At 71.9% G+C, this 112,497-nt stretch carries 101 protein-coding genes, 1 pseudogene and 1 other annotated feature (2 of these 103 running past the window's edge); of the genes and pseudogenes, 58 read left to right on the forward strand and 44 right to left on the reverse strand.

The genetic code is table 11. From position 1 onward, the window contains the following. The 3 genes in view from ACE101_RS16760 to ACE101_RS16770 are tightly spaced (at most 43 nt apart) and all read left to right on the forward strand, a layout consistent with a single transcriptional unit that may run on beyond the window. On the forward strand, positions 1-671 hold the 3' portion of the coding sequence (locus ACE101_RS16760; RefSeq protein WP_379131589.1) for a DUF6328 family protein. 283 nt of this gene lie to the left of the window's left edge; the window shows 671 of its 954 coding nt (coding positions 284-954); its start codon lies beyond the left edge, outside the window; its stop codon occupies positions 669-671. A 43-nt stretch (positions 672-714) separates the two neighbouring features. After that, complete coding sequence (locus tag ACE101_RS16765; protein ID WP_379131591.1) at positions 715-1,857, forward strand: threonine synthase; 1,143 nt, start codon at positions 715-717, stop codon at positions 1,855-1,857. Beyond that, the gene (locus ACE101_RS16770; protein ID WP_379131592.1) at positions 1,854-2,474 is read left to right on the forward strand and encodes a helix-turn-helix transcriptional regulator; all 621 of its coding nucleotides are present in this window, start codon (positions 1,854-1,856) and stop codon (positions 2,472-2,474) included. The genes ACE101_RS16765 and ACE101_RS16770 overlap by 4 nt, the downstream gene beginning before the upstream one ends. Positions 2,475-2,519: 45 nt before the next feature. On the opposite strand, the gene ACE101_RS16775 is transcribed toward ACE101_RS16770, so the two are convergent. Further along, on the reverse strand, positions 2,520-3,530 hold the full coding sequence (locus ACE101_RS16775; RefSeq protein ID WP_379138737.1) for a YeiH family protein: 1,011 nt from the start codon (positions 3,528-3,530) through the stop codon (positions 2,520-2,522). Between the two features lie 209 nt (positions 3,531-3,739). On the opposite strand from ACE101_RS16775, the gene ACE101_RS16780 reads away from it, so the two are divergent. Continuing rightward, the gene (locus tag ACE101_RS16780; RefSeq protein WP_379131595.1) at positions 3,740-3,979 is read left to right on the forward strand and encodes a hypothetical protein; all 240 of its coding nucleotides are present in this window, start codon (positions 3,740-3,742) and stop codon (positions 3,977-3,979) included. Positions 3,980-4,068: 89 nt separating this feature from the next. Here the strand turns inward: ACE101_RS16780 and ACE101_RS16785 are convergent, their stop codons facing one another. The 3 genes from ACE101_RS16785 to ACE101_RS16795 all read right to left on the reverse strand — a co-directional run bounded on the left by ACE101_RS16785 (position 4,069) and on the right by ACE101_RS16795 (position 6,602). Further along, positions 4,069-5,058: an Ldh family oxidoreductase gene (locus tag ACE101_RS16785; protein ID WP_379131597.1), complete on the reverse strand. Its 990-nt coding sequence runs from the start codon at positions 5,056-5,058 to the stop codon at positions 4,069-4,071. Between the two features lie 214 nt (positions 5,059-5,272). Beyond that, positions 5,273-6,151, reverse strand: a complete 879-nt coding sequence (locus ACE101_RS16790) for a sigma-70 family RNA polymerase sigma factor (RefSeq protein WP_379131600.1) — start codon at positions 6,149-6,151, stop codon at positions 5,273-5,275. Continuing rightward, positions 6,138-6,602 (reverse strand): carboxymuconolactone decarboxylase family protein, encoded by a 465-nt coding sequence (locus ACE101_RS16795; protein ID WP_379131602.1) that lies wholly within the window; start codon positions 6,600-6,602, stop codon positions 6,138-6,140. Before ACE101_RS16795 ends, ACE101_RS16790 begins: the two co-directional genes overlap by 14 nt. Positions 6,603-6,968: 366 nt before the next feature. On the opposite strand from ACE101_RS16795, the gene ACE101_RS16800 reads away from it, so the two are divergent. The 13 genes from ACE101_RS16800 (at position 6,969) to ACE101_RS16860 (ending at position 22,635) form a co-directional block, all read left to right on the forward strand. Beyond that, positions 6,969-9,452, forward strand: coding sequence for a putative bifunctional diguanylate cyclase/phosphodiesterase (locus ACE101_RS16800; protein WP_379131604.1), 2,484 nt, complete (start codon positions 6,969-6,971; stop codon positions 9,450-9,452). A gap of 439 nt (positions 9,453-9,891) precedes the next feature. Next, on the forward strand, positions 9,892-11,820 hold the full coding sequence (locus ACE101_RS16805; RefSeq protein ID WP_379131607.1) for a methyl-accepting chemotaxis protein: 1,929 nt from the start codon (positions 9,892-9,894) through the stop codon (positions 11,818-11,820). Between the two features lie 207 nt (positions 11,821-12,027). Then, positions 12,028-13,584, forward strand: coding sequence for a chemotaxis protein CheW (locus ACE101_RS16810; RefSeq protein ID WP_379131610.1), 1,557 nt, complete (start codon positions 12,028-12,030; stop codon positions 13,582-13,584). A gap of 56 nt (positions 13,585-13,640) precedes the next feature. Next, entirely contained in the window at positions 13,641-14,693 is a 1,053-nt protein-coding gene (cheB, locus tag ACE101_RS16815) for a chemotaxis-specific protein-glutamate methyltransferase CheB (RefSeq protein ID WP_379131613.1), read from the forward strand. Positions 14,694-14,704: 11 nt separating this feature from the next. Then, positions 14,705-15,304, forward strand: a complete 600-nt coding sequence (locus ACE101_RS16820; RefSeq protein WP_379131616.1) for a HEAT repeat domain-containing protein — start codon at positions 14,705-14,707, stop codon at positions 15,302-15,304. A gap of 10 nt (positions 15,305-15,314) precedes the next feature. Continuing rightward, positions 15,315-16,178 (forward strand): CheR family methyltransferase, encoded by an 864-nt coding sequence (locus ACE101_RS16825; RefSeq protein ID WP_379131618.1) that lies wholly within the window; start codon positions 15,315-15,317, stop codon positions 16,176-16,178. 1 nt (position 16,179) lies between these two features. Next, positions 16,180-16,551: a response regulator gene (locus ACE101_RS16830; protein ID WP_379131621.1), complete on the forward strand. Its 372-nt coding sequence runs from the start codon at positions 16,180-16,182 to the stop codon at positions 16,549-16,551. Beyond that, the gene (locus ACE101_RS16835) at positions 16,548-19,085 is read left to right on the forward strand and encodes a chemotaxis protein CheA (RefSeq protein ID WP_379131624.1); all 2,538 of its coding nucleotides are present in this window, start codon (positions 16,548-16,550) and stop codon (positions 19,083-19,085) included. The genes ACE101_RS16830 and ACE101_RS16835 overlap by 4 nt, the downstream gene beginning before the upstream one ends. Then, positions 19,085-19,327 carry an STAS domain-containing protein gene (locus ACE101_RS16840; protein ID WP_379131627.1) on the forward strand — a complete coding sequence of 81 codons (243 nt, stop codon included), beginning with the start codon at positions 19,085-19,087 and terminating at the stop codon, positions 19,325-19,327. Before ACE101_RS16835 ends, ACE101_RS16840 begins: the two co-directional genes overlap by 1 nt. 12 nt (positions 19,328-19,339) lie before the next feature. Then, positions 19,340-20,101 (forward strand): ParA family protein, encoded by a 762-nt coding sequence (locus ACE101_RS16845; RefSeq protein WP_379131629.1) that lies wholly within the window; start codon positions 19,340-19,342, stop codon positions 20,099-20,101. A gap of 43 nt (positions 20,102-20,144) precedes the next feature. Continuing rightward, positions 20,145-20,531 carry a response regulator gene (locus ACE101_RS16850; RefSeq protein ID WP_379131631.1) on the forward strand — a complete coding sequence of 129 codons (387 nt, stop codon included), beginning with the start codon at positions 20,145-20,147 and terminating at the stop codon, positions 20,529-20,531. A 64-nt stretch (positions 20,532-20,595) separates the two neighbouring features. After that, positions 20,596-21,603 (forward strand): zinc-dependent alcohol dehydrogenase family protein, encoded by a 1,008-nt coding sequence (locus ACE101_RS16855; RefSeq protein WP_379131634.1) that lies wholly within the window; start codon positions 20,596-20,598, stop codon positions 21,601-21,603. A 60-nt stretch (positions 21,604-21,663) separates the two neighbouring features. Then, positions 21,664-22,635, forward strand: coding sequence for a phosphoribosylaminoimidazolesuccinocarboxamide synthase (locus tag ACE101_RS16860; RefSeq protein WP_379131637.1), 972 nt, complete (start codon positions 21,664-21,666; stop codon positions 22,633-22,635). A 133-nt stretch (positions 22,636-22,768) separates the two neighbouring features. On the opposite strand, the gene ACE101_RS16865 is transcribed toward ACE101_RS16860, so the two are convergent. Both ACE101_RS16865 and ACE101_RS16870 read right to left on the reverse strand, forming a co-directional pair. Beyond that, positions 22,769-23,536 (reverse strand): SDR family oxidoreductase, encoded by a 768-nt coding sequence (locus tag ACE101_RS16865; RefSeq protein ID WP_379131640.1) that lies wholly within the window; start codon positions 23,534-23,536, stop codon positions 22,769-22,771. Continuing rightward, positions 23,536-24,261, reverse strand: coding sequence for a GntR family transcriptional regulator (locus tag ACE101_RS16870; RefSeq protein ID WP_379131642.1), 726 nt, complete (start codon positions 24,259-24,261; stop codon positions 23,536-23,538). The genes ACE101_RS16865 and ACE101_RS16870 overlap by 1 nt, the downstream gene beginning before the upstream one ends. 130 nt (positions 24,262-24,391) lie before the next feature. On the opposite strand from ACE101_RS16870, the gene ACE101_RS16875 reads away from it, so the two are divergent. The 7 genes from ACE101_RS16875 to ACE101_RS16905 all read left to right on the forward strand — a co-directional run bounded on the left by ACE101_RS16875 (position 24,392) and on the right by ACE101_RS16905 (position 35,375). Beyond that, positions 24,392-25,639 (forward strand): ABC transporter substrate-binding protein, encoded by a 1,248-nt coding sequence (locus tag ACE101_RS16875; RefSeq protein WP_379131644.1) that lies wholly within the window; start codon positions 24,392-24,394, stop codon positions 25,637-25,639. Positions 25,640-25,733: 94 nt separating this feature from the next. Further along, complete coding sequence (locus ACE101_RS16880) at positions 25,734-26,609, forward strand: branched-chain amino acid ABC transporter permease (protein WP_379138740.1); 876 nt, start codon at positions 25,734-25,736, stop codon at positions 26,607-26,609. A gap of 11 nt (positions 26,610-26,620) precedes the next feature. Then, the gene (locus ACE101_RS16885) at positions 26,621-29,143 is read left to right on the forward strand and encodes a branched-chain amino acid ABC transporter ATP-binding protein/permease (RefSeq protein WP_379131646.1); all 2,523 of its coding nucleotides are present in this window, start codon (positions 26,621-26,623) and stop codon (positions 29,141-29,143) included. Positions 29,144-29,157: 14 nt separating this feature from the next. Further along, positions 29,158-30,084, forward strand: coding sequence for a 3-hydroxyacyl-CoA dehydrogenase (locus ACE101_RS16890; RefSeq protein WP_379131649.1), 927 nt, complete (start codon positions 29,158-29,160; stop codon positions 30,082-30,084). 10 nt (positions 30,085-30,094) lie between these two features. Beyond that, on the forward strand, positions 30,095-31,024 hold the full coding sequence (kce, locus tag ACE101_RS16895; protein ID WP_379131652.1) for a 3,5-dioxohexanoate:acetyl-CoA acetone transferase: 930 nt from the start codon (positions 30,095-30,097) through the stop codon (positions 31,022-31,024). Between the two features lie 304 nt (positions 31,025-31,328). Next, on the forward strand, positions 31,329-32,804 hold the full coding sequence (locus ACE101_RS16900) for a methyl-accepting chemotaxis protein (protein WP_379131654.1): 1,476 nt from the start codon (positions 31,329-31,331) through the stop codon (positions 32,802-32,804). 504 nt (positions 32,805-33,308) lie between these two features. Then, positions 33,309-35,375, forward strand: a complete 2,067-nt coding sequence (locus ACE101_RS16905) for a 3-hydroxybutyrate oligomer hydrolase family protein (protein ID WP_379131657.1) — start codon at positions 33,309-33,311, stop codon at positions 35,373-35,375. A gap of 244 nt (positions 35,376-35,619) precedes the next feature. On the opposite strand, the gene ACE101_RS16910 is transcribed toward ACE101_RS16905, so the two are convergent. Next, positions 35,620-37,050 carry an SNF2-related protein gene (locus ACE101_RS16910; RefSeq protein WP_379131659.1) on the reverse strand — a complete coding sequence of 477 codons (1,431 nt, stop codon included), beginning with the start codon at positions 37,048-37,050 and terminating at the stop codon, positions 35,620-35,622. A 155-nt stretch (positions 37,051-37,205) separates the two neighbouring features. Beyond that, positions 37,206-37,261 (forward strand) — a sequence feature (sul1 is cis-regulatory element that is thought to sense ions involved in sulfur or methionine metabolism; They are found in Alphaproteobacteria). 63 nt (positions 37,262-37,324) lie between these two features. Between ACE101_RS16910 and ACE101_RS16915 the strand changes: the two genes are divergently transcribed. From ACE101_RS16915 to ACE101_RS16925, 3 genes are all read left to right on the forward strand, one after another. After that, complete coding sequence (locus ACE101_RS16915) at positions 37,325-38,809, forward strand: SulP family inorganic anion transporter (RefSeq protein WP_379131662.1); 1,485 nt, start codon at positions 37,325-37,327, stop codon at positions 38,807-38,809. A gap of 442 nt (positions 38,810-39,251) precedes the next feature. Next, on the forward strand, positions 39,252-40,505 hold the full coding sequence (locus ACE101_RS16920) for a replication initiator protein A (RefSeq protein WP_379131665.1): 1,254 nt from the start codon (positions 39,252-39,254) through the stop codon (positions 40,503-40,505). Between the two features lie 909 nt (positions 40,506-41,414). Then, positions 41,415-42,200 (forward strand): hypothetical protein, encoded by a 786-nt coding sequence (locus ACE101_RS16925; protein WP_379131668.1) that lies wholly within the window; start codon positions 41,415-41,417, stop codon positions 42,198-42,200. Between the two features lie 65 nt (positions 42,201-42,265). Here ACE101_RS16925 and ACE101_RS16930 read toward each other — a convergent pair whose 3' ends face one another. Further along, on the reverse strand, positions 42,266-42,679 hold the full coding sequence (locus ACE101_RS16930; protein ID WP_379131670.1) for a Ros/MucR family transcriptional regulator: 414 nt from the start codon (positions 42,677-42,679) through the stop codon (positions 42,266-42,268). A 295-nt stretch (positions 42,680-42,974) separates the two neighbouring features. Between ACE101_RS16930 and ACE101_RS16935 the strand changes: the two genes are divergently transcribed. Together ACE101_RS16935 and ACE101_RS16940 are read left to right on the forward strand one after the other, a co-directional pair. Continuing rightward, complete coding sequence (locus tag ACE101_RS16935) at positions 42,975-43,370, forward strand: (R)-mandelonitrile lyase (RefSeq protein ID WP_379131673.1); 396 nt, start codon at positions 42,975-42,977, stop codon at positions 43,368-43,370. Between the two features lie 26 nt (positions 43,371-43,396). After that, positions 43,397-43,627 carry a tautomerase family protein gene (locus ACE101_RS16940; RefSeq protein WP_379131675.1) on the forward strand — a complete coding sequence of 77 codons (231 nt, stop codon included), beginning with the start codon at positions 43,397-43,399 and terminating at the stop codon, positions 43,625-43,627. Here ACE101_RS16940 and ACE101_RS16945 read toward each other — a convergent pair. Further along, on the reverse strand, positions 43,612-44,541 hold the full coding sequence (locus ACE101_RS16945) for a LysR family transcriptional regulator (RefSeq protein WP_379131678.1): 930 nt from the start codon (positions 44,539-44,541) through the stop codon (positions 43,612-43,614). The two genes, ACE101_RS16940 and ACE101_RS16945, sit on opposite strands and share 16 nt — an antisense overlap. Positions 44,542-44,676: 135 nt before the next feature. On the opposite strand from ACE101_RS16945, the gene ACE101_RS16950 reads away from it, so the two are divergent. Continuing rightward, the gene (locus ACE101_RS16950) at positions 44,677-45,840 is read left to right on the forward strand and encodes a mandelate racemase/muconate lactonizing enzyme family protein (protein WP_379131681.1); all 1,164 of its coding nucleotides are present in this window, start codon (positions 44,677-44,679) and stop codon (positions 45,838-45,840) included. Positions 45,841-45,850: 10 nt separating this feature from the next. Here ACE101_RS16950 and ACE101_RS16955 read toward each other — a convergent pair whose 3' ends face one another. From ACE101_RS16955 to ACE101_RS16965, 3 genes and pseudogenes are all read right to left on the reverse strand, one after another. Then, positions 45,851-46,069: a hypothetical protein gene (locus tag ACE101_RS16955; protein WP_379131683.1), complete on the reverse strand. Its 219-nt coding sequence runs from the start codon at positions 46,067-46,069 to the stop codon at positions 45,851-45,853. A 119-nt stretch (positions 46,070-46,188) separates the two neighbouring features. Further along, the gene (locus ACE101_RS16960; protein WP_441005385.1) at positions 46,189-46,503 is read right to left on the reverse strand and encodes an AtuA-related protein; all 315 of its coding nucleotides are present in this window, start codon (positions 46,501-46,503) and stop codon (positions 46,189-46,191) included. 18 nt (positions 46,504-46,521) lie between these two features. After that, positions 46,522-46,935: pseudogene (locus ACE101_RS16965) on the reverse strand (acyclic terpene utilization AtuA family protein); the annotation flags it as partial. Positions 46,936-46,982: 47 nt separating this feature from the next. On the opposite strand from ACE101_RS16965, the gene ACE101_RS16970 reads away from it, so the two are divergent. Next, positions 46,983-47,213: a LysR substrate-binding domain-containing protein gene (locus ACE101_RS16970; RefSeq protein WP_379131685.1), complete on the forward strand. Its 231-nt coding sequence runs from the start codon at positions 46,983-46,985 to the stop codon at positions 47,211-47,213. A 53-nt stretch (positions 47,214-47,266) separates the two neighbouring features. Continuing rightward, complete coding sequence (locus ACE101_RS16975; RefSeq protein ID WP_379131687.1) at positions 47,267-47,515, forward strand: hypothetical protein; 249 nt, start codon at positions 47,267-47,269, stop codon at positions 47,513-47,515. A 223-nt stretch (positions 47,516-47,738) separates the two neighbouring features. Here ACE101_RS16975 and ACE101_RS16980 read toward each other — a convergent pair whose 3' ends face one another. Further along, a complete protein-coding gene (locus ACE101_RS16980; RefSeq protein WP_379131690.1) occupies positions 47,739-48,626 on the reverse strand; it encodes an MBL fold metallo-hydrolase in 888 nt (295 codons plus the stop codon). Between the two features lie 486 nt (positions 48,627-49,112). Here ACE101_RS16980 and ACE101_RS16985 point away from each other — a divergent pair, with 486 nt between their 5' ends. Then, entirely contained in the window at positions 49,113-50,216 is a 1,104-nt protein-coding gene (locus tag ACE101_RS16985) for an acyltransferase family protein (protein WP_379131692.1), read from the forward strand. Positions 50,217-50,301: 85 nt separating this feature from the next. Here ACE101_RS16985 and ACE101_RS16990 read toward each other — a convergent pair whose 3' ends face one another. Continuing rightward, positions 50,302-52,701, reverse strand: coding sequence for a PBP1A family penicillin-binding protein (locus tag ACE101_RS16990; RefSeq protein ID WP_379131695.1), 2,400 nt, complete (start codon positions 52,699-52,701; stop codon positions 50,302-50,304). 6 nt (positions 52,702-52,707) lie between these two features. Beyond that, positions 52,708-53,052 carry a hypothetical protein gene (locus ACE101_RS16995; RefSeq protein WP_379131698.1) on the reverse strand — a complete coding sequence of 115 codons (345 nt, stop codon included), beginning with the start codon at positions 53,050-53,052 and terminating at the stop codon, positions 52,708-52,710. A gap of 151 nt (positions 53,053-53,203) precedes the next feature. Between ACE101_RS16995 and ACE101_RS17000 the strand changes: the two genes are divergently transcribed. Together ACE101_RS17000 and ACE101_RS17005 are read left to right on the forward strand one after the other, a co-directional pair. Then, a complete protein-coding gene (locus ACE101_RS17000; RefSeq protein WP_379131701.1) occupies positions 53,204-53,344 on the forward strand; it encodes a hypothetical protein in 141 nt (46 codons plus the stop codon). A 55-nt stretch (positions 53,345-53,399) separates the two neighbouring features. Then, a complete protein-coding gene (locus ACE101_RS17005) occupies positions 53,400-53,852 on the forward strand; it encodes a hypothetical protein (protein ID WP_379131704.1) in 453 nt (150 codons plus the stop codon). A gap of 21 nt (positions 53,853-53,873) precedes the next feature. On the opposite strand, the gene ACE101_RS17010 is transcribed toward ACE101_RS17005, so the two are convergent. Both ACE101_RS17010 and ada read right to left on the reverse strand, forming a co-directional pair. Then, on the reverse strand, positions 53,874-54,578 hold the full coding sequence (locus ACE101_RS17010; RefSeq protein WP_379131707.1) for a 2OG-Fe(II) oxygenase: 705 nt from the start codon (positions 54,576-54,578) through the stop codon (positions 53,874-53,876). Continuing rightward, a complete protein-coding gene (ada, locus tag ACE101_RS17015; protein WP_379131709.1) occupies positions 54,575-55,696 on the reverse strand; it encodes a bifunctional DNA-binding transcriptional regulator/O6-methylguanine-DNA methyltransferase Ada in 1,122 nt (373 codons plus the stop codon). The genes ACE101_RS17010 and ada overlap by 4 nt, the downstream gene beginning before the upstream one ends. A 346-nt stretch (positions 55,697-56,042) precedes the next feature. Here ada and ACE101_RS17020 point away from each other — a divergent pair, with 346 nt between their 5' ends. Beyond that, positions 56,043-56,429, forward strand: coding sequence for a DUF3617 domain-containing protein (locus ACE101_RS17020; RefSeq protein ID WP_379131712.1), 387 nt, complete (start codon positions 56,043-56,045; stop codon positions 56,427-56,429). Positions 56,430-56,503: 74 nt separating this feature from the next. Here the strand turns inward: ACE101_RS17020 and ACE101_RS17025 are convergent, their stop codons facing one another. Both ACE101_RS17025 and ACE101_RS17030 read right to left on the reverse strand, forming a co-directional pair. Continuing rightward, positions 56,504-56,662, reverse strand: coding sequence for a hypothetical protein (locus tag ACE101_RS17025; RefSeq protein ID WP_379131713.1), 159 nt, complete (start codon positions 56,660-56,662; stop codon positions 56,504-56,506). 108 nt (positions 56,663-56,770) lie between these two features. Beyond that, positions 56,771-56,914: a hypothetical protein gene (locus ACE101_RS17030; protein ID WP_379131716.1), complete on the reverse strand. Its 144-nt coding sequence runs from the start codon at positions 56,912-56,914 to the stop codon at positions 56,771-56,773. A gap of 180 nt (positions 56,915-57,094) precedes the next feature. On the opposite strand from ACE101_RS17030, the gene ACE101_RS17035 reads away from it, so the two are divergent. The 3 genes from ACE101_RS17035 to ACE101_RS17045 all read left to right on the forward strand — a co-directional run bounded on the left by ACE101_RS17035 (position 57,095) and on the right by ACE101_RS17045 (position 61,633). Further along, a complete protein-coding gene (locus ACE101_RS17035) occupies positions 57,095-58,540 on the forward strand; it encodes an amidase (RefSeq protein WP_379131718.1) in 1,446 nt (481 codons plus the stop codon). A gap of 99 nt (positions 58,541-58,639) precedes the next feature. Beyond that, positions 58,640-59,911: a PQQ-dependent sugar dehydrogenase gene (locus ACE101_RS17040; RefSeq protein WP_379131721.1), complete on the forward strand. Its 1,272-nt coding sequence runs from the start codon at positions 58,640-58,642 to the stop codon at positions 59,909-59,911. Between the two features lie 285 nt (positions 59,912-60,196). Beyond that, entirely contained in the window at positions 60,197-61,633 is a 1,437-nt protein-coding gene (locus tag ACE101_RS17045; protein ID WP_379131724.1) for a phospholipase D-like domain-containing protein, read from the forward strand. Here the strand turns inward: ACE101_RS17045 and ACE101_RS17050 are convergent. Further along, positions 61,566-62,291 (reverse strand): endonuclease/exonuclease/phosphatase family protein, encoded by a 726-nt coding sequence (locus ACE101_RS17050; RefSeq protein ID WP_379138745.1) that lies wholly within the window; start codon positions 62,289-62,291, stop codon positions 61,566-61,568. The genes ACE101_RS17045 and ACE101_RS17050 overlap by 68 nt on opposite strands. Before the next feature lie 228 nt (positions 62,292-62,519). Beyond that, positions 62,520-63,902, reverse strand: a complete 1,383-nt coding sequence (murD, locus tag ACE101_RS17055) for a UDP-N-acetylmuramoyl-L-alanine--D-glutamate ligase (RefSeq protein WP_379131727.1) — start codon at positions 63,900-63,902, stop codon at positions 62,520-62,522. A gap of 270 nt (positions 63,903-64,172) precedes the next feature. Between murD and ACE101_RS17060 the strand changes: the two genes are divergently transcribed. Both ACE101_RS17060 and ACE101_RS17065 read left to right on the forward strand, forming a co-directional pair. Beyond that, on the forward strand, positions 64,173-64,775 hold the full coding sequence (locus ACE101_RS17060; protein WP_379131730.1) for a TetR/AcrR family transcriptional regulator: 603 nt from the start codon (positions 64,173-64,175) through the stop codon (positions 64,773-64,775). Positions 64,776-64,837: 62 nt separating this feature from the next. After that, the gene (locus tag ACE101_RS17065) at positions 64,838-65,410 is read left to right on the forward strand and encodes a DUF2147 domain-containing protein (RefSeq protein WP_379131733.1); all 573 of its coding nucleotides are present in this window, start codon (positions 64,838-64,840) and stop codon (positions 65,408-65,410) included. 106 nt (positions 65,411-65,516) lie between these two features. Here ACE101_RS17065 and ACE101_RS17070 read toward each other — a convergent pair whose 3' ends face one another. From ACE101_RS17070 to ligA, 4 genes are all read right to left on the reverse strand, one after another. Further along, positions 65,517-65,915, reverse strand: coding sequence for an MAPEG family protein (locus tag ACE101_RS17070; RefSeq protein ID WP_379131736.1), 399 nt, complete (start codon positions 65,913-65,915; stop codon positions 65,517-65,519). Between the two features lie 22 nt (positions 65,916-65,937). Then, positions 65,938-66,219 (reverse strand): catalase family protein, encoded by a 282-nt coding sequence (locus tag ACE101_RS17075; RefSeq protein WP_379131739.1) that lies wholly within the window; start codon positions 66,217-66,219, stop codon positions 65,938-65,940. A gap of 186 nt (positions 66,220-66,405) precedes the next feature. Beyond that, complete coding sequence (locus ACE101_RS17080) at positions 66,406-66,984, reverse strand: 3'-5' exonuclease (protein WP_379131741.1); 579 nt, start codon at positions 66,982-66,984, stop codon at positions 66,406-66,408. A 119-nt stretch (positions 66,985-67,103) separates the two neighbouring features. Further along, on the reverse strand, positions 67,104-69,593 hold the full coding sequence (gene ligA, locus ACE101_RS17085; RefSeq protein ID WP_379131744.1) for an NAD-dependent DNA ligase LigA: 2,490 nt from the start codon (positions 69,591-69,593) through the stop codon (positions 67,104-67,106). A 188-nt stretch (positions 69,594-69,781) separates the two neighbouring features. On the opposite strand from ligA, the gene ACE101_RS17090 reads away from it, so the two are divergent. The 9 genes from ACE101_RS17090 (at position 69,782) to ACE101_RS17130 (ending at position 85,685) form a co-directional block, all read left to right on the forward strand. After that, complete coding sequence (locus tag ACE101_RS17090; protein WP_379131747.1) at positions 69,782-71,383, forward strand: ABC transporter substrate-binding protein; 1,602 nt, start codon at positions 69,782-69,784, stop codon at positions 71,381-71,383. Positions 71,384-71,634: 251 nt separating this feature from the next. Next, complete coding sequence (locus tag ACE101_RS17095) at positions 71,635-72,645, forward strand: ABC transporter permease subunit (protein ID WP_379138747.1); 1,011 nt, start codon at positions 71,635-71,637, stop codon at positions 72,643-72,645. 40 nt (positions 72,646-72,685) lie between these two features. Beyond that, the gene (locus ACE101_RS17100; protein ID WP_379131750.1) at positions 72,686-73,597 is read left to right on the forward strand and encodes an ABC transporter permease subunit; all 912 of its coding nucleotides are present in this window, start codon (positions 72,686-72,688) and stop codon (positions 73,595-73,597) included. Positions 73,598-73,601: 4 nt separating this feature from the next. Beyond that, positions 73,602-74,624, forward strand: coding sequence for an ABC transporter ATP-binding protein (locus ACE101_RS17105; protein ID WP_379131753.1), 1,023 nt, complete (start codon positions 73,602-73,604; stop codon positions 74,622-74,624). Further along, complete coding sequence (locus tag ACE101_RS17110) at positions 74,621-75,610, forward strand: peptide ABC transporter ATP-binding protein (RefSeq protein WP_379131755.1); 990 nt, start codon at positions 74,621-74,623, stop codon at positions 75,608-75,610. Before ACE101_RS17105 ends, ACE101_RS17110 begins: the two co-directional genes overlap by 4 nt. 379 nt (positions 75,611-75,989) lie before the next feature. Further along, positions 75,990-80,912: a choice-of-anchor I family protein gene (locus tag ACE101_RS17115; RefSeq protein WP_379131758.1), complete on the forward strand. Its 4,923-nt coding sequence runs from the start codon at positions 75,990-75,992 to the stop codon at positions 80,910-80,912. A gap of 153 nt (positions 80,913-81,065) precedes the next feature. Further along, a complete protein-coding gene (locus tag ACE101_RS17120) occupies positions 81,066-84,008 on the forward strand; it encodes a 5'-nucleotidase C-terminal domain-containing protein (RefSeq protein WP_379131761.1) in 2,943 nt (980 codons plus the stop codon). An 87-nt stretch (positions 84,009-84,095) separates the two neighbouring features. Next, positions 84,096-84,947 carry a nucleotidyltransferase family protein gene (locus ACE101_RS17125; protein ID WP_379131762.1) on the forward strand — a complete coding sequence of 284 codons (852 nt, stop codon included), beginning with the start codon at positions 84,096-84,098 and terminating at the stop codon, positions 84,945-84,947. A gap of 3 nt (positions 84,948-84,950) precedes the next feature. Continuing rightward, on the forward strand, positions 84,951-85,685 hold the full coding sequence (locus tag ACE101_RS17130; RefSeq protein ID WP_379131764.1) for a metallophosphoesterase family protein: 735 nt from the start codon (positions 84,951-84,953) through the stop codon (positions 85,683-85,685). On the opposite strand, the gene ACE101_RS17135 is transcribed toward ACE101_RS17130, so the two are convergent. From ACE101_RS17135 to ACE101_RS17185, 11 genes are all read right to left on the reverse strand, one after another. Further along, positions 85,686-86,672 (reverse strand): SDR family oxidoreductase, encoded by a 987-nt coding sequence (locus ACE101_RS17135; protein ID WP_379131767.1) that lies wholly within the window; start codon positions 86,670-86,672, stop codon positions 85,686-85,688. Positions 86,673-86,752: 80 nt separating this feature from the next. Further along, positions 86,753-87,553, reverse strand: a complete 801-nt coding sequence (locus ACE101_RS17140; protein ID WP_379131769.1) for a transporter substrate-binding domain-containing protein — start codon at positions 87,551-87,553, stop codon at positions 86,753-86,755. Between the two features lie 99 nt (positions 87,554-87,652). After that, the gene (locus ACE101_RS17145) at positions 87,653-88,381 is read right to left on the reverse strand and encodes an amino acid ABC transporter ATP-binding protein (protein ID WP_379131772.1); all 729 of its coding nucleotides are present in this window, start codon (positions 88,379-88,381) and stop codon (positions 87,653-87,655) included. Continuing rightward, the gene (locus tag ACE101_RS17150) at positions 88,356-89,015 is read right to left on the reverse strand and encodes an amino acid ABC transporter permease (protein WP_379131774.1); all 660 of its coding nucleotides are present in this window, start codon (positions 89,013-89,015) and stop codon (positions 88,356-88,358) included. The genes ACE101_RS17145 and ACE101_RS17150 overlap by 26 nt, the downstream gene beginning before the upstream one ends. Positions 89,016-89,029: 14 nt before the next feature. Continuing rightward, a complete protein-coding gene (locus tag ACE101_RS17155) occupies positions 89,030-89,713 on the reverse strand; it encodes an amino acid ABC transporter permease (RefSeq protein ID WP_379131776.1) in 684 nt (227 codons plus the stop codon). Between the two features lie 10 nt (positions 89,714-89,723). Next, complete coding sequence (gene kduD / locus ACE101_RS17160) at positions 89,724-90,476, reverse strand: 2-dehydro-3-deoxy-D-gluconate 5-dehydrogenase KduD (RefSeq protein ID WP_379131778.1); 753 nt, start codon at positions 90,474-90,476, stop codon at positions 89,724-89,726. A 13-nt stretch (positions 90,477-90,489) separates the two neighbouring features. Beyond that, a complete protein-coding gene (gene kduI, locus ACE101_RS17165; protein WP_379131781.1) occupies positions 90,490-91,335 on the reverse strand; it encodes a 5-dehydro-4-deoxy-D-glucuronate isomerase in 846 nt (281 codons plus the stop codon). A 2-nt stretch (positions 91,336-91,337) separates the two neighbouring features. Next, on the reverse strand, positions 91,338-92,102 hold the full coding sequence (locus ACE101_RS17170; protein ID WP_379131784.1) for a GntR family transcriptional regulator: 765 nt from the start codon (positions 92,100-92,102) through the stop codon (positions 91,338-91,340). 509 nt (positions 92,103-92,611) lie between these two features. Then, complete coding sequence (locus ACE101_RS17175; protein WP_379131787.1) at positions 92,612-93,373, reverse strand: ABC transporter permease; 762 nt, start codon at positions 93,371-93,373, stop codon at positions 92,612-92,614. Then, entirely contained in the window at positions 93,370-94,296 is a 927-nt protein-coding gene (locus ACE101_RS17180) for an ABC transporter ATP-binding protein (RefSeq protein ID WP_379131789.1), read from the reverse strand. The genes ACE101_RS17175 and ACE101_RS17180 overlap by 4 nt, the downstream gene beginning before the upstream one ends. Positions 94,297-94,869: 573 nt before the next feature. After that, positions 94,870-96,138, reverse strand: coding sequence for a glycosyltransferase family 4 protein (locus ACE101_RS17185; protein WP_379131792.1), 1,269 nt, complete (start codon positions 96,136-96,138; stop codon positions 94,870-94,872). Positions 96,139-96,236: 98 nt separating this feature from the next. Here ACE101_RS17185 and ACE101_RS17190 point away from each other — a divergent pair, with 98 nt between their 5' ends. Both ACE101_RS17190 and ACE101_RS17195 read left to right on the forward strand, forming a co-directional pair. Beyond that, positions 96,237-97,505 carry a glycosyltransferase family 4 protein gene (locus ACE101_RS17190; RefSeq protein WP_379131795.1) on the forward strand — a complete coding sequence of 423 codons (1,269 nt, stop codon included), beginning with the start codon at positions 96,237-96,239 and terminating at the stop codon, positions 97,503-97,505. 71 nt (positions 97,506-97,576) lie between these two features. Further along, entirely contained in the window at positions 97,577-99,094 is a 1,518-nt protein-coding gene (locus ACE101_RS17195) for a DegQ family serine endoprotease (RefSeq protein ID WP_379131798.1), read from the forward strand. Here ACE101_RS17195 and ACE101_RS17200 read toward each other — a convergent pair. Continuing rightward, on the reverse strand, positions 99,084-99,272 hold the full coding sequence (locus tag ACE101_RS17200) for a hypothetical protein (RefSeq protein ID WP_379131801.1): 189 nt from the start codon (positions 99,270-99,272) through the stop codon (positions 99,084-99,086). The two genes, ACE101_RS17195 and ACE101_RS17200, sit on opposite strands and share 11 nt — an antisense overlap. A gap of 387 nt (positions 99,273-99,659) precedes the next feature. On the opposite strand from ACE101_RS17200, the gene ACE101_RS17205 reads away from it, so the two are divergent. From ACE101_RS17205 to ACE101_RS17230, 6 genes are all read left to right on the forward strand, one after another. Further along, positions 99,660-100,082 carry a DUF2852 domain-containing protein gene (locus ACE101_RS17205; protein WP_379131804.1) on the forward strand — a complete coding sequence of 141 codons (423 nt, stop codon included), beginning with the start codon at positions 99,660-99,662 and terminating at the stop codon, positions 100,080-100,082. 128 nt (positions 100,083-100,210) lie between these two features. Then, entirely contained in the window at positions 100,211-101,467 is a 1,257-nt protein-coding gene (locus tag ACE101_RS17210) for a GTP cyclohydrolase II (RefSeq protein WP_379131807.1), read from the forward strand. A 127-nt stretch (positions 101,468-101,594) separates the two neighbouring features. Further along, the gene (locus ACE101_RS17215; RefSeq protein WP_379131809.1) at positions 101,595-102,851 is read left to right on the forward strand and encodes a URC4/urg3 family protein; all 1,257 of its coding nucleotides are present in this window, start codon (positions 101,595-101,597) and stop codon (positions 102,849-102,851) included. 51 nt (positions 102,852-102,902) lie between these two features. Continuing rightward, on the forward strand, positions 102,903-103,565 hold the full coding sequence (upp, locus tag ACE101_RS17220) for a uracil phosphoribosyltransferase (protein WP_379131811.1): 663 nt from the start codon (positions 102,903-102,905) through the stop codon (positions 103,563-103,565). Between the two features lie 91 nt (positions 103,566-103,656). Continuing rightward, a complete protein-coding gene (locus ACE101_RS17225) occupies positions 103,657-104,664 on the forward strand; it encodes an NAD(P)H-quinone oxidoreductase (RefSeq protein ID WP_379131814.1) in 1,008 nt (335 codons plus the stop codon). Between the two features lie 201 nt (positions 104,665-104,865). Further along, on the forward strand, positions 104,866-105,189 hold the full coding sequence (locus tag ACE101_RS17230; RefSeq protein WP_379131816.1) for a hypothetical protein: 324 nt from the start codon (positions 104,866-104,868) through the stop codon (positions 105,187-105,189). A 94-nt stretch (positions 105,190-105,283) separates the two neighbouring features. On the opposite strand, the gene ACE101_RS17235 is transcribed toward ACE101_RS17230, so the two are convergent. From ACE101_RS17235 to ACE101_RS17265, 7 genes are all read right to left on the reverse strand, one after another. Continuing rightward, the gene (locus tag ACE101_RS17235; protein WP_379131819.1) at positions 105,284-106,165 is read right to left on the reverse strand and encodes a 3-hydroxybutyryl-CoA dehydrogenase; all 882 of its coding nucleotides are present in this window, start codon (positions 106,163-106,165) and stop codon (positions 105,284-105,286) included. 129 nt (positions 106,166-106,294) lie between these two features. Continuing rightward, complete coding sequence (locus ACE101_RS17240) at positions 106,295-107,245, reverse strand: electron transfer flavoprotein subunit alpha/FixB family protein (RefSeq protein WP_379131822.1); 951 nt, start codon at positions 107,243-107,245, stop codon at positions 106,295-106,297. Positions 107,246-107,271: 26 nt separating this feature from the next. Beyond that, positions 107,272-108,021 carry an electron transfer flavoprotein subunit beta/FixA family protein gene (locus tag ACE101_RS17245; RefSeq protein WP_379131825.1) on the reverse strand — a complete coding sequence of 250 codons (750 nt, stop codon included), beginning with the start codon at positions 108,019-108,021 and terminating at the stop codon, positions 107,272-107,274. A gap of 271 nt (positions 108,022-108,292) precedes the next feature. Beyond that, a complete protein-coding gene (locus tag ACE101_RS17250) occupies positions 108,293-108,868 on the reverse strand; it encodes a cob(I)yrinic acid a,c-diamide adenosyltransferase (protein WP_379131828.1) in 576 nt (191 codons plus the stop codon). 186 nt (positions 108,869-109,054) lie between these two features. Then, positions 109,055-109,639: an acyloxyacyl hydrolase gene (locus tag ACE101_RS17255; RefSeq protein WP_379131831.1), complete on the reverse strand. Its 585-nt coding sequence runs from the start codon at positions 109,637-109,639 to the stop codon at positions 109,055-109,057. Between the two features lie 155 nt (positions 109,640-109,794). Then, positions 109,795-111,417, reverse strand: coding sequence for an ABC transporter ATP-binding protein (locus ACE101_RS17260; protein ID WP_379131833.1), 1,623 nt, complete (start codon positions 111,415-111,417; stop codon positions 109,795-109,797). An 11-nt stretch (positions 111,418-111,428) separates the two neighbouring features. Continuing rightward, positions 111,429-112,497, reverse strand: partial view of a M20 family metallopeptidase gene (locus tag ACE101_RS17265; RefSeq protein ID WP_379131835.1) — the 3' portion only. The gene runs 344 nt beyond the window's last position; only the last 1,069 of its 1,413 coding nucleotides appear in the window; its start codon lies off the right edge, out of view — the gene reads right to left on this strand; its stop codon occupies positions 111,429-111,431.

A 112,497-nucleotide genomic window follows, 5' to 3' on the forward strand; every position in this document is an offset into this window, starting at 1 on the left:
CCTTCGCGCTGGTGCTCGGGGCGGACCTCTTCCTCGTCGTCGAGCGGGTGCTCGGAACCCCGGCCGCTGCAGCCGCCGGATTCGCGGCCGGACTCACGGCGCTCATCGTCTGGTTCGGTCTCGCGACGGCGCGGGCGCGCCGCACCGGGGGCCGTGAGCGCGCCATGGCCGCGGCCGAACCCGAACCCGGCTCCACCCCGCTCGACGTGAAGATCGAGCAGATGCTCACCGAGGCGCGCGTGATGCTGCCGGGAGCGCAGGCGCTGCTCGGGTTCCAGCTCGTCATCACCTTCACGGAAGCGTTCGGGACCCTGCCTCTCCCGGCCCGGGTCGTCCATGTGGCCGCCCTCGGCCTGATCGCCCTCACGGTGATCTGGCTCATCGCCCCGGCGGCCTTCCACCGGATCGTCTATGCGGGGGAGGACAGCCCGGCGCTCCACCGGCTCGGGACGCGCTTCCTCCTCGCCGCGAGCGTCACGCTGGCGCTCGGGATCGCGGCCGATCTCGGGATCGTCGTCGCGAAGGTCGCCGGGTCGCCGTTCTGGGGCATCGCGGCGGCGGGCATCGCCCTCTGCGGGCTCGTCGGCCTGTGGCACGTGACGCCTCTGGTGCTGCGGCAGCGTCGGCAGCCTGCGCCCGTCGGGCCGACATCGTCTGGACAAACTGTCTGAAATCAGACTTTCTTCCCAGACGACGATCAGCGAGGGAATCCCGATGGCAGCGGCCAGCTACATCGAACCGATCGGCGGCGGCCGCTACCCGCTGGAGGTGCCGCGCTGGTGCTCGGACGAGCGCCGGCCGCTCCTCGTCACGCCGGGGCCGGGCATCGGGCGCGACGAGATCGCCCGCGGCACGCGCTCCCTGTGGCGCTACGGCGCCGCGCTGCCGGTGGCGATCGACGATCCGATCAGTCTCGGGGAAGGCTGCACGCCGCTGGTGCAGCGCCCCTGGGGAGATCTGCGCCCGGTCTTCAAGCTCGAATGGTTCAACCCGACCGGCAGTTTCAAGGACCGCGGCACCACCGTGATGCTGTCCTTCCTGCGTCAGCTCGGGATCGACGCGGTGCTGGAGGACAGTTCGGGCAATGGCGGCTCCTCGGTGGCGGGCTACGGCGCCGCCGGAGGCCTGCGCGTGACGATCCTCGCCCCCGCCAGCACCTCGCCGGCCAAGATCGCCCAGGTGCGCGCCTACGGCGCCGCGGTGCAGCTCGTCGAGGGACCGCGCGAGGAATCCGAGGCCGCGGCGATCCGCCAGTCGGACCGGACCTTCTACGCGAGCCACAACTGGCACCCGTTCTTCCTCGAAGGCACCAAGTCGCTCGCCTACGAGCTGTGGGAGGATCTCGGCTTCCGGGCGCCGGACGCGGTGATCATGCCGGTGGGCGCGGGCAGCAGCCTGCTCGGCTGCGCCTTCGGCTTCCGGGAATTGCTGCGGGCCGGGCAGATCAATCGGCTGCCCCGCCTCTACGCGGCCCAGCCGCTCAACTGCTCGCCCGTCGATGCGAGCTTCCAGGCCGGGCGCGACACGCCGGTGCCGCGCCCGGTGCATCGGACCATCGCCGAGGGCACGGCGATCAAGCACCCGATGCGCCTGCGCGAGATCGTCGGGGCCCTGCGGGAGAGCGGCGGCGGCACCGTGGCGCTCACCGAGGACGAGATCGTCGCCGCCCTGCGGCGCCTTGCCCGGGCGGGCCTGTTCGCCGAGCCGACCTGCGCGAGCGCGGCCGCCGCCCTCGACCGGCTCGCCGCTTCGGGCGCGATCACGGCCGGCGAGACGGTGGCCGTCATCGTCACCGGTACCGGCCTGAAGGCGGCGGGCACGGTCGCCGACCTCGTGGAGCGGGAGCCGGAGGCGTGACGGCGCTCCCGGAGGCGGCCCTTCTGCACGACCAGCTCCGCGCCGTCGCCGAGGGGCTCGCCGAGACCTTCGCGCCCTTCTGCGAGGTGGTCCTGCACGACCTCACCGACCCGCACCACGCCATCCTGGCGATCCACAACAACCTGTCGGGCCGCGCGATCGGCGATCCGGCGACGGAACTCGGCCTCGCGCGCATCGCCGATCCCGACGTCCCGGCGGTCATCGCCAATCATCCCAACAGCTTCGCGGATGGACGGCCGGCGAAGAGCACCTCGATCGGCATCAAGGACGCGAGCGGGACCTTCGTGGCGGCCCTGTGCCTGAACATCGACCTGACCCTGTTCAACGCCCTGCAGGGCGTCATCGGGCGCTTCACCCGGGTGGCCGGGCCCGAGCCGGATTCCCTGGCGTCCGCCGGAGCGGCGGGAATCCGCGCCCGCATCGACGCCTATGCGGCGCGGCACGCCACCACGCCGCGGGCGCTCCGGGCCGAGGAGCGCCGCGACCTCCTGCGCGAACTCCGGGCGGCGGGCTGCCTGGAGGTGCGGCGGGCCGCCGACGTCATCGCGGCCCATCTCGGCGTCTCGCGGGCCACGGTCTATGCGGATGCCAAATGATCCGGATGGTCATGCGATCTCCGAACGGATCGTTCGGAAACCGCATCAGGCGATGCGCAGCGTCCAGATCAGCGCGAGGCTGATGACGAGCAGCACCGCGAGGGAGCCCGTCACCGCCAGCGTCACGCGCCCGCCGACCCGGGCGAGGACCCGCAGGTCGACGCCGAGGCCGAGGGCCGCCATCGACACCACGGTCAGGTAGCCCGCGAGCTGCGTCACCGGCCGCGAGGCCGCCTCCGGGATCAGCCCGAGCGACCGGGCGGTCGCGAGGGCCAGGAAGCCGAGGATGAACCAGGGCACCAGCTTGGTGAAGCCGAGCCGCCCGGGCGCCTTCGCGGGCGCCGGCCCCTCCGGCGGCAGGCGGCTCGCGATGAGCGAGAAGGCCACCACCACGGGGCCGAGCATCAGCACCCGCACCAGCTTCACCAGAGTGCCGACCTGCGTGCTGAGCAGCCCCACCGGCACGGTCGCGGCGAGCACCTGCGGCACCGCGTAGACGGTCAGCCCGGCCAGAACCCCGTACTGATGCTCGGAGAGGCCGGCGAGCGGGATGAAGAGCGGCAGCCCCAGCACCATCAGCACGCCGAGCACCGCCGTGAAGGCGATGGAGGCCGCCACGTCCTTGCCGTCCGCCCCGATCACCGGCGCCACGGCGGCGATCGCGGAATTTCCGCAGATGGCGTTGCCGCAGGCCACCAGGATCGCCATGCGGGCGGGCAGGCCGAGCAGGCGGCAGATGGCGAAGCTCGCGGTGATGGCGAGCGCCACGGTGCCGACGATGCCGGTGAGCAGGGCCGGCCCCGAGGCGACGATCGCGCCGAGGCTGATCGAGGCCCCGAGCAGCGTCACCGCCACCTCCAGGATCTGCTTGGCACTGAAGGCGATGCCGGGCCGGAAGCGGGCGCTCGGCGCCCAGGCCGTGCGCAGCGCGATGCCGAGGAGGATCGCGACCACCAGCGCCTCGATGTAGGGATGGCCGAGCGCGTGCTCCTCCGCCGACTGGACGGCCACCGCCACCACCGTGATCGCGAGGCAGAGGGCGATCCCCGGCAGCATCGCGGTCACCTCGGCACCGCGCGGCGCCGCGGCCTCCTTGGAGGCGCCCGCCTTGGGAGATGTTTTCGACGTCATCGGGGATTCCGCGGGGCGTGGAGGAGAAAGCATCTGCGCCGGATCATCATGAGAGATTTTTCATCTCCTTCGCGGAACGACTTTGGAAGATGCGTCCATTGATTCGCGGGGGCGCGAGCGCGACATTGCCCGCCATGAGCGAGAGGCTGGAAGCGCGCGCGGTCGCGTTCGATCCTTACGGCGAGCCGCTGGACGCGGGCCGCGAGAGCGCGCCGTCGCCCGGCGACCGGCGCGCCCGCAGCGTCGCGGTCGCGGTGTTCTGGACCCTTGCCCTGACCCTCGTCGCCGGCCGGATCTACGTCGATCCGGCGCCGGTCACGCAGACCGTCGCGGCCGTGCGCATGCATCTCGCCGCCCTCGTCGCGACGCCCTGAGCCGCCCGCGACCCGGGCGCATCCTGCGAGAGCAGCCTCCATCCCGTCTCAATACACCGCCGCGCGAGCGGCCGCGACGGCGCGCGCGATCATAGGGCGCGGATCTCCGCCAGGAGCGCCTCGGACAGGTCGATCCCCGCGGCGGCGGCCCGCGCCCGCAGGGCGAGACGGCGCGCGCCCGGCAGGCGGGCGCCCGCCTGTCCCTCGATCGCCGCCGCGAGGTCCGCGAAACGGGGCAGGGCGCCGGGACCGAAGGCCTCCGGATCGATGGCGAGAAGAAGCTGGCCTGTGCCCGGCGGTCCGCCCTCGGCGTCGAGGAAGGAGCTCGCCTCGGCGGCGTAGCGTCCGCCGGTGAGCCCGGCGGCGAGCAGCTCGACCATGAGCGCGAGGGCCGTGCCCTTGGCGTCGCCGAGCGGCACCATGGTGCCCGCGAGCGCCGCGGCCGGATCGGTGGTGGGCCGGCCCGCCGCGTCGAGGGCCCAGCCCTCGGGGATCGGCTCGCCCCGCTGGCGGGCGGCCATGATGGCGCCGCGCGCCACCTTCGAGAGCGAGAGATCGACCACGATCGGCGGCCGGGCCGGCAGCGGGCAGGCGAAGGCGACCGGATTGGTGCCGAACACGGCCGCCGTGCCGCCCCAGGGCGCCATGGCGGCGGGGGTGTTGGCGAAGAGGAGCGCGACCAGCCCCCGATCCGCCAGGGCTTCGACGGGCTGCCCGGCCGCGCCGCAATGATGCGAACGGCGGATGCCGGCCGCCGCGATCCCCTGCGCGCGGGCCGGCGCCGGCAGCGCCGCGACGGCGAGGTCGAGGGCCGGATAGGCGAAGCCGTGCGCGGCGTCGACCGCGAGGAGGCCGGGCCGCGGCCGGGTGAGGCTCGGCACGGCGGCGCCCGCCACCTTGCCGCTGCGCAGCTGCGCCGCGTAGGCCGGCAGGCGCGCGAGGCCGTGCCCCTTCAGGCCGTCCGCCTCGGCGGCCACGAGGGCCCGGGCCGTGCTGGCGGCGGCCTCCGGGCGGGCGCCCGCGCGGATCAGCGCCGCGGCGGCGAGGTCCTGCGCGGCGGCGAGCGTCAGCACCGGCATCCGGCCGGCCCCCCGGAGGCGCGGCCCGCGCTCCGCGCTCCCCCATCCTGCACCCGCATCCCGATCTCCTCCGCCGCGCGCGAAGACATACAGGAGGCCGGCGCGGCGGGACACCGGCATGCGGTTTCCGCTTCGCTCAGGGGTGCGCGGAGCCTTGCTCCGCGCCGCGCGGGCTCGTGAGACGGTTTCCGGACGATCACGTCCGGAAACCGTCTCATCCCGCTTCGAGCATCCGCACCACGTGTCCCAGCTTGTCGGGGTTGCGCGTGACGTAGATCGCCGCGATGCGCCCTTCCTCGATCGCGAGCGCCGTGGTCTGGAGGATCCCGCCGCGATCCGCGCTGACGAAGCCGGGCAGGCCGTCGATCCAGACCGGGCGCAGCAGCCGGGGCGGCGCGAGCCCGTGCTTGCGGCGCAGGCCCGCATAGAGCCGCAGCACGCGGGCGCTCCCGACGATCGGGTTGCGGAAGGCGATCACCCGGCCGCCGCCATCGGAGCGCAGCACCACGTCGTCGGCCAGCATCCGGCCGAGGGCCTGCGTGTCGCCGTCCCGCGAGGCCGCGAAGAAGGCGGCGGCGATGCGCTCGGCTTCGCCCGGATCGACGGCGTAGCGCGGGCGCGCCGCCTGGACGTGCCGGCGCGCCCGCACCGCGAGCTGGCGCACCGCCGCGGGCTCACGCCCGAGGGTGCCGGCCACCTCGTTCAGGGCGACGCCGAACACGTCGTGCAGCAGGAAGGCCGCCCGCTCGAGGGGCGAGAGCCGCTCCAGGGCGAGCATCAGGGTCAGGGTGAGGTCGTCCTCGGGCTCCTCCGGCTCCGTGCTGCCCATCAGCGGCTCGGGGAGCCAGGCCCCCACATAGGTCTCGCGGCGCGCCCGCGCGGATTTCATCCGGTCGAGGCAGAGCCGCGTGACGATGCGGGTCAGGTAGGCGGCGGGCGTGTCGATGGCCGCCTCGACGCCCCGCCAGCGCAGCCACGCGTCCTGCACCGCATCCTCGGCCTCCGTGACGGATCCGAGCATGCGGTAGGCGAGGCGCAGGAGCCGGGGGCGCTGCGCCTCGAAGGCTGCCGTCGCCGCGTCAGGCGGCGTCACGACCCGCCTCGCCGGGATGGGGCACCCGGAAGCCGACCTGGAGCCGGTTCCAGACGTTGATGGCGCCGATCAGCAGCGTGAGCTGCACCTGCTCGGCCTCGCTGAACTCGGCGGCGAGCCGCGTATAGTCGGCATCCGGGGCGCCGGTCTCGGACAGGCGGGTCAGCGCCTCGGTCCAGGCGAGGGCGGCGCGCTCGCGCGGGGTGTAGAGCGGGGATTCCCGCCACGCGTTCAGCATATGGAGGCGCATCTCGGTCTCCCCGTGCCGGCGGGCGTCGGTGGCGTGCATGTGCAGGCAGAAGGCGCAGCCGTTGATCTGCGAGGCCCGCATCTTCACGAGTTCCATCAGCGCCGGCTCCAGGGGCCCGGCCCTGAAGCTCGCCTCCAGCGCCATCATCGCCTGAATGGAAGCGGGCGCCAGCTTGTGAGGATTCTGCAAACGGGGGGTCATCGTCCATCTCCCGCGTGCCCCATGCACGCTCGCTCCCCTGACGAGACAGCCCCGCCCGGTGTGACAGGGCCCTTGCGCGACCGCGCGCCGGATCGCCCGGACCGGCAGGACGGCGAGGCCGCGGGACCCGCTTTGCGCCGCGGCCGGCAGGGCCTAAAGCTCGCCGATTGTTTCGCGTCATCTTCGTCAGATAGGCTGGCGCCCGCCGACTCAAGGGCCGCGAGGGATGCGACGGAGAAGGGCTCGGCCGGGGCAGTCGGCCGGAATTTGCGGCCGGAGCGAGAGGCGGAGAACCGTGTGGAGCTGAGGGCCCGATCCAGAGGACAGGCGAGCCTCGGAGGCAAGCTTCGCGGCACGGCCCTCCTGATGGGCGCGAGCCTCCTCGCGCTGGCGGCCGGCGCGGTCGTGCCGTCCATCGACGGCTATCGCCGCAGCCAGAAGCGGCTCGCCGATTTCGATCATTTCCGGCTCGTGCTCGACGCCGCCAACCGCCTCTCGGCGGAGCGCGGCCCGGCGAATCTCGCCCTGGCCTCGGCGCCGGGCAACCCGGCCCTCGCGGCGCGTCTGGCCGACCTGCGCACCGCCAGCGACCGCCAGCTCGCGGCTCTGCGCGAGCCCGAGGCGGCCGGCACGCCCGGCCACCGCACCTACCGCCTGCCCGAAGCCCTGGTGGCGGCGACGACGGCACGGCTGGAGGTGGCACGGCGGGAGGTCGACCGGGTCGCCGCGCTCGCGCCCGCCGCGCGGCCGGAGGCGGAGATCGAGCGGGCCGTCGCGGCCATGATCGCCGCCGCCGAATCCTTCGAGGAGGCGGTCGCCTGGGAGGCCGGGGCCCTCGGCCGGGCCGACGCGGCCCTGGCCGGCCCGGCCGTGATCGGGCATCTCCTCGGCGACCTGCGGGACCATGCCGGGCGGATCGCCTCCGCGCTGGTCCCGGCGGTCGTCGCGCGGGCCCCTCTGACCCCGGCCCAGCTCGACGAGGCCCTCACGGGCCGGAGCCGCGTCCTGGAGATGCGGCGCGTCCTGCACGGCCAGGCGGCGTTCGGGCAGGAGAACCGCCTGGAGGCGGCGATGGGGGAGGCCGAGGCCGCCTTCTTCCAGCGCGGCCTCGGGATCGTCGGCACCGTGATCGCGGAGGGGCGGGATTCGGGCCGCTACTCCCTCGGCGGCGACGAATTCATGCTCCGCTACGTGCCGACCCTGAGGTCGCTGGAGGAGCTGCGCCACGCCTATCTCGGCTGGGTGAACGAGCGGCTCGCCCAGGAGCACGAGGCCGCCTTCCTGCGCCTCGTCCTCCTGTCCGGGGGCGCGCTCGCCCTCATCGGAACCGTCGCGCTCCTGCTGCGGTCCCTGCGGAACGCGGTGCTGCGCCCCCTCCTCGCCGCCCGCGCGAGCGTGATCGCCCTTGCGGAGGAGCGCGATCCGGACCCGGTGCGGATGCCGGTCCGCATCCGCGAGATCGCGCGCCTGTTCGACGCGCTGCTCATCCTGCGCGAGCGGGTGCGCGAGCGCACCGCCCTGCTGACGACCCTGCGACGCCAGGCGGAGACGGACGGGCTCACCGGGCTGAGCAACCGGCGCGGCCTCGCCCGCGCCCTCGCCCCCCTCGCCGCCGCGCCCGACGCGGCGGTCATGATGATCGATCTCGACGGGTTCAAGAAGGTCAACGACAGCCTCGGCCACGCGGCCGGCGACGCCCTGATCCAGCAGGCGGGCCAGCGTCTCGTCTCCTGCGTCGGCGCGGACGGCCTCGTGGCGCGAATGGGCGGCGACGAATTCGCGATCCTGCTGCCCGGGCTCTCCGATCCCCCCGCCGCGGGCCACACCGCCGAGGCGATCCTGCGCAGCCTCGCCGAGCCGTTCCGGGTCGAGGAGCAGAGCCTCCATCTCGGCGCCAGCATCGGCATCGCGCTGAGCCCGATCCACGCGCCGCGCCCGGACGACCTCCTCACCTGCGCGGACATGGCCCTCTCGGAGGCCAAGCGCTCGGGCCGGCACTGCCACCGGGTGTTCACCCCCGCGATGCGCCGGGCGGCCCTGCGCTGGACCCTGCGCCAGCAGGAATTGCCGCGGGCGCTGAGCGCCGAGGAATTCACGCTCGTCTACCAGCCGCAGGTGCGCCTGCGCGACCGGGCGGTCGTCGGCGCGGAGGCCCTGCTGCGCTGGCGGCATCCCGAGCACGGCATCCTGAACCCGGCCGAGTTCCTCCCCGCCGTGGACGGCAGCCGCCACGCGGCCGCAGTGGGCCGCTGGGTGCTGCGCAAGGCCTGCGCGCAGGCGGCGGCCTGGCGTGCCGCGGGCGCCGAGGGCCTGCGCATCAGCATCAACCTGTTCAGCGCGCAGTTCTACGCGGAGGATCTCGTCGACGAGGTGAGAAGGGCGCTCGCCGAGGCGGACCTGCCGGGCTCCGCGCTGGAACTGGAGATCACCGAGACCATCGTCCTCGGCCACGACGACGCGCTCCTCGCCCCCCTGCACGCGCTGCGGGAGATGGGGGTCGGCCTCGCCTTCGACGATTTCGGGACCGGCTACGCATCGCTGAGCCTGCTGAAGCGCTTTCCGCTGACCCGGCTGAAGATCGACCGCTCCTTCGTGCAGCATCTCGACGCATCCGCCCAGGACCAAGCCATCGTCGGCACGGTGCTGATGCTGGGCCGCAGCCTCGACCTCGCGGTGATCGCCGAGGGCGTCGAGACGGAGGCGGCCTGCCGGCAGCTGATCGGCCGGGGCTGCGAGGAGGGCCAGGGCTACCTCTTCGGCCGGCCGGTTCCGGCGGAGGAATTCGCCGCGAGCGCCCTGCGCGCCGGCCATCTCCGGCCCCTGCACCTCGTCGGCGACGCCCCCTTCTGACGGCCCCGGCACCGCGGGCGCGGCCGGGTGCCGGCCCGACGGACATTCTCGGATCGCCCACCGCATCGGCCACCGGCCTGCGGCGGGATGGGTCCGGCACGGCCCCCTCCCACGCCGCGCATCGCAGATTCGGAGCCGGAGATACCGCGTGGTTCAAAGGTTTCGCGATGCCATCGACCAGACCTGTCCGTACCAATCCCTCACGGTCCTTGCTTTCACAACTGATGTTCTTCCCTAAAAGCGCGGGCCGGGCGACGTTGCGATACGAAACCCGATGCCAAATCGTGGAGCAAGAAAAGTAGCAGCTTCTGCTATCGTTAATTCAAACTTAACTAAACGAAACTATGACCTATGCATGCTCCGAGAGGGGCGCATCTTTCGGCATCCCGCATCTGCGTCGTGGGCGGAGCGGCCTGCTTTCTCCAAGAGGACGAACGACATGGCTCTCGTGAAGAAGGCCGCCCTGTCCGCATCCAGACCCCTGGCGCGCGGCGCCGAGCCGGCGGCCCTGACGCAGCTCGGCAAGCTCAACGAGGAGAACCGCCGCAAGGCGCGGACCTACGCCAAGCAGCAGAAGGCGGCCGAGCGCATCGCCGCGGCGACCACGCAGCTCGCGAGCGGCGTGGCGGAAGCCTCCTCGGCGGCCGAGGAGCTGCGCAAGGCGATGGAGCAGATCGCCGCCGGGGCCGAGCAGGCCGCCAGCGCCTCCGCCCAGTCCCAGCGCGCCGTCTCCGCGGTGAGCGAGGCGATCACCACCTCGAAGACGGAGGCCGAGACCGCGCGGCAGAAATCGGAGGCGCTGCAGGCGCTCATCGCCAATGTCGGCCAGCAGATCGCCGCCAGCATCCAGTCGATCGCCACCGCCGCCGACCGCCAATCCGCTTCCGTCAAGCTGATCGTGGAGCTGGAGCGGCAGGCCGCCAATATCGGCGACATCGTGCGCGCGGTGGCGCGGATCGCCGACCAGACCAACCTGCTCGCCCTCAACGCCGCCATCGAGGCCGCCCGGGCCGGCCAGCACGGCAAGGGCTTCGCGGTGGTCGCCGACGAGGTGCGCACGCTGGCCGAGACGTCCGAGAAGAGCGCCCAGGAGATCCAGGAGCTGATCGGCCGCATCCAGGCCGACGTGAAGGTCATCGCCGACGGCATCAACAGCTCCGCCGAGAGCGCCCGGCTCGAGGTCGAGAAGGGCCGGACGGTCACGGCCCAGCTCGACGGCGTGCGCGCCGCCATGGTCGAGGTGATGCGGGCCGCCGACGCGATCGCCCTCGCCTCGGCCGAATCCGAGAAGGCCGCGGTCGAGGCGCAGAAGGGCTCGGAATCGATCGCCGCCGCGGCCGAGGAGCAATCCTCCGCCTGCGAGGAATCGCTCAAGACCGTCGAGCAGCAGACCACCGCCCTCGGCCAGAGCGAGCAGGCCTCGAACGAACTCTCGGTGCTCGCCGACGAGCTGAAGAACTCCACCGACATCGCCAAGAGCTCCGAGGAAGTGGCCTCGGCGGCCGAGGAGCTGTCCTCGGCGGTGGAGGAGATCAACCGCGCCGCCGCCCAGATCATGACCGCCCTCGACCAGATCAACCGGGGCTCCCAACAGCAATCCGCCGCCTCCCAGCAATCCGCCGCGGCGATCTCGCAGATCGAGCGCGGAGCGATGCTGGCGCAGGAGCGCGCCCGCGAGTCGCTGGAGCGGGGCGACATGATCAACAGCCAGCTTCTGGAGAACCGCAAGGCCGTGGATGAACTCGTCATCGGCGTGGATCAGTCGCTGCAGGAGACGAACCGCAGCCGCGAGCAGATCAACGGCCTCGAACAGGTGAGCCGCAAGATCGACAAGATCGTCGACGCGATCACCACGGTGGCGATCCAGACCAACATGCTGGCCGTCAACGGCTCGATCGAGGCGGCCCGGGCCGGCGAGTTCGGCAAGGGCTTCATGGTGGTCTCGACCGACATCCGCAACCTCGCCCGCGACTCGTCGGAGAACGCCGAGCGGATCAAGGACCTCGTCAAGGCGATCCAGGACCAGATCGTGGTGGTGCGCCGCGACCTGGAGGAGATTTCCGCCGCGGCCGCGGGCGAGGTCGAGAAGAACAAGGCGATCACCGCCGACCTCGCCGCCGCCGAGCGCGACATGGCGATGGTGCTCGCAGGCAACCGTCAGATCCTCGAGGGAGCGAACGTGATCGTCGGCAATCTCGGCGAGGCCAAGAAGGGCGTCGACGAGATCGCCACGGCGGCCCAGCAGGCGAGCCGGGCCTCGGTCGAGGCGCAGCAGGCCGCCCGCGAGCAGTCCAAGGGCGCCGAGGAACTCGCAGCCGCGGTCGAGGAGATCGCCTCCCTCGCCGACGAGCTCCAGAACCAGGAGTGATCCGGCCTCCGGACGATCCGTTCGGACACCGGATCGCCGGCCCCCGCGGCGCGGAGCAGGGCTCCGCGCACCCTTGAGCGAAGACGATTTCCGCTTGCGACGCGATTGCCTTGGCAATCGTCGGGCCACCAACCGGAAATCGATGCCGCCGGGCCGCTGCCGGGGCAGCGGCCCGGCCCCGACCGCCTCCAGCCGATGAGTCGTCCCATGTCTCCCCACGCCCAACCGGCGGGGCCTCACGCCCCGGCGGCATCCGCCGAGCCGCACGAGGCCGGCACCCAGGCCCTGCGGCAGTTCGTGACCTTCCACGTGGACCGCGAGACCTACGCGGTCCCGCTGGCCGAGGTTCAGGAGATCATCCGCCTGCCCGAGATGGTCGACGTGCCGCTCGCTCCCGCCTCCCTGGCGGGGCTCGCCAACCTGCGCGGCGCGGTGCTGCCGGTCACCAGCCTGCGGCGGCTGTTCTCCCTGCCGGACCGGCCCCACGACGACGCCACCCGCGTGGTGGTGATCAGCCAGGGCACGCCGCTCGGCTTCGTCGTCGACCGCATGGCGAGCGTGGTGACGAGCGATGCCGCGGAGATCGAGGGCACCGAGGGCCTGCGCGCCACCATCGACACCAGCATGCTGTCGGGCATGATCAAGCGGGCGGGATCGATGATCATGATCATCGATCCCGCCCGGCTCCTCCAGCGCGGCGGACCGGCGGCGGGACGGCGAGCGGACCGGGCCGAGGGCAGCGTCCTCGACGTGCCGGGGGCCGCGGGCACGGCACCGGTCTCGGACGAGATCCAGCTCGTCTCCTTCGAACTCGCCGGCCAGGAATACGCCCTGCCGATCGCCGACGTGCAGGAGATCGTGCAGGTCCCCGACCAGATCAGCGCGGTGCCCAATGCCGAGCCCCAGGTGATCGGGGTCATCACCCTGCGCGACCGCCTGCTGCCGCTCGTGAGCCTGCGGATGCTGTTCGGCCTCGCCGAGGCGCCGCTCTCCGACCAGAGCCGCATCGTCGTGGTCTCCTGGGAGGCGGACGGACAGCCCCGCTCGGTCGGGATCGTGACCGACACGGTCAAGGAGGTGCTCCGCGTCGCGCGCGCCATCGTCGATCCCCTGCCGGACCTGTTCTCGGGGAGCGGAGCCCTGCGCGAGGTCGAGGCGATCTGCCGGATCGACCAGGGCCGGCGCCTCGTCTCGATCCTCTCGGCCGAGCGCCTGTTCGACACCGCCACGCTGCCGGACGGCGCGGGCGCCCTCACGGGAGACACGACCATGACCCAGGACGAGCGGACCCTCGATGCCCGAACCGCGGAGGAGGAGCAGTTCGTGGTCTTCCGCCTCGCGGAGGAGGAATACGGCGTGCCGATCGAGGCCGTGCAGGAGATCGTGCGGGTGCCCGAGCAGCTCACCCGCGTGCCCCGCACGCCCCGCTTCATCGAGGGGGTGGTCAACCTGCGCGGCAGCGTCCTGCCGGTGGTCGATCAGCGCCGCCGCTTCGCCCTGCCCGAGACGGAGCGCTCCGACCGCCAGCGCATCATGGTCTTCCTGATCGACGGCGTGCGCACCGGCTTCATCGTGGATTCGGTCTCGGAGGTGCTGAAGATCCCCCGCGCGGTGATCGCGCCCGCGCCCGACCTGGCGCAGGACGAGGGCAGCGCCGTCGACCGGATCGCCAACATCGCCGAGAAGAACCGCATCATCCTGATGCTGAATGTCGGCCGGCTCCTCAACCGGCGCGAGGTCGCCGACCTGCGCCAGGCCGCTTGACGATCCCCGCCCCGCCGACGCGGCGGGCCCCCTCACGCCCAGCCTCCGCAGCATCGATGCCGAAGCTCCTCATCGTCGACGACTCCGCCCTGATGCGCAAACACCTGCGCAGCATCTTCGAGGAGACGGGCGCCTTCGAGATCCGCACCGCCCGCAACGGCCAGGACGCCCTCGACCAAGTGGCCGCCTTCGATCCGGACGTGGTGACCCTCGACATCAACATGCCCGACATGGACGGCCTGACCTGCCTCGGCGAGATCATGACGGCGGCGCCCCGGCCCGTGGTGATGGTCTCCTCGCTCACCCGCGCGAGCGCCCCGGCGACGCTCGAAGCGATGCAGCTCGGGGCGGTCGACTACGTGGAGAAGCCCGGCGGCACGGTGTCGCTCAACATCGACGCCATCCGCCGCGAGATGGTGGAGAAGGTCACGGCGGCGGTCAGCGCCAAGCCCCGGCGGGCCCGGGGGCTGCTCTCGCGCGTGCGCCACACCCGCCAAGCCACCGTGCAGCCGCGCCGGGCCGCCCCCCTCGGCCGGGTCGGCGGCCTCGTCCTGATCGGGGTCTCCACCGGCGGCCCGCGGACCCTCGAGGACATCCTGCCCGAGCTGCCCGGGAACCTGCCCTGGCCGGTGGTGGTCGCCCAGCACATGCCGGGGACCTTCACGGGCTCCTTCGCGCAGCGCCTCGACCGGATCTGCTCCCTGGAGGTGGTCGAGGTGACGGGCCCCGCGCCGCTGACGCCGGGCCGGATCTACATCGGCCGCGGCGACGCGGACGTGGTGATCGGCAGCCGCCTCGGCCGCCAGATCGTGTCCTCGGTGCCGTGCGACCCCGCGATGCGCTGGCACCCGAGCGTCGAGCGCCTCGTGCGCACGGCCCGGGAGGCCTTCCCGGCCGATCACCTGATCGCGGTCCAGCTCACCGGCATGGGCGACGACGGCGCCGCCGCGATGGCGGAGCTGCGGGCGGCCGGCGGGCGCACCATCGCCGAATCCGAGGCGAGCGCGGTGGTGTTCGGGATGCCCGCCGAACTCATCCGGCTCGGCGGCGCCTCCCTCACCCTGACCGCCCGCGCCATCCCCGGCCAGATCCGGACCTGGCTCTCCTGAAGGTTTCCCGCATGGCCCTCATCCGCTCGACCCGCGCGACCGCTCCGCCGCCCGACCCCGCGGACGATCCCCGCGCCGCCCTCGCCGAGGGGCGCGCCTCCGCCCGCCGGGACGCGGCGCGCCGCCTGGCCGCCGACCCGCAGGCCGTGGCGCCCCTCGCGGAACGCCTCGCCGTCGAGGGCGACACCAGCGTGCGCGAGGCGATCCTCGGCGCGCTCGCCCGGATCGGCTCGCCGGAGGCGGTGGCGCACCTCGTCGGCCTGCTCGATTCGGAGGATGTCTGGCTGCGCAACGCCGCGATCGAGGTGCTGCAGGATCTCGACGGGGCGGTGCTCGACGCACTCGCCGCGAGCCTGTCCCACCCGGCGAGCGACCGCCGGATCTTCGCGGTCAACGTGCTGGCGGCCCTGCGCCATCCGGCCGCCGGGGACCTCGCCCTGCGGGCGCTTGCGGAGGATCCGCACGTGAACGTCTGCGCGGCGGCCCTCGACGTGCTGGCCGAGATCGGCACCCCGGCGATGGTTCCGGCGATCGAGGGGGCGAAGGCCCGTTTCCCGGACGAGCCCTTCCTGCATTTCGCGGCCCGCGCCGCCATCCGCCGCATCGCCTGACGAGGCCCGGATGAACGCGCCCCTGGCCCGCCTCGCCCCGGCCGTCTCGGACGACGACTTCTCCCGGTTCCGCGACTTCTTCTATCGCCGGACCGGCATCATGTTCGCCGACAACAAGCGCTACTTCGTGGACAAGCGCCTGCAGGAGCGGATGCTGACCAGCGGGCAGCGCGACTTCCGCATCTACTTCAACATGATGCGCTTCCAGGCCAGCGGCCAGGAATTTCAGGATCTCGTGAACCTGATGACGGTGAACGAGACCTATTTCTACCGCGAGGAGTACCAGTTCCGCTGCCTCGTGGAATCGATCCTGCCGGAGGTCGCGCGGCGCAAGGCGCGGGGCGAGCCGGTGCGGATCTGGTCGGTGCCGTGCGCGACGGGCGAGGAGCCCTATTCCATCGCTTTCCAGCTCCTCGACAACTGGCCCGAGGTCGACCGCCACGACGTCGAGATCGTCGCCTCGGACATCGACACCAACGTCCTGGCTCAGGCCCGGCGCGGGTTCTACGGCGAGCGTGCGGTGCAGCACGTGCCCGTCGAGACGCTCAGGCGCTTCACCCGCCGGACGCGCGACGGCTACGAGGTGATTCCCGCCATCCGCGACTCGATCGCCTTCGAGCGGGTCAATCTCTCGGATCCGCTCTCGACCCGGCAGTTCCGCGGCTTCGACGTCGTGTTCTGCCGCAACCTCCTGATCTACTTCGACGAAGCGTCCCGCCGGGACGCCGCGCAGACGATCTACGAGGCGCTCGTTCCCGGCGGCTTCGTCTGCCTCGGCCATTCGGAATCGATGAGCCGGATCTCGTCCCTGTTCGCCATCCGCAAGTTCGCCGAGGCGATCGTCTACCAGAAACCCGCCGATGCGGAGGAGTGACATGGCCCGTGTGCTGGTGGTGGACGACGCCACGACCGTCCGCATGTACTACCGCGACGTGCTGGAGACGGCAGGCTTCGCGGTCGAGGAGGCGGTCAACGGCTTCGAGGCCCTGGAGAAGGCGATCGAGCAGCGCTTCGACCTCCTCGTCGTCGACGTGAACATGCCGAAGATGGACGGCTACGCCTTCCTGCGGCAGGGGCGGCGGATGCCGGAGCTGCAGGCGGTGCCGGCCGTGATGATCTCGACCGAGGCCGGGCCGCAGGACCGCACCCGCGCCTTCGCGGCCGGCGCCAACCTCTACCTCACCAAGCCCGTGCGCCCCGAGACCCTCGCGGGCATCGCCACCCTCATGGCCGGAGCCGCGTCGTGAACGCCCTGCTCGCCCAGTTCATCCCGGAGGCCCGGGAGCTTCTGGAACTCGCCGGCAGCGGCATGCTGCGCCTGGAGAAGGCGCAGAGCCCGGAGGCGCTCAACGACGTCTTCCGCGCCGTGCACACGCTCAAGGGCACGTCCGGGCTCTTCGACATCGCGCCCCTGACCCACCTCGTCCACGCGGCCGAGGATCTGCTGGTCGAGGTGCGGACCGGCCATCTCGCCCTGGAGCCGGCGATCGTCGACGGCCTCCTCGACAGCCTCGACCTCGTCGCCCACTGGATCGACGTGCTGGAGACCCGCGAGGCGCTGCCCGCGGATGCCGAGAGGGTCATGACCGGGCGCGTCGCCGCCCTGCGGCACTGGCTCGCCGCCGGCGAGGCCGGGGCCGGGGCCGGACCGGCCGCGGCCACCCCGGCCGCGGCGCCCGCCTGGGTGGCGGAGTTCCCCGAGGCGGAGCTGCGGGCGGCCTACCGGGCCGCCGCCCGGGAGGGCCGGCTCACCGCCTGGGCCTACGAGCCCGACGATTCCTGCTTCTTCCGCGGCGAGGATCCGGCCCATCTGGTGCGGGAGGCGCCCGGGCTCCTGGCGGTCCGGGTGCTGCCGCGCGGCCCGCTGGCGGACCTCGACGCCTTCGATCCCTTCGCCTGCCAGCTGCGCTTCGAGGCGCTCGCCGCGGCCCCGCCCGCCGCCGTGGCCGAGCATCTGCGCTACGTGGCCGATCAGGCGCAGATCGCCGTGATCGCCGCCGACGCCCTCGTGCAGCTCACGGGGCGCGCGGACGAGGCCGAGATGTACGGCGAATTCGCCGCGCAGGCGACCCGGCTGCTCGCCACCGGCGCGCATTCGGGCCTCGCGGGGGTGGCCCGGGCCTTCCTGGGGATCGTGGCCGAGGAGACGCGGCAGGCCTGCGCGCTGCGCTGGCTCGCGGAGATCGCCGGGGGCGATGCGGACGAGGCCGTTCTCGCCCGGCTCGTGGCGGAGATCGGCGGCCCGGCGCCCGAGACCCGGCCCGCCGACCCCGTCCCCGGCGAACTCGGCACGATCCTGGCGGCGCAGGGGGAGATGCTGGCGACGCCCGGCGAGGCCGGCCTCGCCGAGGGCCGCCTCGCCTCGGCCGCGACGGTGCTGCGCCGCTGCCTGCCCCTGCTGCCGCCGGAGACGGCGGCGCCCCTCGCCGCCGCCCTCGCGCAGGCGGAGGAGAATCACGACCCGGCACCGCTCCTCGCTCTGCTCTGGCCCGTTCCGGGCGGGCCCGTTCCGGGCGGACCCGTTCCGGGCGGATCGGCCCCCGGCCCGGCCGCGCCGCCCGTCGCCGCGCCGGCGCCCCCTGCCGCGGAGGCGCCCGACGCCAAGGCGCCGACGCGCATGCTCCGGGTCGAGCAAGGCAAGGTCGACGCGCTGATGAACCTCGTCGCCGAACTCACGGTGGCCAAGAACGGCCTCGCCTACCTCGCCGGCCGGGTCGAGCAGGTCTCGGGCTCGCGCCAGCTCGGCCGCGAGATCAAGGAGCAGTACGCCGTCATCGACCGCCTCGCCCAGAGCCTTCAGGTCGGCGTCATGGCGATCCGCATGATGCCGGTGAGCCAGGTCTTCCAGCGCTTTCCCCGCCTCGTGCGCGACATCTCGCGCAAGCTCGGCAAGGAGGTCGAGCTCGTCATCCAGGGCGAGGACACCGAGGCCGACAAGAACGTGCTGGAGAGCCTCGCCGATCCGCTCATCCACATGGTGCGCAACAGCCTCGACCACGGCATCGAGACGCCGGCCGAGCGCCGCGCCGCGGGCAAGCCCCCCGAGGGCCGTCTCCGACTCTCGGCCCGGCAGGAGAACGACACCGTCATCATCGAGGTGGCCGATGACGGAAAGGGCATCGACCCCGAGGCGGTGCGCGCCAAGGCCGTGCGGGCGGGCCTGATCAGCGCCGAGCAGGCCGCCCAGATGAGTCCGCAGGAGGCGGTCGAACTCGTCTTCGCGGCCGGGTTCTCCACCCGCGAGCAGGTGTCCGACCTCTCCGGCCGCGGCGTCGGCATGGACGTGGTCCGCACCGCCGTGCGCAAGGCGGGCGGCGACGTCCAGCTGTCGAGCCGGCTCGGCGGGGGCACCTGCGTGACGGTGCAGCTGCCCTTGACCATGGCGGTGACGCGGATCGTCACGATCGAGGTCTGCGGCCAGCAATTCGGCGTCGCCATGGACGCGGTGGCCGAGACCGTGAAGGTGCCGCGGGCGGGCCTGCACCGCATCAAGCAGCGGGAGACCTTCGTTCTGCGCGACGCGGTGATCCCGGTGCTGCGGCTGGCCGACCGCCTCGGCCTGCCGCCGCATCCCGGGGAGCCCCCGGCCGAGGAGGCCGTGATGGTGGTGCGCATCGGGCGCGACCGGATCGGCATCGTGGTCGACGGCTTCCGGGAGCGCATGGAGGTGATCGTGCGGCCCCTCGACGGCCTGCTCGCCGACCTCACGGGCTTCTCGGGCACCGCGCTCCTCGGCGACGGCCGCGTCCTCCTCGTCCTCAACCTGCCGGATCTGCTCTGATGCCTCTTGTCCTCGACGACGACGCGATCCGCCTGACCGGCTCCTGCCCGATCGAGACGGCCGAACCGCTCCTCGACGCCCTGCGCGGGGCGGCGGCGCCCCGGATCGACGTGAGCGGGCTCGACCACGCCCACACGGCCGTCCTCCAGGTGCTGATCGCGGCCCGGCCCATCCTGGAGGGCCGGCCCGTGGACCCGGTCACCGCCGCCTGCCTCGCCGGCCTCCCCCGTGACCCGGCCTGACGGAGACGCCCCATGACCGCCGCCGTGATCGCCGTCTCCAACCGCAAGGGGGGCACCGCCAAGACGACCACGGCCGTCAACCTCGCCGCGGAACTCGGCGCGCGGGGGCGGCGGGTGCTGGTGCTCGACCTCGACACCCAGGGCCATGCCGGGCTCGGATTCGGCCTGCGCCCGGGCCCGGGGGAGCCGACGGTCCACGACACCTTCCGGGGCGGGGCGCCCGCCCTGGCCCGGGCGGTCCGCGCCACCCCCTATCCGAACATCGACCTCGCGCCGGCCGACCGCGGCTTCGAGGTCGGCCCGGAGCCGATCGCGCCCGCCTCCCTCGCCCGGGCGCTCGACCCGCTGCGCGCGCATTACGACGCGGTGCTGATCGACACCTCGCCCTCCGCGGACGCGCTCCTCGTCGCCGCGCTCGCCGCCGCCGATCACGTGCTGGTGCCGACCCTGCTGCACCATCTCGCGGTCGACGGCGTCGGGCAGTTCGCGCGCTCCTACGTGCGCGTGGCGGCGACCCTGAACCCGCGCCTGACCGGGATCAGCCTGCTGCCGGTCCAGGTCGACATGCGCGTCACGATGCAGCGCGAGACCCGCGCCCGCCTCGCCGAGCGGTTCGGCGAGACCCGCCTGCTCGCCGGCATCCGCCCCGACATCGCCCTCGCGGAAGCCTTCGGATCGCACCGGCCCGTCAAGTATCACAAGCCGAGAACCCGGTCCGTCGTCGATTTCGAAGCCTTGTGCGACCACGTCTGCTTTCGGGTCATGCAGCATTGATCGGGGAGCGGCGCCCTCACCACCTCACGGAGTATCCGTCATCATGAGCACGATCCTTCTCGTCGACGATTCGCCCACGATGCTGGCGAGCATGTCGGACATGCTGTCCCGGAGCGGCTACGCGACCGAGCGCTGCCCGCATGCCGAAGCCGCCCTGGAGAAGGTGCGGGGCGGCCTCGCGCCGGGCCTCGTGATCACCGACTACCACATGCCCGGGATGAACGGCGTCCAGCTCATCCAGGAGTTGCGCAAGCTCGCCGCCACCCGCTTCACGCCGATGCTGATGCTGACGACCGAATCGCAGCAGGAGAAGCGGGACGAGGCGCGCAAGGCCGGCGCCACCGGCTGGCTGGTGAAGCCGGTTCAGCCGGGGCCGCTGCTGGGGGTGATCAAGCAGGTCGCCCCCGCCCTGCAGCGCTCGGCGGCCTGATCCGGGGCGCCGTGATGGCCGGCTGCCCGCGCCGCCCTATCTCGGCGGAAACCGGGAGGCGGACATGCGCGCTGTCAGAATCGGGACCGGAGGCGGACTGGACCGGCTGGAGACCACCGATCTGCCGGATCCCGGCGCACCCGGGCCGGGCCAGATCCGGGTGCGGATCCACGCGAGTTCGCTCAATTACCACGATTACGGCGTCGCCAGCGCCGAAGGCTCCCGCTTCGCGGGCCGCATCCCGCTCTCGGACGGCGCCGGCCTCGTCGAGGCGGTGGGCGACGGCGTCACCGAGTTCGCCCCCGGCGACGCGGTGGTCTCGGGCTTCTTCCCGCTCTGGCTCGACGGGCCGCCCACCTCCGGCGACTTCTCGACCGTGCCGGGCGACGGCGTCGACGGCTACGCCCGCGAATTCGTGGTCACGCCCGCCTCCTGGTTCACCCGCGCCCCGCGCGGCTACAGCCACGCGGAGGCCGCGACCCTGACCACCGCCGGGCTGACCGCGTGGCGCGCCCTGGTGGTCGATGGCGGGCTCAAGGCCGGCGACAGCGTTCTCGTCCTCGGCACGGGCGGCGTCTCGATCTTCGCCCTGCAGATCGCCAAGGCGATGGGCGCCACCGTGGTGGCGACCTCCTCCTCCGACGCCAAGCTCGAACGGGTGCGCTCGCTCGGCGCCGACCACCTGATCAACTACCGCACCACGCCGGAATGGGGCGAGGCGGTGCTGCGCTGGACCGGCGGGCGCGGCGTCGACCACGTGGTCGAGGTCGGCGGGCCCGGCACGCTGCCGCAATCGATCGCGGCGGTGCGCAACGGCGGCCACATCTCGCTCATCGGCGTGCTGACCGGGCGCGGCGGCGCGGTGCCGACCGCCGCCATGATGGTCAAGCAGGTGCGCCTGCAGGGGCTGATCGTCGGCAGCCGCCGCCACCAGCAGGATTTCGTGCGCGCCCTCGAAGCGACGGGCCTGCGGCCGGTGATCGACCGCAGCTTCCGCCTCGAAGCCCTCGCGGAGGCGTTCCGCCACGAGGAATCGGGCCGGCATTTCGGCAAGATCTGCGTTGACGTCTGAGGCCGGTCTGCGGCACTCGCGGGAGGGCGGCCCGGACCGCGGCACGACGGAGCGTCACAGATGAGAGCGGCGGATCTCGCGCCCCATGCGGACCGGGTCCTGGCGGAGGCCTACATCCCGGACCTGCCGAACCACTCCCGCGGCAAGGTGCGGGACAATTACGACCTGCCCGATGGGCGGCGCATCCTGATCAGCAGCGACCGGATCAGCGCCTTCGACCGCATCCTGGCGGCGATCCCGTTCAAGGGGCAGGTGCTGACCCAGACGGCGCGCTACTGGTTCGAGGCGACGCGCGACCTCTGCCCCAACCACGTGCTGGACTATCCCGATCCGAACGTGGTGGTGGCCCGGCGCCTCACCATCCTGCCGGTGGAGATCGTGGTGCGCGGCTACCTCGCCGGGACCACCGCGACCTCGATCCTGACCCAGTACAAGGCCGGCGCGCGGGAGATGTACGGCCACCGGCTGCCGGACGGGATGCGGCCGAACGAGCGCCTGCCGCAGGCGATCCTCACCCCCACCACCAAGGCGGGGGAGGGGGGCCACGACACCCCGCTCACGCCCGAGGCGATCCTCTCCCAGGGCCTGCTCACGCCTGCGCAGTGGGAGACGGTGTCGCGCACCGCGCTCGCGCTGTTCGCGCGCGGCCAGGAGCTGGCGGCACGGCGCGGGCTCATCCTCGCCGACACCAAGTACGAGTTCGGCACCGATGCGGAGGGCCGGATCCTGCTCGCCGACGAGATCCACACCCCCGACAGCAGCCGCTACTGGTTCGCCGCGAGCTACCCGGAGCGCTTCGCCGCCGGCACCGCCCCGGAGAGCTTCGACAAGGACTTCATCCGCAACTGGGTGGTGGCGCGCTGCGACCCCTACCGGGACGCGATCCCGGAGATCCCGCCGGACATGATCCTCGAGACCGCCGCGGTCTATATCCGCGCCTTCGAGACCATCACCGGCGAGGCCTTCGCGCTGCCCGACCTCACGCTGCCGCCGCTGGAGCGCATCCGCCGCAATCTGCAAGCCTATCTGTGATACGGTTTCCGGAAGATCACTTTCGGAAACCGTATCACGAGCCCGCGCGGCGCCTGAGCGAGGCCGGTTTCCGCATCGCGAAGCGATCATCCGGAAACCGTATGAGGCGGGGCCGGACCGGCCCCGCCCGCGCTCACGCCAGCATCTGCAGGTCCCCATCCACCGCGAGCGCCTGGCCCGAGATGGTCCGGCCCCGCGGCGAGGCGAGGAACAGGATCTGGTCGGCGATCTGGCGGGCGGTGACGTAGTCCTTGATCGAGGCCGCCGCGAAGGCCTCGGCCTCGGCCTCCGTGAAGCTCAGGCCCCGCCGCTGGGCGCGGGCTTCGAGCACCCGGCGCTGCCGGTCCCCGGCCACGATGCCGGGCAGCACCGCGTTCACCCGGATGCCGTCCGCTCCGAGTTCCCGCGACAGGGATTTGGTGAAGCCGATGACGCCCCACTTCGCCGCCGCGTAGGGCGAGCGCAGGGGAAAGCCGAACCGTCCCGCCGCCGAGGACAGGTTGACGATCGACGGATTGGCGCTGCGCCGCAGGAGCGGCACGGCGAGCCGCACGCAGTTGAACTGGCTGGTGAGGCAGACGGCGAGGCAGCGCTCCCAATCCTCCGGGTCGATGTCCTCGACGCGGCCGGTGGGTCCGGCGATGCCGGCATTGTTCACGAGCACGTCGAGGCCCCCGAGGGCGCGCTCGGCCTCCGCGAAGAGCTGCGCGACCGCGGCGCGGTCGGCGACGTCGGTGCGCGTCCCGGTGATCCCCGGCGGCAGGACGGCGAGCGCCGCGTCGTCCACGTCGCAGACATGCACCCGCGCGCCCTCCTCGTGGAAGGCGCGGGCGATCTCGAGCCCGATCCCCGCGGCCCCCGCCGTCACCAGGACCCGCAGGCCCCCGAGTTCCATCTCCATCACTCTCTCCCCTGGTCGTCCGGCAGCCGTCCGCTTCCGGCGATGAAGGCCGCCGCCTCCGCGATGTCGGCGACGAGGGCCGCCCGGGCCGCCGGCCCGTCGCGGTCGCGGATCGCCGCGATGAGGCGCGCGTGGTGGCGCTCCGCAGCCCCCTCCGCGAGGCGCTGGCCCGAGACCCGCATGTCGAGGTTCAGCACCGGGCCGATGCGCAGCCACAGCCCCTCGATGATCGCGAGCAGCGTCGGCAGGCCCGCCGCGGCGTAGACCGCGAAGTGCAGCTCCTTGTTGGCCCGCACCGCCCGCTCGAAATCCGGCGCCGCGGCCCGTGCCTCGGCCCGGAACACGGCGTCGTGCGCGGCCATCGCCGCGAGGTCGGCCTCGCCGCGCGCCCGGGCCGCCTCCTCGGCGGCGAAGCCCTCGATGGCGAGGCGCACCCGCGTCAGCTCGCGGAACTGGCCCGCATCCATCAGCGGCACGCGCACGGAGCGGTTCGGCAGCACGTCGAGGGCGCGGTCCGCCGCGAGGCGCGACACCGCCTCGCGCACCGGCATCATCGAGGTGCCGAGCTGATCGGCCATCCGGCGCAGGGACAGGCGCTCGCCCGGCGCGAGGTCCCCGGCGATCAGCAGACCGCGCAGCTCCGCGTAGACGCGGTCGCCCAGCGTCGCGCGCTCCATCCGGCCGATCCGGGCGATGGCTCCGTCCACGGCGCTCGCATCCCTCATCGGATCCTGCCCCATCCGTCCCGCGGCGCGAGGGCTCGACAGGCATCCGGTTTGATGCCACCCTAAGTGTGATCACAGATCACGGCAAGCCAACCGACCGTGACGGATTCCGAGGGCAGGGACGCACACCATGACGCAGGGGATGAACCCGACGCGCCGCAGCCTCGTGCAGGGCACGCTGGCGGCGGGCGCGGCGCTCGCCATGCCGGCCATCGTCCGCGCGCAGGAGGGGCCGATCCGCATCGGCCACCTGACGCCGCGCACCGGCTTCCTCGGCCCCCTCGGCGAGTACGCCGTGGCCGCGGCCCAGCTCGCCACCGAGGAGATCAACGCCGCGGGCGGCATCAACGGCCGCAAGGTCGAACTCCTCACCGAGGATTCGGTCAACCCGCAGACCGCGTCGAGCAAGGCCGAGCGCTACGTCGAGCGCGACAAGGTCGTGGCGATCGTGGGCGAGATCTCCTCGGCCTCGGCGCTCGCCATCGGGCAGGTGGCCCAGCGCGGGCGGGTGCCCTTCTTCAACACCGGCGCCAATTCCGACGCCCTGCGCGGCCAGGACTGCAAGCGCTACATGTTCCACATCGAGGGCGCGAACTCGATGTACGTGAAGGCGGTCGGCCGCTCGCTGGTCCAGGACGGGCTGGTCAAGGGCAAGCGGTGGTACTCCCTCACCGCCGACTACGCCTTCGGCCACGATCTCCTGCGCGTCGCCAAGGTGTTCATGCAGGGCAACGGCGGCAGCTTCGCCGCCGACGAATTGGTGCCCACCGACGCCACCGACTTCTCCGCCTACCTGATCAAGATCCGGCAGGCGAAGCCCGACCTCGTGATCTCGAACCTTGCCGGCAACCAGATCACCAACTTCCTCAAGCAATACGCCGAGTACGGCCTGCCCTTCCCCGTCGCCGGCTTCGGCTTCGACACGGCGCTGGCCTGGGGCGCGGGCGCGGGCAACTTCGCCGGCACCTGGCCCTGCCTGTGGCACCACAAGGTGGACACGCCCTCGGCCAAGGCCTTCGTGGCGGCCTTCACCAAGAAGGCCGGCAAGCCGCCCGAGAACCAGGCCTGGGGCGACTACAACGGCGTGAAGATCGTCGCCCAGGCGATCCGCGAGGCGAAGTCGACGGAAGGGCCGGCCCTGGTCTCGTACCTGGAGGGCGGCGCCAAGTTCGACGTGCTGAAGCCGCGCCCCGGCTATTTCCGCGCGCGCGACCACCAGCTCATCAGCGAGATGTACGCCATCACGGCGCTCCCGGCCGACAAGGTCAAGGACAAGTGGGACATCTTCTCGTCCTCGCCGGCCCTGCCGGGACCGCAGGAGGATCTGGAGGTGCTGGCGCCGACCGCCGAGGAAGCCGCCTGCACCATGCCGGGGTGAGCCAACAGGCCGACGGCTCGGACGTTTCCCCCTCTCCCGGGTGGGAGAGGGGATCCCGCGCTCCATTTCCCACCACCCGGAGCCTGCCGCCGTGATGCTCCTCACCCTCGCCGTCGAGCAGGTCGTGAACGGCCTCTTCCTCGGCGCGATCTACCTCCTCATCGCGCTCGGCCTGTCGCTGATCTTCAGCCTCGGGGGCATCGTGAACCTCGCGCACGGGGCGTTCTTCGCCATCGGCGCCTATCTCACCATCGTGCTCGCGCCGAGCCTCGGCTTCGGCGGGGCGCTCGTCGCCGCGCCGGTCCTCGTCGGGATCATCGGGCTGCTCGTCGAGCGGGTGCTGTTCCGCCGCTTCTACCGGTCGGACCCGATCCTCTCGCTCCTCCTCACCTTCGGCCTCGCCATGGTGGCCGAGCAGGCGCTGCGGATGATCTTCGGCGCGCCGCCGCTGCCCTTCGGCATCCCGCAAGCCCTGCGCGGGCAGATCTTCCTCGGCGACTTCCTGCTCTCGCGCTACCGCCTGACCATCCTGGCCGCCGTGGTGATCGCCGTCGCGGCCGTCTGGTACCTGCTCCAGCGCACCACCTTCGGGCGCGTGGTGCGGGCGGGCGTGCAGAACCCCGACATGGTCGCGGCGCTCGGCATCTCGCTCAAGCCCTACATGGCGACGGTGGTCTTCATCAGCGTCGGCCTCGCGGCGCTGGCGGGCGTCATGCTCGCCCCGATCACCGGCGTGCATCCGGCCATGGGCGCGGAGGTGCTCACCGGAGCCTTCGTGGTGGTGGTGATCGGCGGGCTCGGCTCGTTCTGGGGCGTCGTCGTGGCGGCGCTCATCGTCGGCGTCGTGCGGGGCCTGATGGTCCTGGTCTATCCGGGCTTGGCCGAGGCCGCGATCTACGCCCTCATGGCCCTCATCCTGCTCGTCCGGCCCCGGGGGCTGTTCGGCGAGCGCATCCTGCGCTTCGAGTAGGAAAGCCCCCGATGACCCGCACGGACCGGTTCACGCTCCCGGCCTTCGCCGTCGCCCTCATCGTCCTGCCCCTCGGACTCCAGGCGATCGGGCTCACCCTCACCTCGGCCACCGACGTCGTCGTCTTCGCGGTGGCCTGCCTCGGCCTCAACATCCTGGTCGGGCAGACCGGCCTCGTCTCCTTCGGCCACGGCGCCTTCTTCGGGCTCGGCGCCTACGCGGCGGCGATCAGCCAGCGGGCCTTCTTCCCCGGCGGCCTCATCGCCCCGGCGCTCTTCGCCCTCGCCTTCGTGGCCCTGACCGCCGTGCTCCTCGGCCTGCTGATCCTGCGGCGGCGCGGGGTCTACTTCTCGCTCCTGACGCTCGCCCTCTCGGCCCTCTCCTTCACGGTGGCCTATCGCTGGACGGCGCTCACCGGGGGCGAGAGCGGCTTCGGCGGCGTGGTGCGCCCGACCCTGTTCGGCTTCGACCTCGGCCAATCCGGCCTCTGGTACGGGGTGGTGGCGGCCTGCGGCTTCGCCGTGCTGGTCGGCCTCGCACGCCTGCGCCGCTCGCCGGTCGGCAGCGTGCTGGAGGCGATCCGCGAGAACGAGCAGCGGGCGCGCTTCCTCGGCTATCCCACCACCCGCTACAAGCTCCTCGCCTTCACGGTCTCGGCCGCCGTCACGGGCTTCGCGGGCGTGCTCTCGGTCCTCACCCACCGCTTCGCCTCGGCCGAGCCCCTCGGCATCGCCTTCTCGGGCGAACTCCTCGCCATGGTGGTGATCGGGGGCATGCGCAGCCTCGCCGGGCCGGCGATCGGGGCCCTGTTCTTCATCCTGTTCCGCGAGCTGCTCTCGATCTGGACCGGCGACTGGCTGTTCTGGTTCGGCCTCCTGTTCATCGGCTTCATCCTGTTCTCGCCGGACGGCCTCGTCGGCATCGGGCGGCGGGTGCTGCGCCTGATCCGCCCCGCGCCGACCGAGGACGCGGCCATGGCCGGGCGCAAGGCCGGCGCCCCGGAGAACCTGCCGGACTTCCTGCGCCCGGCGGGCGCGGTCGCCGGGGACATCCTCGCCGCCGACCACATCTCCAAGCGCTTCGGGGGCATCAAGGCGGTGGAGGACGTCTCGATCGCGGTGCGCGACCGGACGCTCCACGCCCTCATCGGCCCGAACGGCGCCGGCAAGACCACCGCCTTCAACCTGATCTCCGGGATGTTCCGCCCGGATACCGGCGACGTCACCCTGGAGGGGCGCTCGATCGCCGGCATGGCCCCGGAGCGGATCTGCGAGGCCGGCCTCGGCCGCTCCTTCCAGATCACCAACCTGTTCCCGGCGCTGACCGTCGAGGAGAACGTGCGCCTCGCGGTGCAGGGCCGGCATCCCGGCCGCTTCGACCCCTGGGGCGATGCCCGCCGTCGCGGGGAGGTGGTGGCCGAGACGGCCGAGATCCTGCGCTGGCTCGGGCTCGCCGGCCTGGAGCGCGCCGAGGCCGGCTCGCTCTCCTATGGCGGCCAGCGCCTCCTCGACATGGGGGTGGCGCTCGCCACCAAGCCGCGGGTGCTCCTCCTCGACGAGCCGCTCGCCGGCCTCGCCGCGGCCGAGCGCGGGCGCATCGGCGACATCATCAAGCGCGTCTCGACCGAGGTGCCGGTGCTGATGGTCGAGCACGACATCGACCGCGTCTTCCAGATCGCCGACGCGGTGACGGTGATGAACGAGGGCCGCGTCCTCGTCGACGGCACCGTGGAGGATGCCCGCTCCAGCAAGGCCGTGCAGGAGGTCTATATCGGCTCGGGCACGGCGGCGATGGCGGCCAAGCCCCGGCCGAGCGCGGCGGGAGCCCGCACGCTCCTGTCGCTGGAGGGCGTCGACACCTTCTACGGCAAGAGCCACATCCTCAACGGCGTCACCTTCGACGTGCACGAGAACGAGATCATCGCCCTGCTCGGCCGCAACGGCGCCGGCAAGTCGACCTGCCTCAAGACCATCACGGGCATCGCGCCCCACGCGGCGGGCCGGATCCGCCTCGCGGGCGAGAGCCTCGACGGGCGCTCGGCCGCGGCGATCGCGCGGGCGGGCATCGGCTACGTGCCGCAGGGGAGGGGGCTCTTCGCCGGCATGAGCGTGGCGGAGAACCTCGAACTCGGGCGGCTGCGGCGGCGCACGGGCAACGGCGTGCACTGGGACGAGGAGCGCATCCTCTCCTACTTCCCGCGCCTGCGCGAGCGCTGGCGCACCGCTGCCGACTACCTGTCGGGGGGCGAGCAGCAGATGGTGGCGGTGGCCCGCGCGCTCTCGGGCGACACGCGGGTGCTCCTCCTCGACGAGCCCTTCGAGGGGCTGGCCCCCGCCGTGGTCGAGAGCCTGTTCGAGACCTTCGACGCCCTGCGCCGCGAGGTCTCGATCGTGATCGTCGACCACAATCTCGACCTCGCGCTGGCGCTCTCCGACCGCACCGTCGCCCTGGAGCGCGGCCGGGTGATGCATGTCGGCCCCTCGCGGGCGCTGCGCGACGACCTCGATCTGCGCCGCAAGGTGCTGTGGCTGTGACCGGAGAGTTTCCCATGCCCACCGTCGCCCTTGTCGGAGCCGGCCTGATCGGCCGCTCCTGGGCCGTCGTCTTCGCCCGCGCGGGCTTCGCGGTCCGCCTCACCGACCGGGATCCGGCCGCGCTCGCCGCTGCCCCCGGCCACATCGCGGAGGCGCTGCGCCAGCTCGCCGCCCACGGCCTCGTGGAGGACGTCCCGGCCATCCTCGCCCGGGTGCAGGGCGTCCCCACCCTGGCGGAGGCGGTGGCGGGGGCTGCGCTCGTACAGGAGAGCGGGCCGGAAACCGTCGAGGCCAAGCAGGCCCTCTTCGCCGAACTCGACGCCCTCTGCCCGCCCGGGACGATCCTGGCCTCCTCGACCTCGGCGATCGTCGCCTCGCGCTTCACGGAGGATCTGCCGGGCCGCGCCCGCTGCCTCGTCGGGCACCCGGTCAATCCGCCCCACCTCGTGCCGGTGGTGGAACTGTGCGGCGCGCCCTGGACCGATCCGGCGGTGATCGCGCGCGCCGGCGCCCTCTACGCCGCGGCCGGGCAGGTGCCGGTGACCGTGCACAAGGAGGTGGAGGGCTTCGTCCTCAACCGCCTTCAGGGGGCCGTGCTGTCGGAGGCCTTCCGCCTCGTCGCCGAGGGCGTGGTCAGCCCGGCCGATCTCGACCGGACCGTGGCGGAGGGCCTGGGCCTGCGCTGGTCCTTCCTCGGCCCCTTCGCCACCATCGACCTCAACGCTCCGGGCGGCGTGTCCGACTACGCCGCCCGCTACGGCGGGTTCTACCGCCGTCTCGCCGCCGACCCGGCCCCGCCCGAGGTCTGGGACGCGGAGAGCCTTCGCCGGATCGCGGACGCCTGGAACGGCGGCCCGGACCCGGCAAGCCCCGACGAGCGCGCCCGCCGCCGCGATGCGCGCCTCGCCGCCCTGATGGCGCACAAGCGCGCCCAGACCTGAAAGGCACCCCATGGCAGCCCGCAAAGTCATCATCACCTGCGCCGTCACCGGCGCGATCCACACGCCCTCGATGTCGCCCCACCTGCCGGTGACGCCCGAGGAGATCGCCGAGGCGGCGATCGGCGCCGCCGAGGCCGGCGCGGCGATCGTCCACCTGCACGCCCGCGACCCGCAGACCGGCAAGCCCGACCAGCGCCCGGAGGCGTTCCAGCCCTTCCTGTCGGTGATCAAGCAGCGCTCGAACTGCGTCATCAACCTGACCACCGGCGGCGCCCCCACCATGGGCATCGACGAGCGCCTCGCCCCGGCCTCGGTCCTCAAGCCCGAGGTCGCGTCCCTCAACATGGGCTCGATGAATTTCGGCCTCTACCCGATGCTGGAGCGCTTCAAGACCTTCAAGCACGACTGGGAGGAGCCCTATCTGGCCGGCTCGCGCGACCGCATCTTCAAGAACACCTTCGCGGATATCGAGCACATCCTGACCACCTGCGCCGAGAACGGCACCCGCTTCGAGGTGGAGTGCTACGACATCGGCCATCTCTACACGCTCGCCCACTTCGCCGACCGGGGCGTGATCAAGCCGCCCTTCTTCGTGCAGAGCGTGTTCGGGATCCTCGGCGGCATCGGCCCGCATCCGGAGGACGTGGCGCACATGAAGCGCACCGCCGACCGGCTGTTCGGCACCGACTATCACTGGTCGGTGCTGGGCGCGGGCCGCAATCAGCTCCCGATCGCCGCCCAGGCCGCCGCGCTGGGCGGCAACGTTCGGGTCGGGCTGGAGGATTCCCTCTGGATCGGCCCCGGCAAGCTCGCGGAATCGAATGCCGACCAAGTGACGCGCGCGCGCCAGATCATCGAGGGGCTCGGCCTGGAGATCGCGACGCCGGACGACGCCCGCTCGATCCTCGGGCTGAAGGGCGGCGACCGCGTCGGCTTCTGACGGGACCACGGACCGCCGGGCCGCCGCGTCGTGGCGGCCCGGCGGGAGAGACTCTCCCCCTCCCTGCACTCGCGAATTACCGCTACCTGAGGTTGAAAAACCGGACTGATACTACAGAACAAGCCTGCTTTCTCAAGGTCATGTCCGGTTTTCAGTCTGGCCGCACACCAAACGTTCATGGTTGCGCGCGATAGAGTTCCACACGAGAGGACGGTCCACCGCCCGACGCGGCGGCCCGGGATCCGACCCCGTGTGCGGCTTCTCCTGAGGGCCGCGCCCCGACACCGGTTGCCAGGACGATTGCATGTGGTTCTTCGGCCGCGACACCGCCGCGCTGCTTGATGCGCTCGACCGCTCCCAGGCGATCATCGCCTTCTCGACGGACGGGACGATCCTGGCGGCGAACGACCTCTTCCTGCGCACGGTCGGCTACACGCTGGCGGAGATCAAGGGGCGGCATCACCGCCTCTTCGTCGATCCGGCCGAGCATGACGGCGCGGCCTACCGGGACTTCTGGGCGTCCCTCGCCCGCGGCGAGCACCGGACGGCGGAGTATCGCCGCCTCGGCAAGGGCGGCCGCGAGATCTGGCTCCAGGCGAGCTACAGCCCGGTTCTCGGGCGCGGCGGCCGGCCGGTGAAGATCGTCAAGTTCGCCGCCGACATCACCGAGCGCAAGCGCGTCGACGCCGATTACCGGAGCAAGATCGAGGCGGTCGAGCGTTCGCGGGCGGCGATCGAGTTCGATCTCACGGGCCATATCCTGACCGCCAATCCGCTCTTCCTCGGCGCGGTGGGCTACGGGCTCGACGAGATCCGGGGCCGGCACCACAGGCTGTTCGTCGATCCGGCCGAGCGCGAGACCCCCGCCTACCGGGAGTTCTGGACGCGCCTCGCCCGCGGCGAGCATCAGGCGGGCGAGTACCGGCGCCTCGGCAAGGGCGGCCGCGAGATCTGGCTCCAGGCGGTCTACAGCCCGGTCCTCGATGCCGCCGGCCGTCCGGCGAAGATCGTCAAATACGCCACCGACACCACGGCCGCCGTCCGGCAGCGCCGGGAGCGGGAACAGGCGCTCGCGGCGATCGAGGCCCGGCTCTCGCAGATCGACGCGACCATGGGGAACGTGGCCGCCCAGGTCTCCGACACCGCCGAGGCCGCCGACGCGACCGCCGCCACGGTGCAATCCGCCGCCGCGGGGACGCAGGATTTCGCCGCCTCGCTCGACGACCTGATCCGGCACGCGGCCGATGCCCGCGCGGCCGGGGAGGCGGCGGTGGCCCAGGCGGAGGAGGCGCGCACCATCGTGACGGGCCTGCAGCACGCCGCCGCGGGGATCGGCCAGGCGGTGACGGCGATCCGCGCCGTGGCCGAGCAGACCAACCTTCTGGCCCTCAACGCCACCATCGAGGCCGCGCGGGCGGGCGAGGCCGGGCGGGGCTTCTCGGTCGTCGCCACCGAGGTGAAGGCGCTGGCCGGCCAGTCCTCGCGCACAGTGGAGGAGATCGGCTCGCTGATCGCCGCCGTGCAGGGCTCGACCGGCTCCGCGGTGCGCGCCCTCGAGACCGTGACGGGGGCGATCCAGGAGATGAGCGAGATCTCCGTGAAGGTGTCCTCCGCCGTGACCACGCAGGCCGCGGGGACGCAGACGGTCTCGCACAACATGCAGACGGCCGCCGACGGCGTGGAGCGCGTCCGCCGGAGCGCGCGGGCGATCGATGCGGCGGCCCGGGAGGTCGGCGCCTCGGTGAGCGAGATGGCGCAGTTCGCCCGCAAGCTCGCCTGAGCACGCGGCGGGGCGGCCCCGGTCGATCCGGCCGCCGGCTTCCGGCGGATCAACCGACCTGCCTCGATCGGCCGGATCAATCATGGAGGTCACAACTCTCAATCGAGAGCGTCTCTAACTCTCTGATTGTGTTCATCCTCAGAAGGCGGTGCCGCGTGGCGCAACCGTCGCGGTCGACGCAGCCGGCGGCCAGCTCATGCCGAGGGGCGGGATCGTCTCCATACGCACCTTTCCTGATCTGCCGGATCCCGCATTGCAGGCCCGCGGTCAAGCAACCATCGAGCACCGATGACAGCCTGATCCCGGCTTCCTCAGCCGGCACACTTCGATCGTCTGTCCAACCCATCTTCACCATCACCCCGCACGGCCCATGGACAGCAACCGTGGCGGCGGGCACGATGCGCCCCGGCTCCGCGCAGGGGCCGATTTGCCGAACCGATCAAGACGGTCCGCCTCGTCCCGGCCATCGTGCGACGGGGTGAGACCGCGCCCGAGGGAGGAGAGATGAGGAGCGTTCCATTCGCCGCGGCGTGCCTCACGTCGACGGCGCTCGGCCTCTGCGCCGCCGCCGCGGAATCCGGGCACGACCATGGGCACGGGCCCGGCCGTCCGGAGGGCACCGTCGTCCGGACCCGCTACGACGGGACCAGCAACGACCTCCTGACCGCCGGCCTCGGCAAGTCGGGGCTGGCCGGCCCGGCTCCCAGCTTCGCCAATCCCCTGCAGCCGACCGCCGAGGAGCTGCGCCGGCTGGCGATCTATTCCAATTACCGCGCCCTGGTCGACATGACCCCGGGCGGGGGCTACGGCACCCTCTACGGCCCGAACGTCCGCGCGGACGGCACCGTCACCGGCGACGAGGGCAAGATCGCCGGCGAGGAGATCATCGCCTACGAGCGGGACGAGGGCGGCCGGGCGCGGGTCACCCTGATGGTGCAGGTGCCCGACAGCTACGATCCCGCCCGGGGCTGCATCGTGGCGGCCCCGTCCTCGGGCTCGCGCGGGGTCTACGGGGCGATCGCCACGGCCGGCGAATGGGGGCTCAAGCACGGCTGCGCCGTCGCCTACACGGACAAGGGCACCGGCACGGGCGCGCACGACCTGCAGCTCGACACGGTCAACCGCCTGCGCGGCGAGCGCGCCCCGGCCGGCGGCGCGCGGGCCGACGCGAACTTCATCGCGCGGCTCTCCGACAGCCAGCGCACCGCCTACGTCGCCGCCAACCCCTATCGCTTCGCGGTCAAGCACGCGCATTCGCAACTGAACCCGGAGCAGGATTGGGGCCGCAACGTCCTGCGCTCCATCGCCTTCGCGTTCGACGTGCTGAACGACAGGTTCGGCCGGCGGGGCGTGCGGATCACCAAGCGGAACACGATCGTCATCGCGTCGAGCGTGTCGAATGGCGGCGGGGCCTCCGTGCGCGCGGTCGAGGAGGACGAGGAGGGCCTGATCGACGGCCTCGCGGTGGGCGAGCCGAACGTCAACCCGCGCTACTCCTCCGCCTTCGCGATCGTGCAGGGCGGCGGGCCACCGCTCACCGCGCATAGCCGCCCGCTCATCGACACCATCACCCTCGTCAACGTCTTCCAGGGCTGCGCCGGCGGCGCGCCCGAGAACGCCGCCACCGGCTTCGGCGGGCAGGCGAGCGCCGCGCGCTGCGCCGAGCTGCACGCGAAGGGGCTGCTCGCCGGAGCCGACCTCGCCGCACAGCAGACGGAGGCGCAGGGCCTCATCAACGCCGCCGGCATCCTGCGCGAGCAGAACCTCGTCCAGCCGGGCTACTGGGCCTCCTACGTGCCCCAGTCGATCTCGGTCACCTATGCCAACGCCTACGGGCGCTTCGGCGTCACCGACAATCTCTGCGCCTACAGCTTCGCGGCGGGCCCGACGCCGTCCCCGCTCGCCCCCGCCGCCGCGGCCCAGCTCTTCGGGACCAGCAACGGCATCCCGCCGACCGGGGGTCTCGCCCTCATCAACAACGCGGCGCCGGGCGGGCCGAAGGAGGACCGGATCTCGACGCCGGGCCAGAATCTCGACGGCGCGCTCTGCCTGCGGGGGCTGGCGACGGGCCGGGATCCGGCGGCCGGTACGGCACTGACCGGCCCGGCGCGGGGGCAGGCCGAGCGGGTGGCCGCCGGCGTGCGCGAGATCCTCGCGAGCGGGCGGCTGCGGCGCGTGCCGGCGATCTTCGTCACCGGGCGCAACGACGGCATCCTGCCGCCGAACCACACCTCGCGCGCCTATGTGGGCCTGAACGCGGTGACCGAGGGCGGGGACTCGCTGCGCTACTACGAGATCAAGAACGCGCATCACCTCGACGCCTTCAACGCCTTCCCGGGCTACGCGGCGGCCTACATCCCGCTCCACCGCTACTTCATCCAGGCGATGGACCTGATGGAGGCGCATCTGCGCCAGAAGCGGCCCCTGCCGCCGAGCCAGGTGGTGGAGACGGTTCCGCGCGGCGCGGGCCTGACGCCGATCACCACGGCGAACGTGCCGCCGATCGCGGACGCGCCCCCGCCCGCCGCGCGGATCACCTTCGCGAACGGCCAGCTGCGCATCCCCGATTGAGGCTCGCGCATCATTCCGCCGGCCGAAGCCGTCACCGGTTCGCGGCGACCATGATGCGAAACCAAGGACCTCGGCAGACTTGCGCGATGCAGCTCCGCTGAGGTCTCATGCGATGTCCGATTGATGGCTCGGCGATGGCTGATACGGTTTCCGGATGATCGCTTCGCGATGCGGAAACCGGCCTCGCTCAGGCGCCGCGCGGGCTCGTGATACGGTTTCCGGAAGATCACTTTCGGAAAGCGGATCACGCCGCCCGGTCCAGCGCCGCCCCGGCCAGGACGGCGCCGATCGCGTCGGCCAGCGCGGTGTCGTCGCCGGCCATGCCCTCCATGGCGGCGAGCCGCGCCACGGCGGTGGCGGCGATCGCCTCCTCCACCGTGTCCTCCGCGTAGGCGTAGTAGATCACCGCGTGCTGACCGTCCCGGTGGCAGCGGCCCTCGATCTGCTGGAGCTGGATCGCGCTGTGGCGCATGTCGTGCACCACGAGGGAGCGGGGCGCCTCGCCGCCCGGCAGCTCGCCCCGGTGCAGCGAGATCGCTTCGGTCACCGTGAACACGACGACGTCGGCCTCACCGCGCTGGAAGGCGAGGCGGGCCTCCTCGCTCGCCTCGGCCGGGCGCGTCCCGTCGATCGCCTCGACGCGCCAGCCCTGGCCCCGCAGCGTCGCGGCGAGCAAGGCGCCGGTCTCCAGGAAGGCCACCGAGACCGCCACCTGCTCGCCCGCCGCCAGGAGGTCGCCCGCAAAGGCCGCGGTGCCGGCGACCCGCAGCAGGCTCGCCTTCTGGCGGAAGCGCAGATCCGCTGCCCAGCCGCTCGGGCGCCGGGTCGAGCCCCCCGCGAGCCCGAATTCCCGGCGGAACTCGCGCCAGGTCGCGTCGTAGAGGCGGCGCTCCGCCGGGGCGAGGGCAGTGGGAGCGAGTTCGCGCTGCACCTCCGGCCAGCCGGCGACATCCGCCGGGCGCCGCCGCAGGCCGATGGCGCGCGAGCCCCGGTAGAGCAGGTCGGCCATCACCGCGCGGTCGCGCTCGTTCGGGGTCCAGGACCAGTTCACCCAGCGCCCCTTGGCCCGCCCGATCCCGAGGCCGCGCATCAGCAGGCGGAAATCGGCCAGGGTCTCGGTCGGCCGCCCGGCCGCGTGGCCGAGCAGGCGCCCCAGATAGGAGAGTTCGTGCGGCGACTGGCCGGCCGTGGCGCTCATGTAGATCGCGAACAGGGCCCGGTCGGCGAGCTGGCGGCAGGCCATGCTCTGCTGCGCGTAGGGGTTGCGCAGCCGGTGGGCCTCGTCGAAGACCACGAGGGGCCAGGTCCGCTTCGGCCGCCCCTCCCGGGCGAGTTCGTTGTTGCGCGCGCGGGTCGAGCGCCGGGTGCTGCCCTCCGGCGCCGCGAACAGGGACTTGGTGCGCTCGTAGTTGATCAGCGTCACGGCCTTCGGCGGCAGGCAGGCCCCCGCGATGGTCCGGCGCCATTGCGGCAGGGCGCCCTTGGGGCAGACGATCAGCACCTCCGCCTCCGGCATCGCGGCGAGCGCGGCCCAGACCGAGAGCGTCTTGCCGAGCCCGGTGAGGTCGCCGAGCAGGAAGCCCGGCCGGCCCTCCGCGCGGGCGGCCAGGATCGCGTCGCGGGCCGCGCGCTGATGGGGACGCAGGACGAAGGTCGGGCCGGTCGGATCGGGCATGGCACCGTGAGGGGAGGGGATCGGGCGGGACGGCGATGGGCCGGACTATAGCGGGCGCAGGGCCGAGGAGTCGCTCGCCGTCCCATCCGCCCTCCGCGCGACGATGCGTCCGTGTTGCACCGCAACACGGACCTCGCTAACCTTGCCACCAATCGCCTGGACCCGGTGCAAGCCCGGGTGGCTCTTCCGGCCGCCGATCCGCCGGACCACGCCCATGAGATCCGCTCCCATCCGCCGCTCGCGCGGAGGCGCGTCTCCTGTCGACGTCTCTCCCATGCACAATCCGTCCAAACTCGCCCGCGCGTGGTTCGCGAACCCGCGCGGTGACATCCTGTCCGGCATCGTCGTCGCGCTCGCGCTCATCCCGGAGGCCATCGGCTTCTCGGTGATCGCGGGCGTCGACCCGAAGCTCGGGCTCTACGCCTCCGTGGTCATCGCCTGCGTCATCGCCTTCACGGGCGGGCGCCCGGCCATGATCTCGGCCGCCACCGCGGCGACCGCCGTGGTCATGGTCGATCTCGTGCGCGAGCACGGGGTCCAGTACCTCTTCGCCGCCACCATCCTGATGGGCGTGCTGCAGATCATCGCCGGTGTCCTAAAGCTCGGGCGCCTCATGCGCTTCGTCTCGCAATCGGTGATGACCGGCTTCGTCAACGCCCTGGCGATCCTGATCTTCCTCGCCCAGCTCCCCGAGCTGACCGGGGTGACCCCCGCCACCTACGGCCTGATCGCGCTCGGGCTCGCCATCATCTACGGCGTCCCGCGCCTCACCCGGGCGGTGCCCTCGCCCCTCGTCGCCATCGCGGTGCTGACGGCGATCACGGCGGTCTTCCACCTCGACGTGCGCACGGTGGCGCATCTCGGCGAATTGCCCACGGCGCTGCCGCGCTTCGCGCTTCCCGACGTGCCGCTCTCCTTCGAGACGCTGCGCCTCCTCCTGCCCTACGCCGTCACGCTGGCGGCGGTCGGCCTGCTGGAGAGCCTGCTCACCGCGCAGATCGTCGACGACATGACCGAGACGCCGAGCAGCAAGAACCGCGAATGCGTCGGTCAGGGTCTCGCCAACATGGCCTCCGCCGTCTTCGGCGGGATGGGCGGCTGCGCGATGATCGGCCAGTCGGTCATCAACGTCTCGTCGGGCGCGCGCGGCCGGCTCTCGACCCTGGTGGCGGGCGCCTTCCTGCTGCTCCTCCTCGTGGCGCTGCAGGATCTCCTCGCCCTGGTGCCGGTGGCGGCGCTCACCGCCGTGATGATCATGGTCTCGCTCAACACCTTCTCGTGGCGCTCCGTCGCCCGGCTGCGCACCAACCCGCTGCCCTCCTCGGCCGTGATGCTCGCCACCGTGGCGGTGGTGGTGGCGACCAGGGATCTCGCCCTCGGCGTGCTCGCGGGCGTGCTCCTGTCGGGGGTGTTCTTCGCCGGCAAGGTCTCGCGCCTGAGCCGGGTCGATTCGGACCTGTCGGCGGATGGGCGCACGCGGACCTACCGGGTCAGCGGTCAGGTCTTCTTCGCCTCGGCCGGGACCTTCGCGGAGGCCATCGACGGGCTCGAACCCGTGGAGCGGATCGTCATCGACGTCCATGCCGCGCATTTCTGGGACATCTCGGCCATCGGCGCTCTCGACCGGGTCGTGGTCAAGGCGCGGCGCCAGGGCAGGAGGGTGGAGATCGTCGGGCTCAACGCGGCGAGCGCCACGATGGTCGAGCGCTTCGCCACCCACGACAAGGCCGACGACGCGGCCTCGCTCTCCGCGCCTTGAGGCGGCGGCCGAGCCGCGCACGACAATGCAACCCGCCGGGCGACGATGCAAAATCGTGCTTGTCCGCCCGGCGGCGAGCCGCTAAGCTTGACTCCGGACAGAAAAAAGGCCGCCCTTGCGGAGCGGCCCGAAGTCTAGGGAGGAAACGCCCATAGAGGGCAGCACGACCGCGACGCCGCCGCGGGGTGCGAGATGCTTCTCCCATGATGCAGCGCACAAAACCACCCTTATTGGCATCCATGCAGGTATGCGTGGCGCGCATGCTTTGCCCTGGGCCGCGCCGGCCCGCAGCGGTCACACCGTCCCGGAACGGATGATCGACCGGTCGCGGGGAGCGTCAGCCGTGCTCGTGCGGCCACGGTCATGCGCCCATCCGGTCTTGCGCGGTCTTTCCTGTGAATAAGTCGGTGCCTGCGGGCCTCAGGCAGGATACGAGTCCGGCATGGCCCGGGTCCGCCTCAACCTGAAGAGCCGCGAGGACTTCGCGGCACTCTCGCTGCACGAGAAGAACGCCTACCTTCAGGAGGTGGCGCAGCGCGTCATGAAGGTACGGGGCGAGGAGCACGTGCCGCTGTCGAAGGACGCGCTGTCGCGTCTGCGGCGCTTCTACATGCGGCGCTCCTTCGCCGACCTCAAGCGGGAGGAGATCGAGGACGAGGGCATGCGCCACTCCCTCGACCGCATGGCCGAGGCGATCCGCGCCGACGAGGTCCAGAAGGTCATCGAGCACGAGCTGCCCGAGAACCGCAAGGCGGCCGCGAGCAGCGGGCCGCGCCCGATCACCCGCCCGCCCCCGGACGCCGATGCCCAGCTGATGTTCTGGGTGCCGGCGGTGTTCGACGCCCCCATCAAGGACGACATGAACCTGATGGACGTCGCGCCCTTCGCCCTGTCGAAGACGGCGGGCGAGGGCATCATCCGCTACGAGCTCAAGGACGCCATCATCACGATCGAGGGCGGCGCCGAGGTCGGGCTCGCCACCGCCTACGACTACGACATCGTCATCAACATGATCTCGCACCTCGCCGAGGCGGTGCGCGTCTACCGCATCGAGGAGGCGAAGGGGCGGCGCCCCAACCTGCCGGGGCGGATCTACCGCCCGGCCGCGGCGGAGATCCTGAAGTTCTGCCGCCGCGACCTCGGCGGCAAGCAGTATCTCGACCTCGAACGCGCCCTCGACCGGCTCCAGGCCACGCGCGTGAAGATCACCAACCTGCACGGGGGCAAGCGCCGCGAGACGCAGTCCTTCCCGCTCATCGGCCGCTACAAGGTGGTGAGCCGCACCGCCCAGGACCGCATCGACCAGATCGAGATCGAGATCCCGAACTGGGTCTACGAGGGCATCGTCAAGCCGGACGGCAAGCCGACGATCCTCACCCTCAACGCCGATTACTTCCTGATCAACCGGCCGATCGCGAAGTTCATCTACCGCCTCGCGCGCAAGGCGGCGGGGGAGACCGAGGCCCGCTACTCCCTGCCCGAACTGCACAAGCGCTCCGGCTCGAAGCTGCCGCCGCACAAGTTCCGTCAGGCGGTGGAGGACATCGTGCAGGACGCACAGCTCAGCCCGCTGCCCGATTACGACCTGATCCTGGAGAAGAGCGAACGCTCGACGGTGCTGCGCATGCGGCGCCGGCCCGTGCGGCGCGATGCGGCGGGCGAGGCCCCGGCGGCGGGCGAGGCGCCCCCGGTCTGAAGGCCGGCGGCCCGGGAGCCTGCCAAAAACCCCGTACATCGATCCGCGGATCTTTGACAAAAATCCCGTACATGGGACTCCGGAAGCTGGGGATGCCGGATTTCGGTCAGGGCGCCGTACATCGGTCCGCCCCCGTCTGACAAAACCGCTCCCCGCCGCGATCCCCCAGCGCGCGAAGCGCCGCGAGCCTGCCAAAAACGCCGTACTTCGGTCCGCGGATCTTTGACAAAAATCCCGTACATGGGACTCCGGAAGCTGGGGATGCCGGATTTTGGTCAGGACGCCGTACATCGGTCCGCCCCCGTCTGACAAAACCGCTCCCCGCCGCGAGCCGGCCGCGCGCCCCGTCTGACCGAAAGGCCGTACTTCGGTCCGCGCCGCGATGACAAAACCGGGCAGCCGGCTCCCGCCCCGGCGCAGCGGAAGGCGCCTGTGGATAAGCGGCCGATCTGTGGATAAGTCCCGGGATTCCGTCAGGGATCGCCGTACTTCGATCCCGGCACTCCCGTACTTCGATCCGTCAAAGCCGTATTTCGATCCGTCAAAGCCGTACTTCGATCCGCGAATCGCGGCTTAAGCCTTTGACGTCACGAGCGGATCCGGACCTAAAACTTAGATTCTAAAACTAGGAAAACAGATTCAAAACGCCTTCGGCAGTGATCTCGAGTCGATTTGGGAAGAACACCGACAAAACCCGAATCGCGGGGCTGCTCAGGATTCGGCAGGCGAATCAACAACGAGTCACAACGATCAACAAGACTGGTCGATTCTGAGCGATCCAGGTTACGGATTCCTCTCCGGAGGGCCGCTTTGCGGTGTGCGACTCGCCACAGGCCGGGAGCCGTCCTTGACTCGACCGGGTCTGCGGCCGTTCCAGAACAGGTCAGCCACGGCCCGAGACCTTCGTCCATGCTCCGCCTCGTCCGCCTCCTCGGAGCGCTCTTCCTGCTCCTCGGCCCGGCCGCCCCGATCCGGGCCGGCGAGGCGCCCGTGCGCCTGGAAGTGCCGCCCGCACCCGCCAAGGACGTCGCGGCCCTGCCGCGCATCGCCGCGCCGCGGGACGATGCGGAGATCGCGATCAACACCGCCGTGGCCCGTCTCGACGCCAAGGTCCGCAAGGCGGCCGCGGAGTGCCGGAAGGAGGGCGGCCGCAACGCCTCCTGGGAGCGCAGCGTCTCGGTGCCGATGCGCGGCCCGCGCTTCCTCAGCTACGCGATCACCGACAACGCGTTCTGCGGCGGCGCGCATCCGAACGTGAGCACGATGGCGATCGTCTACGACCTCGTGAGCGGCGCGCCGGTGGACTGGACCGGCCTGCTCCCGTCCGCCCTGACCGGGCAGGTCGCCCTCGCCACGGGCATGGACGGGACCCGGATGGTCACCCTGGCCTCGAAGCGCCTCCACGCGCTCTATCTCGCGCAGTACCGGCCCAAATCCGCGGCCAAGCCGGCTGCCGGGACCGCGGCCGCGGATGCGGACGATGACGGCTGCCGGGAGATCGTGGCGGAGAGTTCCGGAGGGCCGCCCGCCATGATGGCGTGGCCCGATGCCCGCGAGGGCGGGCTCGCCCTGTCGTTCGACCTGCCGCACGCGGTCCAGGCCTGCGCCGACACGGTCGTGATCCCGGCCGCGATCCTGCGCCGGGAGGGAGCGAAGCCCCTCCTGCTCGATGCCATCGCGGCGGCGAAGCCCTGAGCGTCTCGGCGGAGCGGCACGCGGCCGTTCCGCCGGGCGGATGACGCCGCCGCGACGGGCCGAATTCAGGCCGCCGTGCGGCTGCGCCCGAGGCCGATGCTCTTGGCGAGCTGCGAGCGCTGCGCCGCATAGTTCGCCGCCACCATCGGGTAGTCGAGGGGGAGCCCCCACTTGCGGCGGTACTCCTCGGGGGTGAGCCCGCGGGTGTTGAGGTGGCGCTTGAGCGACTTGTAGCGGCGGCCGTCCTCGAGGCTGATCAGGTAGTCCGGGGTCACGGACTTCTTGATCGGCACCGGCGGGACCAGCGGCTCGGGCCGCTGCGCGGCGGGCCGGCCCAGCGCGGTCAGCGACCCATGCACGGCGCTGATCAGATCCGCCAGGGCGGAGACCGGCACGGAGTTGTTGGCGACGTAGGCCGCGACGAGATCGCTCGTGATCTCGATGAGGTGGGCCTGACGGCCTTGGTTTTCTTCTGACACTTTGGTCTGTCCTGGTTATCAGGACCCGGCCGAATGCCGGGCTCGCTCGCGGTAGTGGTGGAATGGTAACATCGTCAAGGCGGCGCCACACACACTTGCGTGAATCGGAGCGAAAACACCGCTTCACTCGGTGCAACCGTAGGGCCGGCGCGGTCGATCGCAGGGCGTAGGCGGGGGGCCGCTGCACGAATACGGGGCGGCGCCCATCCCTGCGCCGGGCCGCCCCGGCCAACCGGGGCCGGGGAACAAATCCGCCCCTGCGCCGTCGATGACAGGCCGATGCGGAGAACGCGCGATGGAGATCAGGAGAACCGGTGCGCAGCCCTCCGGTGCGGGGCCGGCGGAGTACTTCACCGGCTCGGTCCGGATCGATCCGCTGTTCAGCCCGCCCGCGCCGGCCCGGGTCGCGGGCGCCCTCGTCACCTTCGAGCCCGGCGCGCGCACGGCTTGGCACACGCATCCGCTCGGCCAGACCCTCGTCGTCACCGCGGGCTGCGGCTGGGCCCAGCGCGAGGGCGGGCCGGTCGAGGAGATCCGGCCCGGGGACGTGGTCTGGTTCCCGCCGGGGGAGAAGCACTGGCACGGCGCCACGGCGACCACCGGCATGAGCCACATCGCCATTCAGGAGAAGCTTGACGGCAAGGCCGCGGACTGGCTGGAGCAGGTCACCGACGCGCAGTATCGCCCGTAGCGCGTCGCCGCCGAGGAGCCACCGCCATGCCGCACGTCATCGTCAAGCTCTATGCCGGGAAGTCCGAGGAGCAGAAGGCCCGGATCGCCGAGGAGGTCACCCGGGCCGTGATGGCGAGCGCGCTGTGCCGGGAGCAGGCGGTCTCCGTCTCGATCGAGGACGTGAAGCCCGAGGACTGGGTCGAGGCGGTCTTCAAGCCCGACATTCTCGGTCAGCCGGACACGCTCTACAAGAAGCCGGGCTACGACCCGCTCTGACCGTCGGGTCGGGCCGGCGCGGCCTCCCCCATCGCCCCCGCCCAGAGCGCGTCGGCGGCGGGGTTGGGGCTCCCGGCCGCGCGGAAGAGGCGGATCTCGACCGGCACGCAGACATCCTCCGCGCCCGCCCGGACGAGGCGCCCGCGCGCCAGGTCCTCCTCGGCGAGCGTCAGGGGCAGCCACGCGAGGCCCTGGCCCTCGCGGGCCATGCTCATGAGCGTCGCGGCGAGGTGCGAGGTGAAGACGGTGATGAGAACGGCGCCGCGGGTCAGCCCCGCCTCCCGTGCCGCCAGGATGCGGCCGAGCCCGGAGGCCGGGCTGTAGGCGAGGCGGCGCGTCGGCCGCCCGGGCTGGCCGGGAAGCGGCCACAGGGGCGCGCCGGCGGCATCGGGGGCGCAGACCGGAATCAAGAGATCCTCGCCCACCGGCCGGCTCGGGAAGCGCTCGCCGTCGAGCCGCGGCGGCGCCTCGGGATGCGTGTGGCAGAGGAGGAACTGCACCTCGCCGGCCAGGATGATCGCCTCGCAGGCCTCCAGGCTGTCCGAGATCAGGTTGAGCGGGCCGGCGAGCGCCGGCTGCCGCCGGATCCAGGTGGGAAAGAAGGTGAAGGAGAGGGCGTGGGTTGCCGCGACCGCGAGCGCGGCGGTCTCCCGCTCGCCCACGGCGCGGGTCTCGCGCCTCGCCCGGTCGAGGCCCTGCACCAGGGCGGCGGCGAGGGGCTGGAGATGGGCCCCGGCTGGCGTCGGCACCGCGCCCTGCGCGCCCCGCACGAAGAGCGGCGTGCCGACCCAATCCTCCAGGGCGCGGATGCGCCGGCTGAAGGCGGGCTGGGTGACGTGGCGGGCCTCGGCGGCGCGCGAGAAGGTGCGCTGCTCGGCGAGCGCCAGGAAATCCTTGAGCCAGTCCAGGTCCATCCCGTCCCACTCCCGGCCGCCCGCGATGCCGATCGCGCATGGGGCGCTCCGAACTCGGCATTGGCCCCCGGGCCGCCGGCCGCGTAACCCCCGGGGCCTGCCGGCGGGCGCTGCCCGCCTCACGGAGGAGCGCCCATGCGCATCGTCGATGTCCGCGAGGTCACGAAGCCGATCTCGTCCCCGATCCGCAACGCCTATATCGACTTCACCAAGATGACCACGAGCCTCGTCGCCGTGGTGACCGACGTGGTGCGCGACGGGCGGCGGGTCGTCGGCTACGGCTTCAACTCGAACGGCCGCTACGGCCAGGGCGGCCTGATCCGCGAGCGCTTCCGCGACCGGATCCTGGAGGCGCCCCCGGAGAGCCTCGTGGACGCGGCGAACGACACCCTCGATCCGCACCGGATCTGGGCCGCGCTGATGACGAACGAGAAGCCCGGCGGCCACGGCGAGCGCTCGGTGGCGGTGGGCACCCTCGACATGGCGATCTGGGACGCCACCGCCAAGATCGCCGGCAAGCCCCTGTTCCGGCTGCTGGCCGAGCGCGGCGGACGGACGGCGGACCCGAAGGTCTTCGTCTACGCGGCGGGCGGCTACTACTATCCCGGCAAGGACGATTCCGCCCTGCGCGCCGAGATGCGCAGCTATCTCGACCGCGGCTACACCGTGGTGAAGATGAAGATCGGCGGCGCCCCGCTCGCCGAGGACCAGCGCCGGATCGAGGCGGTGCTCGCCGAGATCGGGTCGCAGGCGCGGCTCGCCGTGGACGCGAACGGGCGATTCGGCCTCGAGACCGCCATCGCCTACGCCACGATGCTGCGCCAGTACCCGCTGTTCTGGTACGAGGAGGCGGGCGACCCGCTCGACTACGCCCTTCAGGCGGCCCTGGCGGAGTTCTATCCGGGGCCGATGGCGACGGGCGAGAACCTGTTCTCGCACCAGGACGCGCGCAACCTGCTGCGCTACGGCGGCCTGCGGCCCGACCGCGACTGGCTTCAGTTCGACTGCGCCCTGTCCTACGGGCTGGTGGAATACCTGCGGATCCTGGAGGTGCTGGCCCAGTGCGGGTGGTCGCCCGCCCGCTGCATCCCGCATGGCGGGCACCAGATGTCGCTCAACATCGCGGCGGGGCTGGGGCTCGGCGGCAACGAGAGCTATCCGGACCTGTTCCAGCCCTATGGCGGCTTCCCGGACGGCGTGCGCGTCGCGGACGGCCACATCACCATGCCGGAGCTGCCGGGCATCGGCTTCGAGGGCAAGTCGGACCTGATCCGGGTGATGCGAGACCTCGCGGAGTGATGGCGCCGCCTCACGGCCCCGTCTTCATCGCCCGCAGATAGGCGCGGCGGCAATGCAGCGTCGCGAGGGTGTCCTCGATCTCGCGCAGCATCTGCCGCGCCGCGGTCGCGTCCTCGCCGCGCCGGGCCAGCATCGCGACCAGCAGCACCTGCTCGGCCCGGCGCGTCTCGCCCTCGCCGATGAGCTGGTCGACGACGTCGAGCGTGGTGTCCTCGGGAAGCTCGGCCAAGTCCCGCCTCCATGTCCCGCCTCGATCCGCCTAACCGGATACGCGCGGTCCTCAAGCCAAGCCAAGCCCGTCCGGCCCAAGCCCGTCCGACCCAAGCCCATCCAAGTGAGGCCCGCCGCTCAGCCCTCGGCGTCCGGGATCTCCAGGTCGAGGAGCAGCGCGCTCAGGCCCTTGCCGTGGGCGTCGAGGGCGAGCGAGCGCGTCACCCCGCCGCCGAGTGCCCCGCGCATCACGAAGTTGAGGGTCCCGAGCTGCGGCAGGGCGTAGCGGACGACCCCGCCGGTCACGATCCCGGCGAAGTGGTCGCGCACCCGCTCGGCCGTCACCTGCGCCTCGAGGCGGGAATATTCGGCGGGGTCGAAGGCGATCAGCGACACGTTCGCGGTGTCGCCCTTGTCGCCGGTCCGCGAATGGGCAATGGCGCGCAGCCGCACCTCGGCGGGTTCCGCCCCGCCCGGCCGCTCCCCGTGCAGGGCATCGACCCCGATCGGGTCGAGGCGCACCTCGCTCGCCGCCACGCCCGTGAGGGCGAGGCGCTCTCGCACGATCTCGCGGGCGAGCCGGCCGCGCCCCAGCGCGCCGGGACCCGCGTAGGAGATCTGGCCCTCGCCGACATAGGAACCGCGGTAGCCCACCGAGACCTTGAGCGAGCCCGTCGCCGGGGCGCTGCGGGCCCCGGTCGCCCGCACCCGGTCGGGGCCGAGCGACGTCATGCTCACGCCCGAGAAATCCGCGACCACGTCGGGCTGCAGGTAGCGGGCGGGATCGTGCACCTCGTCGAGGAGCTGCTCCTTGCAGGTGGCGAGCGTCACCGCCCCGCCGGAGCCCGGCACCTTGGTGATCTCGACCGAGCCATCCGCCGCCACGATCCCGATCGGGAAGCCGAGCCGCGAGATCCGCCGAGGCGACCTACATGATGACGGCGGTGGGCATGGTGCGGGCGGGGCTCGGCCTCACCATCCTGCCGGGTTCGGCGCGGGAGATCCGGGCCGAGCCGGCCCTGCGCTCGCGCCCCATCGCCGCGCCGCGCTTCCGCCGCCCGGTCAGCCTGATCAAGAAGGCCAACCGCACCCTCCCGGCCGCCTCCGAGCTGTTCCTGACCGCGCTGGCGCAGGCCTTCGCGGCCCTCGAACCGGCCCCGTGACGCGACCGTCGGACGCGGGCCGGCCCTGCGCGCGGCACATGAACGACGGATTGATGACGCTGCTCCGCCATCCCCACATGCCCGACCTGCGGCAGTTGCGGCCTGCGCGCGAACCGCTAAGGTTCGGGCAAGCCGCTACGCGGTGCCGAGCAAAGGGCATCATGGCCTCGATCAAGGTGAAAGTGTGCGGGAACGGGACCTACACGGTCTGTTGCAACGGTGACGTCGTCAGCACGGGTCTGACGCGCGAGCAGGCGGATCAGCTCGCGTCGGTCCTCCGTTCGATTCAGAGCGCGGCCTGACCGCGGACGAGCGACGGCCCGTCCCGGCGCGATGCCGGTGGCATCGCGCAGATCCCTGGCGCCGGGCCCTGTCAGGAGCCCGCGCCCGAAGCAGACCTGCGGTGGCAGGCCCCTGCTTCGTCCGCTTGGATTCCTGATACGTCGCAGGTTCTTGTCGCGAAACCGGCGACCACTTCTGCGAAACCTGCTCGGGACGTGGCATCCGGGCGAAAGCGCCGGGGCCTCACGGCCGCCGATAGGCCGTCCCGTCCTCCGCCCGGGCAGGATGCTCCACGTAGCGGCCGTCGTGGGGCACCGCCACGATGGCGAAGTCGCGGGCGAGCGCATCGAGGCCCTCCCGCAGGGCCGGCCCCTTCAGCGGGCGCCCGTGGCCGGTGACGGCGATCTCCGGCCGCAACTGCGCCAGCGCCTCCACGGAGGCATGCGCCGCCTCCCAGTCGATCGTCAGGTAGCGCGGCGGGCCGTGCAGTTCGGTCTCCTGCACGGCGACCGCGTAGACGGATTCCTGCGCCGTGGTGACGAAGGCGTCCCCCGCCACCAGCAGCCGGTCGCTCGGGCGCCAGAAGGAGACGTGACCCGGGGAATGGCCGGGCGTGTGCAGCCAGCGCCAGCCCGGCAGGGGCGGCACGCTGCCATCCTGCGGCAGAAGCTGCAGGCGCTCGCCGACATCGACCGGCTTCGTCGGGAAGAGCGGCGAGATCAGCGAGAACAGCCCGCCGCCCACCCGCGGGTCCGGCCGCGGATAGGAGGCGGAGCCGTCGAGATAGGGCGCTTCGAGGGGATGCGCCCAGACCGGCGCGTCCCAGGCCATCGCCAGATCCTCCAGCACCCCGACATGATCGAAATGGCCGTGCGTCAGCAGGATGGCGGAGGGCCGCGCATCCGGCCCGAAGCGGCTGGCCGCGGCCTTCTGGATGGCGCCCCGCGAGCCCGGGATCCCCGCATCGACCAGCACCCAGCCGCGATCCCCCGCGCCGGGCGGCCCGATGAAGATCACGTTGACGAGGGTGTGGCGCTGATAGGCGACGTCCGGGGCGAGCGCGTGGGTGCCGTCCGGTCCGGCCGGCCCGTCGGCCCGGGCGTGGGAAGGGATCGGGATCTGCTGGGTCATGCCGGAACCTCGCGGGGCGTGTCCGGACCAATGCTGCCCCCGAGTATGTGTTCCGGCCGCGCTCACGCCGGGGTCGGTCGAACGCGTCCCGATACCGGGCTTGAGGCGCACCCGCGACGGGCCGGGGCATCGAGCGAGCGCGGGATGCCGCGCCGGGAAAGCGCAGCCGACCTATCGTTGCCCCGGACATCAAGCATGCCAGCCTCGACAAGAACCTGACATCCGCAATCGATGCGGATGCAAACTCAACTCGAGATACAAGATCAATCATCATCGCCCGCCGCGGCAGAGGGGCGGATTGCACACGCACAAGTTTTATAAGCCAGGTCGATACCAGCAATATCATTGTCCCGGACATCGATCGCTTCACGTCGATCGCGCGCTGGGGCCGATGCGTCGGTCGTCCGGATCGGACGTGTCTTTCGATCCGTCATCATCTCCAGCACCCGCTCTCCGAACAATGCGGCCGTCCGGGTAGGTTCCACCATGACGCACGGCACATCTCTGCAACGGCAGACGCATCTCGACGGGCTCCGCGCGCTCGCCGTCATCCTGGTTCTTCTTGCCCATTTTCCCGTCGCGGATACGAGCGGCCGACTTCAGTCTCTCTGGATGGCGATGAAGGCCGCTCGCCCGGGTTATATCGGCGTCGAAGTCTTCTTTGTTTTGAGCGGGTTTCTCATAACGCGAATTCTGATCGCCGAGCGTGTTCAAGCAGGCTGCATCAACCTTTCCATGTTTTATATAAATCGCGCGCTCAGAATTTTCCCAATATATTATCTATGCGTCATCGTATGCGCGCTGCTGTTCGCCAAGAACATCGGCATGATGCTCAGCCTGGCGACATACACCGTCAATTACTATCATCCCCTGCATCCCGATCCCTATCCCTTGGAGCATGGATGGTCGCTGGCGGTCGAAGAACAGTTCTACGTGCTCTGGCCTTTGGCCGTCGCGCACATCCCCCTGCGCTTGGGCACGATCGTGACCGCCCTGATCATCCCGCTCATCGCCATCGGTGCAGCGATCGGCCTGACGGCAACGCTCGATCCGGAGCTGGCCGGAGCGTACATCTACAAATCCTTGGCCACACAGGCGATCTCGCTGTCGGTCGGCGCCGCCATCGCCTTCCTGTCCTACGAGGGCCGGTCGATTCCGTTCTGGCGATGCGTCGGCCTGAGCGCGCTCGGCGGTGCGATCCTGGTCGGGGATCTGGTCGGGCGCGCCCACGGATCCGTGGCCGCCGGCGGGCGCTACTGGTGCATCGCGCTCGTCGGTTACACGCTCCTGAGTTTCGGCGCCGTCGCCATGCTGACGATCGGCCGGCCGCCACGGCTTCTTGCATCAGGATTGTCGTGGGGTCCCTTGGTCTATCTCGGCCGGATATCGTACGGAATATACCTGTATCACTTGGTCATCCTGTACATGCTGGGCATCAACGAGGCGGCGAATGCCTCGGGAACGGCCCCGGTCACGACGATCGTCGCGGCCCTTCTCCTGACGTTGCTCGTGTCAGGCCTGTCATTCGCATTCATCGAGAGCCGATTCTTGAGGATGAGGAAGTGGGTGACCCGAAGCGATCCGCTTTAGGGCGCTTCCCGCCGAAAGGGATGCCGGTTCGGCGCAAGGAGGCGCGTCAGATCGCATAGCGATCGGGTACCGCCTCTCGGAGCCGTCAGCGCCGCCAGATCCCGATGCGGTTCGAGCGGGCCTGCTCCTCGGCGGCGAGCAGGTCCGGCGTCGCATCGGCGCTCGCCCGGCCGCCGCCGTTGAACAGGATCAGCTCGGACAGGTCCTGGCCGTCGAGGCTGCAGCGATAGGCTCCTCCCTCGGCGGGCTGGCAGGCCACGTCCCGGCGGCGCAGGTAGCGGCCGAGTTCGCGGGCGTTGCGGCCGGAGAGCCCTTCGACGCCGGCGAGCCGCACCGTCTGCCCGTCGACATCGAGGGTGCCGGTGTCGATCACGGACGGGATGCCCCGCAGCGCGCCCCGGCCCGGCCGCGGGTCGGCGTCGGGCTCGACCGCCGCCATCTCGGGCCGCGGCTGCGGCCGCTCCGGCTTCGGGGCCTGCGGCTTGGCGTTGCGCTTGCGCGCCGCCATGGCCTGGGTGACGAAGTCCCGCCAGATCGCCGCCGGCAGGTCGCCGCCGGTGACCCCCTCCATCGGCGTGTTGTCGTCGTTGCCGAGCCAGACCCCGACCACGAGGTCGCCGGTGAAACCGATGAACCACGCGTCGCGGTTGTCCTGGGTCGTGCCGGTCTTGCCGCCGGAGGGCACCGCGACCCGCGCGCCCTTGCCGGTGCCCTCGCGCACCACGGCCGTCAGGAGATCGACCATGCCGGCCCGGGCGGCTGGGTCGCGGGCGGGCGGCAGCGCCGTGTTCGGCCGGGTGTAGAGAATCTGGTCGCGGCTCGCGATCTGCCGGATGGCATAGGGCTCGACGCTCTCCGCGCCCGCCGCCATCGCCGCGTAGGCCCGGGTGAGTTCGAGGAGCGTCGTCTCGGCGGAGCCGAGCGCGAGGCTCGGCAGGTTCGGCATCTCGGACTGGATGCCGAGGCCCTTCGCGGTCTCAATCACCGCCGGGATGCCCACCGCCTCGGCGAGCTGCACCGCCACCGTGTTGACCGAATGCGCGAAGGCGGTGCGCAGGGTGATCGCGCCGCGGTAGCGCCCGCCGTAATTCTCCGGCTCCCACTCGCCGATCTGGGTCGGGCGGTCGACCATCACGGAATCGGGCCGGTAGCCGTTCTTCAGGGCGGTCAGGTAGACGAAGAGCTTGAACAGGGAGCCCGGCTGGCGGCGGGCCTGCGTCGCCCGGTTGAACTGGCTCTCCGCATAGTCGCGTCCGCCCACCATGGCGAGGATCGCGCCGTCCGGGGCCATCGCCACCAGCGCCCCCTGCGAGACCTTGCGGCGCTCCCCGTCCTGGTCGAGGCGGCGGGCGAGCACGCTCTCGGCGATGTTCTGGAGCGTGAGGTCGAGGGTGGTGCGCAGGGCGGCGTCGGCCGGCCCGGCGCCGATCAGCGCCTTGGCTTGGTCCGCCACCATGTCGACGAAGTAGTTGGTGCCGACCGGCGTGTCGGTCGGCACCTGCACGGCGGCCGGGCTCCGGCGGGCGGCCTCGGCCTCGGCGGGCGTGATCGCCCCGGTCTCGACCATGGCCTGGAGCACCTGGGCGGCCCGGCCGCGGGCGCCGTCGAGGTTGCGGTGCGGGGCGAGCTGCGAGGGGGCGCGCACCAGTCCCGCCAGCATGGCGGCCTCGCTCAAGGAGAGGTCGCGGGCGGGCTTGCCGAAGTAGCGCTGCGCCGCCGCGTCCGCCCCGTAGACCCCGGCCCCGAAATAGGCGGTGTTGAGGTAGCGGGTGAGGATCTCCTCCTTGGAGAGCTGCGATTCGAGCCAGAGCGCGAGGATCGCCTCCTGCACCTTCCGCTTCAGGGTGCGGTCCTGCGAGAGGTAGCTCATCCGCACGAGCTGCTGGGTGAGGGTGCTGCCGCCCTCGCGCGTGCCGCCCGCCGCGAGGTTGCGGATGGCCGCGCGCAGGAGCCCGCGCAGGTCGATGCCGTGATGCTCGCTGAAGCGCCGGTCCTCGATGGCGACGATGGCCTGGGCCAGCACCTTCGGCACCTCGCGCGGGCTGAGCTTCGCCCCCTTGATGACGCCGCGGGTGGCGAAGGCCTCGCCGCCCTCGGCCCGCACCACCAGGGCGGAGGCGGTGGGCTCGATCACGAGCCCGCCATTCACCGGCAGCGTCGCGAGGGCGTGGATCACCGTGCCGAGGGCCAGCAGCACGCCGGCCGCGAGCGTCGCGGCGGCCATCCTGATCCAGGGCACCCGCGCGGCGGCGCGCCGCAGGGGCCGCCACGCTTTGGCGCATCCGGCCACGATCCGGCGCGCCGCCGGATGGGCGGTGGCACGAGCGGCTGCCGCATGCGCAGCTGCCTGCGCGGCCGCGAGGCCGGCCCCCGCCCGTTCCCGGGCCACGCGCGCCCGCTCGGCCCAGCCGGGCGGGGGCTCCGGCGCCCCGCCGGGCGCAGGCTCCGGTCCGAGATCGAGCCAGTCGCGGGCGGGGCCGGCCATGCGCGCTCAGCGCCCCGCCGCCTGACGGGGCTCGATCCAGGAGCGCGGCGCCGCCGGGCGGCTGAAATGCAGCGGGCGGGCGCGGTGGTGGCGCCAGTGCCGCCGATGATGCCAATGGCGCCGGTGGTGCCAGTGCCGGCGGTGGTGCCAGTGGCGCCGGTGGTAGTGGTGGCGGCGCCAGTGGCGGTGGTGCCGCCAGTGGCGGTGACGGCGCCAGCGCACGGTCTCGACGGCGGCGGGCTGGTCCAGCGCCACGGTGACCGCGGCGCGCGGAATGAGCGGCGACGCCGCGGCCCAGCCGCAGAGCGCCACGAGAAGGCCGAAAGCCAGCACAAGGGGACGGACGCGCACGCGCACCTCCGGATCGCGGGAGCGGGAATGGAGCCACAACGCCAAGCTCGCCGCTTGCGTTCCGCCCGGCCGTCGGGTCCGCGTCGCGGCCGGTCACAGATCGGCTTCAATCCCGTCGTGTCGTCCGCGCCTTCGTCGCGAGACAGGCGCCATGGGAATCGTGCTGATCTTCTTCACCGTCATCGTCCCGACCGCGATCCTCGGCCTCGCGCTCCTCGGCTGGCACGCGCAACGGACCCGTCGCCCGCCCGCCGAGGGCGAGGTCCACCGCTCGCGCGGCTACCTGCTCTGATGCGACCGAAGCAACCTGCCCAAGGAACCAACCCGCCCAAGGGAGACGACCGACCATGAGGCTGTGCCCGACGCTCGCCCTCGCCCTCTGCGCCTTCGCCGTCCCGGCGGCGGCCCAGCCGCGGCCGAAGGCGCCGCCCCCGCCCCCGAAGGAGGCCGCCCCGCCGCCGGATGCGGGCCTGCTGTTCCCCTGCCGGAGCGAGGCCGAGACCTGCTACGTCGGGGTCGCCAAGGACGGCAAGCTCACCGTGCTCTTCACCAACGATGCCAAGGGCCAGGAGATCTCGGGCAAGCCCCTCGCCGTCACGGGGGAGGGCGCCGGCGCCCCCGATCTCGCCAAGAACGACGGCAAGGTCGTCATGCTGGTCGGCAGCTACGATCCGAAGGCCGGGCTCACCAAGGCCGAGCTGGTCGATGTCGCGAGCCCGCTCCTCGCCTTCGCCATCAAGGCCTCCCTCGGCGGCGGCGAGGACCAGCCCCCGCCCCCGCCGGCGCCCAAGCGGCGATAGGGTGGCAAGGAGCGGCGGCGCTCACGCCGCATCGTGGAAGATGAGGCCGGTGGTGTAGCGCTCGCCCGCGCGCACCCGGCTGACCCCGTGGCGCAGGGCGACCCGGTAGGTCCCCCGCGTGCCCTGGACCGGGCGGTGATGGACCGCGAAGATCACCGCCTCGCCCTGGGCGAGGGGCACCACCTCGGCGCGCGACTGCATCCGCGGGCGCTGCTCGGTGAGCACGAATTCCCCGCCCGTGAAGTCGCGGCCCGGAGCCGAGAGCAGGATCGCCACCTGGAGCGGGAAGACGTGCTCGCCGTAAAGGTCCTGGTGCAGGCAATTGTAGTCGCCGGGGCCGTAGCGCAGCAGGAGCGGCGTCGGGCGCGTCTGTCCGGCGGCGTGGCAGCGCGCGAGGAAGTCCGCATGGCTCGCCGGGTAGCGCACCGCCGAGCCGAGGGCGGCGTTCCAGCGGTCCGCGATCGGGGCGAGCCGGGCGTAGAGGGCCGCGCGCAGGGCGCCGAGCGGCTCGGGCAGCGGATAGGCGTAGTACTTGTACTCGCCCCGCCCGAAGCCGTGCCGCGCCATCACGATCCGGCTGCGGAAGGGAGGCTCCTCCGGATAGAGCGCCCGCAGCCGCGCGCAGGTCCCGGGGTCGAGGAGCGGGCCGGCCGCGGCGCAGCCATGGGCGTCGAGGTCGGCGGTGATCCGCGGCCAGTCGAGCCCCGCGACGGCCGCGTCGCTCACCGGCCGCACTCCAGGGCGAGGCTGCCCTGGGCCTCCGCGCCGCTCCCCGCCTCCCGGGCGAGCAGGTCCCGCTTGCGGGCGATCCCCCAGCGATAGCCGGAGAGCGCCCCGTCGTGGCGCACCACCCGGTGACAGGGGATCGCGACGGCGAGGGGATTGGCGCCGCAGGCCTGGGCGACGGCGCGCACCGCCTTCGGCTCGCCGATCGCCGCGGCGATCTGCGTGTAGCTGGCGGTCTGTCCCGGCGGGATCGCCCGCAGGGCCTGCCAGACCCGCTGCTGGAAGGCGGTGCCGTTGATGTCGAGGGGCAGCTCGAAGCGCGCGGCGGCCGGTGCCTCGACGAGGCCCACCACCTGCGCGACGGTGGCCTCGAAGGCCGCGTCGCCCCCGGTCAGCTCGGCGCGGGGGAAGCGGTCCTGCAGGTCGCGCACCAGAACCTCCGGATCGTCGCCGAGCAGGATCGCGCAGACCCCCTTCCCGGTCGCCGCCACCAGCACGGCCCCGAGCGAACTCTGGGCGATGGCGAAGCGGATCGCCGCGCCCGCGCCGCCCCGCCGGTAGGCGGTCGGGGTCATGCCGAGGCGGGAGGCCGCCGAGGCGTAGAAGCGGCTCGCGGTGCCGAAACCGGCCTCGAAGATCGCTTCCGTCACGGTGCCGGCCTCGCGTAGGCCGGATTCGAGCCGGGCCGCGCGCCGCGCGCCCGCATAGGCCTTGGGAGTCACGCCGGTGATCCTCTTGAAGACGCGGTGGAAATGATGGGGGCTGAAGCCGCTCGCCCGGGCGAGGGCGTCGAGGGCGGGGGGCGTCTCGGCCTCCTCGATCAGCCGGCAGGCCCGGGCCACCGCCTCGGCCTGCCGGGCGGCGAGCCCCGGCTCGTTGGGCCGGCAGCGCCGGCAGGGGCGGAAGCCCGCGGCCTCGGCCTCCGCGCAGCTGGCGTGGAAGCTCACGTTCTCGCGGCGGGCGGTGCGGGCCGGGCAGCTCGGGCGGCAATACACGCCGGTGGTGCGGACCGCGTAGACGAAGGTGCCGTCGGCGGCCGGGTCGCGCCGGCCGAGCGCCGCCCAGCAGGCGGCCTCGTCGGGGCGGATCAGCGGGGGATCGGGATCGGGCAGCTTCATGGGTCGCCTCGCTCGGGTGAGATGGGGCCTCGCGCCCCGTGCTGCCGCCACTCTCGCCCGGAGCGGGGGCCCGCGCATCCCGGCTCTTGCGCTCGAATTCGCGCGGCGCGGGCCGGGAGGAGCGGCGCAAGAAACGGGAAGCCGGCCGCGCCGGCCCTGCCGATGCTGCGGCCGGTGAACGAGGAGACGGTCGATGATGCGGTGGCTCGGCCGGTGTCGCGAAACGGGTCACCGGGTCTGCGACAAGAACCTGCGACACCTCAGGCTGCGAAGCGGACGACGCGCTGGCACGCCGATGCGGGCCTGCCTGGGCGTGGCCGGCGCGGCGCTGGCCGCGGGGAGTGCGATGGCCGAGCCGGTCCGTCTGCGCCCGGGCGCCTATGCGGTGGAGGTCCGCCTCGACCTGCCGCATCTCGCGGAGGCCGGCGCCCGCAAGACCCTGCGCCTGTGCCTCGCGGGGCTGCCGGCCGCAGGCTTTCCGGTCCTGAGCGACAACATGCCGTTCGCCGCGTGCCGGGCGGCGGATCTGCGCCAGGACGGGGACGGGGTGACCTTCGCGATCCGCTGCGAGGGCCGCGCCGCGCCGCAAGGCACGGCGGATTACCGGCTCACGCCGGACGGTTTCGAGGGGCGCCTCGCCCTGCGGCTCGGTGGCAAGAGCATGACCCTGACGGAGCGGCAGACCGGCCGCTGGCAGGGCGATTGTGCGCCGGGAGAGCGGCCGCTGCCGTAAGGGGAATGGCGTTCACGCATCGCCGGACGAGCGGATGCTTCGCGGCGGGGCGCGGGGTTCCCCGCGCGCGCCGGTCAAGATTGGCGGTGCCGCTCGCGCCAGCGCGGGCCGGGGCCGCGCATGTAGTGGAGTTCGGGCCGATACGGGTCGGTCACCGCGGTCAGAACGGAGTGCCATGCCTCGGCGAGGCGGCCAAGAAGCCCCATCAGCATCGCGTCGTCCTCCTGCACCATCGATCCGCAGAGTCCTGAGGCAGGGATCATGCCGCGGGTCCGGTTGCGAATCCGTTGCCGCATCTCGCCCGAGTTCCGGCGCCGTTTCGCGGCCGGAATCGGGTCGGGTCACGGCAGGATTCCGGCGAGCGACAGGGCTCCGGCCAGAATCACGAACAGCGCGGCGGCAAGGCAGTCGAGCGGCACGCTCTCCCAGAGAGCGGACACGCTCGCGGCATCCTGCGAGACCGTCTCGCGGGCGGTCGGGGTCATCGGCACCTCCGGGCGGCCCGGGAGCGGGCCGGCATTTCCTCGTGGGCGGCGCCTCTGCCGGGCGGCCGTCCCAGTCCCAGAACCCTACACCGGAGCGCGGCCGCGCGCAGCCGGACGCCGGCACTCTTGCGGGGGAGGGGCGCAGCGTGCTCCGATCCCGCACCCCTCCAGGATTTCGCGATGACCCCTCCGTCCGATCTCGTCTCCCTGTCCGCCACCGCTCTCATTCGGGCGATCCGCGACCGCAGCGTCTCGGCCCGGGAGGTGATGCAGGCCCATCTCGACCAGATCGCGCGGTTCAACCCGGCCGTCGCGGCCATCGTCTCCCTGCGCGATCCCGCAAAGCTGTTGGCGGAGGCCGAGGCCGCCGACCGCGACCTCGCGGCCGGGCGCTGGCGCGGGCCGCTCCACGGCCTGCCCCACGCGGTCAAGGACACGTCGCCCGCGGTCGGCATGCCCTGGACGCAAGGCTCGCCGCTGTTCCGCGACCGGATGCCGGAGGCGGATGCGCCGCACGTGGCCCGCCTGCGGCAGGCGGGGGCGATCCTGATCGGCAAGACCAACATTCCGGAATTCGGGCTCGGCTCCCACACGGTCAATCCGGTCTTCGGGCCCACCCGCAACGCCTACGATCCGTCCCGGAGCGCGGGCGGGTCGAGCGGCGGGGCGGCGGTCGCCCTGGCCCTGCGCATGCTGCCGCTCGCCGATGGCAGCGACCATGCCGGTTCGCTGCGCAACCCGGCGGCCTGGAACGGCGTGCTCGGCCTGCGGCCCTCGCCGGGCCGGGTGCCCCTGCGGACCGACGAGGTCTTCCTGCCCGATCTCAGCGTGGCCGGGCCGATGGCCCGCTGCACCGCCGATCTCGGCCTCCTGCTCTCGGTGCTGGCGGGGCCCGATCCGCGCCTGCCGCTGTCGATCCAGGAGGATCCCGCCCCCTTCGCCACCCCGCAGGCCCGCGACCTCGCCGGCCTGCGCATCGGCTGGCTCGGCGATTGCGGCGGTCACCTCGCCACGGAGCCGGGCGTCCTCGACCTGTGCGAGCGGGCCCTCGGCGTGATGGCGGAGCGGGGAACCCGCGTGGCCCCGCAGGGCCTCGGCTTCGATCCGGAGGAGCTGTGGCAGGCGTGGCGGGTGCTGCGGGCCTGGCTCGCCGGCGGGGCGCTGGCGCCGCTCTGGCGCGATCCGCGCACGCGCGCCGCCCTGAAGCCCGACGCCGCCTGGGAGGTGGAGCAGGGCCTGAAGCTCGATGCCTTCGCCATCCAGGCCGCGAGCGCCGTGCGCAGCCGCTGGTACGCGCAGGTGCTGCGCCTGTTCGAGACGGCGGACCTCCTGGCACTGCCCGTCGCCCAGACCTTCCCGTTCCCGGTCGAGGAGGCGTGGCCGCGCGCCATCGCCGGGCGGGCGATGGACACCTATCACCGCTGGATGGAGAGCGCGATTCCCGCCACGATGGCGGGCTGCCCGGCGATCAGCCTGCCCGCCGGCCGCAACCCGCAGGGCCTGCCGATGGGCCTCCAGCTGATCGCCCCGCCCCGGGGCGAGGCCCTGCTGCTCGCGGTCGCGGCGTCCTACGAGGAGGCCACCGGCTTCGACCGGGAGGCGCCGCCGGTGCTCGCCGGAGCCTGACGGCGACGAGGCGGCTTGCCGTTCCGCTCCGCTGGTCCATACTTTGCGCGTAAACCAAGAGCGGCCGATCGAATGGGCCGTGGATCCGGGGAGGAAACCATGAGGGTGGCTCTGATGGCGGCGCTCCTTGCGAGCGCTGCGGGCGTGTCGAGCTTGGCCGTGGCCCAGGAGGCCGGCGACACCAAGGCGAAGGTCGACAACCTGGAGAAGTTGCAGGGCTTCAAGTCGACGGGAGTGGCCGAGCCGCCGCCGGTGGCGCAGACGGGCCGGCGCGCCGACGCCGTCACCCGCAACCTGCAGAAGGTCAAGCTGCCGCCGGGCTTCACGATCAGCCTCTACGCCCTGGTGCCGGATGCCCGCGCCATGGCGGTCGGCCCGAATGCCGGCGTGGTCTTCGTCGGCACCCGCAAGTCCAAGGTCTACACGGTGACGGACCGCGACAAGGACCGCGTGGCCGACGAGGTGAAGGTCTTCGCGCCGGGCATCGACTTCAAGATTCCCAACGGCGTCTGCTTCTCGCGGGACGGCGTGCTCACCATCGTCGAGCAGAACCGGGTGCTGGCCTTCCCGGCGGCCGAGTTCTTTTACGAGGGGCCCGACGTGGCCGCCGCCGTGGTGGTCAAGCAGGGCGAGCTGATCCCGACTGCGGAGGAGAGCTACAACCACACCGCCCGCGTCTGCCGGATCGGGCCGGACGGCAAGCTCTACGTCGCCCTCGGCCAGCCCTACAACGTGCCCCCGAAGGAGAAGGCCGACCTCTATGCCAGGACCGGCATCGGCGGCATCATCCGCATGGATGCGGACGGCAAGAACCGCGAGGTCTTCGCCACCGGCATCCGCAACTCCGTCGGCATGGATTTCGCGCCCGACAAGACGCTGTGGTTCACGGACAACCAAGTGGACGGGATGGGCGACGACCAGCCGCCGGGCGAGCTGAACCAGGCGACGAAGCCGGGCCAGAACTTCGGCTTCCCCTGGTACGGCGGCGGCGCGGTGCGCACGGTGGAGTACAAGGACGACCCGGTGCCGCCCGGCGTGGTGCCGCCGAAGGCGGAGCTGCCCCCGCACGCGGCCGATCTCGGCATGATCGTCTACCAGGGCCGGATGTTCCCGGAGAAGTACCGGGGCGGGGTCTTCACCGCCGAGCACGGCTCGTGGAACCGCACCACGCCGATCGGCGCGCGGGTGATGTTCGTCCCGGTCAACAAGGACGGCACAGCCGGCAAGCCCGAGCCCTTCGCGGAGGGCTGGCTGACCGAAGGCGGCGAGTATCTGGGCCGGCCGGTCGACGTGGCGACGCTGCCGGACGGCTCGCTCCTCGTCTCGGACGACACCGCGGGCGCGATCTACCGCATCGCCTACGAGAAGTAGGGCAGGGGCCCGCATCGAGCGGTGACGGACGGGGCGCGGGATCCTCCTTCCGGATGGGAGAGGATCCCGTGCCGGGAACAGTGCCCGTCTCCCCCTCTCCCGGGCGCATGCAGCGCAGGCGGAGTGCGCCGGGGGAAGGGGGAGACGGGAAACGCCGTGTGCCGGCTCGCCTGATCGCGGGGCCGGAACCCCGCATCATTCCCACACATCCTCGCTTGGCAGTGGAAACGCGACCGGGCATCCCCTATCCGCTGATGGCAGCGTCGTCGTGATGGGTCGTCTCGGGTGCAGGAACTGGTCAGCGCGTGGTTCGGATTGCTCAGCGCGATCCGGGTGGAGGGGCTGGCGCTCCTCGGGTTCGTCCTGGCCCTCGCCGTCACCCTGCACGCCCTCCTCAACAAGCGCGAGGTCGGGGCGGCGATCGGCTGGATCGGCCTCGCGTGGCTCTCGCCCCTGGCGGGAAGCGCCCTCTACGCCCTGTTCGGCATCAACCGGGTGCATCGCCGGGCGCGGCGCCTGCCGGTGCTGCCGGTGCGCCAGCCCGGCGTGCCTCAGGCCGAGCCGGTCCTCGTCCCCGAGCCGTTCCGGCCCCTCGAGCGGGCCGGCGATGCGCTGACCCGGCTGCCGCTCACCGGCGGCAACCGGGTGGCGCTGCTGCGCCACGGCGACGAGGCCTATCCGGCCATGCTGGAAGCCATCGCCTCCGCCGAGCACAGCATCGGCCTGTCGAGCTACATCATGCGCGACGACGCGAGCGGCGAGGCCTTCGTGCGGGCCCTCGCCGCCGCCAAGGCCCGGGGCGTCGCCGTCTGCGTGCTCGTGGACGGCATCGGCAGCGGCTACTTCTTCCCCGCCATCTACCGGCGCCTGGAGGAGGAGGGCATCCCGGCCGGCCTGTTCATGCACTCGGCCGTGCCCTGGCGCATGCCCTTCCTGAACCTGCGCACCCACAAGAAGCTCCTGGTGGTGGACGGGCGCATCGGCTTCGTCGGCGGCGTCAACATCGGCGACGAGAACCGGGTCTCGCTGAACCCGCCCGAACCCGTGCGCGACACGCATTTCCGCCTCGACGGGCCGGTGGTCGGGCAGCTCACCCAGGCCTTCGCTCGCGACTGGGCCTTCGTGATGGGCGAGGATCTCGACGGGCCGGCCTGGTTTCCGGGGCTTCCCCCGGCGGGCCGGATCCCCGCCCGGGTCGTCACCTCGGGGCCGGATGCCGACATCGAGAAGATCGAGTTCATGGTGCTGGCCGCGCTTGCCACCGCCCGGCACTCGATCCGGATCGTCACGCCCTACTTCCTGCCGAGCGAGATCCTGCTGACCTCCCTCGCCCTGGCGGCCATGCGCGGCATCGCGGTCGACGTCGTCATCCCGCAGGCGAGCAACCACCGGCTGGTGGATTGGGCGACCCGCGCCCATGTGGGGCCGCTGCTCCGGTCGGGGGTGCGGATCTGGCTCGACCGGCCGCCCTTCGACCACTCGAAGCTGATGGTGGTGGACGACGCATGGTGCTTCATCGGCAGCGCCAACTGGGACACGCGCAGCTTCCGGCTCAATTTCGAGCTGAACGTCGAACTCTACGACCCGGATTTCGCCGCCGAACTCAACCGGCTGCTCGCCGCCAAGATGGAGGTGCAGCTCAGCCGCGACGCCGTCAGGGGGCGGGGGCTGCCGGTGCGCCTGCGCGACGCCGGCGTGCGATTGCTGCTGCCATACCTCTGAGGTCGACCCGGCCGCGCAGATGCGCGATCCGCGGGCGGCCGGAGGGCAGGGTCGCGGGTTCGAGATGCACCACGATCGGCCGGTGGTCGGAGGCGCCGCGCGGCAGCACCGCCGTGTTCCGGCAGGTCAGGCCGCGCACGAGGCAGCGGTCGAGGCGCAGGGGCACGAGGTCGACCATGGCGTGGGTCGGGTGGCGCGGACCGACGTCCCGGAACCCCGGCAGCAGGGCCGGTCCGACGAGGTTGTAATCCCCGAGCACGGCGGCGCGGACCGGCAGGTGCTGCTCGATGCGCCGCAACTGGCGCCGGTTGAGCATCTGCCCGTGCGAGAGATGGACGTTGGCGATGCCGAAGCTGCCGCAATCCAGCACTTGGCAGACGCGATCGACGATGGCGCCGGACGGGATCGGGATGATCCGCGGGGCGCTGAGGAACGGCGTCGGGCTCCACATGGCGAGCCCGTGGATGCGCCGCGGCAGGGGCGCCCAGGCGTAGTAGCCGCCCACCCGCTCCTGCAGTCCCAGGATCTCGGCGGTCGCCTCCTGCATCAGCAGCAGGTCGGGCTTCTCCTGCTCGATCAGCGCCGCCACGGCCTCCACGGTCGCGCCAGTCCGCCGCAGCAGGTTCCAGCTGATGATCTTGCGGGGGGCGCGGTGCATGGGGACCTGGATGGGCTCCCCGCCGACCGGCAGGAGGTGAGGGTGATTCAGCATGGCTCCTTGCAGGCCAGGAATATGCCACGACGATGGCATGGCCATTCACGGAGATACGCACGCGACGCGGGGCAGGCCCCGACCATACGCCGATCGGCGCGCGGACGGAACCGCCCGGCCGTCAACCGCCAGGGCGAGCGCGCCGGCGCGCGTGCCCTGGTTTTCTGCTTGGCCTCACGCGCCGGTCGGCACCAGTCCCGGCAGGGCCCGCACCATGGCTCGGAACTGGTCGCCGCGATCCTCGAAGCTGCGGAACTGGTCGTAGGAGGCGCAGGCCGGCGAGAGCAGCACCACCGCCTCGGGCTCGCGCGCCGCGTCCTCCGCCGCCTGCGCCACCGCGTTCGCCAGCGTGCCGCACCGGGTGAAGGGGGCGTGGCCCTCCAGCGTCGCCGCGAAGGCGTCGCTCGCCGCGCCGATCAGGTAGGCGTGGGCGATGCGCGGGAAATACGCGCTCAGGCTCGCGATGCCGCCTTCCTTCGGCTTGCCGCCGAGGATCCAGCGCACCCGCGGGAAGGCGGCGAGCGCCTTCTCGGTGGAATCGGCGTTGGTCGCCTTGGAATCGTTGATGAACAGCACGCCGCCGCGCCGCCCCACCTCCTCCATCCGGTGGGGCAGGCCGGGGAAGCTGCGCAGGGCCTCGGCGAAGGCCGCCGCGTCGACGCCGAGGGCGCGCGCCACCGCGTAGGCGATGCCGGCATTCTGCCAGTTGTGGGCGCCGCGCAGGGACGCGATGCCGGTGAGGTCCGCGATCGGGACCGGCGGCTCCGCACAGCCGTCGATGACGAGGCCGTGGCGGGCGAGGATGCCGGGCTCCGCCGCGCCCTCGCCCACATGCACCCGGGTCAGCGGTCCGGCGTGCCGCGCCGCGATCGCCCGCGTGTACTCGTCGTCCACCCCGATCACCGCGTGGTCGGAGCCGGCGATCAGCCGCTCCTTGATGGCGGCGTAGTTCGCCATGTCCCCGTGGCGGTCGAGATGGTCGGGCGTGATGTTGAGGAGCACGCCGACGCTCGGCTTCAGCGTCGGCGTGAGGTCAATCTGGAAGGAGGACAGTTCGATCACGTGGACGCGACCGGGGGCCGGCGGCTCCAGCGACAGGATCGCCGTGCCGATATTGCCGCCCATCTGCACGTCGTGGCCGGTCTCCCGCAGCACATGGGCGATGAGCGCCGTCGTGGTCGACTTGCCGTTGGTGCCCGTGATGGCGACGAAGGGCGCGTCCGGGGCCGTCGCGGCGCGCTCGCGGCAGAACAGCTCGATGTCGCCGATCACCGGCACGCCGGCCTCGGCGGCGCGCTTCACGGTCCAGTGCGGCTCCGGATGGGTGAAGGGCACCCCCGGCGCGAGCAGGAGCGCGGTGAAGTCCGACCAGTCGGCGCCGCGCAGGTCGGCGGTGGCGATGCCCTGGGCCTCGGCCGCCGCCATGCGCTCCGGATTGTCGTCGCAGGCGACGACCCGGGCGCCGCCCGCTTTCAGGCTCAGCGCGGTGGCGAGGCCCGAGCCGCCGAGGCCGAACAGGGCGAGGGTGCGGCCGGCGAAGGTGGTGCTGGGCGTCATGAAGCGACTCGTGGAGTCCGGGCGCGGTCCCGGGGCAGGGTGCGAGACGGCGCATCGCGGCGTCTCGATGAGAATCCGCGGCGCACCGGGAGTCTGTGCGGGCGCGGCATCGCCCCGCACCGCCTCCTTGCTTAGACCATCCGGGCGGGGAGGGGAAACCGCCACGCTGCGCAAGGCCGGCCGGAGGTTGTAAAGATAATGAACATTCATTATCCGGCGCCGGCACCGGCGGGCCGCCCCGGCCCGCCGGATCACCGCGAAGGCCGTCCGATGAGCGCCACCGCACGCGGAGCCGCGATTTCCCGGGGCGACCTCCCGGCGCGCCGGTCGCACATCCTCGATGCGGCCCAGGCCTGCTTCACCCGCGCGGGCTTCCATCGCACCACCATGCAGGACATCGCCCGCGAGGCGGCGATGAGCCCGGCCAACATCTACCGCTACTTCGCCTCCAAGGAGGCGGTGGTGACCGGCCTTGCCGAGCGCGAGGGCGCGCGGGCCGCCGCCTTGGTCGCCGCGCTGGAGCGCCACGGCGATCCGGCCGGCACCGTGCTCGGCCTCATCAATGCCTACTTCGTGGAGATTTCCCGGGAGACGGCGGCCTTCCGCCTGGAGCTCTGGTCCGAGATGCACCGCAATCCCGCCCTGGCCGATCTGGCGCGCACGCACGAGGACGGGTTCCGGGACTGGTTCGTCGCCGCCCTCGCGCCGGCCGGCGGCGGGGAGGCGGCCACGCTCTACGAGACGGTGAGCGCCCTGCTGAAGGGCATCGTCGTCAACCGCGCGGTGCGGCCCGGCTACGATCCGGGTCCGGCCGCGTCCGCAATCCGCGCGCGGATCGAAGCCGTCCTGACGGGCGGGCCGATCCGCGACTGAGGCCCTACATGGCCGGACGCCCGCACGGGAGTGGCGCCGGCCGGAATGGAGACAGGTACGAGATGCAGTGCAGCAGCGTTCGCAAGGCGACGGTCCTGGCCGCGGCCTTCCTGGGGCTCGGCCCCGCCCTCGCCCGCGCGGCCGAGCCGCTCGGGACGTGGCTGACCGAGGATGGGCGCGCCCGGGTGCGCACGGAGCATTGCGGGCCGCAGAACGCCCATCTCTGCGGCTACGTCGTCTGGATGCGCAAGCCCAAGGACGACGACGGCAAGATGCGGCTGGACCGCGAGAATCCGGATCCGCAGAAGCAGGCGCGCCAGGTCGTGGGCCACCAGATGCTGCTCGGCCTCAAGCGCAACGACGCGGGGCGCTACGAGGGCAAGGTCTACAACGCCGACAACGGCAAGTTCTACGACGTCCAGGTCTGGAGCGAGACGGCCGGCGAGCTGACGGTCAAGGGCTGCATGCTGGCGCTGTTCTGCGGCTCGCAGAGCTGGAAGCAGGTCGCCGACGTCCTGCCCGGCCAGCTGGAGGCGCCGACGAACGCGCCGGGCGGGCCGCGGGCGGACAAGGAATGGGCGCCCAAGACCCCGCCGGGCGCGACGCCCGCCGCGAAGGTCTCCGCGCCGCGCTGACATGCGGCGCGGACCTGCCGTGGCTCACCACGGCAGGTCCGCGTGAGAACCCACGCCTCACGATGAGGGCGAGAACGGGATCGATGATGTGAGCAAGCGGGCGCTCTCAGGACGCCCGCAGCAGCAGCGCGACGGCCGCCACGACCATCACCGCCAGGGTCGCCAGGATCCCGCCGCCGCGGCAGGCGTATTGCCGGGGCGAGTTCTTCGGGGCGAGCATCCCGACCGGGTGCAGGACGCGCCCGATGAGGAGGACGATCAGCAGCCCCTCCACCAGGACGGGGCTCCCGCCGCCCGCCTCCAGGAGCGCGACCAGGATGAGCGCCAGGGGCACGTACTCGCCGAAATTCGCATGCGAGCGGATGCGCTTGAACAGGACCGGATCGTCGTTGTCGCCGTGGATCACGTCGGTGGAGAGGCGCCGCGCCATCACCCAGCCGGCCAAGCCCATGTAGAGCAGCGCGAGCAGGGCGGCGTAGAGGGCCGTGGTGGCCGGGTAGGTCATGCAGGTCTCCGGGGAGTGGGGCTCAGGCGCCGGTCTCGGCCAGGGTCGCGGGTTCGTGGATCGGGCAGCGGTTGTGCTCGGCGCGGAAGCCGGCGGAGCGGGGATAGACCGCGCGGCGGGCGCGCATGATCGAGCCGAGCGGCTGATGCGCGGCGAGGCCGTGCCAGGGGCTGGACGACAGCCCGTCGAAGGCCCGCTCCTTGGCGGCGTTCCAGGCGTCCTGGCGCGGCGCGGCGATGCGCGCCACCGTCCGGTAGGGGCTCTCCGCCTCGGGCCAGGGCATGGCGGCATCCTCGATCGGCATCGTCTCCGGGTCGGTCCGGAGGGCTCGATCCTCCAGCATCGTCGCATAGAACGGCCGCTTCGCGACGTCCCGTGCTGGATCCCCGGTCGCATTCCGCTCCCGCTCCATGCGCCCGGGAAAGGGGGGAGCCGGATGAGCGTCGGGGCGGTCGCGTCAGGAGCGCGTCGCCATGGATTGACGGGGCGCTCAGGCGGCGCGGACCGGCGCCGCGCTGCCCGGGCGCAGCCTCGCGAGGCCGTGGGCGCGTGCGAGACCGGGCACGTCCGGCGCCCCCGCCTCGCGCATGGCCGCGAGGGCGATCTCCGCGCAGGCGAAGGCGTCCTCTCCGGCATCGTGGTGGCGGAAGACGATGCCGAACTGTGCGGCGAGCGCGGAGAGCCGGTAGCGCTCCTGCCCCGGCCATTGCCGCCGTGCGAGCTGCAAGGTGCACAGCGAGGTATAGGCGGGCTGCGGCAGCCCGCAGGCGCCGAGCGCCGCGGCGAGCACGCCGACATCGAAGCTCGCGTTGTGGGCGAGCACCAGCGCCCCGGCGATCTCCGGCAGGAACGGGGCCATCGCCTCGGCGAAGCCGGGGGCGGCCGCCACATCCTCCGGCCGGATGCCGTGCACCCGGATGTTGAAGGGCGAGAAGCGCATCTCCGGCGGGCGGATCAGCCGGGCCTCGCGGCGCACCACGCGGCCGTCCTCGATCCAGGCGAGGCCCACCGCGCAGGCGCTGTCCCGGCGCTCGTTCGCCGTCTCGAAGTCGATCGCGATGGTTCTCATGAAGGCCGTGTCCGACGCGGGGGAAACCGGTTCGTCGCAGCCCATGCGGCCGAACCCGAGGCCCGGAGCCGCCCCGCACCCCCGGATCCGGGGCGCGTGGCGGAGGATTCCGCCGGTTTTCAGGCGGCCTCCACCATCGCCAGCCATTCCTCCTCGGAGATCACCCGCACGCCGTGCTTCTCGGCGTCCTTGAGCTTCGATCCGGCGCCGGGTCCCGCCACCACGAGGTCGGTCTTGGCCGAGACCGAGCCCGAGACCTTCGCGCCGAGGCGCTCGGCGGTGGCCTTGGCCTCGCTGCGGCTCATGCGCTCCAGGGAGCCCGTGAACACCACGGTCTGGCCGCTCAGCACCGCGGCGGCGGCGGGGGCTGCGGCCTGCTCGGTGCGCACCTCCGCGAGCAGCGCCTCCACCGCCGCGATGTTGTGGGCCTCCGAGAAGAACGCGATCAGCGAGGCGGTGGTCACCGCGCCGATCTCGCTGTCGTCCGCGAGGTGGCGGTAGGCGTCGCCGGGCTGCTGGTGGCGCGCCCGCTCCACGGCGTTGCGCACGCCCTCGGGATCGCCGTACGCGTCGAGCAGCGCCTCCCTCTGGGCCGCGGTGAGCCGCGAGACGGTGCCGTCCGCGAGGAGGTCGGCCTCGCCGGCCTCGGCGGCGGCGAGCAGCCGCTCGCGCGTGGTCGGCCCGACCCGGGGCAGGCTCGCCAGCGCCACCCAATCCGGCCCCGGCTGGCAGGCGGCGGCCTCCCGCACGCCCGCGATCAGGGCGGGCATGTCGGGAAAATGCTTGGCCAGCGCCTTGGCGGTCGCCTCGCCCACCTGCTCGATGCCGAGCGCGAAGATGAAGCGGTTGAGCGGGATCGTCCGGCGCGCCGCGACCGCGGCGAGGAGGTTGTGGATCGCCTTGTCCTCCTCGTCCTTCCTGGGCTTGGCCTTCTTCGTCTCCGGCGCCTTGCCGGCCGCGAGCGCCCGCTCCGCCGAGAGGGCTTGGCGGCGCGCCACGATGGCGGCCTTCAGGGGCTCGAAGTCCAGGCGGAACAGGTCGGCGGGCTGGTGCACCAGCCCGGCCTCGAACAGGGTGGTGATGTAGGTCTCGCCGAAGCCCTCGATGTCGAAGGCGTTGCGCGAGACGAAGTGCTTGAGCCGCTCCTGCCCCTGCGCCGGGCAGATCAGGCCTCCGGTGCAGCGGCGCACCGAATCGAGCTTGCCGGTGCGCGGGTTGTAGGCGCGCACCGCGTGGCTGCCGCAGGCCGGGCAGGTCTCGGGGAAGAGGTAGGGCACGGCGTCGGCGGGGCGGCGCTCCAGCACCACGTCGGCGACCTTCGGGATCACGTCGCCCGCGCGCAGGACCACCACGGTGTCGCCGACCCGCACGTCCGAGCCCTGGCGCAGGTCGACATCCGTGCGCAGCCTGAACCCGTCCCAGATGTTGATGCCGCTGCGGATCGTGTGGCCGTCCGCGTCGATGCCGCGGACGTAATCCTCGTTGTGGAGCGTCGCGTTCGAGACCACGACGCCGCCCACCGTGACGGGCTTCAGCCGCGCCAGCGGGTTGAGCGAGCCGGTGCGCCCGACATTGATCTCGATCGCCTCGACCGTGGTGACGGCGCGCTGGGCGGGGAACTTGTGGGCGAGCGCCCAGCGCGGGGCGCGGGCGACGAAGCCGAGCCGGCGCTGGAGCGCGAAATCGTCCACCTTGTAGACGACGCCGTCGATGTCGTAGCCGAGATCGGCGCGCTCGGTCTCGATGGCGCGGTAATGCGCCAGCATCTCGGCGACGCTCTCGCAACGCTTGGTGCGCGGGTTCACCGGCAGGCCGAAGCGCCGGAAGGCCGCGATCAGCCCGCTCTGCGTCTCGGCCGGCCAGGACGACATCTCGCCCGCCGCGTAGGCGAAGAAGCGCAGCGGCCGCGAGGCGGTGATGCTCGCGTCGAGCTGGCGCAGCGAGCCGGCCGCGGCGTTGCGCGGATTGGCGAAGAGCGGCTTGCCCGCCGCCTCCTGGCGCGCGTTGATGGCGGCGAAATCCGCGTGCGAGAGATAGACCTCGCCGCGCACCTCGCAGATCTCCGGCACGTCGTCCCCGGCGAGCACCTCCGGGATCTCCCCGATGGTGCGGACATTCGCGGTGACGTCCTCGCCGACCTCGCCGTCGCCGCGCGTCGCCGCGGTGACGAGCCGCCCGCCCTCGTAGCGCAGGGACAGGGAGAGGCCGTCGATCTTCGGCTCGGCCGTGACGGCCAGCGGCTCGGAGGCCGGCAGGCCGAGGAAGCGGCGCACCCGCTCCACGAATTCGGTGATCTCCTCGTCCGCGAAGGCGTTGCCGAGGGAGAGCATCGGCACGGCGTGGCGCACCTTGGCGAACTTGTCGGACGCCTTGGCGCCGACGCTCGCGGAGGCCGCGCCGGTGCCGGCGAGGTCGGGAAAGCGGGTCTCGATCGCCTCCAGCCGCCGCCGCAGGGCGTCGTACTCGGCATCCGAGATGATGGGCGCGTCCTCGCCGTGGTAGCGCCGGTCGTGCTCGGCGATCTCCGCCGAGAGGGTTGCGTGCGCCGCCTTGGCCTCCTCGGCGGTCAGGTCCGCGATGGGGCGGGCGGGAGAGGTCGGTGCGGGCATGAGCCTATGGAATCGATGAAGCGGGTCGGACTCTAGCGGCGGGCCGGTTAATGCCCAGGGCGCCGGCGGACCATATGCGGCTCGCGTGGCCTGCCCGCCGTGGACAAGCCCGAACCCGTGGGGCACGCGAATTGCCCTGCGCCTCCCGTGCGCTACCCTATGGCCGATCGAGGGACGAGAACCAACCCGTGAAGACCAAGCTCCTGCTCGCCGCCGCTGCCGGTGCGGCCCTGCTCAGCTCCGGCCCGCTCCAGGCCAAGACCCTGGTCTATTGCTCGGAGGGATCGCCGGAGAACTTCTATCCGGCGGTCAACACGACCGGCACGTCCTTCGATGCCAGCACGCAGATCTACAACAACATCGTCCAGTTCGAGCGCGGCGGCACGCAGATCGAGCCGGGCCTCGCGGAGAAGTGGGACGTGTCGCCGGACGGCACCGTCTACACCTTCCACCTGCGCAAGGGCGTGAAGTGGCACTCGGCCGCCAACCGCGCCTACAAGCCGACGCGCGACTTCAACGCCGACGACATCCTGTTCTCGATCGAGCGGCAGTGGAAGGAGGACCACCCCTTCTACAAGGTGACGAGCTCGAACCACTCCTACTTCAACGACATGGGGCTGGCGAAGCTGCTCAAGTCGGTGGAGAAGGTCGACGATTACACGGTGCGCATCACGCTCACCCGGCCGGAGGCGCCGTTCCTCGCCGATCTCGCGATGTCCTACGCGGGCATCCAGTCGAAGGAATACGCCGATGCCATGCTGAAGGCCGGCACGCCCGAGCGGATCGACCAGATCCCGGTCGGCACTGGGCCCTTCTACCTCGTGCAGTACCAGAAGGACGCGATCATCCGCTACAAGGCCTTCCCCGAATACTGGGGCGGCAAGGCCAAGATCGACGATCTGGTGTTCGCCATCACGCCGGACGCGTCGGTCCGCTGGGCGAAGCTCCAGAAGGGCGAATGCCACGTGATGCCCTACCCGAACCCGGCCGATCTCGACGCCATGCGCAAGGACCCGAACGTCCAGGTGCTGGAGCAGCCGGGCCTCAACGTCGGCTACCTCGCCTACAACACGACGAAGAAGCCCTTCGACGACGTGCGCGTGCGCAAGGCCGTCAACATGGCCATCAACAAGAAGGCCATCATCGACGCGGTCTACCTCTCGACCGGCATCGCGGCGGTGAACCCGATCCCGCCCTCGATGTGGTCCTACAACGGGGCCGTGAAGGACGACCCCTACGATCCGGCGGCGGCCAAGAAACTCCTCGCCGAGGCGGGCTACCCGAACGGGCTCGAGACCGATCTCTGGGCCATGCCGGTGCAGCGCCCCTACAACCCCAATGCCCGCCGCATCGCCGAATTGATGCAGGCCGATCTCGCCAAGGTCGGCATCAAGGCCGAGATCAAGTCCTACGAGTGGGGCGAGTACCGCAAGCGCATGCAGGCGGGCGAGCACCAGACCGGCATGCTCGGCTGGACCGGCGACAACGGCGACCCGGACAACTTCCTGCACACGCTGCTCGGCTGCGACGCCGCCAAGAACAACGGCGGCAACGTCGCCAAGTGGTGCGACCCGGCCTACGACGAGATTGTCAACAAGGCCAAGGCGCTCACCGACCAGGCCGAGCGCACCAAGCTCTACGAGCAGGCGCAGGTCCGCTTCAAGGAGCAGGCCCCCTGGTTCACCATCGCGCACGCGGTGCAGCTCAAGCCCGTGCGCAAGGAAGTCATCGACTTCAAGCTCTCCCCCTTCAGCCGCCACACCTTCTACGGCGTGGACATCAAGGGCTAGAGCGGCGCCCGATCACGTTGCAATCAGGCGCCGCTCTAGGTCTTTGATTTTACCGCATTGTCTGCGACGAACCGGGATCCACTTCGTCGGAAAATGCTCTAGGCATCATTCGCCGGAGCGGTCACCGGTTCGGCGGAGACAATGATGCGGAAACGAAATTCAAGAGCGGGGTCCGATGGCAGCGCGATCGGACCCCGCTCCAAGACCTCTCCAGCAGGGTGGCGCCGCGCGCGCCGCCCGACGCGGTGCCGATGCTGCGCTTCTTCCTCACCCGCCTCAGCCTGATCGTGCCGACCTTCATCGGCATCACGCTGGTGGCCTTCTTCCTGATCCGCCTCGTCCCGGGCGATCCGATCGAGACGATGGCGGGCGAGCGCGGCATCGACCCCGCCCGCCACGAGATCCTGCGCCACGAACTCGGCCTCGACCGGCCGATCCTCGTCCAGTACGGCATCTATCTCGGGCGGCTGCTCCACGGCGATCTCGGCAAGTCGATGATCACGCAGGAGCGCGTCATCGACGAGTTCGCGAGCCTGTTCCCGGCCACCATCGAACTCGCGGTCTGCGCCATCCTGTTCGCCATCGCGTTCGGGCTGCCCGCCGGCATCCTGGCGGCGGTTCGGCGCAACTCCATCTTCGATCACGGGGTGATGGGCCTGTCGCTCGCCGGCTACTCGATGCCGATCTTCTGGTGGGGCCTCCTCCTCATCCTGCTGTTCTCCGTGCAGTTCGACCTCACGCCGGTCTCGGGCCGCATCGCCGTGCAGTATTTCGTGGAGCCGGTGACCGGCTTCCTGCTCATCGACAGCCTGTTGTCGGACGACAAGGGCGCGTTCGGCTCGGCGCTGGCGCATCTCGTGCTGCCCGCCATCGTCCTCGGCACGGTGCCGCTCGCGGTCATCGCGCGCATGACCCGCTCGGCGATGCTGGAGGTCCTGGGCGAGGACTACATCCGCACCGCGCGGGCGAAGGGCCTCTCCACCGTCAGGGTGGTGGGGCTCCACGCCCTGCGCAACGCCCTGATCCCGGTCGTCACCGTGATCGGCCTCCAGGTCGGCGTGCTGTTCACCGGCGCGATCCTCACCGAGACGATCTTCTCGTGGCCCGGCATCGGCAAGTGGCTGATCGAGGCGATCGGCCGGCGCGACTATCCGGTGCTTCAGGGCGGCATCCTGCTCATCGGCGTCGTGGTGATGAGCGTGAACCTCTTGGTCGATCTCGCCTACGGCCTCATCAACCCGCGCATCCGGCACACGCGATGACGCCGGTCCCGGAGCCCCGCCCATACCCGGAGCCCTGCCCATGACCGCCGAGGTGATGGAGACACCCTCCGCGAGCGCCCCGAGCGCCGCGCCGCCGCATCCCGCCCGGGAGTTCTGGACCTATTTCCGGGCCAATACCGGCGCGGTGATCGGCCTTGCGGTGATCGTGGTGGTGCTCACGCTGGCGGCCCTCGCCGACGTGGTGGCGCCGCACTCGCCCACTCTCACCAACGACGCGATGTTCCTCAAGCCGCCCTTCTGGCAGCAGGGGGGCTCGCTCGCCTATCCGCTCGGCACCGACGCGATCGGGCGGGACATCCTCTCGCGGCTGATCCACGGGGCCCGGCTCTCCCTCGCCATCGGCATCGCCGTGGTGACCCTGTCGATCCTCGTCGGCACGGCGCTCGGTCTCGCGGCGGGCTATTTCCGCGGGATCGTCGACATCGCGATCATGCGGGTGATGGACATCATCCTCACCCTGCCGAGCCTGCTCCTCGCCATCGTGATCGTGGCGATCCTCGGCCCCGGCCTGATGAACGCCATGCTGGCGGTGGCCGTGGTGGTCCTGCCCCACTACGTGCGCATCGCCCGGGCGGCGGTGCTCACGGAGGCCTCGCGGGACTACGTCACCGCCGCGCGGGTCAGCGGGGCCGGCACCTTGCGGCTGATGCTCAAGGAGATCCTGCCGAACTGCGCCGCGCCGCTGATCGTTCAGGCCTCCCTCGGCATCTCCACCGCGATCCTCGACGCGGCGGCCCTCGGCTTCCTCGGCCTCGGCGCCCAGCCGCCATCCCCCGAATGGGGCACCATGCTGGCCGATGCCCGCGAATTCGTGCTGCGCGCGTGGTGGGTCGTCACCTTTCCGGGCCTGATGATCCTCGTCACCGTGCTGGCCTTCAACCTCCTGGGCGACGGCCTGCGCGACGCCTTCGACCCCAAGCTGAAACGGTAGGCCCTTGCCCCTGCTCGAGATCGAGAACCTGTCCGTCGAGTTCCCGACATCCGGGGGCGTGATGCGCGCCGTCGACGGCGTCTCGCTCGCCCTCGACGAGGGCGAGGTGCTGGGCGTCGTCGGCGAGTCCGGGTCGGGCAAGAGCGTCACCATGCTGGCGCTGATGGGCCTCGTCGCCTATCCGGGCCGGGTGAGGGCCGACACCTTGCGCTTCCAGGGCCGCGACCTCCTCACCCTGTCGGACCGCGAGCGCCGCGCGCTCACCGGCAAGGACGTCGCGATGATCTTCCAGGAGCCGACGACGAGCCTGAACCCCTGCTTCACCATCGGCTTCCAGCTCGCCGAGACCCTGCGGCTGCACGAGGGGATGGGCCGGCGGGCGGCCCGCGACCGGGCGGTGGAGCTGCTCGGGCAGGTCGGCATCCCGGCCCCGGCGAGCCGGCTCGGCGCCTTTCCGCACCAGCTCTCGGGGGGCATGAACCAGCGCGTGATGATCGCCATGGCGATCGCCTGCAACCCGAAGCTCCTCATCGCGGACGAGCCGACCACTGCGCTCGACGTCACCATCCAGGCCCAGATCCTCGACCTGCTGCTCACCCTCCAGAAGGAGCGCGGCATGGCCCTCGTGCTCATCACCCACAACATGGGCGTGGTCTCCGAGACCGCGCAGCGCGTGATGGTGATGTATGCCGGGCAGGTGATGGAGGAGCAGAGGAGCGCCGACCTCTTCGCCACCCCCCAGCACCCCTACACGGCGGCCCTGCTCGCGGCGCTGCCCGAGCGCAGCGAGGGCGGGCGGCTCGCCACCATCCCGGGCGTGGTGCCGGGGCTGCACGACCGGCCGGCGGGCTGCCTGTTCGCCCCGCGCTGCACCTTCGCCACCGCGCATTCCCGCAGCATCCGCCCGGCCCTGCGGGCCTTCGGGGAGGGGCGGGTGCGCTGTCACTACCCCCTGGGCGATCCGGAGCGGGGCGGGCGCATCGCCGCCGACGGGCCGGTCGGCGCCGCCGAGGCGGTGGCGTCGTGAGCGCGCCGGTTGTCGAGGCGAGGGACCTTCGCCAAATCTACGAGATCCGCCGCGGGCTGTTCCGGGCGCCGGCCCGGCTCCAGGCGGTGGGGGGCATCTCCTTCGCGGTGGAGCCGGGCAAGACGCTCGCCGTCGTCGGCGAATCCGGCTGCGGCAAGTCCACGCTCGCCCGCATGGTGACCCTGATCGAGCCGCCGAGCGCGGGCTCCCTCACCCTCGACGGGATCGACGCCGTCGCTCCCCCGCGCGGGGAGCGCACCCGCCTGCGGCGCGCGGTGCAGCTCGTCTTCCAGAACCCCTACGGCTCGCTGAACCCGCGGCGGAAGGTCGGCGCCATCCTGGAGGAGCCGCTCGCCATCAACACCGACCTGCCGAAGGCGGAGCGGACGGCGCGGGCCCGCGCCATGCTCGCCAAGGTCGGCCTGCGGCCGGAGCATTACGGGCGCTACCCGCACATGTTCTCCGGCGGCCAGCGCCAGCGCATCGCCATCGCCCGCGCCCTGATGCTGAGCCCGAAGCTGGTGGTGGCGGACGAGCCGGTCTCGGCCCTCGACGTCTCGATCCAGGCCCAGGTGCTGAACCTGCTCGCCGACCTGCAGCGGGATCTCGGCCTCGCCTACCTGTTCATCTCGCACGATCTCGGCGTGGTCCGGCACATCGCCCACGACGTGCTGGTGATGTATCTCGGCCTCGTCATGGAGCAGGGCGAGAAGGAGCGCATCTACGCGCAGCCGCTCCACCCCTACACCCAGGCCCTGCTCGGGGCGACGCCGGGCCTGACGGGCGCCAAGCGCCGCCGCATCGTGCTCGGGGGCGAGCTGCCCTCGCCGCTCTCGCCGCCGCGGGGCTGCGTGTTCTCGACCCGCTGCCCCTCCGCCACCGATCTCTGCCGCGCCGAGCGTCCGCCCTTGCGCCCCGTGGGCGGGCGGCTCGTCGCCTGCCACTATGCCGAGACGTTCCTGGCCGAGGCGCCCGCAGCAGCATGACGCGGCGGGACCTTGCGCGCCGGGTTCAACGCGGTTTCCGCAGTCGATCCCGCACAGCCAAGGCCTCGTCCCGCCGGATCCCGTGCCCGTCATCGATGATCCGTTCCGATTCCGGAATGAATCGGCGGTCGGCAGGTTCTTTAGACTGTCATGATCTGTGTGGGTCGGAGGAATCGTCGTCCATGACGACCTTCGGATACGAATAGAAACAGAAAAGATACGGGTTCATCGATCTGTCGCACAGTCCAGCTATCGCTCCCGGCCACGGTTCGCGGCAACGAGAGCGGATGCGGCGCACCGGATTCGCAGGGGGCGTCGGCGGCCCCCGCCCGCGGCCGCGCCATCCCGCGCGCCGCGCCATGCGCCCCGGAGTGCTCGAATGACCGCGGTCCCCCACGTCCTCGCCAACGGTGACTTCTCGCAGACCTGGAGCGATGCCGGCCTGATCACCGGCAACGACGACTGGTCCAAGGTCGCGGGCATCGTCGGCTACCGCGGCGACGACGTCACCGCGGCGGTGGGGGCCGATCCGCAGACCCTCACCGGCGACGGCACCGTGACGGTGGACGTCAATGCCGACCAGACCAGCCCGAACGCCTTCACCTCCGGCGGCGTCACCGAATTCGCGCTCGCGAACCCGACCGTCGCGCTCGCCGGCTCGGGCACGGCGGATGCGCCGAATCTCGTCATCCACCTCGATTCCCGCGGGCGCAGCGACGTCGCCGTCGCCTACACGCTTCGCGACCTGGAGGACGGGCCGGACAACGCCGCCCAGGCGGTGGCGCTCCAGTACCGCATCGGCGATGCGGGGGCCTGGACCAACGTTCCGGCGGGCTTCGTGGCGGATGCCACCACCGGCCCGAACAGCGCCGGGCCGGACATCCGCGTCCAGGCGGTGCTGCCCGCCGCCGCCAGCAACCAGGCGGCGTTGCAGGTCCGCATCATCACGGCGAACGCCACCGGCAACGACGAGTGGGTCGGGATCGACGACATCGCGGTGACGAGCAAGGCGGGCGGGACGGCCCCCGCGGCGCCGACCCTGCTCGCCGCCGCTCCCTCGCTCGCCGGCTCCGTCACCGCGCCGGTCGGCACCGGCAGCCTCGTGATGACGCGCCTCGGCTCCATCGCGGCCTCCGGCACCAACACCGCCGATGGCGGCGCCGAGGTGGTGTCCTTCGATCCGGCCACCGCGCAGCTCTATTCGCTCAACGCCCGCGACGGCCGCGTCGACGTGACCCGGATCGGCGCGGACGGCGCGCTCACCCGCACGGGCAGCATCACGCTCACGGGGCTGCCCGGCTACGGCGCGGCGAACACGGTGGCGGTGAAGAACGGCGTCGTGGCGGTCGGCTACCAGAACGCCGATCCGCGCCAGAACGGCGCCGTCGCCTTCTTCGACGCGAAGACCCTCGCCGCCCTGCGCGACCCGGTCACGGTCGGCAACCTGCCCGACCAGCTCAGCGTCAACGCCGCCGGCACCAAGATCGTGGTCGCCAACGAGGGCGAGCGCGCCACGGTCGGCGGCACGCCAATCAACCCGACCGGCTCGGTCTCGCTGATCGACCTCACGGGCGGCGTCGCCGCCGCCACGGTGGCGACCTATGATTTCGGCGCCCTCGCGGGCCAGGAGGCGGCCCTGCGCGCCGCCGGCATCCGGCTGCCCGCGGGCGCCGACGCCATCGCCGACATCGAGCCCGAATACACCACGATCAGCGGCACCACCGCCTACGTCACCCTGCAGGAGGCCAATGCCGTCGCGGTGTTCGACATCGCGGGCAAGGCCCCGGTCCTGAAGGCCCTGAAGCCCCTCGGCGCCATCGACCACTCGCTCGCCGGCAACGAGCTCGACGCCTCCGACGACGGCCCGGCCACCCCGGCCTCGATCCGGCTGCGCAACGAGCCGATCCTCGGCCTGCCGATGCCGGACGCCATCGCGAGCTTCACGGCGGCGGACGGCAAGGTCTACGTCGTCACCGCCAACGAGGGCGATGCGCGCAGCGACGACAGCGACGTGGCCCGCCTCAAGACGCGCACTCTCGACCCGGCCGCCTTCCCGAACGCCGCGACGCTGAGGCGGGATGCCGAACTCGGCCGCCTCAACGTCTCGACCATCGACGGCGACACCGACGGGGACGGCGACCTCGACACGATCTACGCCTTCGGCGGGCGCGGCATCTCGATCTACCGTCAGGAGAGCGACGGCACGATCACCAAGGTGCGCGAGACCGGCGGCGAGTTCGAGAAGATCATCGCCCGCGACGCGGCCGCGATCTTCAACCAGAACCAGGGCAACGGGCAGGTCGACGACCGCTCCGACGACAAGGGGCCGGAGCCCGAGGGCGTCACCATCGGCACCATCGCGGGCCGCACCTACGCCTTCGTGGGCCTGGAGCGCGTCGGCGGCGTGATGGTCTACGACGTCACCGTGCCGGCCGAGGCGCAGTTCGTCACCTTCCAGCAGCCGGCGAGCGGGCGCACGGACGCGGCGCCGGAGGTGCTCACCTTCATCTCCGCCGCCGACAGCCCGACCGGCCAGGCCCTCGTCGTGACCGCGAACGAGGTCGGCAACACCACCACCGTCTATCAGGTGGCCCCGAAGCTCACCGCCATCCCGCAGATCCAGGGCGCGGGCGCGGCCTCGCCGCTGGCGGGCCAGCCGGTCGCCACCTCCGGCATCGTGACGGCGGTCGCCAGCAACGGCTTCTATCTCCAAGACCCGGCCGGGGACGGCAACGCCGCCACCTCGGACGCCCTGTTCGTGTTCACCGGCGGCCGGCCCACCGTGACGGCGGGCGATGCGGCGACGGTGGCGGGGCAAGTGCAGGAATTCCTGCCCTCCGGCGCGGCCCCCGGCTCGCTCCCGGTGACGCAGATCGGCGGCGGCGTCTCGGTGAGCGTGCAGTCGCGCGGCAACGCCCTGCCGGCCGCGGTGCGGATCGGCGGGGAGGGCGGCCTGACGCCGCCCGCGGCGGATCTGGCGGCGGGCAGCGCCTTCTGGGAGAGCCTGGAGGGCATGCGCGTCACCGTGGCGGCCCCCCTCGCGACGGGGCCGATCAACGGCTTCGGCGAGATCTTCGCGGTGGCCGGCAACGGCGCGGGCGCCTCGGGGCTCGCTGCCGGCGGCAACCTGCTGATCCGCGGCGGCGACCCGGTGCTCGGCTTCACCAACACCCAGAACGGCGACCTCAACCCCGAGCGCATCCGCCTCGATCCGGGGCTCGGCGTCGCGCTGCCGTCCGTGAACACGGGCGCGCGCCTCAACGACGTCACGGGCATCGTCAATTACAGCTTCGGCAATTACGAGGTCCTGGCGACGGACCCGGTCACGGTCGCGGCGGCGAGCCCGAAGGTGAAGACCGGCGGCACCCTCACCGGGGACGCCGACCACCTGCTCGTGGCGAGCTACAACGCCGAGAACCTCGATCCCACCGACGGGACCGCGCGCTTCGCCACCATCGCCTCCGAGGTGCTGGGCCGGCTCAACGCCCCGGACGTGATCGCCCTGCAGGAGATCCAGGACGATGACGGGCCGGGCAACACCGCCTCGACCGTCACCTCGGCCGCGCGGACGCTGCAACTCCTCATCGAGGCCATCGCGGCGGCGGGCGGCCCGGCCTACGCCTTCATCGACAACACCTTCATCGGCGACGACACCAATGGCGGCGAGCCGGGCGGCAACATCCGCACCGCCTTCCTCTACCGCACCGACCGGGTGAGCCTCGCGCCGGGCTCGGTGCGCACGGTCGCGGCGAATGGCAGCGCGATCGCGAGCGGCACCGACCAGCAGACCAACCGGGACAACCCCTTCTACGGCTCGCGGCCACCGCTCGCCGCCGACTTCGTCTTCAACGACGAGACCGTGACGGTGGTGAGCAACCACTTCACCTCGAAGGGCGGCAGCGGCGCCCTGTTCGGTACCGAGCAGCCGCCCTTCGACGCGGGCGAGGTGGCGCGGGCCGCGCAGGCGCAGGCGGTCAACACCTTCGTGGACGGGATCCTGGGCGCCAACCCGCAGGCCCGGGTCGTGGTGGCGGGCGACCTCAACGATTTCGGCTTCGAGGAGCCGCTCACGGTCCTGAAGGGCGAGGCGACGCTCACCGGCTACACGGCCGCCGGGACGGGCGCCACCCTCACCCGCGGCGGCACCGCGGTGCTGAGCGATCTTCAGGACACGCTGCCGGAGAGCCAGCGCTACGACTACGTCTTCGAGGGCAATTCCGAGACCCTCGACCACATGCTGGTCACGAACCGGCTGGCGGCGGGCGCCCAGTTCGAGCCCGTGCACATCAACGCCGACTTCGCCGACCAGACGAGCGACCACGATCCGCTGCTCGCGCGCTTCGGCATCCCGGCGGTGGGCCGCTCGGTCGCCGGCACGGCGGGGCCGGAGACGCTCACCGGCGGCGCGGGCGCGGACACGATCCGCGCTGCCGCCGGTGGCGACACCATCACCGGCCTCGCGGGCGCCGACCAGCTCTTCGGCGAGGACGGGGACGACACGGTCTCGGGGGGTGCGGGCAACGACTTCGTCTCGGGCGGCTTCGGCGCCGACAGCGTCTCGGGCGAGGCCGGCGACGACCTCGTCTTCGGTGACGACGACGATGACGTCGTCGATGGCGGCGCCGGCAACGACCGCGTCTACGGCGGCACCGGCACCGATCGCGTCTTCGGCTCGGCCGGCAATGACCAGGTCTTCGGCCAGGACGGCAACGACTTCGTGGCCGGCGGCGCGGGCAACGACTTCGTCTCGGGCGGCTACGGCAACGACGAGGTGCACGGCGAGGCCGGCAACGACCTCCTGTTCGGCGACGAGGGCGACGACGCGGTCTACGGCGAGGAGGGCAACGACCTCGCCTATGGCGGGCGGGGCAACGACCTGCTGACCGGGGATGCGGGCAGCGACCAGCTGTTCGGGCAGGAGGGCGACGACGTGCTCCTGGGCGGGACGGGATCGGATGACCTGTCGGGGGGGCTGGGCAACGACCAGCTGTTCGGGGGCGAGGGGTCGGACCTTCTGTTCGGGAACGCGGGCAACGACGCGCTGTCGGGCGGTCTGGGCCCGGACGTGTTCGGGTACGGGCGCGGGGACGGTCAGGACGTGATCCGGGACTTCGTGACGGGGGGCTCGGAGCGGGACGTGATCGCGTTCAACGGCGGTCTGTTCGGGTCGTTCGCGGCGGTTCAGGCGGCGACGCAGCAGGTCGGGTCGGACGCGGTGATCGCGGCGGGACCGGGCGACACGCTGACCTTGCAGAACGTGCAGGCGGCGAGCCTGACCGAGCGCAACTTCACCTTCGCCTGACGGACAGCGGCGGCGGACGCCGCCGCGCTTCATCGGGGCGTCATCGGCCCCGCTTAACGCAGCAGAGACAATCGATACCGAGCGGCAACATGCCGGGCGGGTGGATGCTCCGCGGGGGCGGCCGTCTCGCCGGACACGACGGGGAAGGGTCCCATGGCTAATTACACGCTCCAGCTCCTGCACATGTCGGACGGCGAGGGCTCGACCCTCTCGACCCGGACCGCCCCGATCATGGGCGCGCTGATCGACCGGTTCGACAACCAATATGCCAACACCCTGGTGCTCGCCGGTGGCGACAACTTCATCCCGGGCCCGTTCCTGACGGCCGGCGCCGACCCGTCCCTCAACCGCGTCGTCGGTGCGACCGCGCTCGCACGCCCCGACATCGCCATCTACAACGCCTTCGGGGTCAAGGCCTCGACGCTGGGCAACCACGACTTCGACCTCGGCTCCCAGACCCTCGCCGACGCGATCACCCCCGCGGGCACCTGGGCGGGCGCGCAGTTCCCCTATCTCTCGGCCAATCTCGACTTCTCGGGCGACGCCGCCCTGCGCGGACGGGTGACCGCCGCCGGCCAGGAGACCTCCTCCATCGCGGGCCGCATCGCCCCCTCGGCGATCGTCACCCTCAACGGCCAGAAGGTCGGCATCGTCGGCGCCACGACCCAGGTGCTGGAGCGCATCTCCTCGCCCACCGGCACCGAGGTGAACGGCTTCCCGAAGACCGGCGAGGCCGGCGACAACCTGGTCGAGCGGGACGACATGGCGCTGCTGGCGAGCCAGTTGCAGCCGGTGATCGACGGCCTGATCGCCCAGGGCGTCAACAAGGTAGTGCTCGACAGCCACCTGCAGCTTCTCTCGAACGAGCAGGCCCTCGCGCCCCTGCTGCGCGGCGTCGACATCATCCTGGCGGCGGGCTCGCACACCCGGCTCGGCGATGCTACCGACGTGCCGGCCGCCTTCCCGGGCCACGACGCCACCTATGCCGGTCCCTACCCGATCGTGACCGCGGGCGCGGACGGCGCGCCGACCCTGATCGTCGCGACCGACAGCGAATCCACCTATCTCGGCCGTCTCGTGGTCGATTTCGACGAGAGCGGTCGGCTCGTCCCGGGCAGCCTCAACCCGGCCGTCAGCGGCACCTACGCCTCGACCCAGGCGACCCTCCAGGCCGCCTACGGCAGCGACATCGCCCAGGCCTTCGCCCCGGGCTCGATCGGCGCCAAGGTCCAGCAGATCACCGGCGCGGTCGATTCGGTGATCCGCACCAAGGAGAGCACCGTCTACGGCTTCACGGACGTGTATCTGGAGGGCGACCGCGCCTTCGGCCGTGCCCAGGAGACCAATCTCGGCGACCTCTCCGCGGATGCGAACGCGGCCGCCGCCGCCCGGGCGGTGACGAACCAGCCCTACATCGTCTCCCTGAAGAACGGCGGCGGCATCCGCGCCTCGATCGGCTCCGTGAATGCCGGCGGCGGCAACGATCCGAATGCCGGCGCCAAGCTGCCGCCCGCCGCCAACGCGGCGGCCGGCAAGCCCGAGAGCGGCGTGTCGCAGCTCGACGTCGAGAACGCGCTGCGCTTCGACAACAAGCTGATGGTGTTCGACACCACGGCCCAGGGCCTCAAGAACATCCTCGAATACGGCGCCGGCCTTGCGCCGGGCAATGGCGGCTACCCGCAGATCGGCGGCGTCAAGTTCTCCTACGACGCCTCGCAGCCGGCCGGCTCCAAGGTGCGCAGCATCGCGCTCACCGACGAGGCCGGCACGGTGATCGCCAAGGTGGTGGAGAACGGCGCGGTCGTCGCCAACGCACCCTCGCGGATCAGCGTCGTCTCGCTGAACTTCACCGCCAATGGCGGCGACGGCTACCCGACCAAGCAGAACGGCGACAACTTCCGCTACCTGCTCTCCGACGGCACGCTCTCGGCCCCGGTCGACAAGTCCCTCGACTTCACGGCGGCGGCCAACGTGCCGGCCAACGTGGTCGGCGAGCAGGCGGCCTTCGAGACCTACATGCAAAGCCGCCACGCCACGGCCGACAAGGCCTATGCCGTCGCTGACACGCCGGCCTCCGAGGATCTTCGCATCCAGAACCTCGGCGTGCGCGCCGATACGGTGTTCAATTCCGGCCGCTTCGGCAAGGCCGGGGCCGACAGCCTCACGGGCACCTCGGGCGCCGACGACATCTTCGGCTACGACGGCAATGACACCCTGCTCGGGGGCGACGGCAACGACGCGATCCGCGGCGGCGCGGATGCCGATCAGGCCTTCGGCCAGAACGGGGACGACACGGTCTCGGGGGGTGCGGGCAACGACTTCGTCTCGGGCGGCTTCGGCGCCGACAGCGTCTCGGGCGAGGCCGGCGACGACCTCGTCTTCGGTGACGACGACGATGACGTCGTCGATGGCGGCGCCGGCAACGACCGCGTCTACGGCGGCACCGGCACCGATCGCGTCTTCGGCTCGGCCGGCAATGACCAGGTCTTCGGCCAGGACGGCAACGACTTCGTGGCCGGCGGCGCGGGCAACGACTTCGTCTCGGGCGGCTACGGCAACGACGAGGTGCACGGCGAGGCCGGCAACGACCTCCTGTTCGGCGACGAGGGCGACGACGCGGTCTACGGCGAGGAGGGCAACGACCTCGCCTATGGCGGGCGGGGCAACGACCTGCTGACCGGGGATGCGGGCAGCGACCAGCTGTTCGGGCAGGAGGGCGACGACGTGCTCCTGGGCGGGACGGGATCGGATGACCTGTCGGGGGGGCTGGGCAACGACCAGCTGTTCGGGGGCGAGGGGTCGGACCTTCTGTTCGGGAACGCGGGCAACGACGCGCTGTCGGGCGGTCTGGGCCCGGACGTGTTCGGGTACGGGCGCGGGGACGGTCAGGACGTGATCCGGGACTTCGTGACGGGGGGCTCGGAGCGGGACGTGATCGCGTTCAACGGCGGTCTGTTCGGGTCGTTCGCGGCGGTTCAGGCGGCGACGCAGCAGGTCGGGTCGGACGCGGTGATCGCGGCGGGACCGGGCGACACGCTGACCTTGCAGAACGTGCAGGCGGCGAGCCTGACCGAGCGCAACTTCACCTTCGCCTGACCAAGGGTGGCGCACTCGGGCGCCGCCTCATCCGACGCGCGGGCGGCCTTCGAGGAACCGGGGCCGCCCGCGCTCCGTTGGAGCGGGATGCCGGATCACCGCGCCCCGGATCACCACGCCCCGGACGAACGCGCGCCCGACGACCAAGCGGCCTTGCCGCAGGTCGTCGCGCGGGCGGAACCCACGCATGCCGATCCGGCCGCCGAGGGCTTCTACGCCGAGGCGATCGCTGAACTCGTCGCCTCGGGCCTGCCCTTCCTCCTCGCCGGCACCTACGCGCTCAGCGCCTATACGGGGATCGTGCGCGAGACGAAGGATCTCGACGTCTTCTGCAAGGCGGGCGACGCGCCGCGCATCCTCGTCCACTTCCAGAACCTCGGCTACCGGGTGGTGATCGAGGACGAGCGCTGGCTCGGCAAGGTGTTCCGGGGCCGGCTGTTCTTCGACGTGATCTACGCCTCGCCGAGCGGGGCGACCCCGGTGACGGAGGCGTGGTTCGCGCATGCCCGGCAGATCGAGGCCTTCGGCCGCACCGTGCACATCATCGGCCCGACCGAACTCGTCTGGTCGAAGGCCTTCATCCAGATGCGCCACCGCTTCGACGGCGCCGACGTGGCGCACACGATCCTGCGGGCGCACGAGGCGATCGATTGGAGGCGGCTGCTCGCCTACATGGAGCAGCACTGGGAGCTGCTGCTCATCCATCTCCTCGCCTTCCGCTGGATCTACCCGACCGAGCGCGAGGTGGTGCCGGGCTGGCTCCTCGACGAACTCCTGGGCCGGCTCGCCACCCAACGCCAATTGCCCCCGCCGGAGATGAAGATCTGCCGCGGCCGCATGCTGTCGCGGGTCGATTACGCCACCGACGTCACCGACTGGGGCTACGCCGATCTCGGCGGCGAGGGCGCGTGGCGCGACGGCACCACGGAGAGATCCTGAGAGATGGCTGAAGACACGGCCGACCGCACCGGCAGGCTCAAGGTCGCCGCCATCGGCGACCTCCACGTCAGGGCGGAGGGGCAGACCTCCTACCGGGAACTGTTCGGGGAGATCGCGCGGGAGGCCGACGTGCTGGTCCTCGCCGGCGACCTCACCGATCTCGGCACCGCCCGCGAGGCGGAGATCCTCGCGGAGGATCTGCGCGCCTGCGCGATCCCGGTGGTCGGGGTGCTCGGCAACCACGATCACGAATCCGGCACGCCCGAGGAGGTCTGCCGGATCCTGCGCCAGACCGGGATGCGGCTCCTCGACGGGCAGTCGGTGGAGATCGAGGGCGTCGGCTTCGTCGGCGTGAAGGGCTTCGTGGGCGGGTTCGGCCGCTTCACCCTCGGCTCCTTCGGCGAGACGGCGATCAAGGATCTGGTGGCCGAGAGCCAGCGCGAGGCGATGCGGCTCGAGAATGCCATGCGGCACGTGGCGAGCCGCCGGGCCCTGGTGGTGCTGCATTACGCGCCCATCGCCGCGACGGTGCAGGGCGAGCCGCCCGAGATCTTCCCCTTCCTCGGCTCCTCGCGCCTCGCCGAGACGATCGACCGCTTCGAGGTCACGGCCGTGGTGCACGGCCACGCCCATCGGGGCAGCTTCGAGGGCCGCACGCCGGGCGGGGTGCCAGTCTACAACGTCGCGATCCAGATCCCGAAGCCGAACGGCCGGCGCTACGCGCTGCTGGAACTGTGATCAGCGCGACCGCGCCGCCGCCCGGGTCGAGGCGAGGAGCATCAGGCCCGCCGCGCCGATGACGGCACCCACCGTGCTGAGCGTCCGGGCCGAGGGGACGCCCTTGCGGGCCCGCCAGCCGCCGCTCGTCCGCGGCCGCTCCGCCACGGGTTCGCGGATCGCCCCGTGGGTGACCGGCGCCGGCCGCGCCCGGTCGAGGGCGCGGTGGACGGCGATGCCCATCAGGTGCTCGGTCGGTCCGGGGGCGAGGGCGTAGGCGGCCTGGGCGAGGCGGGCGGGCCAGCCCACCGCCACCTCGTCGTGGGGATGGCGGGCGAGGTCGACGAAGGTCTCGGCCACGTCCTCGGGCGCGTAGACGAGGGGGCCGGTATCGATCCGGCGCCCCGAGACGTTGGCCCCGTGCTCAAGCCCGGGCGTGTCCACCATGGCCGGGAAGACCGAGCAGACATGGATGTGGGGATGGCGCCGCAACTCCTGGCGCAGGCTCGCGGTGAAGCCGCGCAGGCCGAACTTGCTCGCCGTATAGGCCGCCGCGAAGGGGGCGGGCGCCCAGCCGCCGAGCGAGATGGTGGTGATCAGCGTGCCGCGGCCCTGGCGCAGGAAGTAGGGGAGGGCGGCGTAGGCGCCGTGGACCCCGCCGAGCAGGTTGATCGCGATGGTGCGGCGGTGGAGGTCGAGGGGCGCGTCCTGGAACGGCCCGAACACCCCCGTGCCGGCATTGTTGATCCAGACGTCGAGGCTGCCGAAAGCCTCGTGCGCCGCGCGGGCGAGATGCTCCACCGCCTCCGGGTCGGTGACGTCGGTCGGCACGGGGATCGCCTTGCCGCCCTCCGCGCGGCACTCCCGCGCCAGATCCTCCAGCGCCTCGCGGCGGCGGGCGGCCAGCGCCACCCGGGCGCCCCGCCGGGCGAAGGCGAGAGCGGCGGCACGGCCGATGCCGCTCGATGCGCCGGTGATCACCACCGTGGCGTGGCGCAGATCGGTCATGCGGGGCTCCGGGTCGGAGGGCGTCGCAAGCGAGAACCCGCCCCCCGGGCCCGATGTTCCGGTCCGTGGCCGGTCGCCCGTCAGCCGCGCTGGACGAGGTCCGCCGGCAGGTCGCGGCCGTGGAACTGGCGGAAGACCGTGTTGAGGCGTCCGCTCTCCATGTTGGTGCGCACCCAGTCGTTGAGCCAGGTCTTCAGCTTGTCCTCGCCCTGCGGCAGGGCGATGCCGAGGTTGAGTTCGCTCTGCACGAACTTGGTCTCGAAGGGCTTGTCCGCCCGCTTCTCGTTCATCACCGCGACCACGGCCTCCTGGGTCGAGACGAGATCGACCTGCCCCGACACCGCGGCGGTGATGAGCGTGGCGTCGTCCTCGAAGCGCACGATCTCGGCGCCCTTGGCGTTCTGGGTCACCAGCATGTCGTTGACGGTGGCGCGGGTGACGCCGATGCGCTTGCCGACGATGTCCGGATAGCCCTTCACGGCGAGGCCGGGCGCGCCCGCCACGATGATGTTGAGCGTGGCGTAGGGCACCGTGAAGTCGATGACCTTCTTGCGCTCCGGCGTGACCGCGAGGCTGGCGACCAGGATGTCGGCCTTGCGGGTCTGGATGGTCGGCACCCGGGCCGCGTTGGTGATCTGCACGAGGTCGAGGGTGGCCCCGAGATCCTGGGCGATGAGCTTGGCGGTCTCGACGTCCGAGCCGGTGGGCTTCAGGTCCTTGTCGATGAAGGCGAAGCGCGGGATGCCGATGGCGACCGCGATGCGGACCTTCCTGGCCTTGCGGATGTCGTCCAGGCTCTCGGCCCGGGCGAGGGGGGCTGCGCCGACGAGGCCGGCGGCGGTCAGCGTGAGCAGGGCGCCGCGGCGGGTGAGATGGGTCATGGCGTTTCCTCCTGATGTCGTGTTCGTCGTTCGATGATCCGGGCGGGTGCCGATGCCAGCGGGCCGATGGAGCGGCGCCGCCCCGTCGGATCGTCCGGCTCACAGCTCCGAGGCGAGGAACGTCCTCAGTTCCGGCGTCTGCGGCGCGGTCAGCATCGCCCCCGGGCCGGTCTCCCAGACCTTGCCCGTGTGCATGAAGATCACCCGGTTCGCGACGCGGCGGGCGAAGCCCATCTCGTGCGTCACGCAGATCATGGTCATGCCGCCGCGGGCGAGCGCCTCCATCACCTTCAGCACCTCCCCCGTCAGGTGCGGGTCGAGGGCCGAGGTGACCTCGTCGAACAACATCACCTTGGGCTGCATGGCGAGGGACCGCGCGATGGCGACGCGCTGCTGCTGCCCCCCCGAGAGCTGCTCCGGATAGGCGTCGATCTTGTCGGCGAGCCCCACCCGCGCGAGCGCCTCCTCGGCGAGCGCGCGGGCCTCCCGGCCGGGCGTGCGCTTCACCCGGCGGGGCGCCAGCGTGATGTTCTCGGCCACCGTCAGGTGCGGGAACAGGTTGTAGCTCTGGAACACCATGCCGACGTCCCGGCGCAGGGCCCGCAGGTCGAGGGCGGGATCGTCCACCCGCCGGCCGCAGACCTCGATCTCGCCGGACTGGATCGCCTCCAGCCGGTTGATGCAGCGCAGGGCCGTGCTCTTGCCCGAGCCGCTCGGGCCGATCACCGCGACGACCTCCCCGGCCGTCACCTCGAAGCTCACGCCCTTCAGCACCTCCACCGGGCCGAAGCGCTTGTGCACGTCACGCAGGCTGACGACGGCCGACATTGAGCCTCCTTTCGAGCCTGCGGCTCCAGCGCGAGAGCGGGTAGCAGAGGGCGAAGTACAGGCAGCCCGCCAGCCCGAAGACCAGGAAGGGCTGGAACACCGAGTTGTTGATGAGCTGGCTCGCCCGGGTGAGCTCCACGAAGCCGACCACCGAGGCGAGCGAGGTGCTCTTGAGCACCTGCACGAAGAAGCCGACCGTGGGCGGCACCGCGATGCGGGCGGCCTGGGGCAGGACCACGTCGACGAGCACCTGCCAGCGCGACAGGGCGAGGCACTCGGCCGCCTCGGATTGCGTGCGCGGCACCGCCTCGACGCAGCCGCGCCAGATCTCGCCCAGGAAGGCGCTGCAATAGATCATCAGCGAGAGCGCGGCGGCGACGAGCGGCGACAGCTCGATGCCGACGACGCCGAGGCCGAAATAGACGCAGAACAACAGGATCAGGAGCGGCAGGCCCTGGATCACCTGTACGTAGGCGAAGGAGACCCGGCGCAGCCAGGCCGAGCGGGCCGTGCGCAGGAGCATCACGCCGAAGCCCGCGAGGCTCCCCAGCACGAAGGCGAGCCCCGAGAGCACCACCGTCCAGAGGACGCCCTCCAGGAGGAAGACGAGGTGGTTGAGGGAGAAGCTGTCCATGCCGCGTCCCTCCCCTAGAGCGCCGTGCCGAGCCGGCGGCGGCGGGGAAACAGCACCTGGGCGAGCGCGTGGAAGGCGAGCTTCAGGAGCAGGGCCAGCAGCAGGTAGAGGCCCGCCACCACGAGGTAGGTCTCGAAGCTGCGGAAGGTGACCGAGGTGATGTTGTTGGCCACCGCCGTCAGCTCCTCGGCGGAGATCTGCGAGGTCACCGAGGAGGCGAGCATCATCAGCACGAACTGGCTGGTGAGCGCCGGATAGACCCGCTCCAGGGCCGGGCGCAGGATGATGTCCCAGTAGATCTGGGCGCGGGTGAGCCCGAGCGATTCGGCGGCCTCGATCTGGCCGTGCGGGATGGTGTCCATGCCCGCCCGCACGATCTCGCCCGTATAGGCCCCGACATTGATGACGAGGGTGAGGATGGCGGCGGCCAGCACCGGCAGCCGCATCCCGACGCTGGAGAGCCCGAAGAAGATGAAGAAGATCTGGATCAGGTAGGGGGTGTTGCGGACCGTCTCGACATAGGCGCCGCAGGCCCCCGCGATCCAGGCCCGCGGGCTGCGCCGTCCGATGGCGCACAGGACGCCGATGACGAGGCCGAGGGCCGTGGCGACGGCGGTCATCTCCAGCGTCGTCAGCGCTCCCATCAGGAAGTCCGGCCAGTATTCGACCAGGGCCTCGAAGTCGAAATGGTAGCGCATCGGCGGCTCCTCAGCGCGCGAGCCAGCCGCCGTCGACCGGCAGGAGGATGCCGTGCACGTAGTCGGCGGCCGGCGAGGCGAGGAAGACCGCCGCCCCGCCGAGGTCGCGGGGATCGCCCCAGCGCCCGGCGGGGATGCGGCCGAGGATCTGGCCGTTGCGCTCCGGGTCGGCCCGCAGGGGCGCGGTGTTGTTGGTGGCGAAGTAGCCCGGCGCGATGGCGTTGACGTTGATGCCCTGGCCCGCCCACTCGTTCGCCATCAGCCGCGTCAGCCCGGCGAGCCCGCTCTTCGAGGCCGTGTAGGACGCGATGCGGATGCCGCCCTGGAAGGACATCATCGAGGCGACGTGGATGATCTTGCCGCCGCGCCCCCGCTCCAGCATGCCGCGCGCGAAGCCCTGCGACAGGAAGAAGACCGACTTCAGGTTGACGTCGAGCACCGCATCCCAATCGTCTTCCGTGAAGTCGATGGCCGCGGCGCGCCGGATCGTGCCGGCGTTGTTGACCAAGATGTCGACAGGGCCCTCCTCGCTCGCCTCCGCGACGATGCGGGGGATGGGCTCCAGGCTGCCGAGATCGGCCGTGACGGCGCGGAAGCTGCGGCCGGTGGCGGCCACCGCCTCGCGGGTCTCGCCCATGTCCGAGCGGCCGACCGCGACGATGGCGGCGCCGGCCTCGGCCAGCGCCACCGCGATGCCGCGGCCGAGCCCGGTATTGGCGCCGGTGACGACGGCCCGGCGGCCGGTGAGATCGAAGGGATTCATCACGGCTCTCCCCTCAGCGCAGGTCGCTCATCGCGACCATGTCCATGTCCGTGTAGTCTTGGTTGTCGCCGCCCATCGCCCAGATGAAGGCGTAGTGGCTGGTGCCGACGCCGGAGTGGATCGACCAGCCGGGCGAGAGCACGGCCTGCTCGCTCCCCACCACGAGGTGGCGCGTCTCCTGCGGCTCGCCCATCAGGTGGAGGACCCGGGCATTGGGGTCGAGGTCGAAGTAGAGATAGACCTCGGAGCGCCGGTCATGGGTGTGGCAGGGCATCGTGTTCCAGGTGCTGCCGGGTTCGAGCTGGGTCAGGCCCATCACGAGCTGGCAGGAGGTGCAGACGCCCGGGATGATGTACTGGCGGATGGTGCGGCGGTTGCTGGTCGCCTGCTCGCCGATCTGCATGGTCTTGGCGCGGTCCTGCGGGATCAGGACGGTGGGATGGGCCGCATGCGCCGGGGTGCTGATGAGGTAGAACTTCGCCGGATTGGCGGGATCCCGGCTCTCGAAGGAGACCTCGCCCGCGCCCATCCCGATATAGAGCGCGTCGCGCGGGCCGACCTCGTGGCTCTGCCCGCCGACATGGACGCGGCCGGGGCCCCCGACATTGATGGTGCCGAGTTCCCGGCGGGCCAGGAAGGCGTCGGTGCCGACGGCCTTCGGGGTGGGCAGCACCAGCGGCTCCGCCCCCGGGGTGGCGCCGCCGACGACGAGCCGGTCGATGTGGCTGTAGGTCAGCAGCACCTCGCCCGGCGCGAACAGGCGCTCGATCAGGAAATGGCGGCGCAGCGTCTCCGTGTCGAAGCCGCGCACGGCCTCCGGATGGGCCACCTGGCGGATCTCGATCGTCGGTTCGGTCATGGTCACTCCATGGCTCCGGGGAGGCGCGGGCCGCTCCCGGACATGTCGAAGTAATCGGGGTTGAGGCCGGCGATGCCGCCGAGATCGGCGAGCAGGCCGTCGAGATGGGCGCTCATGGCGGCGCCGGCGGTGGCGGGCTCGCGGGCCCGGATGGCGTCGAGCACCGCGCGGTGCTCGACGAGCACGCGGTCGAAGCGGCCGGCCTGCGGCAGGGTCAGGCGCCGGAAGCGGTCGACCTGGATCTTCACCTGCTGGGTCAGCCGCCACAGGCCCGGATAGCCGGCCGCCGCCGCGACGGCGGCGTGGAAATCCTCGTCGCGCTGGTGGAAGGTCTCGCGATCCTGCGCGGCGGCGGCCGCGTCGAGCGCGGTCATGATGCGCTCCAGCCCAGCGAGGCCGGCCGGCGTGGCGTGCTCGGCGGCGAGCCGGGCGCTCGATTCCTCCAGGGCCCGGCGGATCACGATGACCTCCGGCAGGTCGCGATAGGGGATGCGGGCGACGTAGGTGCCGGCCTGGGGAAAGATCTCGACCAGCCCCTCGTCGGCGAGCTTCAGCACCGCCTCGTGCACGGGGGTGCGGCTCACGCCGTAGCGGGCGGCGATCTCCTTCTCGTTGATCGGCTGGCCGGGCAGCAGGGCGAGCGAGGCGATCCCGGCGCGCAGGTCCTGGCGGATCACGGTCGCGGCGGAGGGCGCCCGGCCCGGCCGCGGGGCGGACGGGATGCGGTTCGGCGCCTTGCGCATGATCGGCGTGGATGTGCCCGTCATCGCGTCACCCCTCGTCCGCCGGCGCTTGCCCGCACCGGTCCCGGAGGGCCTCCCTGACCCGAACCGTAAACTGATATATCAGATTTGCAAGAGGGAGGTTTGCAAGAGGGAGGTTTGCGGGAGGGAGATTGCGGGTCCATGCGCGCCCTTGTGTTCCGGCCTTGGCCGATGAGAGGTGTGGTGAAGGCGATGTCCTCGCTCGCAGCGTGCTGCCGGGAATCCCCGGGAATCCCCGAGAATCCCATCGTGGAGAGCATGCCTGCCGCCCTTCCGGGCCCGTTCGGGCTTGCACGACGGGACCGCAGGGGACGGGGATCCGGGATTCACCACGGAAGGTCACGACGCGGCCGCCTGCCGGCCCCGGCGCAGAAGCAGCACCGCTTCGCGGCACTTCTCGTGCGGGATGCCGAATCTCCTGCCGCTCCCGTCGTGATCGCCCGGAAGGGGGCGGGCGGATGGCCGCGTCGCGCGGCCTGAACCCGGCCGCCGCGGGCGCCGCCCGGGTCCCGTCAGGTCTTCAGCCGGTAGCCGGTCCGGAACATCCAGGCGACGAGGCCGAGGCAGATGGCGAAGAAGGCGAGCGCCATCGTCAGGCTCAGGCCCACGCTGACGTCGCCGTGGCCGAAGAAGCTCCAGCGGAAGCCGCTGACCAGATAGACCACCGGGTTGACGAGGCTGACCGCCCGCCAGAACGGCGGCAGCATGTCGATGGAGTAGAAGCTCCCACCGAGGAAGGTCAGCGGCGTGACGATGAGGAGCGGCACGAGCTGCAGCTTCTCGAACCCGTCCGCCCACAGGCCGATGACGAAGCCGAACAGGCTGAAGGTCACCGCGGTGAGGACGAGGAACAGCACCATGAAGACCGGGTGCTCGATGCGCAGCGGCACGAACACGGACGCGGTCGCCAGGATGATCAGCCCGAGCAGGATCGATTTCGAGGCCGCCGCCCCCACGTAGCCGGCCACGATCTCGATCGGCGAGATCGGCGCGGAGAGGATCTCGTAGATCGTGCCCGAGAAGCGCGGGAAGTAGATGCCGAAGGAGGCGTTGGAGATGCTCTGCGTGAGGAGCGAGAGCATGATCAGGCCCGGCACGATGAAGGCCCCGTAGGGCACGCCCTCCACCACGGTGAGGCGCGAGCCGATCGCCGCGCCGAAGACCACGAAGTAGAGCGAGGTCGAGATCACCGGCGCGACGATGCTCTGCAGCAAGGTGCGCCAGGCGCGCGCCATCTCGAACAGGTAGATCGCGCGGATCGCGGGCCAGTTCATGCGTGATCCTTGACGAGGCCGACGAAGATGTCCTCGAGGGAGCTTTGCCGGGTCTGGAGGTCGCGGAAGCGGATGCCGGCCGCGCGCAGATCGGTGAGCAGGGCCGTGATGCCGGTGCGCTCACCCTGGCTGTCGTAGGTGTAGGTGAGCTCCATCCCGTCCCCCGACAGGTCGAGGCGATGGGCCGAGAGCCCGTCCGGCACCGCGAGGAGCCGCGCCTGGAGCTGGAGGATGAGCTGCTTGCGGCCGAGCTTGCGCATCAGCTCGGCCTTCTCCTCGACCAGGATGATCTCGCCGCGCCGGATCACGCCGACCCGGTCGGCCATCTCCTCGGCCTCCTCGATGTAGTGGGTGGTGAGGATCACGGTGACGCCCTGGTCGCGCAGGCGGCGCACGAGGCGCCACATGTCCTGGCGCAGGGCCACGTCCACGCCCGCGGTCGGCTCGTCGAGGAAGAGCACCTGCGGCTCGTGCGAGAGCGCCTTGGCGATCAGCACCCGCCGCTTCATGCCGCCCGACAGCGTCATGATCTTGCTGTCGCGCTTGTCCCAGAGCGAGAGGTCCTTGAGCACCCGCTCGATATGGCCGGGATCGGGCTTGAGGCCGAACAGGCCGCGGCTGAAGCTCACGGTGGCCCAGACGGTCTCGAAGGCATCCGTGGTGAGTTCCTGCGGCACGAGGCCGATCAGGGAGCGCGCCTGCCGGTACTGATCCCGGATGTCGTGGCCGCCGACCGTCACGCGCCCCTCGGTGGGGCTGACGATGCCGCAGACGATGCCGATCAGCGTCGTCTTGCCGGCGCCGTTGGGCCCGAGCAGGGCGAAGATCTCGCCGCGGCGGATGTCGAGGGACACGGATTTCAGCGCCTGGAAGCCGGAGGCATAGACCTTCGACAGGTTGGCGACGGTGATGATCGGCGACATCACGCTCCGGCGGGTTGGCGGGGCCGGCGCGCCCTGTAGCACATCATGGGGTTCGGGAAACGGTCAGGGTGGGGATCGCGCGGCTGCGGGGCGTCGCTCCCCTCGTCCGAGGCCCCGAGATGGCCGTGAGGCTCGCGCCGCGCGGAGCAGGGGATCGAGAAAAGCCGGCGCGGAAATCACCGGTATCCAATCCCGTTCGTGGCATCCGCTGCCCCGCCTCATGAGGGGCGTTGCGCCCTCCAGGATCGTTCAGCCGATGAGCCGGCAGCCGAGAGCCGTGGACGTCGCCTCCTGGGGCGAGGGACCCGCGTCCGGGTCCCTCCTTCGTCACCTTCACGGCGACGGGATCGCTCGACGGAAAGGTCTCCTCCAGCCCGTCATCCAGGCGCTCGTCGAGCTTCGCCGGCCGGTTGTCCGGCAGGGACTTGTCCTTCGGGCGGCTGCCGTCCTGGCGAGGGCCGGAGCTTCTCGCGCGCGTCGTTCGGTCCGCGGCATGGGGATCTCCGGTCGCGGGCGCCGTTCCGGTGCGGGGCGCCGGACGAACGCGCGGGGCCCGGCCGTGATTCGGGAGCCTCAGGCGACCGGCGCGAGTCGCGGGCCGCCTGCCCGCATCGCGGCCGGGTCCGCGGCCTCTCGCAGCACGAGCCCGTAGACCTCCTCCAGGCGGTCGCAATGGGCCGCGAGCGTCAGGGGCCGCGTCCAGTAGCGCCGGTGCGCCTCCGCTCCGAGCCGCGCCGCGGTGGCGGGATCCCGCAGGCGGATCAGCCGCTCCGCGAGGGCATCCGCATCGTCGGAGGGGAACCAGTAGCCGGTCTCCCCGTCCGCCACCGCCTCGCAGCCCGCGCAGGCGTCGCTGACCACGACCGGCGTTCCGAGCGCCAGCGCCTCGTAGACCGTGAGCGGCTGGCCCTCGTACCAGATCGACGGGAACACCAGGGCGGAGGCGGCCCGCAGGGCCTCGCGCACGCCCGCCGCGTCCCGCCAGCCGAGGAGCTGCGCCTCGGGGTAGCGGTCGCGCAGGGTCGCGGCCTCCGGCCCGTCGCCGACGAAGACCGGCGCGATGCCCGCCCGCCGCGCCGCTTCCGCGAAGAGCAGCACGCCCTTCTCGGTGGAGAGGCGGCCCACATAGGTGACCGGCCCGGCCGCGCCCGCGGGTTTCGGCCCCGCATCCGCGACCGCGATCGGGTTGTCGATCCGGTGCAGGCGCACGCCCTCCGGCAGCAGCGGGCCGGCGACCTCCTCCTGCAGGGCGCTGATCGTCACCACGTCCCGGATGCCCTCGGGCCAGCGCGCCACCTGCTCCAGCAGGAGGTGCCGGGCGAGCCGCATCGCCTTGCGCGGGTAGCTGCGCATGTCGCAGTTCGTCGCGATGCAGGCGGCCGAGAGCGGCGTGCGGCGGCAGATCGCGTGGCGGCGGAAATCGTAGAGGCCGCCATTCGGGCAGACGAGGAAGAACTCGTGCATCGTGTAGAGGGCGGGCAGCCCGGCCTTCCGGATCGCCGCGAAGATCGCGGGCGAGAGCGCCTTCGCCCAGGCATGCACGTGCACCAGGGTCCGGCCGGGGTCGCGGCCGGCGAGGAGCCGGGCGAGCGCCCGCTCGGCGGGAGCGTTCCACAGCATCTGGGCGGTGAAGGCGAGCTTCGAGGTCGCGGTGGCGATGTCGGGCTGGCCGAGGCAGGTGACGCCGATCCCGGCGGCCTCCAGCCGCGGGTCCACCGGCCCGACCGCGGCGAGGAGATCCACCCGGTGGCCGCGGGCGGCGAGCCCGAGGGCGGATTCGATCGCGACCTTCGCCTGCCCGCCATTGATATGGCCGTGGTCGAGAATGAGGACGACGTCCATGGAAGCTGTCTCCGCCGGGGATCTGTTTACGACCCGGCAGTTGAGCTCCGGTAAAATCCGCCTCTGACCGCCCGCCGGGCGGGCGCGGGGCCGCTCCCATGCACGTCGCCATCCTGACGAATTTCTGCCTGCCCCGCGGCGGCGGCGAGAAGGTCGCGATCGAATCCGCCCGCGGCCTCGCCGAGGCGGGCCTTCAGGTGAGCCTCGTGCACGGCGTCGAGGGGCCGGCCGATCCGATGCTCGACCACCCGGGCATCCGCCGGGTCGGCCTCGGCCTCGCGGATGTCTGGGACCGGCCCGCTTGGCGCGGTGCCCTCGACGGCATCTGGAACCGGCAGGCGGCGCGGCGGCTGCGCGCGGCCCTGGCGGATCTGCGCCCGGATTGCCTGCACCTCCACAACTGGAGCCGCAGCCTCTCGCCCGCGGTGCTGCCGGTGCTGGCGGGAAGCCGCCTCCCGGTGGCGATCACCCTGCACGACTACTTCCTGGTCTGCCCGAACGGCGTCTATTACCGCTTCGACCGGGCGGAGCCCTGCGGCCTCGATCCGCTCGGCGCCCGCTGCCTCGCCGCCCCCTGCGATCCGCAATCGCACGCCCACAAGGCGGTGCGCGTGGCGCGCTCCGTCGCCCTGCGGGCCGCCCTGGCGCGGGGTTTCCGCGACCGGCCGGTCGATCTCGTGCACGTCTCGGAGGCGAGCCGCGCCCGGCTCGCCGCGATGCTGCCTTCGGGCGCCTATCGCCATCACCGCATCGACAACCCGGTGCGGGTGGAGCGCCGCGCGCCGGCCGATCCGGCCCGGGGCGATGCGGTCGTCTTCGTCGGCCGCTTCACCCGCGAGAAGGGGGCGGATCTCGTGGCGCAGGCGGCGCGGGAGGCCGGCCTGACGGCCCTGTTCGTCGGCGACGGCCCGCTCGCCGGAGACCTCGCCGGGATGCCGGGGGTCGAGGTGCTGGGCTGGCGCGAGCCGGCCGCCGTCGAGGCGCTGGTGCGGGCCCGGGCCCGGGCCGTCGTCGCCCCCTCCCGCTGGTTGGAGACCGGTCCGCTCACCGTCTACGAGGCGCTCGCCTGCGGTATCCCGGCCATCGCCTCGAACCGGGCGGGGGCCGCCGAGCGGATCGTGCCGGGCGGGACCGGCTTCGTGGTCCCGCCGGAGGCCCACCTCCTCGCGCGCGTCTTCCACGACCTCGCCGACGATGCCCTGGTGCGGCGGATGGGCCTTGCGGCCCATGCGCATTACTGGGCGGTGCCGACCACCCTCGCGGCGCATGCGCAGGCCTCGGCCCGGCTCTACGCCGCCATGATCGCGCGGTCCGCGCCCGCCGCCGCGACGGCCACGGCGCCATCTTTTCAGCGCAGTGCTGTATAGGGGAGAGGAGGGACCGGCCGCGCCGACGGGTCGGCCCGTCCCTCCCTCGATCCTGTCCGGAGCCCTGTCCGATGCGCCGTCCGACGCAGCTAGAGCGCTTCCCGCCGAAGTGGATTCCGGTTCGGCGAAAGGAAGCGCCTCAGACCACGAGCCGAGCGCAGCGCCCGATCGGGCTGCGCTCGGGTGCTGCTCTGGCCCTGGTCGCCGCGCTCGCCCTCGGCCCCACCGCCGCCGGCGCCGACCCCGCCCCGCCGACGCGCGCCCTGCCGGAGAGCCGGGCCCAGGTGCAGCTCTCCTTCGCGCCCCTGGTGCGCAAGGCCGCGCCCTCCGTGGTCAACGTCTACGGCGCCCATGTCGAGCGGCGCTCGGCCAACCGCAACGCCATGGACGAGTTCCTGCGCCGCTTCTTCGGCGAGAGCGGATCGGGCGGCCCGCAGGAGCGGGCGCAGCGCTCCCTCGGCTCGGGCGTGATCGTCGATGCGGCGGGCCTCATCGTCACCAACAACCACGTCATCGAGAACATGAACGAGGTGAAGGTGGCGCTGAGCGACCGGCGGGAATTCCCGGCCGAGATCGTGCTGCGCGATCCCCGCACCGATCTCGCGGTCCTGCGCATCAAGGCTCCGGGCGGGCTCGCCGCCATGGATTTCGGGGATTCCGAGGGGCTCCAGGTCGGCGATTTCGTGATCGCGATCGGCAACCCGTTCGGCGTCGGCCAGACGGTGACGCAGGGCATCGTCTCGGCGCTGGCCCGCACGCAGGTCGGCTCGTCGGACTACCAGTTCTTCATCCAGACGGATGCGGCCATCAACCCGGGCAATTCGGGCGGCGCGCTCACGGACCTCAACGGGCAGCTCGTCGGCATCAACACGGCGATCTTCTCGCAATCGGGCGGCAGCCACGGCATCGGCTTCGCGATCCCCGCCAGCATGGTCAAGGCGGTGGTGGAGACCGCCAAGGGCGGCGGGCGCGTCGTGCGCCGGCCGTGGCTCGGGGCGCGGCTCCAGAACGTGACGCCCGACATCGCCGACAGCGTCGGCCTCGACCATCCGACCGGCGTGCTGGTCGCCAGCATGGTGTCCAAGAGCCCGGCCGAGGAATCCGGCCTCAAGCGCGGCGACGTGATCCTGAGCGTCGACGGCCAGCCGGTCGATGATCCGGAGGCGTTCGGCTACCGCTTCGCCCTGAAGGGAATCAGCGGCGAGACGAAGCTCGCGGTGCTGCGCGGCGCCAGCCGCATCACCGTGCCGGTGCGCCTCGGCCCGGCGCCCGAGACGCGGCCGCGCGACACGCTGAAGGTGCGCACCCGTTCTCCCTTCCTCGGCGCCACGGCGATCAACCTCTCGCCGGCGGTGGCCGAGGAGCTTCAGCTCGACCTGCCGACCGATGGCGTGGTGATCGCCGAGGTCGACGGCGGCAGCATCGCCCAGCGGGTCGGCCTGCAGAAGGGCGACGTGATCGTGGCGATCAACGGGCTGCCGGTCACCACCACCAAGGATCTCGACCGCATCACCCGCAACAGCCTCTCGGCCTGGGAGGTGACGATCAACCGCGGCGGGCAGCAGCTCACCTCGGTCTTCAGCGGCTGAAGGCGCGGCGGCCCCCGAGCCCGAAGCCGAGATCGGCCTGGGTGGGGCCGCCCGGGATCGCCGCCAGCGCCGCGCGCGGGGAGACGCGCAGCAGCAGGGCGAGCGGCAGCAGCGCCGCCCAGCCGGCGAGGCGCGCGGCGGCGGGCAGGGGGCCGGTGCGAAGCGTGAGCGTAGTCATCGGATCGTCTCCGTTGCGGGCGATGCGCGGGGCATCCCTGGCGCATTCGCCGGCACGCCGGCCGAACCGCGTGCGATTCCGCACGGGGTGTTGCTGACGCCGCTCCCGCGGGCAGGAGGGCGGCCGCCGTTCGAGGCGTGGCCCGGCGGCCCGGGAAGGTCCCTTCCCGCAGAGCGGCACCGTTCATGCCTCGCCGGACGAGGGCGGACTTCCCGCCGCGGCGTGAGGCCGCAAGCCGGCGTGAACGGCGGAACGCCTTCGGCGATGACGGCAGTCCCGGGCCCGCTGTGCCCGGCCCGCGATTCTCCTGCGCCCCACCCTTGAAACCCTTCGGCCGCCCCCGCATGTAAATGTCGTTCACATTCACATCGCCTCGGGAGACCCGACGTGACCTTCTCCTCCGCCCCCTGGTCGAACGGCCGCGCCTGCCGCGGCGCCGGTCCATTCCCGCGCCGCTCCCTGGAGATCGGCGCGATCGTCATCGGATTCATCTATGCTTGGCCGCTCGCGGCCGCCTACGTGGTGTGGAAGCTCATGGGATACCCGGCCTTCGACGAACTGAAATCCTTCGCCGAGCGCAGCTTCCGCGGCGGGTTCGGCCACGCGGCGGGGGCCTTCCGGCAGGATACCGGCAACTGGGCCTTCGAGGAGTACCGCCGGCGCGAGCTGGAGCGCCTCGAAGAGGAGCGCCGCCGCCTCGAGGAGGAGAGCCGCGCCTTCACGGACTTCGTCGAGGAACTGAAGCGCGCCCGCGACCGCGACCAGTTCGACGCCTTCATGGCCAAGCGCCGGGCCGGCTCGAACTACTGAATCGCCGGGACTGTCCCGAATCTTGACGGTGCGGCCCGCATGGGCCACCCTCATCAAGGTCAAGCCAACGAGGCTCCCCGGGCGGACAGTCCGGGGAGCCTTCGCCGTTCAGGATGAGGCGGGACCGCATGACCACGTCCAACCGCTCGACGCATATCCGGCTCACCTCGCATCCGGAGCCGGGAGCCGCCCGCTGGCCGATCCGCTGGGGCGCCGCCGACCCGCGCGAGCGCGGGCCCGTCATCGGCACCGTCACCAACCCGGCCGACCGCAACGTGATCGGCGCCAATGGCGGGGCCTACTCGCTCTACCGGGCGCTCGCCATCGCGGGACGCGCGCTGAACCCGCTGGCCCGGCCCGACCTCACCAACACCCATCCGGTGGTGCCGGTCGGCCCGCACCCGCAATGGGCCGAGCCCGACCGGATCGTCTCCCTCGATCCCTGGGGCCACATGCCGGGCGAGGTCTTCGCCCGCGAGATCGCCACCGGCACCGACATCCGCCCGACCATCGCCATCACCAAGGCGCGGCTCGGCCTGCCCGAGATCCTGGCGGCGATCGGCGCCCACCGGCTCGCCCCGGACGGCACGATCCTGCACCCCAGCGGCGACATCTCGGTCACCAAGATCGCCGTCGATCCGGTCTGGCACCTGCCGGGCGTGGCCAAGCGCTTCGGCACCACCGAGACGGCCTTGCGCCGCACCCTGTTCGAGCAGACCGGCGGCATGTTCCCGGAACTGGTGACCCGGCCGGACATGCAGGTCTTCCTGCCGCCGATCGGCGGCTGCACGGTCTACATCATGGGCGAGGCCGAGCGCATCGCCGCCCCCGGCACCCGCATCGCCTGCCGCGTGCACGACGAGTGCAACGGCTCGGACGTGTTCGGCTCGGACATCTGCACCTGCCGGCCCTACCTCACCCACGGCATCGAGGAATGCGTGCGGGAGGCGCAAGCCGGCGGCGTCGGCGTCATCGTCTACAACCGCAAGGAGGGGCGGGCGCTCGGCGAGGTGACGAAGTTCCTCGTCTACAACGCCCGCAAGCGCCAGGAGGGCGGCGACTCGGCCGCCACCTATTTCGAGCGCACCGAATGCGTGGCCGGCGTGCAGGACGCGCGCTTCCAGCAGCTGATGCCCGACGTGCTGCACTGGCTCGGCATCCGCCGCATCGACCGGCTGATGTCGATGTCGAACATGAAGTACGACGCGATCACGGGGTCGGGCATCGAGGTCGGCGAGCGGGTGCCGATCCCGCCGGAGCTGATCCCGCCGGACGCGTCCGTGGAGATCGAGGCCAAGAAGGCGGCGGGCTACTACACCCCGGGCGACGCGCCCGATGCCGCGGCCCTCGACGCGGTGAAGGGCCGGGACCTCGACCGGTTCTGAGCACGCGGCATCGGTGCAGTGCGGGCCGGCGCGAGGCACGGTCGACGGCCGTCCGCGCATCGAGGGCCGGCTCGGCACCGAGGGCAGGGGTGACTTCCGGCGCCGGGAATATCAGAGTGAGGAGGCTGTGAGCGTGTCGCAGGATCACAACCGGATCGTGTCCCGCCAGGACGCACGCTGGCTCCTCACCCCGGAGGCGGTGCGGTCCCGCGCGGACGGGCTCCTGGCCCTCGGCCTCGAAGGCGGCCTCGCTCACTTCGCGGTCCATCCGGACAAGCTCGGCGCCTGCGCGGACGCGGTGGTCGAGACCATCCGGGAGGCCTATCCCGATCTCGACATCCCCTATCACGCCCGCTGGCGGCACTTCGCGGCCGGCGGCTTCGACCGCTGGGGCAGCCTCCTCCACGCGGCGCCCTGGGAGGACGTGGCGGCCCGGGCCCGGGCGGCCTTCGACCTCGTCATCGTCAGCGTGCTCCTCGATGCGGGCGCCGGACCGACCTGGCGCTACGAGGAGGGCCGCACGGGCGAGACCTACGCGCGCTCGGAGGGGCTCGCGGTCGCGAGCTTCGACCTCTTCATCTCCGGCCTGTTCTCGGAGGAGCCGGAGGATCCGTTCCGGGTCGATGCGCGGGCGCTGGCGAGCCTCACGGTCGCCGATCTCGCCCAGGGCTTCCAGGTCTCGCCCACGAACCCGCTCGTCGGCCTGGAGGGGCGCACGGCCCTCCTCAACCGGCTGGGGCAGGTGGTCGCGGCGGATCCGGACGGGTTCGGGCCGCAGGCGCGCCCGGGCGGACTCTCCGATCGCCTCGCCGCCCAGGCGAAGGACGGCAAGCTCCCCGCGAGCGCGATCCTGGCGGCGCTCCTCGCCCATCTCGGCCCGATCTGGCCCGGCCGCATCACCCTCGATGGGATCAATCTCGGCGATACGTGGCGGCATTCCCGCGCGGGCGGGGAGGGCGAGACCGCCGGCCTCGTGCCCTTCCACAAGCTGTCGCAATGGCTCGCCTACTCGCTCCTGGAGCCGCTGGAGGAGGCGGGGATCACGGTGACCGGCCTCGACGCCCTCACCGGCCTGCCGGAATACCGCAACGGCGGCCTGTTCCTCGATACCGGCGTGCTGACGCTCAAGGATCCCGGGGCGGCGGCGCAGGCCCATCCGGTGGAATCCGAGCTGGTGGTGGAGTGGCGGGCGCTCACCGTGGCGCTTCTCGACCGGTTGGCGCCGCTGGTGCGCGAGCGCCTCGGCATCCGCGACCCGGCCGATCTGCCCCTCGCCAAGGTGCTGGAGGGGGGAACCTGGGCGACGGGCCGGCGGCTGGCCCGGGCCCTGCGTCCGGATGGGACGCCGCCGCTCACGATTGCCAGCGACGGCACGGTGTTCTGAGCCGAGGGACCGGACTACACTCCGGACCGGCCACGCTTGAGGGGAACCAGGATGCAGGCTGCGAGCACGCGGGAGACGACGGGAGCCGCCCCGGTCACGGTCGTCTCCCATCCGCTGGTGCAGCACAAGCTGACGCTGCTGCGGGACAAGGCGCGCTCGACCAAGGGCTTCCGCCAGTTGCTGAACGAGATCGGCACGCTGCTCGCCTACGAGGTGACGCGCGACCTGCCGCTGGAGCCGATCGAGATCGAGACGCCCCTCGTGACCATGCAGGGAGTGCAGATCGCCGGCAAGAAGCTGGTTCTGGCGCCGATCCTGCGCGCCGGCATCGGCTTCCTCGACGGGATGCTCTCGCTCTTGCCCTCGGCCCGCGTCGCCCATGTGGGGCTCTACCGCGACCCGGATTCCCTCGAAGCGGTGGAATACTACTTCAAGGCCCCGTCCGACCTCGCCGACCGCACGGTGCTGGTCCTCGACCCGATGCTCGCCACCGCCAATTCCGCCATCGCGGCGGTGGATCGCCTCAAGGAGCGCGGTGCGCGCGACCTGCGCTTCGTCTGCCTGCTGGCCGCGCCGGAGGGCTTGGCGAAGTTCCAGGGCGCGCATCCCGACGTGCGGGTCTGGACCGCCTCCATCGACAGCCACCTCAACGAGCACGGCTACATCCTCCCCGGCCTCGGGGATGCGGGCGACCGCATGTACGGGACGCGCTGACGGAGTTGCCGGAACCGGACTTGCCGAAACCGGACTTGCCAGCCGCGCGACCCTGTCGGTAGGACGACCCCATACCAACGAGGAACCGCCCATGCCCGCCATTCCCGACACCATGCGCCAGGTCCGCTTCAACGGGGCCGGCGGCCCCGAGGTGATCGGCATCGAGACCGCGCCGGTGCCGAAGCCCGGCCCGGGTCAGGTGCTGATCGCGGTGGCGGCGGCGGGAGTGAACCGGCCCGATTGCCAGCAGCGCGCCGGCAAGTACCCGCCGCCCCCCGGCGCCACCGAGGTGCCGGGCCTGGAGGTCGCCGGCCGCATCGTCGCCCTGGGCGAGGGTGTGACCGGCCTCGCGGCGGGCGACGAGGTCTGCGCGCTGGTGATCAGCGGCGGCTATGCCGAGTATTGCGTCGCCGATGCGGCGTTGTGCCTGCCCAAGCCCGGCCCGCTCTCGCTGATCGAGGCCGCGGGCCTGCCGGAGAACTACTACACGGTCTGGACCAACGTCTTCGAGCGCGGGCGCCTCCAGAAGGGCGAGCGCTTCCTCGTCCATGGCGGGTCGAGCGGCATCGGCTACACGGCGATCCAGCTCGCCAAGCATTTCGGCGCCACCGTCTACGCCACCGCCGGCTCGGCGGACAAATGCACCTTCTGCGAGCGGCTCGGGGCGGATGCGGCGATCAACTACCGGGAGGCGGATTTCGCCGAGGAGGTGAAGCGGCTCACCGACGGCAAAGGCGTCGATGTGATCCTCGACATGGTGGGGGCGGCCTATCTCGACCGCAACCTGAAGTCCCTGGCGCTGGACGGCCGCCTCGTCGTCATCGCCTTCCTGCAGGGCTTCAAGGTCGAGGAGTTCAACCTGACCCCGATCATGGTGCGGCGCCTGACCCTGACGGGCTCGACCCTGCGCCCGCGCACCGTGGCCCAGAAGGCGGCGATCGCCGAGGGGCTGCGCCGGGAGGTTTGGCCGCTCCTCGACGCCGGCACGCTCAAGACCGTGATCCACGCCACCTTCCCGCTGGAGCAGGCGCGCGAGGCCCATGCGCTGATGGAATCGAGCGCCCATCTCGGCAAGATCATGCTGACGACCGGCCTCTGATACGGTTTCCGGAAGATCACTTTCGGAAACCGTATCACGAGCCCGCGCGGCGCCTGAGCGAGGCCGGTTTCCGCATCGCGAAGCGATCATCCGGAAACCGTATGAGACCCGTCTCTCCGCGGAACCGTGGCTGCCCGGTGACCGTTGCCCGGGCAGATCGCCGCCGCAAGCGGCCTCACGCACAGCCTCGGAGAGATCCCCATGGCCATCGACGATCGCCGCATCGAGACGCCGACCGACGCGCGCCAGGGCGCGAAGGGCAAGCCGGTGCTCTACGTGCTCCTCGGCAGCCTCGCGCTCCTCGCCGTCGCCGCGGTCGCGCTCCTGACCTGGAACGGCGCCAAGTCGCCCAACGACGTGGCGGGCCAGAGCACCGATGCGGCCCGCACGCAGATCACCGGCTCGCCCAGCGGCAGCGGCAACGCGGCCAATCCCTCGGCGAACAGCGGCGGCGTGCCCGCCGGCAATCCGGCCTATCCGCAGCCGTCGCAGCCCACCACGACCGGCTCGACCAACCAGCGGTAAGCGCCGGCCGCGCAGGCGGAACCACCCCTCTCCGGCACCGGGGAGGGGTTTTTCGCGTCGGTGCTGTTCCCGTTCGACGGGGGCGGACCGTGCCTCAGCGGGTCGGGACCGGCTCCGGCCCGCGGTAATCGTAGAAGCCGCGCTTCGTCTTGCGGCCGAGCCAGCCGGCCTCGACGTATTTCACCAGCAGCGGGCAGGGCCGGTACTTCGAATCCGCCAAGCCCTCGTAGAGCACCTGCATGATCGACAGGCAGGTGTCGAGGCCGATGAAATCGGCGAGCTGCAGCGGGCCCATCGGGTGGTTCGCGCCGAGCCGCATCGCCGTGTCGATGGAATCCACCGAGCCGACGCCCTCGTAGAGCGTGTAGATCGCCTCGTTGATCATCGGCAGCAGGATGCGGTTGACGATGAAGGCCGGGAAATCCTCGGACACCGTCACCGACTTGCCGAGCCGGGTCACGAAAGCCCGGGCCGATTCGAAGGTCGGATCCTCCGTGGCGATGCCGCGGATCAGCTCGACGAGCTGCATCACCGGCACCGGATTCATGAAGTGGATGCCGATGAAGCGCTCGGGCCGGTCGGTCGAGGCGGCGAGCCGCGTGATCGAGATCGACGAGGTGTTGGTCGCCACCATCGTCTCGGGGCGCAGCGCCGGACACAGGGCCGAGAAGATGGAGCGCTTGATCGCCTCGTCCTCGGTCGCCGCCTCGATGACGAGGTCGCAGGACCCGAAATCCTCGAAGCTCTCGACCGGCTGGATCCGCTCGATCGCCTCCCGGCGCGCCTCCTCGGTGAGGGTGCCCTTGGCGACCTGCCGCTGCAGGTTGCCGTTCACGGTCGCGAGGCCGTTCCTGAGGCGATCGGGCTCCCGGTCGTTGAGGCGCACCTCAAGGCCCGCCACCGCGCAGACATGCGCGATGCCGCTGCCCATCTGGCCGGCCCCGATGATCCCGACCGTCTTGATCTCGATGCCCATCGCCGCCTTTGCCCCGCAACCTCACGGGACCCAACCGGCCGGGCCCCCTCATCCGTCTCATTCTATCATGCCGGACGGGGCCGCGCCGTCTCGTCGAGACGACACGGCTCCGTCTCGTGACAAGCGGGCTCAGCCCTTGGCCTTGACGATCTCGTCCTTGAGGGCGGGCACGACCTGGAACAGGTCACCGACCAGGCCGTAATCGGCCACCTGGAAGATCGGCGCCTCCTCGTCCTTGTTGATCGCCACGATCACCTTGGAGTCCTTCATGCCGGCGAGGTGCTGGATCGCCCCGGAGATCCCCACCGCCACGTAGAGATCCGGCGCCACCACCTTGCCGGTCTGGCCCACCTGCCAGTCGTTCGGCGCGTAGCCCGCATCCACCGCCGCCCGCGAGGCGCCCACCGCCGCCCCGAGCGCGTCGGCGAGCGGCTCGATCAGCTCCTTGAACTTCTCCGCCGAGCCGAGCGAGCGCCCGCCCGACACCACGATCCGCGCCGCGGCCAGCTCCGGACGGTCCGACTTGGCGATCTCCTCGCCCTTGAAGGACGACTTCGCCATCGGCGCCGCGCCGGCCGCGGCCGCTTCGACCGGGGCCTCCACCCCGCCCGCTTCCGCCGCCTTGAAGGCCGCGGTGCGCACGGTGACGACCTTCTTGGGCTCGCTCACCTGCACGGTCTGGATGGCGTTGCCCGCGTAGATCGGCCGCTCGAAGGTGTCGGGCGACACCACCTTGATGATGTCGGAGACCTGCGCCACGTCGAGGAGGGCGGCCACGCGCGGCAGCACGTTCTTGCCCTCCGTGCTCGCCGCCGCGATCACGGCGTCGTAGCCGGCCGCGAGTTCGGCGATCAGGGCGGCGGTGGGTTCGGCCAGCAGGTGGTCGAAGGCGGCGTCGTCCGCCAGCAGCACCTTCTCGACGCCGTCGAGCTTGGCGGCGGCCTCCGCCGCCGGCCGGCTGCCGGCGCCGGTCACCAGGGCGTGGACGGGAGCGCCGAGCTGCTTGGCCGCGGTCAGCGCCTTGAGGCTGGCATCCTTGAGCTTGCCATCGGCGTGCTCGACCAGGAGGAGGGTGGCCATGTGCGTGTCCTCGAATGGGAGGCGCGTCAGAGGACGCCGGCCTCGACCTTCAGCTTGTTGACGAGCTCGGCCGCCGAGGCGACCTTGACGCCGGCCTGCCGCCCGCCCGGCTCGACGGTCTTGAGCACCTTCAGGCGCGGCGTCACATCGACGCCGAGCGCCTCCGGCTCGACCGTGTCGAGGGGCTTCTTCTTGGCCTTCATGATGTTGGGCAGCGAGGCGTAGCGCGGCTCGTTGAGGCGCAGGTCCGTGGTGACGATGGCGGGCAGCTGCAGGGCGAGGGTCTGGAGGCCGCCGTCGATCTCCCGGGTGACGTCGATCGCGCCCTCGCCGACCTCGAGCCTGTAGGCGAAGGTGCCCTGGGGCCAGCCCAGCAGGGCGGCGAGCATCTGGCCGGTCTGGTTGGAATCGTCGTCGATGGCCTGCTTGCCGAGGATGACGAGGTCGGGACCCTCCTTCTCGACCAGCGCCTTCAGGAGCTTGGCGACGGCGAGCGGCTCGACCGTGACGTCGGTCTTGACCAGGATGCCGCGGTCGGCGCCCATGGCGAGCGCGGTGCGGATGGTCTCCTGGGCCTGCTGCGGGCCGATCGAGACCGCGACGATCTCGGTGACCTTGCCCTTCTCCTTGAGGCGGATGGCCTCCTCGACGGCGATCTCGTCGAAGGGGTTCATCGACATCTTGACGTTCGCGAGTTCGACGCCCGAGCCGTCCGGCTTGACCCGGATCTTGACGTTGTAATCAACGACCCGCTTGACGGGCACCAGAACCTTCATGATCGTCGCATCCTTCCGGGCCGGGACGATCGGGCGGTCGCGCGCGCGGCGCTTGCGAGGGCCGACCATCCCCAGGGGAGCAGGGTGGCGGACCGTAACGGCCGATTTTCGGAATTGTCAACGCGGACTGAGGCGGGGGGAATGGCCGCCCGCCGACGCGGCGTCAGATTTTTTTCGAAGATGCGGTATGGCGCGCCGAGGCCCCGCGCGAGGACCCCTCCGCAGGGGACCCGATGCCATTCAGCCCAAGTGCGGCCCTCAGGTGCGGCCCTCAGGTGCGGTTCTGGCCCGGCACCCAGAGCACGTCCCGCGCGCCCCCGTCATTGGCGACCCGGGCGGCGACGAACAGGAAGTCGGACAGGCGGTTGAGGTACTGGATCGCCACCGGCGAGACGCGCTCCTCCGGCACGGCGGCGAGCGCCACGGCCAGCCGCTCGGCCCGGCGGCAGACCGTGCGGGCGAGGTGGAGCGCGGCGGCGGCGGCGGTGCCGCCCGGCAGCACGAAGGAGCGCAGCGGCTGGAGGCCCGCATTCAGCGCGTCGATCTCCCGCTCGACCCGCTCGACCTGCGCGGCGACGATGCGCAGGGGCTCGTAGGCGGGCGGGGTGTCGCTCTCGGGCGTGGCCAGATCGGCGCCGAGATCGAACAGGTCGTTCTGGACGCGCGAGAGCATTGCGTCGAGGTCGCCCGTCGTGTGCTGGCGGGCGAGACCCAGGCAGGCATTGGTCTCGTCGACGGTGCCGTAGGTCTCGATGCGCAGATCCGCCTTCGAGCGCCGCTCGCCGCTCGCGAGCGCGGTGGTGCCGGCATCGCCGGTGCGGGTGTAGATGCGGTTGAGGACGACCACGGCTTCGGCTTCCCGGACCTGAGAGCATTTTCCGACGAAGTGGATGCCGGTTCTTCGCAGACAATGCGTCAAAAACAACGATCGGGAGCAGGATCCGCTTGCACCGCGATCGGATCCTGCTCTCGTGCGGCTGCCCGACCGGTCTACACGAGGGCGCCGGCGCTTCCGATGGGACCGGCGGCGGGATCAGAACGTGTAGGCGATCTTGCCGCCGAAATTGGTCAGGCCGCGATTCGCCACGCACAGGCCGGCATTGGACTGGTGCTCGACCGTGGCCAGCACGCTCCAGTGCTCGGTGAGGCGGAAGCCGATCGAGGCCGCCTCGCGGAAGAGCGGCGAGCAGCCGAGCGCGTTGAAGCCCGGCGGGATGAAGCGGCCGGTGATGCCGTTATGGAACGAGGCGCCGAAGAAGCCCTCGACGAAGATCCGGTCGGTGATGTCGAAGGTCCAGGTGGCGCCGAGATACGCGTAGCTGGTGCGGCCGGCCGTGTTGTAGCTGCCGCCCACGGTCGGGCGCGGGATGAACTGGTTCCAGAACGGGTCCGGCGTGAGGGTCGGCTTGGCGAGCAGCACCTCCGCCACCACGTTGCCGCTGCCGCTCTCCGGGCTGAACGGGTCCTGCACCGAGCCGCCGATGCGGAACTCGGACACGATGCTCAGGGGCTGCACCGGCGCGACGTAGGCCGGCACCGGAGCCGCGAGATCCGCGGCCAGGGCGCCCTGGCCGGTGGTGACCGCGAGCGCCGCGAGACCCAGGAAGATGGAACGCATGTCGTGCAAGACCCGAGCCGCCGCTTGAAGCGCGCCGGGAATCCTAGCGGCAGCGCGCCGGATTCGTCTCGGCGGTCATCCGGGCCGGCGTTCTTTTCCTGAAGTTGCGGCGGGCGCGCCACACCGGCCCGGTGAAGGGCGGTGCGCCGCCCGGCTCACGCGGCGCCGCGCTCCGCCTCCAGCGCCAAGCCCGGCACCGCCGCGAGCAGCGTGCGCGTGTAGGGATGGGCCGGCGCGCGGAACAGCTCGGCGGTGGGGCGCTGCTCCACGATCTCGCCCCGCTGCATGACGGCGATCCGGTCGCAGATCGTGGCGGCGACGCGCAGGTCGTGGGTGATGAACAGCATCGCGATGCCGAGGCGCTGCTTCAGCTCCTCCAGGAGGCGCAGCACCTGGGCCTGCACCGAGACGTCGAGGGCCGAGACCGCTTCGTCGGCGACGAGCACGTCCGGCTCCATGGCGAGCGCCCGGGCGATGCCGATGCGCTGGCGCTGGCCGCCCGAGAAGGCGTTGGGGTAGCGCTCCGCCGCGCTCGGCTGCAATCCGACGAGGTCGAGGAGTTCGCGCGCCCGCGCCCGCGCCTTCGCGGCCGGGACGCCGTGGGCGATCGGTCCCGCCGTGATGATCTGCTCGACGGTCCGGCGGGGATTGAGCGAGGCGAAGGGATCCTGGAAGATCATCTGGATCCGCTTGCGCTCGCGGCGCAGGCCCGCCGCGTCGAGGCGCGTGTAGTCGAGATCCCCGAGCCGCACCGTGCCCCGGTCGGGCTCCACCAGCCGGATCGCGAGCCGCGCGGTGGTCGACTTGCCCGAGCCCGATTCGCCGACGAGGCCCAGCGTCTCGCCGCGCCGCAGGTCGAAGGCCACCTCCTTCACCGCCGGCACCACGCGGGGGCGGCCGAACAGGCCGGTGCGGGTGGTGTAGGTCTTGGTGAGGCCGACCGCCTGGAGCACCACCGGCTCGTGGTCGACGGGCGCCCGCGCGGGCGGGGCGAGGCTCGGCACCGCGGCGAGCAGCGCCTTGGTGTAGGGGTGCTGCGGGTTCTCCAGCACCGCCCGGGCGGTGCCGGATTCCACCAGCCGGCCGCGCTGGAGCACCGCCACGTGATCGGCGATGTCCGCCACCACCCCGAAATCGTGGGTGATGAACAGCACGCTCATGCCGCGCCGCTGCTGCAGGTCGCGGATCAGCTTCAGGATCTGCGCCTGGGTCGTCACGTCGAGGGCGGTGGTGGGCTCGTCGGCGACGAGCACCGTGGGTTCGAGGGCGAGCGCCATGGCGATCATCGCCCGCTGGCGCTGGCCGCCGGAGAGCTGGTGCGGATAGGCCCGCACGATCGTCTCGGGGTCGGGCAGGCCGACCTCCGCGGCGAGCGCCACCGCGCGGGCGCGCCGCTCGGCCGAGGTGAGGAGGCCGTGGGCCTCGTACATCTCGGCGATCTGGTCGCCGATGCGCATCACCGGGTTCAGGGCCGTCATCGGCTCCTGGAAGATCATGGCGATGCGCCGGCCGCGCAGGTCGCGCCACGCCCGTTCGTCGAGGGTGAGGAGGTCGCGCCCCTCGAACAGGATGCGCCCGCCCGTCGGCCGCAGCACCCGGGGCAGGAGGCCGGTGAGCGCGTAGGCGCTCATCGACTTGCCCGAGCCCGACTCGCCGACGACGCAGAGGATGCGCCCCGGCATCAGGTCGAGGGAGAGGTCCTCCACCGCGTGGGGCCGGTCGGCCCCCTTGGGCAGCGCGAGGGTCAGGTTGCTGATGCGGACGACGGGCTCGGTCATGATCGCTTCCCTCAGGCGGCCTTGCGGCGGGCGAGGACGGCGGGGCCGGTCTCGCCGAGATCCCAGAACAGGCCGGCCATCAGGCCGAGCGCCTCGCGGGTCATCGGGCCGAGCGTGTGCTCGTCGGGGGCGTGCTGCGAGCAGGCCGGATAGGAATGCGGCACCCACAGGGTCGGCAGGCCGAGGATCTCCGAGAAGGCGTCGTTGGGCAGCGAGCCGCCGAGATTCGGCAGCAGGGCCGGGCGCTTGCCCGTGCTCTCGGCGATCGAGGCGAGAGCCCATTCCACCCACGGATCCTCCACCGGCAGGCGGGTCGCGCGGAACACCTCGGTGCGGGCGGGCCGCACCTCGACCATCGGGAAGCCGTGCGCGTCGAGATGCGCGCGGATCGCCGGGATCAGGTTCTGCCAGTCGGTGCCGACGACGAAGCGCAGCTGGAGCGTCGCCTTGGCGGAGGGGGGGACCGCGTTGAGGGGGCCCTCCGGGTCGCCGGTCTTGAAGGCCAGCACTTCGAGGGCGTTCCAGCCGAACACCCGCTCGGCGGCGCTCAGGCCCGGCTCGCCCCAATCGGCGTCGATCGCCGGCGCGTTCGGGTCGCCGCCCACCGTGAGGTCGGCGAGCGCCGCGCGCACCCCCGGCGGGATCGGCGGCGGGCGCAGGGCCTCGACCTTGATCGCCCCGCGGGCATCCACCAGGCTCGCGATGGCGTTCGCCAGCACCGTGCCGGGGTTGCGCAGGAGCCCGCCCCAATTGCCCGAATGGTGCCCGCCCTCGCGCAGGTTGATGATCAGCTCGAAGTTGAAGGCCCCGCGCGAGCCGAGGAAGACGGTCGGCCGCTCGGCGCTGACCCGCGGTCCGTCCGAGGCGATCAGCAGGTCGGCGGCGAGCGCCGCGCCCTCCTGACGGCAGATCTCGCGCAGGCCCGGGGAGCCCGATTCCTCGCCCATCTCGATGATGAGCTTGGCGTTGAAGCCGAGCCGGCCGCCGCGGGCCCGCATCACGGCGTCCAGGGCCGCGAGGTTGACGAGGTGCTGGCCCTTGTTGTCGGCGGTGCCGCGTCCGTACCAGCGCTCGCCCTCG

Source organism: Methylobacterium carpenticola, from assembly GCF_042748905.1.
Taxonomy (GTDB): domain Bacteria; phylum Pseudomonadota; class Alphaproteobacteria; order Rhizobiales; family Beijerinckiaceae; genus Methylobacterium; species Methylobacterium carpenticola.

What these genes read in the sequence shown, in the direction of transcription:
- ACE101_RS16870 (WP_379131642.1), bottom strand. Translation starts at nt 24,261, where the DNA reads ATGAGGGATGCGAGCGCCGTGGACGGAGCCATCGCCCGGATCGGCCGG.
- kce (WP_379131652.1), top strand. Translation starts at nt 30,095, where the DNA reads ATGGCAGCCCGCAAAGTCATCATCACCTGCGCCGTCACCGGCGCGATC.
- ACE101_RS16850 (WP_379131631.1), top strand. Translation starts at nt 20,145, where the DNA reads ATGAGCACGATCCTTCTCGTCGACGATTCGCCCACGATGCTGGCGAGC.
- ACE101_RS16865 (WP_379131640.1), bottom strand. Translation starts at nt 23,536, where the DNA reads ATGGAGATGGAACTCGGGGGCCTGCGGGTCCTGGTGACGGCGGGGGCC.
- ACE101_RS17050 (WP_379138745.1), bottom strand. Translation starts at nt 62,291, where the DNA reads ATGCACCGCGCCCCCCGCAAGATCATCAGCTGGAACCTGCTGCGGCGG.
- ACE101_RS17150 (WP_379131774.1), bottom strand. Translation starts at nt 89,015, where the DNA reads ATGGACAGCTTCTCCCTCAACCACCTCGTCTTCCTCCTGGAGGGCGTC.
- ACE101_RS16970 (WP_379131685.1), top strand. Translation starts at nt 46,983, where the DNA reads ATGATGACGGCGGTGGGCATGGTGCGGGCGGGGCTCGGCCTCACCATC.
- ACE101_RS17095 (WP_379138747.1), top strand. Translation starts at nt 71,635, where the DNA reads ATGCTGCGCTTCTTCCTCACCCGCCTCAGCCTGATCGTGCCGACCTTC.
- ACE101_RS16785 (WP_379131597.1), bottom strand. Translation starts at nt 5,058, where the DNA reads ATGCCGGTGCTGACGCTCGCCGCCGCGCAGGACCTCGCCGCCGCGGCG.
- ACE101_RS17255 (WP_379131831.1), bottom strand. Translation starts at nt 109,639, where the DNA reads ATGCGTTCCATCTTCCTGGGTCTCGCGGCGCTCGCGGTCACCACCGGC.
- ACE101_RS17000 (WP_379131701.1), top strand. Translation starts at nt 53,204, where the DNA reads ATGGGAATCGTGCTGATCTTCTTCACCGTCATCGTCCCGACCGCGATC.
- ACE101_RS16875 (WP_379131644.1), top strand. Translation starts at nt 24,392, where the DNA reads ATGACGCAGGGGATGAACCCGACGCGCCGCAGCCTCGTGCAGGGCACG.
- ACE101_RS17155 (WP_379131776.1), bottom strand. Translation starts at nt 89,713, where the DNA reads ATGCGCTACCATTTCGACTTCGAGGCCCTGGTCGAATACTGGCCGGAC.
- ACE101_RS16860 (WP_379131637.1), top strand. Translation starts at nt 21,664, where the DNA reads ATGAGAGCGGCGGATCTCGCGCCCCATGCGGACCGGGTCCTGGCGGAG.
- kduD (WP_379131778.1), bottom strand. Translation starts at nt 90,476, where the DNA reads ATGAATCCCTTCGATCTCACCGGCCGCCGGGCCGTCGTCACCGGCGCC.
- ACE101_RS17135 (WP_379131767.1), bottom strand. Translation starts at nt 86,672, where the DNA reads ATGACCGATCTGCGCCACGCCACGGTGGTGATCACCGGCGCATCGAGC.
- ACE101_RS17230 (WP_379131816.1), top strand. Translation starts at nt 104,866, where the DNA reads ATGGCCATCGACGATCGCCGCATCGAGACGCCGACCGACGCGCGCCAG.
- ACE101_RS16990 (WP_379131695.1), bottom strand. Translation starts at nt 52,701, where the DNA reads ATGGCCGGCCCCGCCCGCGACTGGCTCGATCTCGGACCGGAGCCTGCG.
- ACE101_RS16800 (WP_379131604.1), top strand. Translation starts at nt 6,969, where the DNA reads ATGGGCGCGAGCCTCCTCGCGCTGGCGGCCGGCGCGGTCGTGCCGTCC.
- ACE101_RS16805 (WP_379131607.1), top strand. Translation starts at nt 9,892, where the DNA reads ATGGCTCTCGTGAAGAAGGCCGCCCTGTCCGCATCCAGACCCCTGGCG.
- ACE101_RS17185 (WP_379131792.1), bottom strand. Translation starts at nt 96,138, where the DNA reads ATGGACGTCGTCCTCATTCTCGACCACGGCCATATCAATGGCGGGCAG.
- ACE101_RS17235 (WP_379131819.1), bottom strand. Translation starts at nt 106,165, where the DNA reads ATGGGCATCGAGATCAAGACGGTCGGGATCATCGGGGCCGGCCAGATG.
- ACE101_RS16915 (WP_379131662.1), top strand. Translation starts at nt 37,325, where the DNA reads ATGCACAATCCGTCCAAACTCGCCCGCGCGTGGTTCGCGAACCCGCGC.
- ACE101_RS16885 (WP_379131646.1), top strand. Translation starts at nt 26,621, where the DNA reads ATGACCCGCACGGACCGGTTCACGCTCCCGGCCTTCGCCGTCGCCCTC.
- ACE101_RS17115 (WP_379131758.1), top strand. Translation starts at nt 75,990, where the DNA reads ATGACCGCGGTCCCCCACGTCCTCGCCAACGGTGACTTCTCGCAGACC.
- ACE101_RS16945 (WP_379131678.1), bottom strand. Translation starts at nt 44,541, where the DNA reads ATGGACCTGGACTGGCTCAAGGATTTCCTGGCGCTCGCCGAGCAGCGC.
- ACE101_RS17140 (WP_379131769.1), bottom strand. Translation starts at nt 87,553, where the DNA reads ATGACCCATCTCACCCGCCGCGGCGCCCTGCTCACGCTGACCGCCGCC.
- ACE101_RS16825 (WP_379131618.1), top strand. Translation starts at nt 15,315, where the DNA reads ATGAACGCGCCCCTGGCCCGCCTCGCCCCGGCCGTCTCGGACGACGAC.
- ACE101_RS17065 (WP_379131733.1), top strand. Translation starts at nt 64,838, where the DNA reads ATGCAGTGCAGCAGCGTTCGCAAGGCGACGGTCCTGGCCGCGGCCTTC.
- ACE101_RS16900 (WP_379131654.1), top strand. Translation starts at nt 31,329, where the DNA reads ATGTGGTTCTTCGGCCGCGACACCGCCGCGCTGCTTGATGCGCTCGAC.
- ACE101_RS16780 (WP_379131595.1), top strand. Translation starts at nt 3,740, where the DNA reads ATGAGCGAGAGGCTGGAAGCGCGCGCGGTCGCGTTCGATCCTTACGGC.
- ACE101_RS17020 (WP_379131712.1), top strand. Translation starts at nt 56,043, where the DNA reads ATGGCCGAGCCGGTCCGTCTGCGCCCGGGCGCCTATGCGGTGGAGGTC.
- ACE101_RS16940 (WP_379131675.1), top strand. Translation starts at nt 43,397, where the DNA reads ATGCCGCACGTCATCGTCAAGCTCTATGCCGGGAAGTCCGAGGAGCAG.
- ligA (WP_379131744.1), bottom strand. Translation starts at nt 69,593, where the DNA reads ATGCCCGCACCGACCTCTCCCGCCCGCCCCATCGCGGACCTGACCGCC.
- ACE101_RS17180 (WP_379131789.1), bottom strand. Translation starts at nt 94,296, where the DNA reads ATGTCGCCGATCATCACCGTCGCCAACCTGTCGAAGGTCTATGCCTCC.
- ACE101_RS17225 (WP_379131814.1), top strand. Translation starts at nt 103,657, where the DNA reads ATGCCCGCCATTCCCGACACCATGCGCCAGGTCCGCTTCAACGGGGCC.
- ACE101_RS16910 (WP_379131659.1), bottom strand. Translation starts at nt 37,050, where the DNA reads ATGCCCGATCCGACCGGCCCGACCTTCGTCCTGCGTCCCCATCAGCGC.
- cheB (WP_379131613.1), top strand. Translation starts at nt 13,641, where the DNA reads ATGCCGAAGCTCCTCATCGTCGACGACTCCGCCCTGATGCGCAAACAC.
- ACE101_RS16795 (WP_379131602.1), bottom strand. Translation starts at nt 6,602, where the DNA reads ATGACCCCCCGTTTGCAGAATCCTCACAAGCTGGCGCCCGCTTCCATT.
- ACE101_RS16905 (WP_379131657.1), top strand. Translation starts at nt 33,309, where the DNA reads ATGAGGAGCGTTCCATTCGCCGCGGCGTGCCTCACGTCGACGGCGCTC.
- ACE101_RS17210 (WP_379131807.1), top strand. Translation starts at nt 100,211, where the DNA reads ATGACCACGTCCAACCGCTCGACGCATATCCGGCTCACCTCGCATCCG.
- ACE101_RS17025 (WP_379131713.1), bottom strand. Translation starts at nt 56,662, where the DNA reads ATGGTGCAGGAGGACGACGCGATGCTGATGGGGCTTCTTGGCCGCCTC.
- murD (WP_379131727.1), bottom strand. Translation starts at nt 63,902, where the DNA reads ATGACGCCCAGCACCACCTTCGCCGGCCGCACCCTCGCCCTGTTCGGC.
- ACE101_RS17005 (WP_379131704.1), top strand. Translation starts at nt 53,400, where the DNA reads ATGAGGCTGTGCCCGACGCTCGCCCTCGCCCTCTGCGCCTTCGCCGTC.
- ACE101_RS16765 (WP_379131591.1), top strand. Translation starts at nt 715, where the DNA reads ATGGCAGCGGCCAGCTACATCGAACCGATCGGCGGCGGCCGCTACCCG.
- ACE101_RS16980 (WP_379131690.1), bottom strand. Translation starts at nt 48,626, where the DNA reads ATGACCCAGCAGATCCCGATCCCTTCCCACGCCCGGGCCGACGGGCCG.
- ACE101_RS16845 (WP_379131629.1), top strand. Translation starts at nt 19,340, where the DNA reads ATGACCGCCGCCGTGATCGCCGTCTCCAACCGCAAGGGGGGCACCGCC.
- ACE101_RS17190 (WP_379131795.1), top strand. Translation starts at nt 96,237, where the DNA reads ATGCACGTCGCCATCCTGACGAATTTCTGCCTGCCCCGCGGCGGCGGC.
- ACE101_RS16830 (WP_379131621.1), top strand. Translation starts at nt 16,180, where the DNA reads ATGGCCCGTGTGCTGGTGGTGGACGACGCCACGACCGTCCGCATGTAC.
- ACE101_RS17260 (WP_379131833.1), bottom strand. Translation starts at nt 111,417, where the DNA reads ATGACCGAGCCCGTCGTCCGCATCAGCAACCTGACCCTCGCGCTGCCC.
- ACE101_RS16975 (WP_379131687.1), top strand. Translation starts at nt 47,267, where the DNA reads ATGACGCTGCTCCGCCATCCCCACATGCCCGACCTGCGGCAGTTGCGG.
- ACE101_RS17060 (WP_379131730.1), top strand. Translation starts at nt 64,173, where the DNA reads ATGAGCGCCACCGCACGCGGAGCCGCGATTTCCCGGGGCGACCTCCCG.
- ACE101_RS17240 (WP_379131822.1), bottom strand. Translation starts at nt 107,245, where the DNA reads ATGGCCACCCTCCTCCTGGTCGAGCACGCCGATGGCAAGCTCAAGGAT.
- ACE101_RS17080 (WP_379131741.1), bottom strand. Translation starts at nt 66,984, where the DNA reads ATGAGAACCATCGCGATCGACTTCGAGACGGCGAACGAGCGCCGGGAC.
- ada (WP_379131709.1), bottom strand. Translation starts at nt 55,696, where the DNA reads ATGAAGCTGCCCGATCCCGATCCCCCGCTGATCCGCCCCGACGAGGCC.
- ACE101_RS17170 (WP_379131784.1), bottom strand. Translation starts at nt 92,102, where the DNA reads ATGACGGGCACATCCACGCCGATCATGCGCAAGGCGCCGAACCGCATC.
- ACE101_RS16985 (WP_379131692.1), top strand. Translation starts at nt 49,113, where the DNA reads ATGACGCACGGCACATCTCTGCAACGGCAGACGCATCTCGACGGGCTC.
- ACE101_RS16890 (WP_379131649.1), top strand. Translation starts at nt 29,158, where the DNA reads ATGCCCACCGTCGCCCTTGTCGGAGCCGGCCTGATCGGCCGCTCCTGG.
- ACE101_RS17200 (WP_379131801.1), bottom strand. Translation starts at nt 99,272, where the DNA reads ATGACTACGCTCACGCTTCGCACCGGCCCCCTGCCCGCCGCCGCGCGC.
- ACE101_RS17070 (WP_379131736.1), bottom strand. Translation starts at nt 65,915, where the DNA reads ATGACCTACCCGGCCACCACGGCCCTCTACGCCGCCCTGCTCGCGCTG.
- ACE101_RS17035 (WP_379131718.1), top strand. Translation starts at nt 57,095, where the DNA reads ATGACCCCTCCGTCCGATCTCGTCTCCCTGTCCGCCACCGCTCTCATT.
- ACE101_RS17100 (WP_379131750.1), top strand. Translation starts at nt 72,686, where the DNA reads ATGACCGCCGAGGTGATGGAGACACCCTCCGCGAGCGCCCCGAGCGCC.
- kduI (WP_379131781.1), bottom strand. Translation starts at nt 91,335, where the DNA reads ATGACCGAACCGACGATCGAGATCCGCCAGGTGGCCCATCCGGAGGCC.
- ACE101_RS16880 (WP_379138740.1), top strand. Translation starts at nt 25,734, where the DNA reads ATGCTCCTCACCCTCGCCGTCGAGCAGGTCGTGAACGGCCTCTTCCTC.
- ACE101_RS16920 (WP_379131665.1), top strand. Translation starts at nt 39,252, where the DNA reads ATGGCCCGGGTCCGCCTCAACCTGAAGAGCCGCGAGGACTTCGCGGCA.
- ACE101_RS17120 (WP_379131761.1), top strand. Translation starts at nt 81,066, where the DNA reads ATGGCTAATTACACGCTCCAGCTCCTGCACATGTCGGACGGCGAGGGC.
- ACE101_RS16820 (WP_379131616.1), top strand. Translation starts at nt 14,705, where the DNA reads ATGGCCCTCATCCGCTCGACCCGCGCGACCGCTCCGCCGCCCGACCCC.
- ACE101_RS17175 (WP_379131787.1), bottom strand. Translation starts at nt 93,373, where the DNA reads ATGAACTGGCCCGCGATCCGCGCGATCTACCTGTTCGAGATGGCGCGC.
- ACE101_RS17040 (WP_379131721.1), top strand. Translation starts at nt 58,640, where the DNA reads ATGAGGGTGGCTCTGATGGCGGCGCTCCTTGCGAGCGCTGCGGGCGTG.
- ACE101_RS17145 (WP_379131772.1), bottom strand. Translation starts at nt 88,381, where the DNA reads ATGTCGGCCGTCGTCAGCCTGCGTGACGTGCACAAGCGCTTCGGCCCG.
- ACE101_RS16925 (WP_379131668.1), top strand. Translation starts at nt 41,415, where the DNA reads ATGCTCCGCCTCGTCCGCCTCCTCGGAGCGCTCTTCCTGCTCCTCGGC.
- ACE101_RS17130 (WP_379131764.1), top strand. Translation starts at nt 84,951, where the DNA reads ATGGCTGAAGACACGGCCGACCGCACCGGCAGGCTCAAGGTCGCCGCC.
- ACE101_RS17195 (WP_379131798.1), top strand. Translation starts at nt 97,577, where the DNA reads ATGCGCCGTCCGACGCAGCTAGAGCGCTTCCCGCCGAAGTGGATTCCG.
- ACE101_RS16810 (WP_379131610.1), top strand. Translation starts at nt 12,028, where the DNA reads ATGTCTCCCCACGCCCAACCGGCGGGGCCTCACGCCCCGGCGGCATCC.
- ACE101_RS16840 (WP_379131627.1), top strand. Translation starts at nt 19,085, where the DNA reads ATGCCTCTTGTCCTCGACGACGACGCGATCCGCCTGACCGGCTCCTGC.
- ACE101_RS17245 (WP_379131825.1), bottom strand. Translation starts at nt 108,021, where the DNA reads ATGAAGGTTCTGGTGCCCGTCAAGCGGGTCGTTGATTACAACGTCAAG.
- ACE101_RS16775 (WP_379138737.1), bottom strand. Translation starts at nt 3,530, where the DNA reads ATGCTGCCGGGGATCGCCCTCTGCCTCGCGATCACGGTGGTGGCGGTG.
- ACE101_RS16855 (WP_379131634.1), top strand. Translation starts at nt 20,596, where the DNA reads ATGCGCGCTGTCAGAATCGGGACCGGAGGCGGACTGGACCGGCTGGAG.
- ACE101_RS17125 (WP_379131762.1), top strand. Translation starts at nt 84,096, where the DNA reads ATGCCGGATCACCGCGCCCCGGATCACCACGCCCCGGACGAACGCGCG.
- ACE101_RS16935 (WP_379131673.1), top strand. Translation starts at nt 42,975, where the DNA reads ATGGAGATCAGGAGAACCGGTGCGCAGCCCTCCGGTGCGGGGCCGGCG.
- ACE101_RS17030 (WP_379131716.1), bottom strand. Translation starts at nt 56,914, where the DNA reads ATGACCCCGACCGCCCGCGAGACGGTCTCGCAGGATGCCGCGAGCGTG.
- ACE101_RS17075 (WP_379131739.1), bottom strand. Translation starts at nt 66,219, where the DNA reads ATGCCGATCGAGGATGCCGCCATGCCCTGGCCCGAGGCGGAGAGCCCC.
- ACE101_RS16950 (WP_379131681.1), top strand. Translation starts at nt 44,677, where the DNA reads ATGCGCATCGTCGATGTCCGCGAGGTCACGAAGCCGATCTCGTCCCCG.
- upp (WP_379131811.1), top strand. Translation starts at nt 102,903, where the DNA reads ATGCAGGCTGCGAGCACGCGGGAGACGACGGGAGCCGCCCCGGTCACG.